This is a genomic window from Microbacterium sp. Ag1 (assembly GCF_001005635.1).
Taxonomy (GTDB): Bacteria; Actinomycetota; Actinomycetes; order Actinomycetales; family Microbacteriaceae; genus Microbacterium; species Microbacterium oxydans.
Window position 1 is genome coordinate 111,346 of the sequence record NZ_LBCR01000031.1, and the last position, 110,812, is coordinate 222,157.

The 110,812-nt window shown below is 69.3% G+C and carries 112 protein-coding genes and 1 pseudogene (2 of these 113 running past the window's edge); 74 read left to right on the forward strand and 39 right to left on the reverse strand.

Going from position 1 to position 110,812, the window contains the following annotated elements; translation table 11 throughout:
• The 11 genes from AAY78_RS12265 to msrA form a co-directional block, all read left to right on the forward strand.
• A protein-coding gene (locus AAY78_RS12265) for an ABC transporter permease (RefSeq protein WP_045262486.1) crosses the window boundary here: on the forward strand, window positions 1-820 show its 3' portion. 137 nt of this gene lie to the left of the window's left edge; only the last 820 of its 957 coding nucleotides appear in the window; its start codon lies beyond the left edge, outside the window; its stop codon occupies window positions 818-820.
• A gap of 1 nt (window position 821) precedes the next feature.
• Window positions 822-2,873, forward strand: coding sequence for a dipeptide/oligopeptide/nickel ABC transporter permease/ATP-binding protein (locus AAY78_RS12270; RefSeq protein ID WP_046748581.1), 2,052 nt, complete (start codon window positions 822-824; stop codon window positions 2,871-2,873).
• Window positions 2,870-3,670, forward strand: a complete 801-nt coding sequence (locus AAY78_RS12275) for an ABC transporter ATP-binding protein (RefSeq protein WP_046748582.1) — start codon at window positions 2,870-2,872, stop codon at window positions 3,668-3,670. The genes AAY78_RS12270 and AAY78_RS12275 overlap by 4 nt, the downstream gene beginning before the upstream one ends.
• A gap of 16 nt (window positions 3,671-3,686) precedes the next feature.
• Entirely contained in the window at window positions 3,687-4,634 is a 948-nt protein-coding gene (locus AAY78_RS12280; protein WP_046748583.1) for a dihydrodipicolinate synthase family protein, read from the forward strand.
• The gene (locus tag AAY78_RS12285; protein WP_046748584.1) at window positions 4,634-5,569 is read left to right on the forward strand and encodes an ROK family protein; all 936 of its coding nucleotides are present in this window, start codon (window positions 4,634-4,636) and stop codon (window positions 5,567-5,569) included. The genes AAY78_RS12280 and AAY78_RS12285 overlap by 1 nt, the downstream gene beginning before the upstream one ends.
• On the forward strand, window positions 5,566-6,252 hold the full coding sequence (locus tag AAY78_RS12290) for an N-acetylmannosamine-6-phosphate 2-epimerase (protein ID WP_046748585.1): 687 nt from the start codon (window positions 5,566-5,568) through the stop codon (window positions 6,250-6,252). Before AAY78_RS12285 ends, AAY78_RS12290 begins: the two co-directional genes overlap by 4 nt.
• On the forward strand, window positions 6,249-7,178 hold the full coding sequence (locus tag AAY78_RS12295; RefSeq protein ID WP_046748586.1) for a DUF4862 family protein: 930 nt from the start codon (window positions 6,249-6,251) through the stop codon (window positions 7,176-7,178). Before AAY78_RS12290 ends, AAY78_RS12295 begins: the two co-directional genes overlap by 4 nt.
• Before the next feature lie 69 nt (window positions 7,179-7,247).
• Window positions 7,248-9,041 (forward strand): exo-alpha-sialidase, encoded by a 1,794-nt coding sequence (locus AAY78_RS12300; RefSeq protein ID WP_052748769.1) that lies wholly within the window; start codon window positions 7,248-7,250, stop codon window positions 9,039-9,041.
• Window positions 9,042-9,178: 137 nt separating this feature from the next.
• On the forward strand, window positions 9,179-10,201 hold the full coding sequence (locus AAY78_RS19945) for a carbohydrate-binding protein (RefSeq protein WP_052748770.1): 1,023 nt from the start codon (window positions 9,179-9,181) through the stop codon (window positions 10,199-10,201).
• Window positions 10,202-10,340: 139 nt separating this feature from the next.
• The gene (gene msrB, locus AAY78_RS12305) at window positions 10,341-10,829 is read left to right on the forward strand and encodes a peptide-methionine (R)-S-oxide reductase MsrB (RefSeq protein WP_046748587.1); all 489 of its coding nucleotides are present in this window, start codon (window positions 10,341-10,343) and stop codon (window positions 10,827-10,829) included.
• The gene (gene msrA, locus AAY78_RS12310) at window positions 10,826-11,371 is read left to right on the forward strand and encodes a peptide-methionine (S)-S-oxide reductase MsrA (RefSeq protein WP_046748588.1); all 546 of its coding nucleotides are present in this window, start codon (window positions 10,826-10,828) and stop codon (window positions 11,369-11,371) included. The genes msrB and msrA overlap by 4 nt, the downstream gene beginning before the upstream one ends.
• An 84-nt stretch (window positions 11,372-11,455) precedes the next feature.
• On the opposite strand, the gene AAY78_RS12315 is transcribed toward msrA, so the two are convergent.
• The 7 genes and pseudogenes from AAY78_RS12315 to AAY78_RS12340 form a co-directional block, all read right to left on the reverse strand.
• Window positions 11,456-12,256 (reverse strand): alpha/beta fold hydrolase, encoded by an 801-nt coding sequence (locus AAY78_RS12315; RefSeq protein WP_197077697.1) that lies wholly within the window; start codon window positions 12,254-12,256, stop codon window positions 11,456-11,458.
• Between the two features lie 156 nt (window positions 12,257-12,412).
• Window positions 12,413-13,864 carry a catalase gene (locus AAY78_RS12320; protein WP_046748589.1) on the reverse strand — a complete coding sequence of 484 codons (1,452 nt, stop codon included), beginning with the start codon at window positions 13,862-13,864 and terminating at the stop codon, window positions 12,413-12,415.
• Window positions 13,865-13,931: 67 nt separating this feature from the next.
• Complete coding sequence (locus tag AAY78_RS12325; RefSeq protein ID WP_046748590.1) at window positions 13,932-14,354, reverse strand: Fur family transcriptional regulator; 423 nt, start codon at window positions 14,352-14,354, stop codon at window positions 13,932-13,934.
• 44 nt (window positions 14,355-14,398) lie between these two features.
• Window positions 14,399-14,584: pseudogene (locus tag AAY78_RS20095) on the reverse strand (squalene cyclase); the annotation flags it as partial.
• Window positions 14,585-14,657: 73 nt separating this feature from the next.
• Window positions 14,658-15,608 (reverse strand): DnaJ domain-containing protein, encoded by a 951-nt coding sequence (locus AAY78_RS12330; RefSeq protein WP_046748591.1) that lies wholly within the window; start codon window positions 15,606-15,608, stop codon window positions 14,658-14,660.
• 71 nt (window positions 15,609-15,679) lie between these two features.
• Window positions 15,680-16,333 carry an IMPACT family protein gene (locus AAY78_RS12335; protein ID WP_046748592.1) on the reverse strand — a complete coding sequence of 218 codons (654 nt, stop codon included), beginning with the start codon at window positions 16,331-16,333 and terminating at the stop codon, window positions 15,680-15,682.
• 43 nt (window positions 16,334-16,376) lie between these two features.
• On the reverse strand, window positions 16,377-17,363 hold the full coding sequence (locus AAY78_RS12340; RefSeq protein WP_046748593.1) for an aldo/keto reductase: 987 nt from the start codon (window positions 17,361-17,363) through the stop codon (window positions 16,377-16,379).
• A 203-nt stretch (window positions 17,364-17,566) separates the two neighbouring features.
• On the opposite strand from AAY78_RS12340, the gene AAY78_RS12345 reads away from it, so the two are divergent.
• The 3 genes from AAY78_RS12345 to AAY78_RS12355 are packed head-to-tail and all read left to right on the forward strand — an operon-like array spanning window position 17,567 to window position 21,622.
• The gene (locus tag AAY78_RS12345) at window positions 17,567-19,690 is read left to right on the forward strand and encodes an MMPL family transporter (protein ID WP_046748594.1); all 2,124 of its coding nucleotides are present in this window, start codon (window positions 17,567-17,569) and stop codon (window positions 19,688-19,690) included.
• The gene (locus AAY78_RS12350; RefSeq protein WP_082108671.1) at window positions 19,656-21,002 is read left to right on the forward strand and encodes a sensor histidine kinase; all 1,347 of its coding nucleotides are present in this window, start codon (window positions 19,656-19,658) and stop codon (window positions 21,000-21,002) included. Before AAY78_RS12345 ends, AAY78_RS12350 begins: the two co-directional genes overlap by 35 nt.
• Window positions 20,999-21,622, forward strand: a complete 624-nt coding sequence (locus tag AAY78_RS12355; RefSeq protein WP_046748595.1) for a response regulator — start codon at window positions 20,999-21,001, stop codon at window positions 21,620-21,622. The genes AAY78_RS12350 and AAY78_RS12355 overlap by 4 nt, the downstream gene beginning before the upstream one ends.
• 25 nt (window positions 21,623-21,647) lie before the next feature.
• On the opposite strand, the gene AAY78_RS19285 is transcribed toward AAY78_RS12355, so the two are convergent.
• Window positions 21,648-22,256 (reverse strand): hypothetical protein, encoded by a 609-nt coding sequence (locus AAY78_RS19285; RefSeq protein WP_052748771.1) that lies wholly within the window; start codon window positions 22,254-22,256, stop codon window positions 21,648-21,650.
• A 123-nt stretch (window positions 22,257-22,379) separates the two neighbouring features.
• Here AAY78_RS19285 and AAY78_RS12365 point away from each other — a divergent pair, with 123 nt between their 5' ends.
• A complete protein-coding gene (locus AAY78_RS12365) occupies window positions 22,380-22,805 on the forward strand; it encodes a DUF2871 domain-containing protein (protein WP_046748596.1) in 426 nt (141 codons plus the stop codon).
• Between the two features lie 17 nt (window positions 22,806-22,822).
• On the opposite strand, the gene cycA is transcribed toward AAY78_RS12365, so the two are convergent.
• Window positions 22,823-24,292 (reverse strand): D-serine/D-alanine/glycine transporter, encoded by a 1,470-nt coding sequence (gene cycA, locus AAY78_RS12370; RefSeq protein ID WP_046748597.1) that lies wholly within the window; start codon window positions 24,290-24,292, stop codon window positions 22,823-22,825.
• A 155-nt stretch (window positions 24,293-24,447) separates the two neighbouring features.
• On the opposite strand from cycA, the gene AAY78_RS12375 reads away from it, so the two are divergent.
• A complete protein-coding gene (locus AAY78_RS12375; protein ID WP_046748598.1) occupies window positions 24,448-25,920 on the forward strand; it encodes an MATE family efflux transporter in 1,473 nt (490 codons plus the stop codon).
• 134 nt (window positions 25,921-26,054) lie between these two features.
• The gene (locus AAY78_RS12380; protein ID WP_127012806.1) at window positions 26,055-26,477 is read left to right on the forward strand and encodes a hypothetical protein; all 423 of its coding nucleotides are present in this window, start codon (window positions 26,055-26,057) and stop codon (window positions 26,475-26,477) included.
• Between the two features lie 4 nt (window positions 26,478-26,481).
• On the opposite strand, the gene AAY78_RS12385 is transcribed toward AAY78_RS12380, so the two are convergent.
• Together AAY78_RS12385 and AAY78_RS12390 are read right to left on the reverse strand one after the other, a co-directional pair.
• Window positions 26,482-28,191: an AMP-binding protein gene (locus AAY78_RS12385; protein ID WP_046748600.1), complete on the reverse strand. Its 1,710-nt coding sequence runs from the start codon at window positions 28,189-28,191 to the stop codon at window positions 26,482-26,484.
• Window positions 28,192-28,274: 83 nt separating this feature from the next.
• Window positions 28,275-28,742, reverse strand: coding sequence for an Lrp/AsnC family transcriptional regulator (locus tag AAY78_RS12390; protein ID WP_052748772.1), 468 nt, complete (start codon window positions 28,740-28,742; stop codon window positions 28,275-28,277).
• Between the two features lie 112 nt (window positions 28,743-28,854).
• Between AAY78_RS12390 and AAY78_RS12395 the strand changes: the two genes are divergently transcribed.
• Window positions 28,855-30,114: a trans-sulfuration enzyme family protein gene (locus AAY78_RS12395; RefSeq protein ID WP_046748602.1), complete on the forward strand. Its 1,260-nt coding sequence runs from the start codon at window positions 28,855-28,857 to the stop codon at window positions 30,112-30,114.
• A 45-nt stretch (window positions 30,115-30,159) separates the two neighbouring features.
• Here the strand turns inward: AAY78_RS12395 and AAY78_RS12400 are convergent, their stop codons facing one another.
• Window positions 30,160-30,633 carry an acyl-CoA thioesterase gene (locus tag AAY78_RS12400; protein ID WP_046748603.1) on the reverse strand — a complete coding sequence of 158 codons (474 nt, stop codon included), beginning with the start codon at window positions 30,631-30,633 and terminating at the stop codon, window positions 30,160-30,162.
• Between the two features lie 215 nt (window positions 30,634-30,848).
• On the opposite strand from AAY78_RS12400, the gene AAY78_RS12405 reads away from it, so the two are divergent.
• From AAY78_RS12405 to AAY78_RS12415, 3 genes are all read left to right on the forward strand, one after another.
• A complete protein-coding gene (locus tag AAY78_RS12405; RefSeq protein ID WP_197077698.1) occupies window positions 30,849-32,276 on the forward strand; it encodes a hypothetical protein in 1,428 nt (475 codons plus the stop codon).
• 157 nt (window positions 32,277-32,433) lie between these two features.
• Window positions 32,434-33,048: a ClpP family protease gene (locus AAY78_RS12410; RefSeq protein ID WP_046748605.1), complete on the forward strand. Its 615-nt coding sequence runs from the start codon at window positions 32,434-32,436 to the stop codon at window positions 33,046-33,048.
• A complete protein-coding gene (locus AAY78_RS12415) occupies window positions 33,045-33,635 on the forward strand; it encodes a ClpP family protease (protein ID WP_046748606.1) in 591 nt (196 codons plus the stop codon). Before AAY78_RS12410 ends, AAY78_RS12415 begins: the two co-directional genes overlap by 4 nt.
• A 143-nt stretch (window positions 33,636-33,778) precedes the next feature.
• On the opposite strand, the gene AAY78_RS12420 is transcribed toward AAY78_RS12415, so the two are convergent.
• The 4 genes from AAY78_RS12420 to AAY78_RS12435 form a co-directional block, all read right to left on the reverse strand.
• Window positions 33,779-34,108 carry a helix-turn-helix domain-containing protein gene (locus AAY78_RS12420; protein ID WP_046748607.1) on the reverse strand — a complete coding sequence of 110 codons (330 nt, stop codon included), beginning with the start codon at window positions 34,106-34,108 and terminating at the stop codon, window positions 33,779-33,781.
• 66 nt (window positions 34,109-34,174) lie between these two features.
• Window positions 34,175-35,092: a helix-turn-helix domain-containing protein gene (locus tag AAY78_RS12425; protein WP_046748608.1), complete on the reverse strand. Its 918-nt coding sequence runs from the start codon at window positions 35,090-35,092 to the stop codon at window positions 34,175-34,177.
• A 69-nt stretch (window positions 35,093-35,161) separates the two neighbouring features.
• On the reverse strand, window positions 35,162-35,650 hold the full coding sequence (locus AAY78_RS12430; RefSeq protein ID WP_046748754.1) for a MarR family winged helix-turn-helix transcriptional regulator: 489 nt from the start codon (window positions 35,648-35,650) through the stop codon (window positions 35,162-35,164).
• Window positions 35,651-35,679: 29 nt separating this feature from the next.
• A complete protein-coding gene (locus AAY78_RS12435; RefSeq protein ID WP_046748609.1) occupies window positions 35,680-36,339 on the reverse strand; it encodes a GTP cyclohydrolase II in 660 nt (219 codons plus the stop codon).
• 128 nt (window positions 36,340-36,467) lie between these two features.
• Here AAY78_RS12435 and AAY78_RS12440 point away from each other — a divergent pair, with 128 nt between their 5' ends.
• Window positions 36,468-37,487, forward strand: a complete 1,020-nt coding sequence (locus AAY78_RS12440) for a zinc-dependent alcohol dehydrogenase family protein (RefSeq protein ID WP_046748610.1) — start codon at window positions 36,468-36,470, stop codon at window positions 37,485-37,487.
• Here the strand turns inward: AAY78_RS12440 and AAY78_RS12445 are convergent.
• Entirely contained in the window at window positions 37,477-38,400 is a 924-nt protein-coding gene (locus AAY78_RS12445) for a DMT family transporter (RefSeq protein WP_046748611.1), read from the reverse strand. The genes AAY78_RS12440 and AAY78_RS12445 overlap by 11 nt on opposite strands.
• A gap of 170 nt (window positions 38,401-38,570) precedes the next feature.
• Between AAY78_RS12445 and AAY78_RS12450 the strand changes: the two genes are divergently transcribed.
• The gene (locus AAY78_RS12450; protein ID WP_046748612.1) at window positions 38,571-39,410 is read left to right on the forward strand and encodes a sulfurtransferase; all 840 of its coding nucleotides are present in this window, start codon (window positions 38,571-38,573) and stop codon (window positions 39,408-39,410) included.
• Here AAY78_RS12450 and AAY78_RS12455 read toward each other — a convergent pair.
• A complete protein-coding gene (locus AAY78_RS12455; RefSeq protein ID WP_046748613.1) occupies window positions 39,398-40,321 on the reverse strand; it encodes a hypothetical protein in 924 nt (307 codons plus the stop codon). The two genes, AAY78_RS12450 and AAY78_RS12455, sit on opposite strands and share 13 nt — an antisense overlap.
• Window positions 40,322-40,627: 306 nt before the next feature.
• Here AAY78_RS12455 and AAY78_RS12460 point away from each other — a divergent pair, with 306 nt between their 5' ends.
• The 4 genes from AAY78_RS12460 (at window position 40,628) to AAY78_RS12475 (ending at window position 46,561) form a co-directional block, all read left to right on the forward strand.
• Entirely contained in the window at window positions 40,628-41,278 is a 651-nt protein-coding gene (locus AAY78_RS12460) for a hypothetical protein (protein ID WP_046748614.1), read from the forward strand.
• Complete coding sequence (locus AAY78_RS12465; RefSeq protein WP_046748615.1) at window positions 41,275-41,631, forward strand: hypothetical protein; 357 nt, start codon at window positions 41,275-41,277, stop codon at window positions 41,629-41,631. Before AAY78_RS12460 ends, AAY78_RS12465 begins: the two co-directional genes overlap by 4 nt.
• 226 nt (window positions 41,632-41,857) lie before the next feature.
• A complete protein-coding gene (locus tag AAY78_RS12470; protein WP_082108675.1) occupies window positions 41,858-45,061 on the forward strand; it encodes a glycosyl hydrolase family 95 catalytic domain-containing protein in 3,204 nt (1,067 codons plus the stop codon).
• A gap of 66 nt (window positions 45,062-45,127) precedes the next feature.
• On the forward strand, window positions 45,128-46,561 hold the full coding sequence (locus AAY78_RS12475) for an MFS transporter (RefSeq protein WP_046748616.1): 1,434 nt from the start codon (window positions 45,128-45,130) through the stop codon (window positions 46,559-46,561).
• Window positions 46,562-46,573: 12 nt separating this feature from the next.
• Here AAY78_RS12475 and purB read toward each other — a convergent pair whose 3' ends face one another.
• Window positions 46,574-47,956 carry an adenylosuccinate lyase gene (purB, locus tag AAY78_RS12480; protein WP_046748617.1) on the reverse strand — a complete coding sequence of 461 codons (1,383 nt, stop codon included), beginning with the start codon at window positions 47,954-47,956 and terminating at the stop codon, window positions 46,574-46,576.
• 23 nt (window positions 47,957-47,979) lie between these two features.
• Window positions 47,980-48,429 (reverse strand): low molecular weight protein-tyrosine-phosphatase, encoded by a 450-nt coding sequence (locus AAY78_RS12485; RefSeq protein WP_230977858.1) that lies wholly within the window; start codon window positions 48,427-48,429, stop codon window positions 47,980-47,982.
• Between the two features lie 207 nt (window positions 48,430-48,636).
• Here AAY78_RS12485 and AAY78_RS12490 point away from each other — a divergent pair, with 207 nt between their 5' ends.
• Together AAY78_RS12490 and AAY78_RS12495 are read left to right on the forward strand one after the other, a co-directional pair.
• Entirely contained in the window at window positions 48,637-48,894 is a 258-nt protein-coding gene (locus AAY78_RS12490; protein ID WP_046748619.1) for a hypothetical protein, read from the forward strand.
• Window positions 48,891-50,237: a hypothetical protein gene (locus AAY78_RS12495; protein ID WP_156172653.1), complete on the forward strand. Its 1,347-nt coding sequence runs from the start codon at window positions 48,891-48,893 to the stop codon at window positions 50,235-50,237. Before AAY78_RS12490 ends, AAY78_RS12495 begins: the two co-directional genes overlap by 4 nt.
• A 44-nt stretch (window positions 50,238-50,281) precedes the next feature.
• Here AAY78_RS12495 and AAY78_RS12500 read toward each other — a convergent pair whose 3' ends face one another.
• From AAY78_RS12500 to AAY78_RS12510, 3 genes are read right to left on the reverse strand one after another with little or no spacing between them, the layout of a single operon-like run.
• Window positions 50,282-50,683 carry a phage holin family protein gene (locus AAY78_RS12500; protein ID WP_046748621.1) on the reverse strand — a complete coding sequence of 134 codons (402 nt, stop codon included), beginning with the start codon at window positions 50,681-50,683 and terminating at the stop codon, window positions 50,282-50,284.
• Window positions 50,684-50,717: 34 nt separating this feature from the next.
• Window positions 50,718-51,101 carry a type II toxin-antitoxin system death-on-curing family toxin gene (locus AAY78_RS12505; RefSeq protein WP_046748622.1) on the reverse strand — a complete coding sequence of 128 codons (384 nt, stop codon included), beginning with the start codon at window positions 51,099-51,101 and terminating at the stop codon, window positions 50,718-50,720.
• Window positions 51,098-51,304, reverse strand: a complete 207-nt coding sequence (locus tag AAY78_RS12510; RefSeq protein ID WP_052748773.1) for a ribbon-helix-helix protein, CopG family — start codon at window positions 51,302-51,304, stop codon at window positions 51,098-51,100. Before AAY78_RS12510 ends, AAY78_RS12505 begins: the two co-directional genes overlap by 4 nt.
• Before the next feature lie 99 nt (window positions 51,305-51,403).
• On the opposite strand from AAY78_RS12510, the gene AAY78_RS12515 reads away from it, so the two are divergent.
• The 4 genes from AAY78_RS12515 (at window position 51,404) to AAY78_RS12530 (ending at window position 56,057) form a co-directional block, all read left to right on the forward strand.
• Window positions 51,404-52,471: a histidinol-phosphate transaminase gene (locus tag AAY78_RS12515; protein WP_046748757.1), complete on the forward strand. Its 1,068-nt coding sequence runs from the start codon at window positions 51,404-51,406 to the stop codon at window positions 52,469-52,471.
• Window positions 52,472-52,577: 106 nt separating this feature from the next.
• Window positions 52,578-53,705, forward strand: coding sequence for a pyruvate dehydrogenase (acetyl-transferring) E1 component subunit alpha (gene pdhA, locus AAY78_RS12520; protein ID WP_046748623.1), 1,128 nt, complete (start codon window positions 52,578-52,580; stop codon window positions 53,703-53,705).
• Window positions 53,706-53,716: 11 nt separating this feature from the next.
• Window positions 53,717-54,682, forward strand: a complete 966-nt coding sequence (locus AAY78_RS12525; RefSeq protein ID WP_046748758.1) for an alpha-ketoacid dehydrogenase subunit beta — start codon at window positions 53,717-53,719, stop codon at window positions 54,680-54,682.
• A 28-nt stretch (window positions 54,683-54,710) separates the two neighbouring features.
• Window positions 54,711-56,057 (forward strand): dihydrolipoamide acetyltransferase family protein, encoded by a 1,347-nt coding sequence (locus tag AAY78_RS12530; RefSeq protein ID WP_046748624.1) that lies wholly within the window; start codon window positions 54,711-54,713, stop codon window positions 56,055-56,057.
• A gap of 26 nt (window positions 56,058-56,083) precedes the next feature.
• Here the strand turns inward: AAY78_RS12530 and AAY78_RS12535 are convergent, their stop codons facing one another.
• The gene (locus AAY78_RS12535) at window positions 56,084-57,304 is read right to left on the reverse strand and encodes an ROK family protein (protein ID WP_046748625.1); all 1,221 of its coding nucleotides are present in this window, start codon (window positions 57,302-57,304) and stop codon (window positions 56,084-56,086) included.
• A 100-nt stretch (window positions 57,305-57,404) separates the two neighbouring features.
• On the opposite strand from AAY78_RS12535, the gene AAY78_RS12540 reads away from it, so the two are divergent.
• The 17 genes from AAY78_RS12540 to AAY78_RS12620 all read left to right on the forward strand — a co-directional run bounded on the left by AAY78_RS12540 (window position 57,405) and on the right by AAY78_RS12620 (window position 73,831).
• Window positions 57,405-58,724, forward strand: coding sequence for an ABC transporter substrate-binding protein (locus AAY78_RS12540; RefSeq protein WP_046748626.1), 1,320 nt, complete (start codon window positions 57,405-57,407; stop codon window positions 58,722-58,724).
• Window positions 58,721-59,659: a carbohydrate ABC transporter permease gene (locus AAY78_RS12545; protein ID WP_046748627.1), complete on the forward strand. Its 939-nt coding sequence runs from the start codon at window positions 58,721-58,723 to the stop codon at window positions 59,657-59,659. Before AAY78_RS12540 ends, AAY78_RS12545 begins: the two co-directional genes overlap by 4 nt.
• Window positions 59,659-60,537 carry a carbohydrate ABC transporter permease gene (locus AAY78_RS12550; RefSeq protein ID WP_046748628.1) on the forward strand — a complete coding sequence of 293 codons (879 nt, stop codon included), beginning with the start codon at window positions 59,659-59,661 and terminating at the stop codon, window positions 60,535-60,537. Before AAY78_RS12545 ends, AAY78_RS12550 begins: the two co-directional genes overlap by 1 nt.
• A 40-nt stretch (window positions 60,538-60,577) precedes the next feature.
• Complete coding sequence (locus tag AAY78_RS12555) at window positions 60,578-62,266, forward strand: glycoside hydrolase family 13 protein (protein WP_046748629.1); 1,689 nt, start codon at window positions 60,578-60,580, stop codon at window positions 62,264-62,266.
• A gap of 160 nt (window positions 62,267-62,426) precedes the next feature.
• On the forward strand, window positions 62,427-63,482 hold the full coding sequence (locus AAY78_RS12560) for a metal ABC transporter solute-binding protein, Zn/Mn family (protein ID WP_046748630.1): 1,056 nt from the start codon (window positions 62,427-62,429) through the stop codon (window positions 63,480-63,482).
• Window positions 63,479-64,312 (forward strand): metal ABC transporter ATP-binding protein, encoded by an 834-nt coding sequence (locus AAY78_RS12565; protein WP_046748631.1) that lies wholly within the window; start codon window positions 63,479-63,481, stop codon window positions 64,310-64,312. The genes AAY78_RS12560 and AAY78_RS12565 overlap by 4 nt, the downstream gene beginning before the upstream one ends.
• A complete protein-coding gene (locus tag AAY78_RS12570; RefSeq protein ID WP_378801817.1) occupies window positions 64,309-65,187 on the forward strand; it encodes a metal ABC transporter permease in 879 nt (292 codons plus the stop codon). The genes AAY78_RS12565 and AAY78_RS12570 overlap by 4 nt, the downstream gene beginning before the upstream one ends.
• A 46-nt stretch (window positions 65,188-65,233) precedes the next feature.
• The gene (locus AAY78_RS12575; protein WP_045263847.1) at window positions 65,234-65,650 is read left to right on the forward strand and encodes a Fur family transcriptional regulator; all 417 of its coding nucleotides are present in this window, start codon (window positions 65,234-65,236) and stop codon (window positions 65,648-65,650) included.
• Complete coding sequence (locus tag AAY78_RS12580) at window positions 65,647-66,687, forward strand: permease (protein ID WP_082108678.1); 1,041 nt, start codon at window positions 65,647-65,649, stop codon at window positions 66,685-66,687. The genes AAY78_RS12575 and AAY78_RS12580 overlap by 4 nt, the downstream gene beginning before the upstream one ends.
• 4 nt (window positions 66,688-66,691) lie before the next feature.
• Complete coding sequence (locus AAY78_RS12585; RefSeq protein ID WP_231589718.1) at window positions 66,692-67,582, forward strand: TIGR03943 family putative permease subunit; 891 nt, start codon at window positions 66,692-66,694, stop codon at window positions 67,580-67,582.
• The gene (locus tag AAY78_RS12590) at window positions 67,572-69,461 is read left to right on the forward strand and encodes a hypothetical protein (protein ID WP_231589719.1); all 1,890 of its coding nucleotides are present in this window, start codon (window positions 67,572-67,574) and stop codon (window positions 69,459-69,461) included. Before AAY78_RS12585 ends, AAY78_RS12590 begins: the two co-directional genes overlap by 11 nt.
• A gap of 1 nt (window position 69,462) precedes the next feature.
• Window positions 69,463-70,221 (forward strand): DNA-3-methyladenine glycosylase, encoded by a 759-nt coding sequence (locus tag AAY78_RS12595; RefSeq protein WP_046748632.1) that lies wholly within the window; start codon window positions 69,463-69,465, stop codon window positions 70,219-70,221.
• A 206-nt stretch (window positions 70,222-70,427) separates the two neighbouring features.
• Entirely contained in the window at window positions 70,428-70,664 is a 237-nt protein-coding gene (gene rpmB / locus AAY78_RS12600; protein ID WP_017203559.1) for a 50S ribosomal protein L28, read from the forward strand.
• Entirely contained in the window at window positions 70,664-70,834 is a 171-nt protein-coding gene (gene rpmG, locus AAY78_RS12605) for a 50S ribosomal protein L33 (protein WP_017203558.1), read from the forward strand. The genes rpmB and rpmG overlap by 1 nt, the downstream gene beginning before the upstream one ends.
• A 3-nt stretch (window positions 70,835-70,837) precedes the next feature.
• Window positions 70,838-71,143 (forward strand): 30S ribosomal protein S14, encoded by a 306-nt coding sequence (rpsN, locus tag AAY78_RS12610; protein WP_017203557.1) that lies wholly within the window; start codon window positions 70,838-70,840, stop codon window positions 71,141-71,143.
• 311 nt (window positions 71,144-71,454) lie between these two features.
• Window positions 71,455-71,742, forward strand: a complete 288-nt coding sequence (locus tag AAY78_RS12615; RefSeq protein ID WP_017203554.1) for an HU family DNA-binding protein — start codon at window positions 71,455-71,457, stop codon at window positions 71,740-71,742.
• An 88-nt stretch (window positions 71,743-71,830) separates the two neighbouring features.
• Window positions 71,831-73,831, forward strand: coding sequence for a cytochrome c oxidase assembly protein (locus tag AAY78_RS12620; RefSeq protein WP_082108679.1), 2,001 nt, complete (start codon window positions 71,831-71,833; stop codon window positions 73,829-73,831).
• 18 nt (window positions 73,832-73,849) lie between these two features.
• On the opposite strand, the gene AAY78_RS12625 is transcribed toward AAY78_RS12620, so the two are convergent.
• A complete protein-coding gene (locus AAY78_RS12625; protein ID WP_046748633.1) occupies window positions 73,850-74,920 on the reverse strand; it encodes a hypothetical protein in 1,071 nt (356 codons plus the stop codon).
• 113 nt (window positions 74,921-75,033) lie between these two features.
• Here AAY78_RS12625 and AAY78_RS12630 point away from each other — a divergent pair, with 113 nt between their 5' ends.
• Window positions 75,034-76,428, forward strand: a complete 1,395-nt coding sequence (locus AAY78_RS12630; RefSeq protein WP_046748634.1) for an ATP-dependent DNA helicase — start codon at window positions 75,034-75,036, stop codon at window positions 76,426-76,428.
• A gap of 7 nt (window positions 76,429-76,435) precedes the next feature.
• Here AAY78_RS12630 and AAY78_RS12635 read toward each other — a convergent pair whose 3' ends face one another.
• Window positions 76,436-77,083: a biliverdin-producing heme oxygenase gene (locus AAY78_RS12635; protein WP_046748635.1), complete on the reverse strand. Its 648-nt coding sequence runs from the start codon at window positions 77,081-77,083 to the stop codon at window positions 76,436-76,438.
• A gap of 62 nt (window positions 77,084-77,145) precedes the next feature.
• On the reverse strand, window positions 77,146-77,460 hold the full coding sequence (locus AAY78_RS12640; RefSeq protein WP_197077699.1) for a DUF2470 domain-containing protein: 315 nt from the start codon (window positions 77,458-77,460) through the stop codon (window positions 77,146-77,148).
• A 96-nt stretch (window positions 77,461-77,556) separates the two neighbouring features.
• Between AAY78_RS12640 and AAY78_RS12645 the strand changes: the two genes are divergently transcribed.
• The 3 genes from AAY78_RS12645 to AAY78_RS12655 all read left to right on the forward strand — a co-directional run bounded on the left by AAY78_RS12645 (window position 77,557) and on the right by AAY78_RS12655 (window position 80,588).
• A complete protein-coding gene (locus AAY78_RS12645; protein ID WP_046748636.1) occupies window positions 77,557-78,849 on the forward strand; it encodes a serine hydrolase domain-containing protein in 1,293 nt (430 codons plus the stop codon).
• A 35-nt stretch (window positions 78,850-78,884) separates the two neighbouring features.
• A complete protein-coding gene (gene corA / locus AAY78_RS12650) occupies window positions 78,885-79,901 on the forward strand; it encodes a magnesium/cobalt transporter CorA (RefSeq protein ID WP_046748637.1) in 1,017 nt (338 codons plus the stop codon).
• A 93-nt stretch (window positions 79,902-79,994) separates the two neighbouring features.
• Entirely contained in the window at window positions 79,995-80,588 is a 594-nt protein-coding gene (locus AAY78_RS12655) for an isochorismatase family protein (protein WP_046748638.1), read from the forward strand.
• A gap of 14 nt (window positions 80,589-80,602) precedes the next feature.
• Here AAY78_RS12655 and AAY78_RS12660 read toward each other — a convergent pair whose 3' ends face one another.
• Window positions 80,603-80,818: a hypothetical protein gene (locus AAY78_RS12660; RefSeq protein WP_046748639.1), complete on the reverse strand. Its 216-nt coding sequence runs from the start codon at window positions 80,816-80,818 to the stop codon at window positions 80,603-80,605.
• Window positions 80,805-82,190 carry an APC family permease gene (locus AAY78_RS12665; RefSeq protein ID WP_046748640.1) on the reverse strand — a complete coding sequence of 462 codons (1,386 nt, stop codon included), beginning with the start codon at window positions 82,188-82,190 and terminating at the stop codon, window positions 80,805-80,807. The genes AAY78_RS12660 and AAY78_RS12665 overlap by 14 nt, the downstream gene beginning before the upstream one ends.
• 240 nt (window positions 82,191-82,430) lie before the next feature.
• Here AAY78_RS12665 and AAY78_RS12670 point away from each other — a divergent pair, with 240 nt between their 5' ends.
• On the forward strand, window positions 82,431-83,081 hold the full coding sequence (locus AAY78_RS12670) for an MIP/aquaporin family protein (protein ID WP_046748641.1): 651 nt from the start codon (window positions 82,431-82,433) through the stop codon (window positions 83,079-83,081).
• A gap of 82 nt (window positions 83,082-83,163) precedes the next feature.
• On the opposite strand, the gene AAY78_RS12675 is transcribed toward AAY78_RS12670, so the two are convergent.
• Window positions 83,164-84,168 (reverse strand): NADP-dependent oxidoreductase, encoded by a 1,005-nt coding sequence (locus AAY78_RS12675; RefSeq protein ID WP_046748642.1) that lies wholly within the window; start codon window positions 84,166-84,168, stop codon window positions 83,164-83,166.
• Window positions 84,169-84,206: 38 nt separating this feature from the next.
• Entirely contained in the window at window positions 84,207-85,403 is a 1,197-nt protein-coding gene (locus tag AAY78_RS12680) for an MFS transporter (protein WP_046748643.1), read from the reverse strand.
• Window positions 85,404-85,518: 115 nt separating this feature from the next.
• On the opposite strand from AAY78_RS12680, the gene AAY78_RS12685 reads away from it, so the two are divergent.
• The 9 genes from AAY78_RS12685 (at window position 85,519) to AAY78_RS12725 (ending at window position 90,169) form a co-directional block, all read left to right on the forward strand.
• Window positions 85,519-85,980: a MarR family winged helix-turn-helix transcriptional regulator gene (locus tag AAY78_RS12685; protein ID WP_046748644.1), complete on the forward strand. Its 462-nt coding sequence runs from the start codon at window positions 85,519-85,521 to the stop codon at window positions 85,978-85,980.
• 10 nt (window positions 85,981-85,990) lie between these two features.
• The gene (locus tag AAY78_RS12690) at window positions 85,991-86,806 is read left to right on the forward strand and encodes a sugar nucleotide-binding protein (RefSeq protein ID WP_046748645.1); all 816 of its coding nucleotides are present in this window, start codon (window positions 85,991-85,993) and stop codon (window positions 86,804-86,806) included.
• Window positions 86,807-86,850: 44 nt separating this feature from the next.
• The gene (locus tag AAY78_RS12695) at window positions 86,851-87,486 is read left to right on the forward strand and encodes a DUF1684 domain-containing protein (RefSeq protein ID WP_046748646.1); all 636 of its coding nucleotides are present in this window, start codon (window positions 86,851-86,853) and stop codon (window positions 87,484-87,486) included.
• 153 nt (window positions 87,487-87,639) lie between these two features.
• A complete protein-coding gene (locus AAY78_RS12700; protein WP_046748647.1) occupies window positions 87,640-88,158 on the forward strand; it encodes an Asp23/Gls24 family envelope stress response protein in 519 nt (172 codons plus the stop codon).
• Window positions 88,155-88,343 carry a DUF2273 domain-containing protein gene (locus tag AAY78_RS12705; RefSeq protein WP_046748648.1) on the forward strand — a complete coding sequence of 63 codons (189 nt, stop codon included), beginning with the start codon at window positions 88,155-88,157 and terminating at the stop codon, window positions 88,341-88,343. The genes AAY78_RS12700 and AAY78_RS12705 overlap by 4 nt, the downstream gene beginning before the upstream one ends.
• Window positions 88,343-88,735, forward strand: a complete 393-nt coding sequence (locus AAY78_RS12710) for a hypothetical protein (protein ID WP_046748649.1) — start codon at window positions 88,343-88,345, stop codon at window positions 88,733-88,735. The genes AAY78_RS12705 and AAY78_RS12710 overlap by 1 nt, the downstream gene beginning before the upstream one ends.
• Window positions 88,732-89,316, forward strand: coding sequence for a DUF6286 domain-containing protein (locus AAY78_RS12715; protein ID WP_046748650.1), 585 nt, complete (start codon window positions 88,732-88,734; stop codon window positions 89,314-89,316). The genes AAY78_RS12710 and AAY78_RS12715 overlap by 4 nt, the downstream gene beginning before the upstream one ends.
• Complete coding sequence (locus AAY78_RS12720) at window positions 89,313-89,927, forward strand: hypothetical protein (RefSeq protein WP_046748651.1); 615 nt, start codon at window positions 89,313-89,315, stop codon at window positions 89,925-89,927. Before AAY78_RS12715 ends, AAY78_RS12720 begins: the two co-directional genes overlap by 4 nt.
• A 38-nt stretch (window positions 89,928-89,965) precedes the next feature.
• Complete coding sequence (locus tag AAY78_RS12725) at window positions 89,966-90,169, forward strand: hypothetical protein (RefSeq protein WP_046748652.1); 204 nt, start codon at window positions 89,966-89,968, stop codon at window positions 90,167-90,169.
• 41 nt (window positions 90,170-90,210) lie between these two features.
• On the opposite strand, the gene AAY78_RS12730 is transcribed toward AAY78_RS12725, so the two are convergent.
• Window positions 90,211-91,215, reverse strand: a complete 1,005-nt coding sequence (locus tag AAY78_RS12730) for a LacI family DNA-binding transcriptional regulator (protein ID WP_046748653.1) — start codon at window positions 91,213-91,215, stop codon at window positions 90,211-90,213.
• A gap of 162 nt (window positions 91,216-91,377) precedes the next feature.
• On the opposite strand from AAY78_RS12730, the gene AAY78_RS12735 reads away from it, so the two are divergent.
• Genes AAY78_RS12735 through rhaI form a run of 6 tightly spaced genes read left to right on the forward strand, consistent with a single transcriptional unit; the run spans window position 91,378 to window position 97,631 of the window.
• Entirely contained in the window at window positions 91,378-92,904 is a 1,527-nt protein-coding gene (locus AAY78_RS12735; protein WP_046748654.1) for a sugar ABC transporter ATP-binding protein, read from the forward strand.
• Window positions 92,901-93,920, forward strand: coding sequence for an ABC transporter permease (locus tag AAY78_RS12740; protein ID WP_046748655.1), 1,020 nt, complete (start codon window positions 92,901-92,903; stop codon window positions 93,918-93,920). The genes AAY78_RS12735 and AAY78_RS12740 overlap by 4 nt, the downstream gene beginning before the upstream one ends.
• On the forward strand, window positions 93,917-94,969 hold the full coding sequence (locus AAY78_RS12745; RefSeq protein ID WP_046748656.1) for an ABC transporter permease: 1,053 nt from the start codon (window positions 93,917-93,919) through the stop codon (window positions 94,967-94,969). Before AAY78_RS12740 ends, AAY78_RS12745 begins: the two co-directional genes overlap by 4 nt.
• A gap of 46 nt (window positions 94,970-95,015) precedes the next feature.
• Window positions 95,016-96,047 carry a rhamnose ABC transporter substrate-binding protein gene (gene rhaS / locus AAY78_RS12750; RefSeq protein WP_046748657.1) on the forward strand — a complete coding sequence of 344 codons (1,032 nt, stop codon included), beginning with the start codon at window positions 95,016-95,018 and terminating at the stop codon, window positions 96,045-96,047.
• 58 nt (window positions 96,048-96,105) lie between these two features.
• Window positions 96,106-96,468, forward strand: coding sequence for an L-rhamnose mutarotase (locus AAY78_RS12755; RefSeq protein ID WP_046748658.1), 363 nt, complete (start codon window positions 96,106-96,108; stop codon window positions 96,466-96,468).
• Window positions 96,465-97,631, forward strand: a complete 1,167-nt coding sequence (rhaI, locus tag AAY78_RS12760) for an L-rhamnose isomerase (protein WP_046748659.1) — start codon at window positions 96,465-96,467, stop codon at window positions 97,629-97,631. Before AAY78_RS12755 ends, rhaI begins: the two co-directional genes overlap by 4 nt.
• A 2-nt stretch (window positions 97,632-97,633) precedes the next feature.
• Here the strand turns inward: rhaI and xylB are convergent, their stop codons facing one another.
• From xylB to AAY78_RS12785, 5 genes are all read right to left on the reverse strand, one after another.
• Entirely contained in the window at window positions 97,634-99,031 is a 1,398-nt protein-coding gene (gene xylB, locus AAY78_RS12765) for a xylulokinase (RefSeq protein ID WP_046748660.1), read from the reverse strand.
• Window positions 99,032-99,149: 118 nt separating this feature from the next.
• Window positions 99,150-100,166, reverse strand: a complete 1,017-nt coding sequence (locus AAY78_RS12770; protein ID WP_171011038.1) for a substrate-binding domain-containing protein — start codon at window positions 100,164-100,166, stop codon at window positions 99,150-99,152.
• 125 nt (window positions 100,167-100,291) lie between these two features.
• Complete coding sequence (locus AAY78_RS12775; RefSeq protein ID WP_045263874.1) at window positions 100,292-101,299, reverse strand: ABC transporter permease; 1,008 nt, start codon at window positions 101,297-101,299, stop codon at window positions 100,292-100,294.
• Entirely contained in the window at window positions 101,296-102,888 is a 1,593-nt protein-coding gene (locus AAY78_RS12780; RefSeq protein WP_082108680.1) for a sugar ABC transporter ATP-binding protein, read from the reverse strand. Before AAY78_RS12780 ends, AAY78_RS12775 begins: the two co-directional genes overlap by 4 nt.
• Window positions 102,885-103,931 (reverse strand): NAD(P)-dependent alcohol dehydrogenase, encoded by a 1,047-nt coding sequence (locus AAY78_RS12785; protein ID WP_046748662.1) that lies wholly within the window; start codon window positions 103,929-103,931, stop codon window positions 102,885-102,887. Before AAY78_RS12785 ends, AAY78_RS12780 begins: the two co-directional genes overlap by 4 nt.
• A 156-nt stretch (window positions 103,932-104,087) precedes the next feature.
• On the opposite strand from AAY78_RS12785, the gene AAY78_RS12790 reads away from it, so the two are divergent.
• Entirely contained in the window at window positions 104,088-105,020 is a 933-nt protein-coding gene (locus tag AAY78_RS12790) for a sugar-binding transcriptional regulator (RefSeq protein WP_046748663.1), read from the forward strand.
• A 19-nt stretch (window positions 105,021-105,039) separates the two neighbouring features.
• Here AAY78_RS12790 and AAY78_RS12795 read toward each other — a convergent pair whose 3' ends face one another.
• Together AAY78_RS12795 and AAY78_RS12800 are read right to left on the reverse strand one after the other, a co-directional pair.
• Window positions 105,040-106,488 carry a rhamnulokinase gene (locus AAY78_RS12795; RefSeq protein WP_046748664.1) on the reverse strand — a complete coding sequence of 483 codons (1,449 nt, stop codon included), beginning with the start codon at window positions 106,486-106,488 and terminating at the stop codon, window positions 105,040-105,042.
• A gap of 53 nt (window positions 106,489-106,541) precedes the next feature.
• Window positions 106,542-107,327, reverse strand: a complete 786-nt coding sequence (locus tag AAY78_RS12800) for an SDR family NAD(P)-dependent oxidoreductase (protein ID WP_046748665.1) — start codon at window positions 107,325-107,327, stop codon at window positions 106,542-106,544.
• Window positions 107,328-107,444: 117 nt separating this feature from the next.
• On the opposite strand from AAY78_RS12800, the gene AAY78_RS12805 reads away from it, so the two are divergent.
• The 3 genes from AAY78_RS12805 to AAY78_RS12815 form a co-directional block, all read left to right on the forward strand.
• On the forward strand, window positions 107,445-108,206 hold the full coding sequence (locus tag AAY78_RS12805; RefSeq protein WP_046748666.1) for a DeoR/GlpR family DNA-binding transcription regulator: 762 nt from the start codon (window positions 107,445-107,447) through the stop codon (window positions 108,204-108,206).
• Window positions 108,207-108,308: 102 nt separating this feature from the next.
• The gene (locus AAY78_RS12810) at window positions 108,309-110,345 is read left to right on the forward strand and encodes a bifunctional rhamnulose-1-phosphate aldolase/short-chain dehydrogenase (protein WP_046748667.1); all 2,037 of its coding nucleotides are present in this window, start codon (window positions 108,309-108,311) and stop codon (window positions 110,343-110,345) included.
• Window positions 110,342-110,812: the start of a rhamnulokinase gene (locus AAY78_RS12815; RefSeq protein WP_046748668.1), read on the forward strand. It continues 939 nt past the right edge of the window; only the first 471 of its 1,410 coding nucleotides appear in the window; its start codon is at window positions 110,342-110,344; the stop codon falls past the right edge of the window. The genes AAY78_RS12810 and AAY78_RS12815 overlap by 4 nt, the downstream gene beginning before the upstream one ends.

Below are 110,812 nucleotides of genomic sequence, written 5' to 3' on the forward strand. Positions count from 1 at the left end.
GTCGCCCGCAGCCCTCGAGGCCTACCGCGAGGACCACGGCCTCAACCTCCCCCTGCTCGTCCGCTACGTGAACTTCCTGTTCGGACTCGTGCAGGGCGACCTCGGCACCTACTCCGCGCGCAGCCTTCCCGTGATCGATGAGGTCGCCCGTGCCTTCCCGGTCACCCTGGCGCTCACCTTCCTCGGGCTCATCATCGCCGTGATCGTGGCCTTCGTGATCGGCGTCCTCGCCGCCGTCTACCGCGACCGTTGGCCCGACCAGGTGATCCGCGTCTTCGGCGTCGCGGCGCTCTCCACCCCGTCGTTCTGGCTCGCCATCCTGCTCATCCAGGTCTTCACCCTCGGGCTCGGACTGCTCCCCGCCTCCGGCCCGCTCCCCGACTTCTGGACCGACCCCTCCGGATGGCTCGCCCGGATGACCCTCCCTGCGATCGCGCTCGCGGTGCCGGTGATCGGTCAGCTGTCGCGCGTCGTGCGCACCTCGATGGTCGAGGAGCTCGACCGCGACTACGTGCGCACCGCCCTCGGCGCCGGCATCCCGCGGGTGATCGTCGTCGGCCGCAACGTGCTGCGCAACGCCCTCATCACCCCCGTCACGGTGCTGGGGCTGCGCATCGGCTACCTGCTCGGCGGCGCCGTGGTGATCGAGATCATCTTCGCCATCCCGGGGATGGGAACCCTCATCCTCAACGGCGTCACCAACAACGAACCCAACCTCGTGCAGGGAGTGACGCTCGCGGTGGCGCTCGCCTTCGTCGTGATCAACATCATCGTCGACCTCCTGTACGTGCTCATCAATCCTCGAATCCGGGCGGTGTGACATGCGACGCAAACTCACGGAACGGCTTTCCGTCCCGGGCCTCCGCTGGGGCCGCCTGTCCCTCGGGTCGATCATCTGCATCGCCGTGCTGGCGATCATCGCCCTGGCCGCGATCTTCGCGCCTCTCATCGCGCCGTTCGACCCGCTGGCCTCCGGGACTCCCGTGCAGCCGCCGGGAGCGGAGCACTGGTTCGGCACCGACCGTCAGGGCCGCGACATCTTCTCGCGCCTCGTCTACGGCGCCCGCTACTCGCTCGTGATCGGTATCGGGGCGACCCTCGTCGCCCTGGTCGCCGCATGCGTGCTCGGCACGATCGCCGCCACCGCCCCGAAGTGGATCTCCGAGACCCTCATGCGCGTCATGGACGTCGTGATGTCGTTCCCCGGCATCGCGCTCGCCGCGGTGTTCGTGGCGGTGTTCGGCAAGTCGCTGCCCGTGCTGGTGCTGACCATCGCGTTCCTCTACGTGCCGCAGCTCACCCGCATCGTCCGTGCGAACATCCTCGACCAGTACGGGGAGGACTACGTCTCGGCCGTGCGTGTGATGGGAGCGGGCACCCCGCGCATCATCGTGCGACACGTGGCGCGCAACGCGATGGCGCCGGTCCTCGTCTTCGCGACCGTGCTCGTCGCCGACGCGATCGTGTTCGAGGCCTCGCTGTCGTTCCTGCAGGCCGGCGTGCCCGATCCCGAGCCGTCGTGGGGCAACGTCATCGCCGCGGGCCGAAACCTGCTCATGAGCGGAGCGTGGTGGGCGACCTTCTTCCCCGGCATCCTCATCATGATCACGGTGCTGTGCCTCAACATCCTCTCCGAGGGGATGACCGACGCCATGGTGTCGCCGCGGGCGCGCAAGATCACGGCCGACGCCGCGAACACCGAGGAGTCCACGCACGAGCTCGAGGTCGCAGCGATCCCGGACGACACGCACGTGATCCCCACCGTCGACACCGCGGTGAACCTCTCCGTGCCGAGCGGCGTCCCCGACACCCTGGTGCCGCGCGCGGAAGTCGTCCCCCTCGCCGAACGACTCGCCGAGCTGCGACGGCGCGAACTCACCCGCACGGATCGCCTCGAGTTCACGGGCGACGAGAAGCCGCTGCTCGAGGTGCAGGACCTGTGCATCTCGTTCCCCCGGCACGGCGACGTCGACGTGGTCGACCACGTCAGCTTCACGGTGCGCCCCGGCGAGACCATGTCGCTGGTGGGGGAGTCCGGATGCGGCAAGTCGATCACCTCGCTCGCGATCATGGGCCTGCTCGACCCGAAGGCCGACATCCGCGGACGCATCCTGTTCGACGGCAAGGACCTGCTGCAGATGGCGCCGAAGGAGCGCAACGCGCTGCGCGGACACGACATCGCGATGATCTATCAGGACGCGCTGAGCTCGCTCAACCCGGCGATGCTCATCCGCTCGCAGATGAAGCAGCTCACCTCGCGCGGCGGCACCCGCACTGCCGAGGAGCTGCTGACGCTCGTCGGCCTCGACCCGAAGCGCACACTCTCCTCGTATCCGCACGAGCTCTCGGGAGGGCAGCGGCAGCGCGTGCTCATCGCGATGGCCCTGACCCGGGATCCGCGGCTGGTGATCGCCGACGAGCCGACCACCGCGCTCGACGTCACGGTGCAGGCCCAGGTCGTGGAGCTGCTCATGCGGCTGCAGCAGGAGCTCGGCTTCGCGCTCCTGTTCGTCTCGCACGACCTCGCCCTGGTGGCCGAGCTCACCCACCGGATCACGGTGATGTACGCGGGCCAGGTCGTGGAGCAGGGCACCACCCGCGAGGTGCTCACCCAACCTGTGCACGAGTACACGCAGGGCCTCCTGGGCGCTGTGCTCTCGATCGAGGCCGGCTCCGACCGTCTGCATCAGGTCTCGGGAGTCGTGCCCTCACCGCGCGACTTCCCGGCGGGCGACCGCTTCGCCCCGCGGTCCAGCGACCCCTCGCGGTATGCCGGCACCACCCCGGTGCGCCGACACATCGAGGGGACAGAGCACTACTACTCCGCGCATCCGGACGATGCGCCCGTCGAGGCGATCGGAGCAGGACGATGAGCGAATCCGTCATCGAGCTGAAGGACGTGCACGTCCGCTACAAGACCCGTGCGTCCTCACTCTTCCGTCCCGAGTACGTCGATGCGCTCGCGGGCGTCTCGCTCACGGTGAAGCGCGGGCAGACCCTCGGCATCGTCGGCGAGTCCGGTTCGGGCAAGTCCACCTCGGCCAAGGTGCTGATCGGCCTCGAGAAGCCCACGAGCGGGCAGGTCGTGTTCGGCGGCGAGCCGGTGCGGTCGTTCACGCCCGCCGTGCGCAAGCGGCTCGGGCGCATCCTGTCCGTCGTCTTCCAGGACCCGGCGACCGCGCTGAACGCCCGGATGACGGTGCGCGATGCGCTCCTCGATCCGCTGCAGGTGCACCGCCTCGGCAGCGCGGCGACCCGGAGCCGCAAGGTGCGCGACCTGGTGGGTCTCGTCGGGCTGCCGCCCTCGGCCCTGGACGCGCTGCCCAGCCAGCTCTCCGGAGGGCAGCGCCAACGTGTCGCCATCGCCAGGGCGCTCGTGCTCGACCCGCAGGTGATCGTCGCCGACGAGCCCACCTCGGCGCTCGACGTCTCGGTGCGGGCGCAGATCCTGAACCTGCTGACCGACCTGAAGGAGCAGCTCGGCCTCGGCATGGTCTTCATCTCCCACGACATCCAGACCGTCCGCTACCTCTCCGACGAGATCGCCGTGATGAACAAGGGGCGGGTCGTCGAGTTCGGCGACGCGGCCCGTGTGTTCGACGCTCCCTCCGACGACTACACCAGAACGCTGCTGGGCGCTGCGCCCTCGCTGCTCGAATCCCACCACTGAAACGACCGGAACACACATGTCTGCTGCCCCCTCCGCCCCCGTCTTCGCGGGCGTCGTCCCGCCCGTCGCCACCCCGTTGCTCGAGGACGGCTCGATCGACCACGCCTCGCTCTCCCGTCTCGTCGACCGTCTCGTCGACGAAGGTGTCTCCGGACTCTTCGCCCTCGGCTCCACGGGCGAGACCGCGTACTTCACCGACGACCAGCGCGTGGAGCTGCTCCGCACGATCGTCGCGGCGAATGCCGGCCGGGTGCCGATCATCGCCGGCGCGATCGAGCTCACGGCTCCCCGCATCATCGAGACCGCCCGCCGTCTGGTCGACGCCGGCGCGCAGGCGATCGTCACGACGGCTCCGCTGTACACGCTGAACTCCGCCGCCGAGGTCGCCGACCACTTCCGCACCATCGCCGCGGCCATCGACGCCCCGCTGTGGGCCTACGACGTCCCGGTCCGCGTGCACTCCAAGCTCGGCATCGATCTGCTCGTGCAGCTCGGCAGCGAGGGCGCGATCCAGGGCGTGAAGGACTCCTCGGGCGACGATGTCTCGTTCCGCCGTCTGATCGCGGCGAACCGGGCGGCGGGGAGTCCGCTGCAGCTGCTCACCGGTCACGAGGTCGTCGTCGACGCCATGGCGCTCGCGGGTGCCGACGGCGTGGTCCCCGGACTCGCGAATGTGGAGGCCGCGGGATACGTGCGGCTGTGGGAGGCGGCCAAGAGCGGCGACTGGGTGACCGCCCGGGCCGAACAAGAACGCATCAACCGTCTGTTCGACATCGTGTTCCAGCCGCAGGGGCTGTCGGGGGATGCGACCGGTGTCGGCGCGTTCAAGGCCGCCATGCACGCCCGCGGCATCATCGATCACGCCACCATGGCTCGCACCGTGCAGGCGCTCGACGACGATGCGGTCTCCAAGATCCGCGACATCCTCGACGAGCTGCACCTGCTCCCTGTCGCCGTCGCCTGATGGGCGAGGTCGTCCTCGCCGTCGACATCGGCGGTACCAAGACGGCCGCAGCGCTCGCCGACCGCCACGACACGCTGCTGCGCACCGAGGTGGCCACGACTCCCGCCGCGGAGGGGCCGATGGCCGTCGTGGCCACCGTCGTCGCCCTCGCCGAGCGGCTGCTTTCCGGCACCGGGCTGCGCCTGTCGGGAGTCGGCATCGGCGCCGCCGGGGTCGTCGATGCCGGGAGCGGGACGATCGTCTCGGCCACCGACACCTTCGCGGACTGGCCGGGCACCCCTCTTGCCGCCCTCGTGCGCGCCGGGCTGGGGGCGCACCTGATCACGGATGCTCCCGTGCGGGTGCAGAACGACGTCGATGCGCACGCGGCGGGGGAGTACCGGCACGGGGCGGCGGCCGGGGCGGCGAGTGCGCTCATCGTCGCGGTCGGCACCGGTGTCGGCGCCGGACTGATCCTGGGCGACGATGCCGTGCGCGGAGCGCATCACGTCGCGGGGGAGATCGCGCACCTCCCGGTGCCGGGAGCCGCGCACCTGCGCTGCCCCTGCGGCAGACCCGGACACCTCGAGGCGATCGGCTCCGGCATCGGCATGCACCGGCACTTCCTCTCGCTCGGAGGAGACCCCGGGATCACCGATGCCCGGGGGATCGCGGCGGAATCCGTTGCCGGTGACCCCATCGCCCGCCGCGCCATCGGCGAGTCAGCCGCAGCGGTCGGACGCGCCATCGCGGGAGCGGCCACGATCCTCGATCCCGAGCGCATCGTGGTCACCGGCGGCGTGCCGAACATCGGTGAGGACTGGTGGCGCCCGATGCGCGACGCCTTCCACGCCGAGGCGATCGATGCGCTGCAGAGCACGCCCATCCTGCCGGGTACTCTCGGCGACGACGCCCCGCTGCGGGGAGCTGCGGCATCCGTCTGGAGGAACCCATGAGACTCGCCGACCCCCTCGAGCAGCTGCGTGGCGGCCTGATCGTCTCGTGCCAGGCCTACCCCGGTGAGGCGATGCGCGACCCGCGGACGATGGCCCAGGTGGCCGCGGCTGCCCTCGTCGGGGGTGCCGCGGGCATCCGGGTGCAGGGAATCGGCGACATCCGTGCGACGGCCCACCTCCCCGTGCCCGTCGTGGGTCTGTGGAAGGACGGCGATCGCGACGTGTTCATCACCCCGACGCTCGACCATGCCAGGGCCGTCGCCGACGCGGGAGCCGACATCATCGCGGTCGACGGGACCCGTCGCGATCGTCCGGACGGGTTGACTCTCGGGGAGACGATCCAGGGTCTTCGCACGCACACCGACGCCCTGATCATGGCCGACTGCGGTTCGCTCGACGATGCGCTCGCCGCAGAGGAAGCGGGCGCCGACATCCTCGGCACCACCCTGTCCGGCTACACGGGCGAGCGCCCGAAGACCACCGGCCCCGATCTCGAGCTCATCGAGCTGATGGCGGCCCGCTGCCGTCGTCCGATCGTCGCCGAAGGGCGCATCCACACGCCGGCGCAGGCCGCGGACGCGATCGCCGCCGGTGCCTTCGCCGTCTGTGTCGGCACCGCCATCACGCATCCCTCGACGATCACGACGTGGTTCGCCGATGCGGTCGCGCGAGCCCGCGCATGACTGCGCCCGTCCTCGTCAGCGCCTATCCGGCCTCTCCGGCGCACGCGCGCTGGGACCCGGAGCTCGAAGGGGAGCTGCTGCCCGCGCTGTGTGCGCTTCCCGGGGTCGCCGGGCTCGAAGTGCCGTGGATGGGAGGCATCCACCCGCACGACGAGACCTGGTTCCTCGCGAACGTGCCCGCCGTGCCGCTCGCCGTGACGCCGATCCCCTTCGTGATGGGGCGCCTGGGGAGCGACTCACGATACGGTCTGGCGTCGACCGATGAAACGGGTCGCGCGGCAGCCGTCGACGACCTGCGCCGCGTCGCCGCCGACATCGCGCGCATCGACCGCGAGAGCGGCGCGACCGTGGCCGTGGTGACCCTGCACACCGCCCCGCGGGTGGCAGGAGCCGTGGAACCGTTCGTGCGTTCGCTGCAGGAAGCCGCCGCCCTCGACTGGTCGGGAGCGCGCCTGGTCGTCGAGCACTGCGATGCGTCGGTGCCAGGGCAGATCCCGGAGAAGGGTTTCCTCTCCCTCGACGATGAGATCGCGGCGATTCGGGCGGCCGGGGCATCGGTCGGGCTCTGGCTCAACTGGGGTCGCTCGGCGATCGAGCTGCGCGATGCGGACGCCGTGACCGCGCAGATCGCCGCAGCCGCAGCCTCCGGGTTCCTCGTCGGCCTCGCCTTCTCCGGCGCTGCGGCCGTGCAGAGTCCGTACGGTCCTCCGTGGGTGGATGCGCATCTGCCGATCGCCTCGACGCATCCGGAATCGGCCTCGCTCCTCGATGATGCACACGTCGCTGCGGCACTCGCGGCAGCGGGCGACGTCGCCTGGTTGGGGCTGAAGACGGCCCGACGCCCTGACGACGCCAGTGCCCGGGACGCCCTGCGCACCGTCGCGCGGAACCTCGAGGTGCTGCGCCGACCCTTGTTCGACGTCTGACCTCTCGCTAGAGTGACTTGAAATCAGACATCAGACGTCTGATTTCCGCACGAACAGAAAGGTCTGTCCATGCACGTTCCTCTCCCGCCCGCCTCTCGGAATGGCCGTGGCCGCCGTCGCCCGCTGCTGCGATACGGCACGATCGCGGCGCTCGTCCTCGCCCTCACCCTGCCCGCCACCGCAGCTTCGGCGGCCCCCGCCCCCGGGTACCTGACCGATCCGAACGCCGATCCGGGCGACTACCTCGAGCTGAACATCGGTGCCGACCGTACCGCCGCGAACTACTTCTACCGCATCCCCGCGCTCGCCCACCTCGGCGACGGCGTGATCCTCGCGTCGTGGGATGCCCGACCGGGGAGCGCGGCCGACGCCCCCAACCCGAACTCGATCATCCAGCGCCGTTCGACCGACAACGGTCGCACCTGGGGCCCGCTGCAGATCATCGCGGCAGGGAAGACCGGAAGCGGCCAGTACGGCTACTCCGACCCGAGCTACGTCGTCGACCGGGAGAGCGGCCGCGTCTTCGCGTTCTTCGTGCACTCCAAGGACCAGGGATTCCAGGGGAGCGCCTACGGAGACGACGACGCGAACCGGCAGGTCATGGGCGCCGCGGTGATCCACTCGGACGACGGCGGTGCGACATGGAGCGCCCCGCGGCTGATCACCGACGTCGCCAAGACCTCGAACGGCACCACCAGCGCAGGCGTGTACACGCCCGTGGCGGGGGACGTGAAGGGCACGTTCGCGACGTCGGGCGAGGGCATCCAGCTGCGTTACGGCGCCCACGCGGGCCGACTCATCCAGCAGTACGCCGGCACGGTGCGGCAGTCGAACGGATCGACGGCGATCCAGGCGTACTCGGTGTACTCCGACGACGGCGGTGTCACCTGGAAACGCGGCGAGTATGTCGGCACCGGCATGGACGAGAACAAGGTCGTCGAGCTCTCCGACGGCCGCGTCATGCTCAACTCGCGCGACAGCTCCAACGGCCGTCTGCGCAAGGTGGCGATCTCGACGGACGGCGGCCACAGCTACGGGCCGGTCACCCGTGACGCCGAGCTGCCCGACCCCACGAACAACGCCTCGATCACGCGCCTGCACCCGGACGCCCCTGCGGCCAGCGTCGACGCGAGGAAACTGGTCTTCACGAACGCCAACAACGGCGCCGACGGCAACCGCGTGAACGGGGCGGTGCGGCTCTCGTGCGACGACGGCGAGACCTGGCCGGGCCTGCGCACGCTCGAGACCGGCACGTTCGCCTACTCCAGCGCCACGGCGATCGACGACGGCAGGGTGGGGGTGCTGTGGGAGGCCGGATACACGAACACCATGCAGTTCTCCTCGTTCGACGAGGCGTGGATGAACGCGGTGTGCGCCCCGCTGTCGGTGCCGCAGACCGCTCTCACCGCCGGTGCGGCCACCACGGTTCCGGTCACCGTCACGAACCAGGAATCGACAGCGCTCAGCGGTGCCGTCACCTTCCACACTCCGACCGGCTGGACGGCGACCACGGCGCAGGTCACCGGCCTCGCACCGGGCGCGAGCGCCACCGTGAACGTGCAGGTCACCGCACCGCAGGGAGCCGCGGGCGCCCAGCGTCTGCAGGCCGCCTTCACCGCGGCCGACGGACGGCTGAGCCAGACGACCGCGACGCTCACGCTGCCGCAGTCGTCGGTGCTCGGCGCGACGCTCACAGCAACCCACACGTCGGCGGCGCGGAACGTCGTGACGAATCCGTACACCGTCGGCGAGCAGCTGAGCTTCCAGGTGCGGGTCGTGAGCGCGGCGGGTATGAACACGGTCGTGACCCCGGCGGCGAACACTTCACCACCGGCTTCGCCCCCACCGCGTGCCGGTGGCTGAACCTGCCGGCGTACGACGCATACAACTGCAGCACCCCGCGGCGTACGCTCACGCAGGCCGACCTCGACCGCGGCTGGTACACGCCGGAGTTCAGCTTCACCGTCGCGCCGGTCGACGGCTCGGCCCCCGCCGTCACCGTGACCCACGCGGCCGCGCCCGTGTTGCTGCGCGACGGCGTGCTCGCGGCGACGATCACGGGAGCGCGGGCGGATGCCGGGCGAGACCTGGCGGCGACCCCCTACGCGGTGGGTGAACAGGTGCCCTACGGCTTCCGGGTCGACAACCGCAGTCCGGTCACGGTCTCGGCGGTTCCCGCATCCGGTGACTTCTCGCCCTTCCTCCCGCCGGGGGCAGGAAACTGTCGGTATCGGGACCTGCCGGTCGGCGCGGGGTACGACTGCGGGACCGCGCGCCACACGGTGACCCAGGCCGACATCGACCGCGGCTTCTTCGTCGCCGACACGACGTGGACGGTCGAGGCGGCAGGGCAGTCGACGAAACGCATCGCCGTGGCGGGTGGCGAGGTCGATGTGATCGCACGCACCCCCGGGGTGTCCGGCACAGCAGTGGGCGAGTGGGCGGACGGGAACGGGAACGGCGTGGCCGATGCCTCTGACACCGTGACGTGGACCCGCACCGTCGAGAACATCGGCAACGTCGCGCTCGATGCCGTGACCGCTGCCGGAGCGGACGTGGGGGTGCTCGCCCCCGGTGAGAGGACGACCCTCGATCCGATCGTCGTCCGGCTCACGACCGACGACATCGCGCGCGGGTCGATCGATTCGGCCCCCTTCGATGCGGCGGCGGTGAACGGGGCGCACGAGGTGTCCGCCGCCGTGGGCGCCGTGACCCTGCCCCTGACCACCGCCCCGGGCTGGAGTGCGCAGACCGTGTATGCCGAGGGGCAACTCGTCTCGCTCGACGGGCGCCTGTGGCAGGCGTCGTGGTGGACGCGCGACCAGCGCCCAGGCGACCCCGTCGGTCCGTGGCAGGAGCTCGTATCCGACGCGGAGGGAGCGGCCGTGTGGACGGCCACCCGCGTCTTCACCACCGGCGATACTGTCGTGCACGACGGCATGCGTTTCGAGGCGAAGTGGTGGACGCGCAACCAGCAGCCGGAAGCTGCGACGACCGGCGGCCCGTGGCGGACGCTCGACTGACGCTCCTCCGCAGAGGGGGCAGCCGACGAGCGTCCTGAAAACTCACAGCCCGTTCCCAGGGCTGCGGGACCAAATCGGGCCGCTCGTCGGTTCTTCTCTGAGACGGCGCAGCCAGCGACGTCGGAGAAGGAGCCAGATCATGTCGAACGACTACGGCAAGACCCCCGAGGCCGTCAGCGGCCTCACCCACCTGCAGTACGAGGTGACGCAGCAGGACGCCACAGAGCCGCCGTTCCGCAACGCCTACTGGAACAACCACGACGACGGCATCTACGTCGATGTCGTGTCCGGCGAGCCCCTGTTCTCGTCGACCGACAAGTTCGACAGCGGTACCGGCTGGCCGAGCTTCACGAAGCCCATCGACGCAGACGCGGTGACCACGCGCACCGACCGGTCGCTGTGGATGAAGCGCACCGAGGCCCGTTCCGCCGGTGCGGACAGCCATCTCGGACACGTCTTCGACGACGGACCCCGCGCCGAGGGCGGTCTGCGCTACTGCATGAACTCCGCGGCCCTCCGCTTCATCCCGGCGGACAGCCTGGAGGAAGAGGGGTACGGTCGCTACAGCGCCCTCTTCGCACGCCCCACCACCACCGACACCCCCGACACCGCTGAGGAGCAGTCATGACCGACGACGGAAACATCACCCGCACCCCTGGAACCGAGACGGCCGTGCTCGCCGGCGGCTGTTTCTGGGGCATGGAAGACCTGATCCGCCGTCAGCCCGGCGTGCTCGACACCCGCGTCGGCTACACCGGCGGCTCGAACGACCACGCGACCTATCGCAACCACCCCGGCCATGCCGAGGCGGTCGAGATCGTGTTCGACCCGACGAAGACGACGTACCGCGACATCCTCGCGTTCTTCTTCCAGATCCATGACCCGTCGACCAAGGACCGTCAGGGCAACGACATCGGATCGAGCTATCGTTCCGCGATCTTCCCGCTCACACCGGAGCAGGAGAGGGTCGCGCGCGACACGATCGCCGACGTCGACGCGTCCGGTCTCTGGCCCGCGAAGGCCGTCACCACGATCGAGCCGGCCGGTCCCTTCTGGCAGGCCGAGGAGGAGCACCAGGACTACCTGATCAAGTACCCGAACGGCTACACCTGCCACTTCCCGCGTGCGGGATGGGTGCTGCCGAAGCGCGACGAGGCCGCCGCCGTCTGAGCGCATCCCGACGTGTGGCCCGGTCGTCTGTCGACCGGGTCACACGTGTGTCGGATGAGTCTCTGCGGGCGAGGACTCGGCGGGCTAGGACTCTGCGAGGAAGGCCACGGCCGCTTCTTTGAAGTCGCGGGAACCGGGGGCATTGAAGTGGTTCCGGTTCGGGATCTCGAAGAACCGACCGTCGGGGGCGGCCGCGGCCAGAGCCCGCGAGCCCTCGATGATCGCGTCCTTCGACCCGGTGGCGAAGAGGATCGGTCGAGTCGGCGCGTCCGAGGGGTCGGGGTCGATCATGCCCGATGCCCGCATGCCCTCGGCAAGTGCGACGAGCGCCTGCAGGTCGTTGCCGGGCACCCGCTCGGTCAGCGCGATGTAGTTCTGTGTCGTCCGGTCGGCCACCGGCGTGCCATCGGCGATGTAGGCCCGCACCTGATCGAGGTCGAGCCGCGCGAGAGGGATGCCGTCCGGCACGCCTCCGAGCACCGCCCGTCCGATGCGATGCGGCAGCTCGCGGACGACCTCCCAGCCCACCCGCGCGCCGAGGGAGTACCCGACGTAGAACGCGTCGTCGACGAGGTACGTGTCCATCACGGTCTCGACGTCGGTGACCAGGGTGCGGATGCGATAGTCGTCGGGGTCGTGCGGCTTCTCGCTGAGGCCGTGACCCCGCTGGTCGAGCGCCAGCACCCGATAGCCCGGACGCGTGAGCTCACGCACCCAGCCCGTGAGCACCCAGTTGTCGCGCGCGTTCGATGCGAAGCCGTGCACGATGACCACGACCGGGGCGTCGAGCTCACCCCAGGTGTAGGTCGCCAGCCGGGTGCCGTCAGCGGCGTACACGTGTTGGGGTGCGGGCATGCTGGTCAGGTCGGAGAGAGGGACGGCCACCTCTCCATCTTGGCCCTGTTCGCGGACGCGGGGCTCAGACGCCTTCGCGAGTCTGGGCGATGGGGCGGGCATCACCGGGCCACGGGGCACTGCGAGAAACGGCCCCCGGGGACCGAAGTCCCCGGGGGCCGTTTCTCGTTCCGACGATCGCGAGGGTCAGACCCGATCGCGCAGGGCGGCACCGAGCTCGGCGTCGACGTTCGTCCAGTACTGGAAGAAGCGCTCGCGGATGGCGTCGACCGTGATCGAACGCCCCTGACCGGTCAGGGTCTCCAGGAAGCGCGCGCGCTGCTCACCGTCGAACACGTCGCGGTAGAGCGTGCCCGGCTGGCCGAAGTCGTCGTCCTCGGCGTGCAGGGTCGCGGCGGAGCGCTGGATCTCGCCGTCGGCTTCCCAGTTCACCTCGATGCCCTTCGACGGGTCGGCCTCCGGTCCGCCTGCCGCTCCGTAGGAGTTCGGCTGGTAGGTGCGGTGCGCGGCATCGTTGAACTGGTAGCGCATCGAGCCCTCGTGCTGGTAGTTGCGCGCCTCGCTCGCGTGCGGCTGGTTCACCGGCAGCTGGTTGTAGTTCGGGCCGATGCGGTGACGCTGGGCATCCGGGTAGGCGAAGATGCGCCCCATCAGCATCTTGTCCGGGGAGATGCCGGTACCGGGCACCTGATTCCCTGGCGAGAACGCGGCCTGCTCGATCTGCGCGAAGAAGTTCTCCGGGTTGCGGTTCAGGGTCAGGGTGCCGACCTTGATGCGCGGGTAGTCCTTCTTGGAGATGGTCTTGGTGAGGTCGAACGGGTTGAACCGGTAGTCCTTGGCCTCGTCGTACGGCATGATCTGCACGTAGAGGTCCCACTTCGGGAACTCGCCGTCGGCGATCGAGCGGAACAGGTCGCGACGGTAGTGGTCGGCGTCCGACCCGGCGAGCTGCTCGGCCTCTTCGTTGCTCATCGCCTCGACGCCCTGCTGCGAGATGAAGTGGTACTTCACCCAGAAGACCTCGCCCGCGGCGTTGATCCACGAGTAGGTGTGCGAGCCGTAGCCGTTCATGTGGCGCCAGCTGAGGGGGAGACCGCGGTCTCCCATGAGATACGTGACCTGGTGGGCGCTCTCCGGCGACAGGGTCCAGAAGTCCCACTGCATGTCGGGGTCGCGCAGGCCCGAGTCGGCCAGTCGCTTCTGCGAGTGGATGAAGTCCGGGAACTTGATCGCGTCGCGCAGGAAGAACGTCGGAGTGTTGTTGCCGACGATGTCGAGGTTGCCCTCCTCGGAGTACATGCGGAGCGAGAAGCCGCGCACATCGCGCCAGGTGTCGGGCGAACCCTGCTCGCCGGCGACCGAGGAGAAGCGGATGAGGGTCTCGCTCGTCGCTCCCGGCTGGAAGACGGCTGCCCGCGTGTAGGCGGACACGTCTTCGGTGACGACGAACTCGCCGAACGCGCCGCCGCCCTTCGCGTGCGGGTTGCGCTCCGGCACCCGCTCGCGGTTGAAGGCCGCGATCTTCTCGACCAGGTAGTGGTCGTGCAGGACGGTGGGGCCGTCGGCACCGACGGTGAGCGAATGCGTGTCGCTCGCGATCGGGGCTCCGGCCTGCGTGGTGGTGGCAGGTTTCGTCATGGTGTTCTCCTTCTCCGCGTGGGCGCGACGATCACCCCCATCCGGGGACGGGCGATCGGCGGCCCTGCTACTGCGCGGCGTTCTGGCAACTGGGGCACAGGCCCCAGAAGGTGACTTCGGCTGTCTGGACGGTGAATCCCCCCGTCGAGGACGGGGTGAGACACGGAGCTTCACCGATGACGCAGTCCACATCGCCGATCGCACCGCAGGAGGTGCAGACGACGTGGTGGTGGTTGTCATCGATGCGCCGCTCGTAGAGCGCTGCGGAACCTGCCGGTTCGATCCGGCGGATGAGACCCGCCGTCGTCAGGTCCGCGAGGATGTTGTGCACCGACTGGATCGACGTGGTCGGCAGCACTTCGGACACGGCGCGGTAGACCCGCTCCGCATCCGTATGGGCCATGGAGTCGAGAGCCTCGAGAACGGCGACGCGGCCCGCGGTCGCCCGAAGCCCAGCGCCGCGAAGCGCCGAGTCGAGTTCTGTCTCCATCCCCCGAGGCTACCTTGTTTTTTGAATAACTCAAAAGAAAGAATTCCGGTATGTCGCCCGTCGGCATCCTGTCGTGCGAGGAGAGCGGCGCCGAAACCCTCGGTCGCCACGTGCGCCCGGGTCTGCTGCCACACCCCCGGCGGCTCATCGAGGAGGTCGCGCTCCACCTGCCACCGCAGCGCCGGATCGGAATCGAGCAACCATTCTCTGACCGGGGGAGTGAGCGCCATCCAGGCACGGTACTCCGCGGCATCCGTCCCGGGAAGCGTGTCTGCAGTCCGTCGTCTGCAGTCCGGGCCGTGCTCAGACGAAGCGGACGGTCTGCTGCAATCGGGTGCGCACGTCGAACAGCTCGTTGCCGCCGATGGCGCGCGCCTGGGGGACGCCTTGGCGCAGGACCATCGCCAGCGCGCTGCGCCGCACCACGACGACCGGTACTCCGCGACTCGTGCCGAGCGGGGTGACGGCCTGGGCGAGGTCGTCGTCGGGCAGCACGACGATCGCGCCGCCGAACTTGACGCGCGCGGCCTTGGCGACGGCGCGCATCCGGCCCAGGGCCGCGGTGACCGGTGCGCGGGTGCCGACGCTCGGGCCGGTGATCTCTCCGCGACGGAAGCCGACCACTCCGCCGAAGTCCTCCGACATCACGCCGTACAGTCCTGAAGGCCCCAGCACCACGTGATCGAGCTTGTCGTCGGCATCGGTACCGACCGCGACGTCGTGCCACACCGTGTATCCCATGCCGAGGTCGGAGACCGTGCGGGCCGTGGCCTCCTCCGCGAGCGCGTCGGCGAGGAGTCGGCGCAGATCGCGCGGGGCTGACCGCACGAGCGCGGGGTCGTACGGATCGGGGACCTCGACGCCGCGTCCCGCCCATTCGCGGATCAGTGCGAGGTAGCGCTCACGACGCCAGCCGCCGGGGTGACCGTAGGACCGGGCGCGCGGACGGGTGTCGGTGCGGGCAGCGGGCGGGCGCCATCCGCTCCAGCCCGCGGTCGAGTCGGTGGTGCCTCCTGCGCCGGCGGTGGATGAACCGGCCACTCCGGTGCGGCGGTCGTAGGCGGCACGGCTCTCGACGGTGCCGACCAGTTCCCACGCACGCTGCACCTGGATGAACACCGCCGCATCGCCGCCGGTGTCGGGGTGCGTCTGGCGCAGGCGGAGACGGTAGGCGCGGCGCAACTCGACATCGTCGACGGCGGGGTCGACCTCGAGGATCTCGTAGGCCGAAGCCGAGAGCGGACTGTCGAACATCGCTCTCCCTCCGCGACCGCGGCATCCAGGATATCCGGCGGTTGTTGTGGGTCTGCCCGATTCGAAGGGGGTCAGTCCGGCACGTCGACGATGCGCTCGACGCCGACGACGGGAACGATCGCGCCGGCGGAGGCGGCGGCGATGTCATCGGTGAGCCGGGGGAGCTCTGCCTCGGGGGCCCACAGCTCGAGCGTGGCCATGGCCGCATACGTGGGATCGCCGAGTGTCGCCCCGTGATGCGCGGCCCAGTCGCGGAGCAGGTTGTCGTACCGGCCGGCATCTGCGTGTGGAACCTCGAGCGTGACCTGGCGGAGCGCGGCCCGCCGCACGAGTGAGGCCCGGTCGAGCGCTTCGGACACGGCGGACGAGTACGCGCGCACCAGCCCTCCGGCGCCGAGCTTCACGCCCCCGAAGTAGCGGGTCACCACCGCGACCACATCGGTGAGCTCTCGCCGCCGCAGAACTTCGAGCATCGGGATGCCCGCGGTGCCCGACGGCTCTCCGTCGTCCGACGACCGGGCCTGATCGCCGAGGAGCCCGGTGACCATGGCTGTGCAGTTGTGGTTGGCATCCCACGCCCGCTTGCGGATCCCGGCGATCACGACCTCGGCCTGCTCGACCGAGGAGACGGGCTCGATGCGGGTGACGAAGCGCGATTTGCGGACGACGCTCTCGTGATCGACCGCAGCCGCGATGGTCGCGGGATAGCTGCGGGCGGAGGTCACCCGCCTCACGATACCGATGCGGCGGAAGGGCTCCGTGATCCGCTCAACGGTCGACGAAGGCCATCTGCTGCGGGTTGTAACGGTCGCCGCTCACTCCGAGGCGCGTCGCGAGGGTCGTGAGATCCGCCATCTCGTCTGCCGACAGGGCGACGGACGTGCTCCCCGCGTTCTCGGCGATGCGCGCGGTGCGTCGGGTGCCGGGGATCGGGACGATCCACGGCTGCCGGGCGAGCAGCCAGGCCAGGGCGATCTGGCCCGGCGTGGCGTCCTTGGCCGCAGCGAGGTCGGCGACGTGCGCGACGAGCGCCTGGTTCGCCGCCCGGTTCTCGGCCGTGAACCGCGGGATCGTGGCGCGGATGTCCCCGACGGCGAAGTCGGCCGCGGTGTCGACGGTGCCGGTCAGGAACCCCTTGCCGAGAGGGCTGAACGGCACGAAACCGATGCCCAGTTCGGCGAGCACCGGCAGGATCTCGGCCTCGGGGTCACGGGTCCACAGCGAGTATTCGCTCTGCAGTGCGGTCACGGGGTGCACGGCGTGGGCGCGGCGGATGGTGTCCGCCGACGCCTCGGAGAGCCCGAAGTGGCGCACCTTGCCTTCCGCGATCAGCTCGCCGACGGTCCCGGCCACGTCCTCGATCGGCACCTCGGGGTCGACGCGGTGCTGGTAGAACAGATCGATCACATCGGTGCGCAGACTCCGCAGCGAGGCCTCGGCCACCCGCCGTATCTGCTCAGGGCGGCTGTTCAGCGCCACGCTCCTGCCGTCCACGATGTCCCACCCGAACTTGGTCGCGAGCACGACCCGGTCGCGGAGGGGTTCGAGAGCCTCGCCGACGAGCTCCTCGTTGACGTACGGGCCGTACACCTCGGCCGTATCGAAGAAGTCGACGCCGTGATCGAGTGCCGACCGCAGCACGGCGATCATGTCGTCGCGGCTGCCGGGGTTGGGTCCGTAGCTCTGCGACATGCCCATGCAGCCGAGGCCGACCGCCGAGACCTGCAGGCCCTGTCCGAGAGTACGCGTGTGCATGGGGTGGTCCTTTCATCGTGGTCGCAGACGGATCGGCGGCGCTGGAGCCGACGTTACGCGCGGGCACGATCGCGAGGGAGTCCCTGACAGAACCCCGCTGACCGGAACCCCCTTTCAGGTGTGGGCGGATCCATCGAACGGTGGAGAGGAGTGTCAGCCCCCTGTCCGATCCCCGCGACGGAGGCGACGGCTGGACTGGATGCATGCTCCGCACCCTCCGTTCCCTTCCCCTGTGGCTCACCTCGCGGCGCGGCGGGTGGATATCCCTGCTCGTAGCCTTCGTCGCGTTCACCGCTCTGCTCGGCGCGCTGGGTCGGGCATCGCTCCCCGCGGGGAACGATGTGGCTCCGCCGGACTCCGAATCCGCGCGGGCGGCCGTGCTCGCCGCGGGCTTCGATGATGCGGACGAGAGCACGGTGCTCCTGGTCGCGACCAGAGACGACGGTGCGCAGCTCGGCGATGCCGACCTCGACGCCCTCTCCGATCTCGCGGCGGACGTCCGAGCCGAGACCGGGCGCGAGCCGCACGGGCCGATCGTCAGCGACGACGGAGAGGCAGCGGCGATCCAGGCGACGCTGACCCTGGAAGACGAGGATGCCGCCGCGGACGCCGTGCGCGATCTGCGCGGCACCGTGACGCAGCATCCGATCGACGGGGTGAGCGTGCAGGTCACCGGCGGACCGGCGTTCGGTGTGGACGTCGCCTCGGCGTTCGACGGAGCCGACTTCACGTTGTTGATGGTGACCCTCGGGATCGTGGCGCTGCTGCTCATCGTCACGTACCGCTCGCCTGTGCTGTGGATGATCCCCCTGGTGGTGGTCGCGCTCGCCGATCAACTGGCGAACAAGGCGACGGCGGCGATCGGGGCGGGTCTCGGACTGCAGTTCGACTCCGGCATCGTGAGTGTTCTCGTCTTCGGCGCCGGCACGAACTACGCCCTCCTGCTGATCTCGCGCTATCGCGAGGAGCTCGCGCGCGAGACCGACCACCGCCGTGCCCTCGTGGGCGCATGGCGGGCCACCGCACCGGCGATCGTCGCCTCGAACGTGACCGTGGTGCTCGCTCTGTCGACTCTGGCCCTCGCGGTGATCCCGGGCACACGCGGGCTCGGTATCGCGTCGGCCGTGGGACTCCTGATCGCGCTCGCCGCCGTGCTGCTGGTGCTGCCACCCGCGCTCGCCGTCTGCGGGCGGCGCCTCTTCTGGCCGTTCGCGCCGCGGGTGGGCGACGCCGCCGTGACGGGTCGTGTGTGGGGTGCGGTGGCGCAGCGCGTCTCCCGGCGCCCGTGGGTGCCCCTGGTCGGTGCGCTCGCGTTGCTCGGCGTCTTCGCCGGTGGTCTCGCGGGGGCCACGGTCGGTCTCACGCAGGTCGAGAAGTTCCGTGTCCCTTCCGAATCGGCGGCGGGTCTCACAGCGCTCGGCGAGCACTTCCCGGCGGGCGAGGCCCAGCCGATGATCGTGATCGGCGATGCGGCGGACAGCGATGCGCTGACCGAGACGATCGGCGATGTGCCCGGCGTGCTCCGGGTGTCGACGACCGGGGAGAGCACCGACGGCGCGCTCGTCCGGCTGCTCGTCGTGGGCGATCCGGCGCCGGGCACGGCCGAGAGCCTCGACCTGGTCGGGGCAGTGCGAGAGGCCGCGCACGCCGTGCCCGGTGACGCCGTGGTCGGTGGCCCGGTGGCGGCCGACCTCGACGCGCGCGAGGGCAACCAGCGCGACCTGCTCCTGATCGTGCCGCTCGTGCTCGCGGTCAGTCTGCTCGTGCTCATCGTGCTCCTGCGCTCCCTGGTGGCGCCCGTGTTGCTGCTCGCGGTGAACATCCTCAGCGCGGTCGCCGCGATCGGTGCGGGCACCTGGCTGAGCCGAGTCCTGTTCGGATGGGAGGCGCTGGACCTGCAGGTGCCGCTGCTCTCGTTCCTGTTCCTTGTGGCGCTGGGGATCGACTACACGATCTTCCTCGTCCACAGGACTCGCGTGGAGGCACGGACCGTCGGCACCCGTCAGGGGATGGTACGCGCACTCACGGCGACGGGTGGCGTCATCACCAGCGCGGGTGTCGTGCTCGCCGCGGTGTTCGCCGCGCTCGGATTGCTGCCCCTGGTCACGCTCGGGCAGATCGGGCTCATCGTCGGCATCGGAGTGCTGGTCGACACCTTCGTGGTGCGCACACTGGTGGTTCCGGCGATCTTCGCGATCGTCGGCGAGCGGATGTGGTGGCCGGGAACTGCAGGGCGGAGAAGACCCCGCGCGGATCGAGGCGGAGAACGGCCGGACGGGGGAGAATACGAGCATGCCGCCGTCGCCAGCACCCGAGATGCGAGCTGAGTCGTCGCGGCCGGAGTCGTCGCGGCCGGAGTCGTCGCGGCCGGAGCGCGCGGCAGGCTTCCGCGCTCCGCGCACGTGGGCGAGCCTGGTGGGGTCTATCCGGATCGGCCAGGCCGTCATCACCGTGGTGCTGCTCGTGGTCGGAGCCTGGCGCGCGGCGGCGGACGGCGTCCCGCTGCCGTGGGTGCTCGCCCTCTCGCTCGTCTTCCTCGGCTGGTACGGAGGAGGGTTGCTGCTCAGCGAGCGCACCTCCGACCGCCGTCTGGCGACGTGGTGGCTGCTCGGACTCACACTCATCTGGCTCGGCGCGGTCGTGGTGTCGCCGGAGTTCGTCTGGCTCGCGTTCCCCCTGTGGTTGCTCGCCGGGTTCGTGATGCGCCTGCGCTGGGCGCTGCTGCTCAGCGCGGCCGTCCTCGTCGTCGTGGTGACCGCTCCGCTGCTGCACAACGGCACCACGACCTATGCGAACGTGATCGGGCCTCTCGTCGGCGGGGTCTTCGCTCTGGGGATCTCCCGCGGATACCTCGAGCTCGTCCGCGATGGACGGGAGCGACGCCGACTGATCGCCTCGCTCGTGGCCACCCAGGAGGAGATGGCCGCGCTGCAGGACGAGCTGGCTCGCACCCAGCGCGAGTCGGGGGCGAGCGAGGAGCGCACCAGGGTGTCGCGCGACATCCACGACACCGTGGCGCAGAGCCTGTCGTCGATCGGGATGCTCACGCGGTCCGCCCTGGAGGCGGACGACCCGGCGCAGCGTACCCGTGCCCTCGAACAGATCGGTGCGCTCGCGGCGGAGGGGATGGCCGATGCGCGGCGCATCGTGAACGCCCTGATGCCGGCCGAGCTCGAATCCACCGCGCTCGGCGACGCCCTGGCCCGCATGCTCGAGCGCCTCGCCGAGGAGACCGGGATCGAGGCGACACTGCACGCCGACGACGACCTGCCGTCGCTCGGCATCGACGCCGAGGTCGCCCTGTTGCGCACGGCGCAGTCGGCCCTCGCGAACGTCCGCTCCCACGCATCCGCGACCAGGGTCGTCGTCACCCTCGCGGACGCCGGCGACGCGGTGCGGCTCGACATCGTCGATGACGGGATCGGTTTCGACGCGCGGCAGTGGGACCGGCAGCGGGACGCGCAGGGTGGCGTCGGCAGCACGGGTGGTGGCTACGGTTTGCGTTCGATGCGCGCGCGCCTGCGGGAGCTCGGCGGAGGGCTCGACGTGGAGAGCGCCCCGGGAGACGGCACCGCGCTCTCGGCGCACATCCCCCTCGGCGGCACCGCTCAGGGGCGACGGAACGGAGGGAAGGGATGACCGCGGTGCGCGTGCTGCTCGTCGACGACCACCCCATCGTCCGGGCCGGCGTGCGCTCGCTGTTCGACCATCGCGATGACGTCGAGGTGGTCGGGGAAGCGGCATCCGGTGAGGAGGCCGTGGCCCTTGCGCGGCACCTGCATCCGGACGTGGTGCTGTGCGACCTGCGGCTCGGGGAGGGCATGGACGGCGTGCAGACGACCGCCGCCCTCCGCGCGCAGGAACCGGCGCCCGCGGTGCTGATCCTGACGACGTTCGACCGCGACGCCGAGATCCTGGGAGCCATCGAGGCGGGAGCCGCGGGCTACCTCCTCAAGGATGTGGCGCCGGACGACATCGCGCGCGCGATCCGCCAGGCGGCGTCGGGAGCGCTCGTTCTCACCCCCGAGCTCAGCGAGCGGGTCGTGCGCGTCATGCGTGCGCCGAGGGTGCGCCTGACCGACCGGGAGCTCGAGGTGCTGCGTCTGCTCGACACGGGGGCGTCCAACCGCGAGATCGCGAAGACCCTGTTCGTCACGGAGGCCACCGTGAAGACCCACCTCGTGCACGTGTTCGAGAAGCTCGGTGCCGACAGTCGCGCACGTGCCATCGCCATCGCGCACGACACCGGTCTGCTCTGAGGTCTCGGCCCGGCGCTCTTTCGGGTCAGTTCCAGAACCGCTGCACGCGCGCGGCGAGGTCGCGCATGGCGGAGCCGTCGAGCACCACACTCCGCTCCTCGACACCGAGCGCGGGCCACTGCATGACGAACTCGATCGGGCCCTCCGGTGGAAGCGGCCACAACCACAGTCGGTCCGTCGAAGAGTAGTTGTGGCTCCCGCCTCCGCCGCCGCCGCTGTTGCGTGCCAGCGTGTGCCCCTTCGGCTCGGCCGACGGATCTTCGCCTCCGAAGAACGGGAAGCCTTCGGCGAGGACCTTCTCTCCGTCGCCGAGCACGAGGCCGAAACGCAGCCGGCCGGCCGGGTGCACCGGACCACCCATCTGGCTGTGCCCGATGAAGTCCGCGCACAGCTCGTTCCACTCCCGCACAGGCATCCCGTGCCGGCGGAGCCGCCCTTCCAGACGGAACTCGACCCCGTCGCTGTAGACGGCGACCCCGAACAACCCCAGCGCGAGGTTCTCCGTGGTGGCGAGTGTCTCGGAAACGGGAAGGAGTACGGGCAGCTCGTTCTCCGGAGCCTGCCACCTGGGCTGCCGCTCCGGTTCGCTCTCCTCGTGTTCCGGCATCTCCGGATCGGGCGGGAAGAAGCTCATGCCGACAGGTCATCACACGTCCTGTGGATCGCGCAAGAGTCGCGCCTGTGCGCATCTCAACCCTTCGATGGATCCCCGGAACGGTCACCCCGGCGAGGCTGGGATCAGACCGAAAGGATTCCGATGCGCCGCCTCTTCTCCGCCGCGTTCGCCTACATGCTCGTGGGCGTCGCCTCCGGACTCTTCTACCGAGAGTTCACCAAGATCAACGACTTCCCCGAGGGCGAGTCGACGCAGCTCGGCCTGGTGCACACGCACCTGCTCGTGCTCGGCTTCGTCGTCCTGCTGATCGTCTTGCTCCTCGAGAAAGCGTTCACGCTGTCCGAGAGTCGCCTGTTCGGCTGGTTCTTCTGGCTGTACAACGCGGGCCTCGTGCTCACGACGGCCATGATGATCTGGCACGGCAGCCTCACGGTGCTCGGCCAGGAGTCGAGCGGCATGATCGCCGGCATCGCAGGCCTCGGCCACATCCTCCTCAGCGCCGGCATGATCCTGCTGTTCCTCGCCCTCCGCAAGCGCCTGTTCGTCCCGAAGCCGGCCGTCGCCTGATTCGAAACGGGGAACCGTCAGTCCGCCTCCACCGAATCGTCGCGCAGGTGGGCGATGTGTGCCGCATGCCGCGCCAGGTGGTTCGGTGAGCGGCGCACGAACAGCCACGCCACGAACAGCACCACGAACCAGATCGGTGTCACGAGCAGCGCGGTCAACGTATCGGGCTGGGTCGTGAGCGCCCACAGGATGAACACGAAGAACGCCAGCACGACGTAGACCATGAACACGCCGCCGGGGAGCCGGAACGTCGATGCGGCGACCTTGTCCTTGCGCGTGCGCCGGTACACGAGGTAGCTGCACAGGAAGATCGTCCACACGAACATGAAGCACAGCGCCGAGACCGTGGTCACCATGTCGAAGGCCGTGCCGATGTCCTTGCCCGCATACAGCAGCACCACACCGGAGAGCAGCAGGATGCACGACAGGAACAGCGCGTTCTGCGGCACGCGGCGGCGGGAGAGGCGGGCGAACATGCGCGGGGCGTCGCCGTCCTGTGCGAGTCCGAACACCATGCGCGAGGTCGAGTAGATGCCGGAGTTGGCGCTCGACATGGCCGAGGTCAGCACCACGAGGTTCACGACGGTCGCGGCGATGCCCAGACCCGCGAGGGCGAACATCGCGATGAAGGGGCTCTCGCCTGCCACGTACTCGGTCCACGGGGTGACCGCCATCAGCACGATGAGCGCGCCCACGTAGAACAGCAGCACGCGGATCGGGATCGCGTTGATCGCCTTGGGGAGGTTGCGCTTCGGGTCCTTGGTCTCGGCCGCGGCGGTTCCCACGAGTTCGATGCCGACGAAGGCGAAAACGGCGATCTGGAACCCGGCGACGAAGCCCATGAATCCGTGCGGGAACATGCCGCCCTTGTCCCACAGGTTCGAGAAGCTCGCGGTGCCGGCGTCGTGCTGGAACCCGGTGAAGATCATCACGAGTCCGGTGACGATGAGCGCGACGATCGCGACGATCTTGATCAGCGCGAACCAGAACTCCATCTCGCCGAACGCGGCGACGGTGGGCAGGTTCAGGGCGAGCAGGATCACGATCACGAGGATGCCGGGGATCCACAGCGGGATGCCCGGGATCAGCGCGTCCGTGTAGCCGGCGATCGCGATCACGTCGGCGACTCCGGTGACCACCCAGCAGAACCAATAGGTCCAGCCGGTGAAGAACCCCGCCCACGGGCCGAGCAGATCGCTCGCGAAGTCGCTGAACGACTTGTACTTCAGGTTCGACAGCAGCAGCTCGCCCATCGCCCGCATCACGAAGAAGAGCATGAACCCGATGATCATGTAGACGAAGATCACGGATGGGCCCGCGACCGAGATGGTCTTGCCGCTGCCCATGAACAGTCCGGTGCCGATGGCGCCGCCGATCGCGAGCAGTTGGATGTGGCGGTTGCTCAGTGCGCGCCGCAGGTGCTGTTCCTCTCCGTCCGCGGCGACATCGCGCTCGCGTCCGGTTTCCCCCGTGTACTGCTCGGTCACTTTCTTCCTCCGGTCGTCGTCGACTGCGTCGATCCGAAGGTACCCGTCGACCGCGCGATGCTCGGAATCGAGATCCGCTATTCCGTCGCGCCGAATCGATTCGATAGGCTTGTCGCACCCCCGATCACCCCCCCAGTCCTGCGAGCCGCTCCTTCATGGCCACCTCCCTCACCACGGGCCGCCCGTGGCGCGTCATCCTTGCCTTCTCCATCCCCCTCCTGCTCGGGAACGTGGTGCAGCAGCTGTACCAGTTCGCCGATGCCATCGTCGTCGGTCGGCACCTCGGCGTCACCTCCCTCGCGGCGGTCGGCGCGACCGGCAGCCTGCTGTTCCTGCTGCTCGGGTTCGCCTGGGGACTGACGAGCGGTTTCGCGATCCCAATCGCCCAGGCCTTCGGCGCGAGGGATGACGCGGCCGTGCGCCGTTCGGTCGCGACCGGTGTTCTGCTGAGCGTCATCACGAGTGTGATCCTGACGATCGGAGCGCCCCTCCTCGCCGGTCCGATCCTCGCGCTGCTGCAGACGCCGCCCGAGTTGATGGCCGAGGCCACGATCTTCACCCAGATCAGCTTCCTCGGTGCGAGCGCGACGATGTTCTTCAACTACCTCTCCGCGATCATCCGTGCGATCGGAGATTCCAAGACCCCGCTGGTGTTCCTCACCGTGTCGTGCGCCCTGAACGTCGGGCTCGTCGTCCTGATGGTCGGGCCGCTGGAGTGGGGCGTGGGCGGAGCCGCGCTCGCGACCGTGGTCGCCCAGGCGGTCTCGGTCGCCCTGTGCCTCGAGTTCGTGCGTCGTCGGCTGCCCATGCTCCACCTGCGCCGTGCGGACTGGCGGATCACCAGCGGTGACGTCGCTGAGCACCTGCGCCTCGGTCTGCCCATGGGATTCCAGGCGTCGATCATCGCGATCGGCACGCTGACCGTACAGGTCGCGCTCAACACCCTGGGGGCGGATGCGGTCGCGGCCTACACGACCGGATCCCGCGTCGACAGTCTCGCGGTGGCCCTGCTGTCATCGCTCGGACTCGCTGTCTCGATGTACGCCGCGCAGAACCACGGGGGTCGGCGTCCCGACCGCATCCGTCGCGGTGTGGTCGAGGCGACCTGGATGGCCGTCGTCGCCGGCTTGGTACTCGGTGGACTGCTCATCGCCTTCGGTGCGCCGATGGTGCGTCTGTTCATCGGCGAGGGGTCGGACGACGTCGTCGACGAGGCGCATCGGATGCTCATCATCAACGGATGCGGGTACTGGGCGCTGGGCATGCTGTTCGTCCTGCGGGGAGCCCTGCAGGGACTCGGTCACACGCTCGTCCCCACGGTCACCGGCGTGATCGAGCTCGTGATGCGCGTGGGAGCGGCCATCGTGCTGGGCGCGTGGATCGGATTCGACGGAGTCGCCCTCAGCAACCCGCTCGCCTGGCTCGGCGCTATCGTCCTGCTCGTCCCCGCGTACGTCCGCGCGCACCGCGCCCTCGGTCGGCTGCCCATCGACCCGGCGGAGGCCACCGAGACCTCGGCCATCGCGATCGTCGGGCCGACCGACGGGTCGATGGTCGTGGACGCCGTGGTCACCCAGCCTGTCCGCGTCCACCGCGCGCGCCGCCTGCGCTGGCCGCGCCGTCGCTGACGATCTCGTCGCTTTGTCCGCAGTGCACGGATATCCCTCTCCAGGATGATGCGGATCGCACTTGAGACGGATGCCCTCCCCGGGAGACACTTCTAATGTCGAATGAGTGGAGTAACCACTGACGGGGGGTCGTCATGACGACATTGAGAGTGGCCAGCGATCTGGCTGCGGTGATGGTGCCGATCGGTTACGTGGGTGCGGCGCTCGCCGCCATCTTCGCGATCGTCGCGGCGGTCGCCATCGTCCGGGGAGCCGGTGGGCTCGCCGGGGGCGCGGTGGGACTGTGGATCGTGGGAGCGCTGATGAGCTTCGCGGCGTCGTTCGCGCGCGACTGGACGCCGCTGATCCTGGCGGGCGGATCGCTCGTGGCGATGCTGATCGTCGGGAGCATCGTGCGTGCCATCGTCGACGCGGGCGGTGTCGGGCGCACCGACCGCACGGTCGAGGAGGCACTGCCGACCGCGATCCCGGCCTCGAAGGCTCCCCCCGCTCCGACGTCGAAGCCGGTGCTCACCAAGACCGGACCGGCGACGGCCTCGATCGCCATCGTCCGCTGAGCGCTCAGCGGTAGTCGCGGTCGCGGTGCTGTCCGCTCTCGTCGCCCGACTGCACCCGCTCCGCTTCGCGCGCCCTCAGCTCCACGCGGCGGATCTTTCCTGAGATCGTCTTCGGCAGCTCGGGCACGAACTCGATGATCCGCACCCACAGATGCGATGACAGGCGCTCGTGCGCGTACGCGAAGATCGCACGCGCCGCCTCGGTCTCGGTGTTCGTGGAGTCCGGGGTAAGGCAGACGTAGGCCTTCGGCACGGCCAGGCGCGTGGGATCGGGGCTCGGGATCACGGCCGCCTCGACCACGAGCTCATGCTCGAGCAGCACCGACTCGAGCTCGAAGGGCGAGATCTTGTAGTCCGAGGCCTTGAACACGTCGTCGGAGCGACCCACGTAGGTGAGGTACCCCTCGTCGTCGCGCACGGCGATGTCGCCGGTGTGGTGGTAGCCGCCCGCCCGGGACTCCGCGGTCTTCTCAGGGTCGTCGTAGTACCCGGCCATGAGCCCGAGCGGCGGGTGCGCCAGGTCGAGCGCGATCTCGCCCTCTCCGTCGACGACCTCTCCTGTGACGGGGTCCAGCAGCACGACCGGGTACCCGGGCAGAGGTCGTCCCATGGACCCGACCTTGACGGTCTGCCCGGGGGAGTTCCCGATGCAGGCCGTCATCTCGGTCTGTCCGAAACCGTCGCGGATCGTTCCGCCCCAGGCTTCCCGCACCCTGTCGATGACTTCGGGGTTCAGGGGTTCTCCCGCGCCCACGAGCTCGCGTGGCGGGTGCGTCAGGCGGGCGAGGTCGGCCTGGATCAGCATGCGCCACACCGTCGGCGGCGCGCAGAAGGTCGACACGTGATGGGTGTCCATCACCTGCATGAGGGTGTTCGCGTCGAAGCGGGCGTAGTTGTAGACGAAGACGGTCGCCTCGGCGAGGAACGGCGAGTAGAAGCTCGACCAGGCATGCTTGGCCCACCCAGGCGACGAGATGTTCAGGTGCACGTCGTCGGGGCGCACGCCGAGCCACCACATGGTCGACAGGTGTCCGATCGGATACGAGGCGTGCGTGTGCTGCACGAGCTTGGGCCGGTTGGTGGTGCCGGAGGTGAAGTAGAGCAGTGCCGTGTCGGATGACGGGGTGGGGCCGTCGGGTTCGAAGCTCGTGGGCGCCGCTGCGGCGTCGTCGAAGGGCGCCCATCCGGACGGCAGGTCAGCGCCCACGCCGATGCGCAGGATGCCGGGGTCGATGCCGGTGAGGCGGTCGGCGAGCGTTCCGAGAGTGACGACAGCTCGTGCGCGCCCGTGATCGACGCGGTAGGCGAGATCCGCCGCGGACAGGAGCGTGGATGTCGGGATCGAGACGGCTCCGACCTTGGTGATCGCCAGCATCACCTCCCACAGCTCGATCGTGTTGTTCAGCATGACGATCACGTGGTCGCCGCGGCGGATACCGATGCGGGTGAGCCAGGCGGCCACCTGGTCGGAGCGCGTCGAGAGCTCCCCGTACGTCCAGGAGTGCAGGCTCAGATCGGCCTCCACGATCTGCACGGCCGGTCGGTCGGGCTTCTCGCCGGCGATGACGTCGAACCACTCGAGTGCGAAGTTGAACTCGTCGACCTCGGGCCAGACGAATCCCTCTCGCGCCGCGGCGTAGTCGGTCGCGTTCGTGAAGAGGAAGTCCCGCATCTCCCGGATGGTGTGCGTGGCGGCGGTGGCGCTGCGGCTCATGGTGCTCCCTTGCTCCTTGCTGGCGTGCACTCCATCCTGGCCCATGGGTCGGCGCCAGGAGAACGGTCAGCCAAGGAGAGCGGTCAGGGGGAGAGGACCCCCGGTCCGTCGCGGAGCTCGAAGACGAGCTGGGTCTCGGTGCCGCGGACGACGGGGTGGATCGTGATGTGCTCGAGCACGATGTCGCGCAGTGCCGTCGCGTCCTGCACGGCGACGTGCACCAGGAAGTCGTCGACACCGGCGACGTGGAACACCTGCAGGACACGAGGGATGCCGGCGAGCGCGTCGAAGAGCGCTGTGACCTTGGCTCCGGTGTGGTTGGCGAGGCGCACCTTGATGATCGCCTGCAGGGGGAACCCGAGAGCCGCCCCGTCGACGCGGATACGGGTGTCGCGGATCACACCGCGCTCGCGCAGTGCCCGCACCCGATGCGCGCACGTGGATTCGGCGAGACCGAGCCGATGCGCGAGCGCCTTATTGGTGGTCTCGGCGTCGCGGGTCAGCACCGCGAGCAGCTCGAGGTCGATCTCGTCGAGTTGTGCTTTCGCCAACGTGAGGCCTCCTCGCCTGCGGGACATTGCACACAATAGCGTTCCGGTTCCTCGATTCGGTGTCCTCTGTCGAATTCCTGCGCTTCTGCCGTGATTCCGGCAACGTGGAGTCATGACTGCACCGCTGCATCCCGATACCGTCGCCGTCCACAGCGGGCGCTCCGATCTGGAGGGTCTCGGGGTGCATGCGCTGCCGATCGACCTGTCGACGACCAATCCGCTGCCCGACATCGAGCGCGGTGGCGACTCGTACGAGGCCATGGCGACGGGCGGTCGTCCCCCGGCCGACGGCAGCATGGTCTACGCGCGGCTGTGGAACCCGACGGTGGCTCGGTTCGAAGAGGCGCTCGCCGAGCTCGAGCACGCCGACGCCTCCGTGGCCTTCGCCTCTGGCATGGCCGCGATGACGGCGGTGATCCTCGCTCACACCGGAGCCACCGGCGCGCGGCACGTCGTCGCGGTGCGTCCGCTCTACGGCGGCACCGACCATCTGCTCGGCTCCGGGCTGCTCGGTGTCGAGGCCACCTATTGCCACCCCGACGAAGTGGCGGCGACCATGCGCCCCGACACCGGCCTGGTCGTGGTGGAGACGCCGGCGAACCCCACCCTCGACATCGCCGACATCGCCGACGTGGTGCGGCAGGCGGGCGCGGTCCCGGTCGTGGTCGACAACACGTTCGCGACCCCTGTGCTGCAGAACCCCATCGATCTGGGGGCCGCGATGTCACTGCACAGCGCCACGAAGTACCTCGGCGGCCACGGCGACGTGATCGCCGGCGTGGTCGCCTGCAGCGAGCAGACCGCGGAGGCGCTGCGCCGCGTGCGGGCCGTGACCGGCGGGCTGCTGCATCCGCTCGGAGCCTATCTGCTGCACCGGGGTCTCACCACGCTGCCGGTGCGGGTGCGGCACCAGCAGGAGAGCGCGCGTCGGATCGTGCAGTGGCTGAGCGACCGGCCCGAGGTGGCGGAGGTCTTCTATCCGGGACTCGACGGCGACCCGCGCGGCATCCTGCAGCGGCAGATGCGTGGCACCGGCGCGATGATCGCGATGCGCATGCGTGGCGGGTTCGCCGCGGCCTCCGCCGTCACGACGGCGACCGCATTATTCACGCACGCGGTCTCGCTCGGCGGTGTGGACTCGCTGATCCAGCATCCGGCGGCGCTCACCCATCGGCCGGTGCCGCCCGAGGCCCGTCCGGCAGCCGACGTGCTGCGGCTGTCGATCGGGTTGGAGGACGTCGACGACCTGATCTCCGATCTCGCCCAGGCCTTTGCGGCCGTACCGGCCTTCGACACCGAAGCGCCGCTCACCGACCGGGTCACCTCCTCGCGCGACGCACACCGGGGGGGCAGTGCGCGCCTGAGGGGGTGACTCAGCGCCCGCGAGCCCGACGGCGCGGCGCCGCATCGGCTTGACTCACGGCGAGGGGAGGCGGATCGTCCCGGTCGCGAGGCGCTCCGTCGGCATCCGGTCGCGGTCGTAGGTGATCTCGTCGTACCCGTGCGGGGTCGGCACTCCGTCGTCGTCGAGGCTCACGAACACGATCTTGTCGATCGTGAGGATGCGCTTGCGCGTGATCATGTTCCTCGCCACCGCGCGCATGGTCAGCGACGTGGTGCCGAAATGCGTCGCCTGCAGGCCGATCTCGATCAGGTCGCCCTGCACGGCCGAGGCCTCGAAGTTGATCTCCGAGATGTGCTTGGTGACGGCGCGATAGTTGCCCAGCTGCACGATCGCGTAGATCGCCGCTTCCTCGTCTATCCACTTCAACAGACTCCCGCCGAACAGGGAGCCGTTCGCGTTCAGGTCCTCGGGGCGCACCCATTTGCGGGTGCGGAAGTTGAGCCCGTCCTCCGACCACTGCCACGCCGGTGCCTTCTTCTTCGCCATGCGCACGAGGCTAGGCGGCGCGTGAGTCGGAGATGTTACGGCCCGTTTTCGCGGAGGACACGGCCGTCGGCCACGTCCCTTTGTGCATACCTCACAAGAAACTCAGTGTCATGAGCGCTGGAACTTGGTTTCGAGCGGCAAATCCGTCACTCGCGCCTCGGCGCAGCCATACAGTCACCGGTGGCAACGACGCCACTGACCCCCGGGAGTCCTCGATGACGAGTACCACGCCCCATTCGCACGGAATCGGCATGCGCATCGCCGTCATCGTGCTCAGCCTGCTGCTGGCCGCCATGGTGGTCCTGTTCTTGGTGACCACCGGCAAGATCGCCGGCGGTGCCTCCGAACTCGCCGACGGCACGACATCGGCCAAGGACGGCTCGGCCGACCTGGCAGCCGGCGCTGCAGACCTCTCCACGGGCGCATCCCGCCTGGCCGAGGGCACCCAGGAGCTCGCAGCGGGAGCCGCCAGCGCGCAGGAAGGATCGCAGAAGCTGAGCGACGGTGCCACGACCGCAGCGACCGGCGCGACGACCCTGGCCGAGGGGGCGAACAGCCTCGCCGCCGGCGCATCGACCGCCGTGGTCGGTGCGGGCAAGGTCAGCGGGGGTGCGCAGACGGCGCTCGCCGGAGCGCAGGAACTCGCGACGAAGATGGCGCAGGCGGATGCCGGTGCACAGACCCTCTCTTCCGGGATGTCCACCCTCGCCGCCGGTGTCAACGGCGCGCATGCGTATGCGAACGGCGTGCTCGTCGGCGCGACGCAGCTCAGCGACACCCTCGGAACCAAGGTGAACGCCGACGTGGTGGCTCTCGCGCAGCCGGGAGCGAAGACGCTTCTCCAGGGCGTCGCGGCCACGGCGCCCGGCCACTCGCAGCAGCTCGCCGACGCCCTCGCGGGGATGCTCGCAGCCGACCCGGAGAACCCGCAGCTGAAGGCTCTCGCCGCTCTCGCCGCCGGAGTCGACCAGGAGGTCGATGCGATGGCTCCCGTCGCGGCCAAGGGCTCCGACCTCGCGCAGGGACTCGTCGCGGCCGCTGCCGGATCGGCTCAGGTGACGGGTGGCGTGAATGCGCTCATCAGCGGTGACGCCGCCCGCCAGTGGCCCGGCACCGCAGCACTCGTCGCTCCCCAGGGCGTGCCCGCTCTGGTCGCCGGCGCGCAGGCTCTGCACTCCGGCACGACGCAGCTCTCGGCAGGCGCATCGAGGCTCGCCGCGGGCCTGCAGACCCTCTCGACCGGGGCATCCGCCCTCTACTCGGGAACGGCGAACCTCAGCGCAGGCGCGACTCGCCTGAACGACGGCGCGACGACGCTCGCCACCGGCGTCGGGACGCTGCAGACCGGCGCGGGCGACCTGAACGTCGGGATCGAGAAGCTCTCCGCTGGCGCCACCACCGTCGCGGACGGCTCGGGCGAGCTCGCGGCCGGCGGCGACAAGCTCGAGGCCGGTGCTGCCGACCTCGCCGCGGGCAACGACCTGATCGCGGACGGGTCCGGCACGCTCGCCACCGCGACGGCCGGGGCCGCCCCGTCCATGACGCCGTGGGGCCTCGGTATCGCCCTCGCCGGGCTGATCGCGATCGGCTTCTGGGTCGGTCACCGCATCTCCCATCGACGCGCGCTGGCCCTGGCGGTCTGACTCCCCGACCCCGCCCGGCCCCATCCCGCCCGGCCCCACCCCAGCGCCCTGAGCGGATGTCTCCCACCGGCATCCGCTCAGGGCAGAGCCGCTCAGGGCAGAGCCGCTCAGGGCGGATTCGCGCCGTCCGCGATGTGCTGCGGCCGATGCTGGGGGCATGAGCGAAGACAACCCCATCCCGCAGTTCGGTCCCGAAGCCCGGCGCGCGCTGTTCCATGAGCGGGTGCTCGTGCTCGACGGCGCCCTCGACGACGACAACGGCACGCTGTTGATGACGCAGCTGCTCGCGCTGTCAGCCGAGGACCCCACGGCAGACATCGCCTTGTGGATCCACTCGCCCGGCGGGTCAGTGCCCTCGATGCTCGCGATCCGCGACATCATGCGGCTGATCCCCAACGACGTCGCGACCCTGGCTCTCGGTCTCGCGTGCAGCGCCGGGCAGTTCCTGCTCTCCGCCGGCACCCCGGGCAAACGCCGGGCGCTTCCGCACGCTCGGATCCTCATGCATCAGGGGTCCGCGGGCATCGGCGGCTCCGCGGGAGAGCTCGAGACGCAGGCCGACGACCTGCGGCACATGCGCGACACCGTGCTCGGACTGATCGCCGACGACACCGGTCAGCCCGTCGCGCGCATCTTCGAGGACTCGCTGCACGACCGCTGGTACACCGCGACGCAGGCGCAGGACTACGGCTTCATCGACGCGATCGTGGTCTCGATCGGCGACGTGATGCCGCGACGACGCGCGCGCGTCGGTCTGGGGGTGGACGCATGAGCACCTACTCGATCCCCAACGTCATCGCGCAGCATCCCCGAGGCGAGCGCATCATGGACGTGTACTCGCATCTGCTCGCGGAGCGCGTCATCTACCTCGGCACCGGCATCGATGCGGGGGTCGCGAACGCCCTCATCGCGCAGCTGCTGCACCTCGACGCGGACAGCCCGGAATCCGGCATCCAGTTCTACATCAACAGCGAGGGCGGCGATCCAGGGGCCGCGCTGGCGATCTACGACACCATGCAGCACATCCGTCCGCGCATCGCGACGACCTGCGTCGGCCAGGCCATCGGCCCCGCGGCGCTCCTGGTCGCTGCAGGAGACGTGGGGGAGCGGGCGGCCCTCGCCCACGCGCGCATCGTTCTGCATCAGCCCGCAGGGCAGTCGCGCGGTGCGATCCCCGACCTCATCCTCGCCGCCGACGAAGTGGTGCGGGTGCGTTCCGACATGGAGGAGATCCTCGCCAGGCACAGCGGTCGCACGGTCGCCGAGCTCCGAGCCGACACAGACCGTGATCGGGTGTTCACGGCACCCGCCGCGCTCGACTACGGACTGATCGACACCGTGCTCGGCGCGCGGAGCTGAGGCGGCGTCCGGGCTGCCGGACGGATGCATGAGCGACGGGCGGCTGCAGGACCGACGCGGGACCTGTGGTCATGCATCCGTCCGCCGCTCATGCAGGTGACGGGTCAGGACCAGATGACGGGTCAGCGACCACGGGTTCGGGGTCAGGCGGCGAGGGCGAACGCGCCGCGCGAGGGGGCCGTCGATCGCAGACTGTCGGCCACGTCGCTGGTGAGCTCGATCAGGCTCGTGTCGAGCGCACCGGCGATCGCGGCGATCATCTCGCTCGACGGCTCCTTCAACCCGCGTTCCACCTCGGAGAGGTACTGCGGCGAGACGCCGGCCTTCTCAGCGGTCTCGGTGAGCGTCTCCTCGCGGTCGTGTCGTCGACGACGCAGCTGGTCGCCGAGGAGGTGACGCCACAGCGGCTCGGGGTCGTTCGACTTCGGGCGGTCGGAGCGAGGAGTGTGCGGGAACGAGATCAGGTCGGCCATGCCTCACGATAGGCCGGGGTGTCCGGACGGTTCGAGCGGTTCTGCTCAGAGCAGAACAGCGGGTGCTCAGGCGTCCGCGTGATCAGGGGCGGAGTCCGTGGAAGCCGAGGAGCCGGCGCCTTCGGTCGAGGGGGATGCGGCGGCATCCGTCGCCGCCCAACTCGCGAGCATCCTCAACTTGTCGGCCGATGCCGTCCCTGGCTCCGCGGTGTAGGTCGAGAGGTGCAGCCCGGGATCGGCCGGGAGTTCGAAGGCCTCGTAGGAGAGCTCGATCTCCCCGACCACGGGATGCGCGATGCGCTTGACCCCGGTGCGGTGGAAGCGCACGTTGTGGGCGGCCCACAGCGTGCGGAACCGCTCGCTTCGCGTCGAGAGCTCGCCCACCAGGTCGGTGAGCTTCCGGTCGAACGGATTGCGTCCGGCTTCCCCGCGCATCGCGGCCACGAGCTCCTGCGTGTTCCGATCCCATTCGGGGTAGAACTCCTGCGCGGCCGGATCGAGGAAGGCGAAGCGCGCGCTGTTCGGCTGTGGCTGCGCGAACACGGGCGCGTAGAGGGCGCGACCCAGGGCGTTCGCCGCCAGGTAGTCGAAGTAGTTGTTGCGCACGATCGCCGGAGCTTCGGTCATGGCGTCGAGGAGGCGCAGGATGCTCGGACGCAGCTCTGTCGTCTTCTTCCGTGGTGCGCGCGCGACCGGCGAGGTGTTCGCGGCGCGGGCGAGGTCGAACAGGTGCGCGGTTTCGGCCTCATCCAGCTGGAGCGCACGGGACAGCGCATCGAGCACGCTGTCCGATGCCCCGGACAGGTCTCCGCGTTCGAGACGCGTGTAGTAGTCGACGCTGACCCCCGCGAGCAGCGCGACCTCCTCGCGGCGCAGTCCGGGAACGCGGCGGTTGCCGCCGAACGCCGGGAGTCCGGCCTGATCGGGGGTGATGCGTGCGCGCCTCGTGGAGAGGAACTCGCGCACCTCGCTGCGGGTGTCCATGCATCCGACGCTACGCGCTCGACGACCGCACAGGGAGGTACTGGCGGTACCGGTGACCCGGGCCGTACGTCAGAGGGCCGCGGTCACGCCGGGGAGCAGCTTTCCGAGGATCGCCCCCAGCTGCTCGCGTTCCTCGCCCGTGAGGGGGTCGAGCACGAGTTCCCGCACCTGCTCGACGTGCACGGGGGCCGCCGTGCGGAGCATCTCCCGCCCGGCCGGTGTCAGCGTGGCCGAGAGCGTGCGCTTGTCGGAGCCGCAGGAGGTGCGCTCGACCCAGCCGCGCTCCTCGAGCGAGTCCAGCGCGTGGCTCAGACGCGACCGGCTGAGGCCGGCGATGCGGGCGAGCTCGGTCATGGTCACGGCGCTCTCACCCCGGCCGGCCAGGGTGATGAGGATGGCGTAGCGGGCGTGGTTGAGACCGACCTCTTCCTTCAGCGTGCGGTCGAGCACCTGAGGGAGCAGCTGCACGAAGCGGATGACCGGCAGCCAGGTGTCCATCTCGGTGTCGTCGAGCCGACGCGGATTCTGCTCCGCCGTCCCGTCCGCCTCCGAGCTCATGATGCCCTCCCGTGCTGTCGCGCCTGCCGTCATGCCGCGGACAGGTCGAGTGTGTGCGCCGTGTGGTCGCGCTTGGCCTGCAGGTAGCGGGAGTTCGACTCCGACAGGTGCACCTGGGTGGGTACGCGCTCGGTCGCGCGGACCCCGAGGGCTTCGAGCTGCACCGCCTTGTCGGGGTTGTTGCTCAGCAGGCGGATGCCGTCGACGCCGAGCGCGTGCAGCATCTGCGCCGCCACCGTGTAGTCGCGCTCGTCCTCACCCCGGCCCAGGGCGACGTTCGCCTCGTACGTGTCGAGGCCGGCATCCTGCAGGGCGTACGCGTCGAGCTTGGCGTACAGGCCGATGCCGCGCCCCTCCTGGCGAAGGTAGAGCAGGAAGCCGCCCTCCTCCGCGATGCGCTCGACGGCCTCGCGCAGCTGAGGGCCGCAGTCACAGCGTTCCGACCCGAACACGTCGCCCGTCAGGCACTCGCTGTGCGGGCGCACGAGCGGGGCCTCGCCGCCGTCCTCCGCGCGATCGATCGCCGCCCGCCAGTCGCCCAGCCCGAGCAGCAGGTGCTCGCGGCCGTCGGCCAGCCCGTCGAAGGTGACCACGTCGGCGGTCGTGGAGAAGCCGTCGCCGAATCGCAGTGGGACGCGGACGCGGGTGCGTTCCGTCGCGACCGGAGCGACGGTTGAACTTTCAATCATGCCGGGTGCAACGCGCCCTGCTGCGGAGTATTCCCCGTGGAGCGGATTCCGAGGGGTTCCCTCAGTACCTCCCATCCGCCGTGGAATCGGAGTTGACTGGGGGTCACGCGACAGAAGGAGCATCACGAATGCGCGGAGTAGTCATGCACGCCCCAGGCGACGTCCGGGTCGAGGACAGGGAGAAGCCCACCATCACGCGGCCGACCGATGCCGTGATCCGTATCGCCGCGACCTGCATCTGCGGGTCCGACCTCTGGCCGTATCGCGGCGCCAACCCCGTGGACCACGATCCGATGGGACACGAGTACGTCGGCGTGGTCGAGGCCATCGGTGACGAGGTGCAGACGCTGGAGGTCGGCGACTTCGTGGTCGGCTCCTTCATGGCATCAGACAACACGTGCGAGATCTGCCGAGCGGGATACCAGTCCCGGTGCGTGCACGTCGTCCCGATGGGCAGGTACGGCACGCAGGCCGAGTACGCGCTCATCCCGCACGCCGACGGCACCCTGGTCGTCACTCCAGGACAGCCGGACGCCGACCTCATCCCGTCTCTGCTCGCCGCATCCGACGTCCTGGGAACCGGATGGTTCGCCGCGGTCGCCGCCGAGGTGGGGCCGGGCAAGACCGTCGCGGTCGTCGGCGACGGCGCGGTGGGTCTGCTGGGCGTCCTGGCCGCACGCGAGCTCGGCGCGGAGCGCATCATCGCGATGAGTCGCCATGCCGATCGGCAGGCTCTGGCGCGCGAGTTCGGTGCCACCGACATCGTCGAGGAGCGGGGGGACGAGGGGGTCGCCCGCATCAAGGAGCTCACGGACGGACTCGGCGCGCACTCCGTGATCGAGGCGGTCGGCACGCAGGAGTCGATGATGCAGGCGATCCGTTCCACCCGTCCCGGCGGCCACGTCGGCTACGTCGGTGTCTCCCACGATGTCGCCCTCCCCGGCGAAGAGCTCTTCTTCTCCGGAGTGCATCTGCACGGCGGCCCTGCTCCCGTGCGGCGCTTCCTCCCCGAGCTCATCCAGCTGATCTGGGACCGGAAGATCGATCCGGGCAAGGTGTTCGACCTCACGCTGCCGCTCGAGGACGCGGCGGAGGGCTACCGCGCCATGGACGAGCGACGCGCCACGAAGGTGCTGCTCACGGTGTGATGTGCGGAGGCGTGGGCTCCTGCGGGCGTCGTCGCTGTCGCTGTCGCACGAGCTTCACCTCGCTCGCGAGGATCCCGAGCACGACGAGTGCGCCGCCGATGAGCGCGGTCGCGGGCAGGCGCTCGCCGGCGAGGCGTCCGATGACCCCCGCCCACACCGGCTCTCCCGCGTAGATGATGGTCGCGCGTGTGGGGGAGACCGACTTCTGCGCCCAGTTCATCGTCAGCTGGATCAGACAGCTCGCCGCCCCCAGTCCCACCGCGCAGCCGACCCAGATCCAGGAGAAATCGGGAACCCCCTCACCGACCACCGGCATGGTGAGCAGTCCCAGCAGGCCGGCCGTGAGCAGCTGCACGATCGTGATGCGTCCGAGGTCGATCTTCCCGGCGAAAAGGCTGATCAGGATGATCTCGGCCGCGATCGGCAGGGTGCTGATCATGGTCGCGATCTCACCGGTGCCGAGCGTCAGGGCGAAGGCATCCGGCCCCGCGATGAACAGCAGCCCCACGAACGCCAGTCCCGCACCCGCGAACGCCATGGCCGGGGGACGCTTGCGGAACACGGCCCACTGGGCCAGCGGCACCATCGGCACGTACATCGCGGTGATGAACGCCGAGGTGCTGCTGTCGATGGTCTGCAACCCCAGCGTCTGCAGGCCGTAGCCGAGGTAGATCATGACGCCGATCGCGATGCCGGCGCCGATGTCGCGCCAGCGGATGCCGCGCAGAGCGCGTCGGAAGATCACGACGCTGATGAGTCCGGCGATGAGGAAGCGGATGCCGACGAAGAACCATGGCCCGGAGTGCTCCATGGCCCAGTGCACGAGCAGGAAGGTGCCGCCCCAGACCGCGGTGATCGCGATGAGCGCGGCTTCCTGGGGGCGCAGACGCATCCACCGGAGACGAGAGGGCATCGTTGCCCCTTTCTCGACGTTGCCGGATAGAGCCTAACGGGCCGCAGTCGTCGTTCGAATCGCGCGGATGGTGCCGAACAGCCGTCGGATCGAGCCAGTTGCGCGATGCGAAAGTGACGGGAGAAGACGGCCGGGCGCCGATGCCGCTGCGGACTCGGTAGCCTCGCAGCATGAGCGACTTCGTGAGTGCCGTCGAACTGAACGACCTGCTGACCGGGGGTGCGCCGGTGCGTGTGATCGACGTGCGCTGGCGCCTCGATCGTCCCGACGCCGGACACGACGACTACCTCTCGGGCCACATCCCCGGCGCGGTGTTCGCCGCTCTCGACACCGAGCTCGCCACGTACGGCGAGGCCGCGGAGGGGCGCCACCCGCTCCCGTCCACGGCCACGCTCCAGGACGCGGCCCGTCGCTGGGGGGTGCGATCCGGCGACACGGTCGTCGCCTACGACGACTACAAAGGCATCGCCGCAGCCCGCGCCTGGTGGCTCCTGCGGCAGGCCGGCGTCGACGTGCGCGTGCTCGACGGCGGCATCAGGGCGTGGCGGGCTGAGGGGTTCGACATCGCGACGGACGACGTGAGCCCGGAGCCCGGCGATGTCGTGCTCGACCCGATCGGAGACGATGCGTTGTCGATCGACGAGGCCGCGGCCTTCCCGGCGTCCGGGGTGCTGATCGACGCGCGGGCCGCGGATCGGTACCGAGGCGACTCGGAACCGTTCGATCCCGTGGGTGGTCACATCCCCGGTGCGCGCAATCTTCCCGAACCCGTGCACTTCGACGCGGACGGGAAGATCCTCGACAGGGAGACGATCCTGGCGACCTTCGCCGAGGTCGGCGTGACGCCGGGAACGCCCGTTGCCGCGTACTGCGGTTCGGGTGTGACGGCTGCCCACACCGCACTTGTACTGCACGAGGTCGGCATCGAGGCCAAGGTCTTTCCCGGTTCGTGGAGCCAGTGGTCGAACACCCCGGGGCGTCCGGTCGCGGTCGGCGATCAGCCCGGTTGATCCTCGCGGGGGCCGTACCCCCACTGCAGGCCCAGCGCGCCAGGCCCGAAAGCCCGACGCACCAGGTGGACCGAGTTCCCGCGAGGCGGCGGGAGGGGGGTGATCGTGACCCCGTCCGGCGTCTCGATGTGCTCCTCGCACCAGTCCGGGATCGCGTCGGGGTGGAAGCGCGTCCACACCAGCAGCTCCCTGGCCTTCTGCGCCAGCGCGTGGCCGGTGTCGTGGGTCTCCGGGTAGTCGGGCGGATACTCGACCGACCACTCGACCATCGCGGTCTCCGGCGCTGTCAGGGGGACGTCGAGTTCGAACAGCACACCGTGCACCTCGCCGTCCGGGTGGGAGTAGCGCGCCGCGATCCTCCCCCCTGACACGGCCTTGAGCAACGGCGCCGGCGTGCGGACGCCCGGGGTGATCTCCAGGAACGGTATCGCCGTGATCGTGCCCACCGTCGACTGCACGATGCTGCGCGTGATGCTGTACGCGACGTTGCCGTCGGCCCCGACATCCGTCACCGAATGGGTGGTGAGCTCGCGGGAGGTGTCGGGGTAGGCCGCCCCCAGCGCTCGGAAGGCCTCGATCACGGCCACCTCGAGCTCCTCCTCGTCGATCGGGAACTGGTTCGGCCCGAGGGGGCCCGTGCGATTGGTCGAGCGGAGCATCCTGCTCAGCGCGCCGACGCGGAGTCCGAGGAGCTCCTCGATGTCGGCGAGGGCTGCCAGCGACTGCGCGCCCTCCGGTCGCCTTGCGCCCGACCGCCAGTAGCTCAGGGTCGCCATCGACACGCGGTTACCCCGCGCCTTGAGCTGCCGCTGCAGCCAGGACAGGGTCACCGGTTTGGCGTTTATCGCGTCGCGCAGGGCGCTCGCGAAATCATCGTGCTCGGCTCTGCGCGCGTCATCTTCGAGATTCATCACAGATCCCCTCCGGTATGTGAAGATCAGCGCTTTAGAGTGAGCATACGACCGCACGCGCGTACCTCAGGGGACCGGGTGGGCATGTGGGGTCACTTGGCCGTCTTCGCGGGCAGGGTGCCCGTGCCTGCGAACGACCGGCCTGACGCAGTGATGCCCCCCTTGCTGCGTATGTCGTGAAGCCCGGCAATCGATCTGGGGAGATCCGCCGGGCTTCACGAATCCTCCCCCCGCACGGCTCCCGGCGTCGCGGCCACGCAGCCTTGCGTAGACTGGGAGCAACACCCCGGAGGACTCAGGACCGTCATGTCTGCCCCTGCTCGCGCATTCACCATGCGCCACGTGCAATTGCTGCGCGCGCTGTTCGCCGCCGTCGCCGCGCTCATGATCACGTTCTCGTCTGATCACTCCGCACCCGTCGGTCTGTCCGTCTTCAGCGGTTTCGTGTTCCTCACGGCGCTCGTACACGTGCTCGCCGCCTGGCTGGTGCTGCCGGCCGGATCGCGCTGGCCGTCCGTGCTGCTCGCCGCCGTCGGGGTGGTCGCCGGCCTCGTGAGCGGCATCCCCGTCTGGCGGTCTGACGATCTGTTCTTCGTCGTCGTCTCCTCCTGGGCGATCGTCAGCGGCGGCATCGAGCTGCTCGCCGGCATCCGCTCCCGTCGTGCCGGCGGCATGCTGTCCCGCGACGCGATCTCCGTGGGGGCGCTGGGCGTGCTGCTCGGTATCGCTCTGCTGCTGATCCCGTCCGGGTTCCTCCAGGAGTACACGATCGACGAGGCCGGCACGTTCGTGCTCTCCGGCATCATCCTGGGCGTCGGCATGTTCGGCGGCTACGCGGCGATCGTCGCGGTGTTCCTCGGCATCGCCGGCCTCACGCCGAAGCAGGCCGACGCGGTCACGACGGCATCCGATTCGAACGACAGCACCGCTCCTGCGGGGCACGGAGGAGAGCGATGAGCGACGAGAAGCCCACCCGCCGGGACATTCTGCGACCCCTGCACCTGCTCCTCATCGCACTCGGCTGCGGTGTGTTCGCCATGGTCGTCACGCTGGTCTCCACCGGTGCCTTCACCGCGCGGGTGAACGCCTCCATCGCCAACGGCACCTACGAGGGGCTGACCCCGATCGCCCTCGGACTCGTCGTGGGCGGCGGTGCGTTCATCGTGACGCTGCTGATCCTCGCGATGCTGATCCTCGCCGTCGATCCCGCCGACGTGACGAAGACGATCGATCGTCCCGTGCTGTACGACCCGGAGCCCGAGGGCGAGAACCCCGATTCCGCGGCGCCCGGTCGCTCCGCCTCTTCCTGATCCGATAGCCCCTCGAGCAGGTTCACTCACTCGACCCCGGCGGAACATCGGGTTAAAGCACTCAGAAGAACGCGCTGAAGCCGACACTTTCGGCATATCTTCTGGACAATCGTCGCTATACATCCGATGTTTCATAGCGCACACTGGCTCCGACGCCTCGCATCCACGATCGGCTGCGAGGCCGCACGGCCCCAGTAGATCAACGATGCTCCGGAGGATTGCTGTGATGAAGGACCCCATTTCCCGTCGCCAGGCACTGCAGGTGGGCGGTCTCGCCCTTCTCGCCCCGCTCGTCCCCCAGTTCCTCGCCGCCCGCCCCGCCGCGGCGAGCACGTTCTCGGCGCAGGCTCCTCTCCGCGCCGTGCCGGCGGGGGCGATCCCGCGCCCACAGCTGTCGCCGTACGCGCTCTGGTACGCGACGCCGGCGACGGACTGGGAGACCCAGGCTCTCCCGATCGGCAACGCCCGTCTCGGCGCGAAGCTGTTCGGCAACCCGGACGCCGAGGTGATCCACTTCAGCGAGCAGAGCCTGTGGGGCGGGGTCAACGACTACGACAACGCTCTCGCCGGTCAGCCAGACGGTGCGTACGACACCAGCGTGACCGGCTTCGGATCCTTCCGCGACTTCGGCGAGGTGACGGTGGCGTTCGGTGCGCGCACGACCGTCAGCTCTCCCGGCGGCCCGTACCAGGTGTCCGGCGGCGAGAGCGTCGAGAAGACGTTCGACGGCAACCCCGCCACGAAATGGTGCCTGATCGCGCCGCCCGCAGAGGTGACGTGGCAGGCCGATCTCGCCGCCCCCGCCGTCGTCTCGTCGTATGTGCTCACGAGTGCCAACGACGTCCCTGCGCGGGACCCGCAGGACTGGCGCCTGGAAGGCTCGTCCGACGGCGCGGCGTGGGTCGTGCTCGACGTCCGCTCCGAGGCGCCGTTCCCCCAGCGACTCCAGTCCAAGAGCTTCTCGGTCGCCAACACCACCGCGTACGCCCACTATCGCTTCGTCTTCGCCCCGAAGGCGGGAGTCAGCCACTTCCAGGTGGGGGAGATCGCGCTCGGCGGCGTCGAACTGGCGCAGGGAAGCGCCGTCTACGTGTCATCGCCCAGCGGTCACGCGGACTCCCTCGTCGGCAGCATCGATGCCGATCCCGCGACCGTCTGGGCTGTTCCCGCGACGGGCGGTGGCGCGGTGTGGCAGGTCGAGCTCGCCACGAAGAACACCCTGAACGGCTACGTGCTCACCAGCGCACCGGACACGCCGGAGCAGGATCCACGCGACTGGATCGTCGCCGGCTCGGATGACGGGCTGACCTGGAAGACCCTCGACACCCGAGTAGGGGAGACGTTCCCCGAGCGCGGCGTGGGGCGGACGTTCACGTACGCGAACACAACCGCGTTCGCGATGTACCGCATCTCGTTCTCCGCGCCGGGTGCCATCCGTCTCGGCGGCATCGCCTTCACCGGCGGCGGTTTCAGCACGGCGGGCGCCAAGGCGGTCGTGGACTACCGGCGTGCACTCGACATCGCGGACGGCACCCACAGCACTCACTTCGCGACCGCACAGGGGACGGTGTTGCGCGAGGCCTTCGCGAGCCGGGAGGCCGACATCATCGCGGTGCGGTTCACCGCCGATCGGCCCGGTGCGCTGACGGCGCTGCTCACTCTGACGTCCAAGCAGGACGGCGTCGCCACCGTTGCCGACGCGGGCGGACGTCGGCTGAGTTTCGCCGGGACGATGGCCAACGACCTCACGCACGCGGCCGTCGTCCGCATCGCCGAGACCGACGGCCGGGTCGTCGCCGCCGAGGGCGGGCTGCGCGTCTCGGAGGCGTCGAGCATCACACTGCTGCTCGACGCGCGCACCGACTATCGTCTGAGCGCGGCGCACGGCTGGCGAGGCGCCGCACCGCAGCCCGCGATCGAGAAGGCGCTGAACGCCGCCGCCTCCCGGTCGTGGCAGAGTCTCCGCTCTGCGCACACCGCACAGGTCTCCGAGCTGATGCAGCGCGCGAAGGTGGAGTGGGGAGCGACCGACGGCACCGTGACGGCCATGCCCACGGATCGCCGGCTGCTCCGCTACGGGAAGGGGGAGGCGGACCCCACGCTCGAGCAGACGCTCTATGCGTACGGCCGGTATCTGCTCCTCAGCTCGTCGAAGCCCGGGGGGCTGCCGGCCAACCTGCAGGGGCTGTGGAACAACAGCAACCAGCCGGCGTGGGCCAGCGACTACCACACCAACATCAACGTGCAGATGAACTACTGGGGCGCGGAGACCGCCGACCTCCCGGAGTCCCATGAGGCGCTCGCGACGTTCATCCGCGAGGTGGCGGTCCCCAGCCGGGTGGCGACGCGCAACGCCTTCGGCGCCGACGTGCGCGGGTGGACCGCCCGCACCTCGCAGAGCATCTTCGGCGGCAACTCGTGGGAGTGGAACACGATCGCGAGCGCCTGGTACGCCCAGCACCTCTACGAGCACTGGGCGTTCACGCAGGACAAGAAGTACCTACGCGACCTCGCCTACCCGCTGATCAAGGAGATCTGCCAGTTCTGGGAGGACCAGCTCAAAGAGCTTCCCGACGGCACGCTGGTCGCGCCGATGGGCTGGTCTCCGGAGCACGGTCCGCGCGAGGACGGCGTCATGCACGACCAGCAGATCATCTGGGATCTGTTCCAGAACTACCTCGAGTGCGCCGAAGCCCTCGGTGCCGACAAGACCTACCGGAAGACCGTCGCCGACATGCAGTCCCGTCTGGCTCCCAACAAGATCGGCCGCTGGGGGCAGTTGCAGGAGTGGCAGACCGACCGTGACGACCCGAACGACATCCACCGGCATACGTCGCACCTGTTCGCCGTGTACCCGGGGCGGCAGATCACCCCCGACACCCCGGAGCTCTCCGCGGCGGCCCTGGTCTCGCTGAAGGCCCGCTGCGGGGAGAAGGAGGGTGTGCCGTTCACCGCCGCCACGGTCTCGGGAGACAGTCGCCGTTCGTGGACCTGGCCGTGGCGGGCCGGTCTCTTCGCGCGCCTGGGTGATGCCGAGCGGGCGGGGATCATGGTGCGAGGACTGCTCACCTACAACATCCTGCAGAACCTCTGGGCGAACCATCCGCCGTTCCAGCTCGACGGCAACTACGGCATCGTCGGAGCGATCGCGGAGATGCTGGTGCAGAGCCATGGTGGGGTGATCCGTCTGCTCCCCGCCGTGCCGGCGGACTGGGCGGTGAGCGGATCGTTCGCCGGTCTCCGCGCGCGGGGCGGGTATCGCGTGGACTGCACCTGGCGGGACGGGAAGGTCGTGTCCTACGACGTGGTCGCCGACCGCGCGCCGAACATGAGCAACGTGATCGTGGTCGTCAACGGGGAGCGTCGCAAGGTGAAGCCGGGCAACCCGAAGAACGGCAAGCCCATGCGCGACCTCGGTCCGGCGCACTGAGCAGGGGCGGCGCGCGGGGCGGGGACGATCCGGAATACCGGTGGGGTGGATCGGCTTGTCCCTGAGGTGACTGCCTCCGTCGACCGCGCCTCCATCGGACTCCGGTCGGAGCGCGGACCCATCCTCGGCGCGCTCATGCTCGCCACCGGGCTCATCGCGATCGACGCCACGATCCTCGCGACCGCCGTCCCGAGCATCGTGCGCGACCTCGGCAGCTACCAGCAGTTCCCCTGGCTGTTCTCGGTGTACCTCCTGGCGCAGGCCGTGAGCGTGCCCATCTACTCCCGCTTCGCGGACACCGTGGGCCGCAAGCCGATCATCCTGCTCGGCATCGCCCTGTTCCTGCTCGGGTCCATCCTCTGCGGGTTCGCCTGGAGCATGCCGGCGCTGATCGTGTTCCGCATCGTCCAGGGCATCGGAGCCGGTGCCGTCGCACCGATGTCGATGACCATCGTCGGTGACATCTACACGGTCGCCGAACGCGCCAAGGTGCAGGGATACGTCGCGAGCGTGTGGGCCATCTCCTCGGTGGTGGGCCCCGCGCTCGGCGGCATCTTCGCCCAGCTCGACGCCTGGCGATGGATCTTCTGGATCAACGTGCCCCTGTGTCTGATCGCCGGGTGGATGCTGCTGCGCAACTACAAGGAGCAGAAGCAGACCCAGCGGCACAGCATCGACTACGGGGGAGCGGTGCTGCTCACCATCGGGCTCACGGCGCTCATCCTCGGCATGCTGGAGGGAGGAAACGCCTGGGCGTGGCTGTCCGTGCAGAGCGTCCTCTGCTTCGGGATCGGCGTGGTCGCGCTGCTGGCCTTCGGGGTCGTGGAGCGCCGTGTCGCCGAGCCGATCGTCGACCTGCGGCTGGTGACGCGTCGGCTCATCCTCACGACCACGTTGGTCTCGCTCGGCATCGGCGCGCTCATGCTCGGTGTGACGAGCTTCGCCCCCGCCTACCTCGAGGGATCCATCGGCATCGCTCCCCTGCTGTCGGGTCTCGCGGTGGCAGCTCTGACCCTCGGCTGGCCGCTCGCCGCCGCGAACGCCGGACGGCTGTACCTGCGCATCGGCTTCCGTCGCACCACGCTCATTGGCATGAGCATCACGACGCTCGCCGCCATCATGCTCGCTGCCGTCGCCTCCTGGCCGAACCCGTTCGTCATCGCCGGCATCGCGTTCCTCCTGGGCTTCGGGCTCGGGTGGAGTGCGGCCCCGACGCTGATCGCCGCCCAGGCCTCGGTCGGCTGGGGCGAGCGCGGCGCGGTGACGGGGATGAATGCCTTCGCGCGGTCGGCGGGAAGCGCTGTGGGCGTCGCCGTGTTCGGCGCGATCTCGAATGCGGCCATCGCGCAGGGTGCGGGCGCGGACGACCCCGACACGATCGTCCACGCGTCGGTGTGGGTGTTCGTCGCCGTCGCGGTGACCGCGGTTCTCACTCTCCTGGCGGCGTCGTTCATGCCGAAGGACAGCGTCGAGGAGCACTCCGGCGAGTCGGGCTCCTAGCTCCTCCCGGGTTCAGCGCGCGAGGCGCTCCGCGATGCCCGTGTAGGTGGCCGGGGTCAGCGCGAGCAGGCGCTGCTTGGCGGCATCGCCGATCTCGAGGCCCTGCACGAACTCGGCGAGGTCGGCGGCACCGACCCGGTGACCACGGGTGAGCTCCTTGAGGAGCGCGTACGGGTCGGTGATCGAGGAGCGGCCTGCCACGACCTCGGCGCGGATGACCGTCTGGATCGCCTCGGCGAGCACCTCCCAGTTCACGTCGAGGTCGGCGAGCAGCACGTCGCGCGACAGCGATATCGCGTTCAGGCCGCGGCGCAGGTTGTCGAGTGCGAGCAGCGAGTGCCCGAACGCGACGCCGATGTTGCGCTGCGTGGTGGAATCGGTGAGGTCACGCTGCAGGCGGCTCGTGACGAGCGTCTGGCCGAGCGATGCGAGCAGGGCTCCCGAGATCTCGAGGTTGGCCTCGGCGTTCTCGAAGCGGATCGGGTTGATCTTGTGCGGCATCGTCGACGAGCCGGTGGCACCCGCGACCGGGATCTGCGCGAAGTAGCCGAGCGAGATGTAGGTCCAGATGTCGGTGGCGAGGTTGTGCAGGATGCCGCCCGCGTGACGCACGCGGTCGTACAGCTCGACCTGCCAGTCGTGCGACTCGATCTGCGTCGTGAGGATGTTGAAGCCCAGGCCCAGTCCCTCGATGTACTCGCGGGCGATGGTCGGCCAGTCGGCGTCCGGGTCTGCCGCGAGGTGGGCGGACCAGGTGCCGGTCGCGCCGGAGAACTTCGCGAGATACTCGGAACCGGCGATCTGGCTGCGCACGCGCTCCAGGCGCCAGGCGAAGACCGCGAGCTCCTTGCCCATCGTCGAGGGCGTTGCGGGCTGGCCGTGCGTGCGCGAGAGCATCGCGGCGTCGGCGTGCTCGACCGCGAGCTCGCGCAGCTTCGCGATCACGGTGTCGAGGGCCGGGAGCCAGACCTCCTCGACCGCGCGCTTGACGGTGAGGGCGTAGGACGCGGAGTTGATGTCCTCGCTCGTCGCGGCGAAGTGCGTGAGCTCGGAGATGCGGTCGAGGCCGAGCGTCGAGAGCCGGTCGCGCACGAGGTACTCGATCGCCTTCACGTCGTGCTGGGTGACGGCTTCCTTCTCGGCGAGCCAGTCGATCTCGGCCTGACCGAAGTCGCGGTAGAGCGAACGCAGGCGCTCCTTGTCCTCGTCCGACAGCGGGCTCGTCTCGAACAGCGAACGGTCGGTGAGCGCGATCAGCCACTCGACCTCGACCTCGACGCGTGCCCGGTTCAGGCCCGCCTCGGACAGGAAGTCGGCGAGACCGGTGACGGCGCCACGGTAGCGGCCGTCGAGGGGGCTCAGGGGCTGGGGCGGGAGCGAAGGCTGGAAAGTCAGGGGAGTCCTCCTGATCGGGCCCCTCAGAGGCGGGGCGTGCGGGGGAGACGCAGAGCGGGTTCGAGCTGGCGGAACAGGCCCCGAGTCGCCGCCTCAATCATACCGAGCACGGAATCGAACATCTCCGCGCCCGCGTAGTACGGGTCGGGCACGTCGTGGGTGGTCGCCGTCGGGTCGAAGGCCAGCAGCAGGGTGACCTTCCCCTCCTCGTCCTCGTCGTGGGCCCATTCCCGCAGGATGCGCTCGTGCGTGCGGTCGAGCGCGACGACGAGATCGTTGTCGGCGAAGGCGGCCGCGGTGAACTGACGGGCGCGGTGCTGGGAGCCGTCGTAGCCGCGACGCGCCAGCGAGTCGATCGTACGGTGATCGGCACGCTCGCCCAGATGCCAGTCGCCTGTTCCGGCGCTGCGCGAGACGATGCGCGGGCCGAGTCCCTGCCGCTCGGCGAGGTCGCGGAAGACGACTTCGGCCATGGGAGAGCGGCAGATGTTCCCCGTGCAGACGAAGATCACGCGGAAGGGATCCGGGGATGTCACAGATACATTCTGCCCGCCCATGGCCGTCCTGCACAGCGCGAACCTGCTCGCGCGGCCCCTGCACACCGTGGGCGGGCGACCACCTGTCCACGGGTTGCGTATTCCGAGCGACCCGCGTGGAGCGCGATCCCGAATGCTGGAGCCATGTACTCGTTCGCACCCGAGCAGTCCGGTGGATCCGCGCAGTCGTGGGGGCAGGCCCTCGGGCACCGGGGGATCGGTGATGCCATCACGACGCTGGAGGAGGCGGGAGCGCTGCTGGTCTCGCTCGTCGACGCGACGGACTGGAGCTCGGAGGGGTTCCGCGCGCTCCACGAACTCCTCGCGCGGGTACGCGATGACACCGGAACGCAGCTCGGAAGTCTTCGGATCCGGCAGTGGGAGCTGGAGGGATCGGAATGATGGGGGTCGCACGCGCGCACGACGCCTCCGTTGCCGGCGGCCTGGAGATCGACCACGGCGGCGCGATCGCGATCGACACCGAGCAGTTGCGCGAGGTCGGCGCGCACCTGCGGACGGTCGCGGCGCGATACGAAGAGGCTCGGGATTCGGTGGTCACCGCTGCGGAGGCGATCTCGTCATCCGATGCTCCCGCGCTGCGCGTCGACATCGGCGCTCTGCGACTCAGCGGCGAGCGGATCGGTGCACTCGCTGCGGAGATCGAGAACGCCTGCACGGGAACGCTGTTGATGGCCGACGCATTCGAGCTGGTGGAACTGCGGGCACAGGCCGAGGCGCTCGCCCTCACCGACGCCGCAGCGGCGAACGACGTGCGCGCACGGGCCGACGAGATGATCGCCGACGACGAGCGCGTGGGGCGGATGGCGGACTGGCTGGTCGCCGGCTGGGAGCGACGGAGGTTCGAAGGGCTCGGAGATCAGTACGACCTGGGTGGGATGCTGCCGCCGATGTTCCTGGTCGGGGCGCTGGTCGGGCTCGCCTCGGGGTATGGGAAGGTGCGGCCGGGGGTGGCGGGATCCGAGGTGCCGGGCGTGAAGGCTCCGACCTCCGTGCCGGTGGATCCGGTGCAGGTGACACCGGTGAAGACGTCGACTCCGCGCGCGCCGGACGACCTCGCCGGAGCGTTCAGGAGGATCCCGGGCGGGGGAGCCCAGGTCGCCGTGGAGAAGTACACGATGGTCGGCGGCGCGACCCGCTATGTGGCCTACGTGGCCGGTACCCAGAATTCACTGCTGTCCCTGAAGAAAGGCGCGGAGCCGTGGGACATGACCTCGAACATCGAGCTCTATCAGGGCGCTACGTCGGCGTCGTACCAGGCGACTCTCGATGCTCTGGCGGCCGCCGGTGTCGAACCGGGCGATCGCGTCGACGTGGTCGCGCACTCGCAGGGCGGGATGATCGCCACGCGACTCGCCGTGGAGAGCGAGTACGAGGTGTCGATGCAGATCACGGCGGGGAGCCCCACCGAACCGACACTCCGGGAGGAGCAGACGCTGATCCAGCTCCGTCACACCGACGATGTCGTATCGGCGCTCGCCGCGGGCGGGTCGGCAGAGGGGACGGGGTCGCCCGACAGCTTCACCGCCTCGCGGGTCGGTGATCCGGGGGACGGCGTCGAGGACCTGCGGTTGAAGACCCACGGTCTCGAGACGTACATCGAGACCGCCGAGATGGTGGATGCGTCGACCGACCCTCGCGCGGTGGCTCTCGACGGGTACTGGGATGAGCTCGGGCGGGCCGTCGAGGTCGAGCGCACCGAGTACCGCGCGGAGCGGAGCGGGTGACCGTGGTGGCTGTCGCCGGTGGCTGTCACCGCGGTGTCAGCGGGTCAGTCGCGACGGCTCTTGCTCTGCGGGCGCAGGATGAATCCGAAGATGCCGTTGATCACCGAGATGATCAGTGCTGCGAGCACGCCCCACCAGAAGTCGCCGACCGTGAGACCCCAGCCGAATCCGCTCGTGATCCAGGCGGTCAGCCACAGCAGGAACCCGTTGATCAGGAAGCCGATCAGGCCGAAGGTGATGATGTAGAGCGGGAACGCGACGATCTTCACGACCGTGCCGATGATCGTGTTCACGAGTGCGAAGATCGCGGCCACCGCTAGCAGGGTCAGCACCAGCTGCAGCGTCTCGCCGGGCGGGAAGGCCCTGATGGTCACCTGCAGGGCAGGGATCAGCGTGACGACCCAGAGGGCGAAGGCGTTGACGACGACGCGGATGATGAAGCGCATAGTCCGACCAGTGTCCCACGGACTCTCGTGCGTGTCAGCGGGCGGTGTCTTCCACGGGAATGCGGTCTGCGCGAATGCGTTGCTCCGACTCATCCAGATCGATCGTGCCGGACGCTACGCCGATCACCAGATCGAATGCGTCGTCTGTCGTGAAGCGGTGCTTCCAGCCGTTGATCCACAGAAACGCCACGAAACTCGTCCATGCCGTCCGCTTGTTCCCGTCGAACAGCGGGTGGTTTCGCGCAAGGGATTCGAGGAGAGCTGCAGCCTTCCGGTCGATGGTCGCGTACGCGTCATCACCGAAGAGCGAAGCCGCTGGGCGGGCGAGGGCTGACGCAAGCAAGCCCGCGTCGCGAACGTGAAAGCCGAACCGCTCGACGATCTGGAGACCGTCTTCCAACGTGAGGTATTCGGTCATGCGTCTTCGAGGCGCTCGAGCAGGACCTTGTCATTGTCGAACACGAAGTCGACCGCAGAATTCACGAGAGCCGACCGGCTGGTGTCATTCGCGAACCGCGTCGCTGCCTCGATGATCACCGCATGCTTCGAGGTATGACGGGCGCGCGCGATCGCCTCGAGCTGGGCATCGAGTTCTTCCGGGAGTCGCACCGTCATGGCCATACCAGAATGGTACCACCGGGCATCGAGCCGCGACAGGGGGCGAACGAGCGCGATCCGTCCCCTCGGGCTGTGCTCGCCCGCCCTCGTAGACTCGACCTCGTGACCGAGCCGATCCTGCCCCGCATCCGTCCCGCCATCGCCGCTCTCGCTCCGTATCGCCAGGGAAAGCAGGCCGGCCCCGATGCGTTCAAGCTGTCGAGCAACGAGAACCCGTTCGACCCGCTGCCGTCGGTGCTCGACGCGCTGAAGAGCACCACTCCCATCAACCGCTACCCGGATGCCACCGCCGGTCGCCTGCGCGCGCGACTGGGTGCCCGCTACGGGGTCGAGCCCGACCAGGTGCACGTGGCCTCGGGCAGCGTGTCGATCCTGCATCAGCTGATCCTGGCCACCGCCTCGGTCGGCGACGAGGTCATCTACGCGTGGCGCTCCTTCGAGGCGTACCCGAGCCTTCCGCTCGTCGCCGGAGCGACCGGTGTGCAGGTGCCGCTCACCGCCGACTCCCGCCATGACCTCGAAGCGATGGCGGATGCGGTGACCGAGCGCACCCGCGCGATCATCCTGTGCACGCCCAACAACCCGACCGGTCCGATCATCACCTCGGCCGAGTTCGCCGCCTTCGTCGCGCGGGTGCCCGGCGACATCCTGATCATCCTCGACGAGGCCTACGCCGAATTCGTCACGGCGCCGGGTGCGGTCGACGGTCTGGCGGAGCGCGTGTTCGAGCAGCACCCGAACGTGGTGGTGCTGCGCACCTTCTCGAAGGCCTACGGTCTCGCCGGGCTGCGCGTCGGCTATGCGATCGGGCACGAGAAGGTGCTCGACGCCGCCCGCACGACCGGCATCCCGCTCTCGGTCACCTCCGCTGCCGAGAACGCCGCGATCGCCAGCCTCGACGCCGAATCGGAGCTCCTGGAGCGCGTCGCCGTCATCGTCGAACGCCGCGGCCGTCTCGTGGAGGGGCTTCGTGCACAGGGGTGGGAGGTGCCGGACTCCCAGTCGAACTTCGTCTGGCTGCCCGCGGGCGAACGCACCGACGAGGTGGCTGCCGCATTCGTCGAGAACGACCTCATCGTGCGTCCGTTCTCCGGCGACGGCATCCGCATCTCGGTGGGCGAGGAGGACTCCGTCGCCCGCGTGCTCGAGGTCGCCGGCTCCCTCCGCTGAGTCGCCGCATTCCGCGCCTTCTCGCGGATTTCTCCGGTTTCCAGGCATTTACGAGGGCGTCCTAGGTATGCGTGACCTGGCATGCGGGCGCGGGTAGCGTGAGAGCGTGACCACCTCCGAGACACCCCTTGTGAGCGTTCTGGACGAGACCGGACGGTACGCTCCGTCCGCCGCCGCAGAACGGTACCTTCCTCTGATCGACGCGATCGGCGATGCGGAACTCGAGCAGTTCTACCGGGACATGGTCGTCATCCGCGCGATCGATACCCAGGCGACGAACCTGCAGCGTCAGGGCCAGCTCGCGCTGTGGCCGCCGAGTCGTGGACAGGAGGCGGCGCAGGTCGGATCCGGGCGCGCGCTCCGCGCCCAGGACACCGTCTTCCCCTCCTACCGCGAGCACGCCGTGACCCGCATCCGCGGCGTCGATCCGGTCGACATCATCAAGCTCATGCGGGGCGTCTCGCACGGCGGGTGGGACCCGACCGACCCCGAGAACGGCAACACCCGGCTGTACACGCTGGTGCTCGGATCGCAGGTGCTGCACGCCGCGGGCTACGGCATGGGCCTCGCCTTCGACGGACGCACCGGCTCCGGTGATCTCGACCGCGACGAGGCGGTCATCGTCTACTACGGCGACGGCGCATCCAGCCAGGGCGACGTGCACGAGGCGATGGTCTTCGCCGCGAGCTACCAGGCTCCGACGGTGTTCTTCCTGCAGAACAACCACTGGGCCATCTCGGTGCCCGTCTCCACCCAGTCGCGCGTGCCGCTCGTGCAGCGCAGCGCGGGCTACGGCATCCCGAGCGTCCGTGTCGACGGCAACGACGTGCTTGCCAGCTACGCCGTCTCCCGTGTCGCGCTGGATGAGGCTCGCGAGGGCAAGGGGCCGCAGGCCATCGAGGCCGTGACATACCGGCTCGGCGCACACACGACGAGCGACGACCCGACCAAGTACCGGGGCAGCGACGAGGAGCAGTACTGGGCCGGTCGCGATCCCATCGTGCGGATGCGGGCCTTCCTCGAAGCGCGCGGAGCGTCGGAGCAGCTGTTCGCCGATGTCGAGGCCGAGGCGGCCGATGCCGCAGAGGATCTGCGCGCCCGCACGGTCGAGCTCGGGCCGCCCAGCGCCGACAAGATGTTCGACCACGTGTACAGCGAGCCGCATCCGCTGATCGACCAGCAGAAGGCCTGGCATGCGCAGTACGAGGCGTCCTTCGAAGGAGGAGCCCAGTGACTCTGGAGACGATGCCGCTCAGCAAGGCGCTGAATGCGGGTATGCGCAAGGCGATGGAGAACGACCCGAAGGTCCTGCTCATGGGCGAGGACATCGGCAAGCTCGGCGGCGTCTTCCGGGTGACGGAGCATCTGCAGCGCGACTTCGGCGATCGCCGGGTGCTCGACACCCCGCTGGCCGAGTCCGGGATCGTCGGCACAGCGATCGGCATGGCGATGGTCGGGTACCGCCCGGTGATCGAGATCCAGTTCGACGGATTCGTGTTCCCCGCGTTCGACCAGATCACCACGCAGCTGGCGAAGCTGACCAACCGGCATGAGGGCACGATCAGCATGCCGATCGTGATCCGCATCCCGTACGGCGGACACATCGGCGCGGTCGAGCACCACCAGGAGAGCCCGGAGGCGTACTTCGCGCACACCCCCGGCCTGCGTGTGGTGTCGCCGTCGACGCCGAACGATGCGTACTGGATGATCCAGGAGGCGATCGCGTCGAACGACCCGGTGATCTTCATGGAGCCGAAGAGCCGGTACTGGCAGAAGGGCGAGGTCGAGCTCGACGCCTCGGCCGTTCCACTGCACTCCTCGCGCGTCGTGCGCACGGGCAGCGACGTGACGCTCGTCGGGCACGGGGCGATGGTCACCACGCTCCTGCAGGCCGCCGCGCTCGCCGAGGCCGAGGGCACGAGCTGCGAGGTCGTCGACGTGCGCTCGATCTCTCCGGTCGACTACGAGCCCATCCTCGACTCGGTGCGCAAGACCGGCCGCATGGTCTACGCGCAGGAGGCGCAGGGCTTCGGCAGCATCGGCGGCGAGATCGCCGCGACCGTCATGGAGCGCGCGTTCTATGCGCTCGAGGCTCCGGTGCTGCGCGTCTCCGGCTATGACACTCCGTTCCCGCCCGCGAAGCTCGAAGGCGCGTACCTCCCGGATGCCGACCGCATCCTCGAGGCCGTCGACCGCTCGCTGGCATACTGACACTCCCGCTCGGCCGAAAGGACTCGTCATGAGCACGCAGAACTTCACCCTTCCGGACGTCGGCGAAGGCCTGACCGAGGCCGAGATCGTGGCCTGGAAGGTCGCTCCTGGCGACACCGTCGCGATCAACGACGTGGTGTGCGAGATCGAGACGGCCAAGTCGCTCGTCGAGCTGCCGTCGCCGTATGCGGGCGTGGTGGGCGAACTCCTCGCGGCGGAGGGCACGACCGTCGAGGTCGGCACCCCCATCATCACGTTCCTGACCGAGCCGGCGACGGGGGCTCCTGCTGCCCCGGCGGTTGCAGCTCCCGCGGCGGAAGAGGGCGGCGGTTCCGTGCTGGTGGGCTACGGCACGGGAGGCGGAGCCACCTCGCGGCGCAAGCGTCCGGCCGAGCGACCCGTCCGCTCCTCGGTGGGGGTGATCGCGAAGCCGCCGATCCGCAAGTTGGCCCGCGACCTCGGCGTCGACCTCACCGCGGTCGCCGCGACCGGTGCCGACGGGGAGGTCACGCGCGACGACGTGATGAAGCACGCCTCGCAGGCGAGCGTCTTCCGCAACATCGAGACCCCCGAGTGGGGGACCGTGCGCGAGGAGACGGTGCCCGCCCCGCAGGCTGCGCCAGCAGGACTCGCTCGCGGCCTCACCGCAACGCGTCCGTCGGCTGCAGGTGACGACCGCACCGAGTCGATCCCGGTCAAGGGTGTGCGCAAGGCCACGTCGTCGGCGATGGTGCAGAGCGCGTACTCGGCCCCGCACGTGACGGTGTGGAAGGAGATCGACGCCACCCGCACGATGGAACTCGTCAAGCGCCTCAAGGCCTCGCCCGACTACGCCGACATCAAGGTGTCGCCGCTGCTCATCATGGCCCGCGCCGTGATCTGGGCCGCCCGCCGCACCCCGATGGTCAACGCCGCCTGGATCGAGACCGAGTCCGGAGCCGAGATCGCCGTCCGCCACTACGTGAACCTCGGTATCGCCGCCGCCACCCCGCGCGGCCTGCTCGTGCCCAACATCAAGGACGCGCAGGACCTGAGCATGAAGGAGCTGGCGCGGGCACTGAACCGTCTCACGCTCACGGCCCGCGACGGCAAGACCCCGCCGGCCGATCAGCAGGGCGGCACGATCACGATCACGAACATCGGTGTGTTCGGGATGGATGCCGGCACCCCGATCATCAACCCCGGCGAGGCCGGGATCGTGGCGATGGGCACCATCAGTCAGAAGCCGTGGGTCGTCGACGGCGAGGTGCGCCCCCGTTGGGTGACCACGGTGGCCGGATCCTTCGACCACCGCGTGATCGACGGCGACGGCATGAGCCGCTTCATCGCCGACGTCGCCTCTATCCTCGAGGAGCCCGCACTGCTCGTGGACTGACCCGCATCACGCACGTGACCGCCCGGTCACGCACTTTGGCGCAGACGTTCCTCCGCCAACCGCGGCACCGCGTGCTCCCTGGCCGCGCGTCGGGCGGTCGCCACGGCCCCGCGTGAGACGACCTCGGCACCCAGTGTCGACGCGAGGATCTCCGGGGCGGGCAGGTGCAGCTCCTGGGGGAGGATGCGGCGGGCAGCGGTCAGCACGGGCTCGATGCTCTCGGCGACCGCTCCGCACACGATGACGCGAGCCGGGTCGTACATGCTGCCGAGCACACCGACGACGCGGGCCACGGTGGCCCCGACGCGGGAGGTGATCAGCACCGCGTCCCGGTCGCCCGACGCGGCGAGGGTCAGCACGAGTCGAGGGTCGATGCGACGTGTGCCGACGAGGCGTCCGACGGCGCTGTCGTGCGAGATCTCACCGGAGTCGACTGCCGCGCGCACCTGGTCCTGCACGGCATAGCGCAGGCCGAACGCCGAGCCGACACCCACGATGTGATCGAACACGACGCCCTCGCCGACACCGCCGTGCGCGCCGTGCAGCACGTGCCCGTCGACCACCACGCCGCCGCCGAAGCGCTCGCTCGCGAGCAGGGCGACGTAGTCGCGGCATCCGATCGCGGCTCCCTCGGCCCCTTCGGCGATCGCGGCGAGCTGGGCGTCGTTCTTGATCTGCACGACGGGTGCCCAGTCCTCCAGTGCCTCGGCGAGCCCGGGGTTCGTGCGCTCCCAGAAGCCTTCCGGGTGCGGGGGCGAGATGCCGTCGCGGTTCACCGGTGCCGCGACCCCGACGCACACGGCGAGCACCTGCTCGCGCGCGACCCCGGCTTCGGTGAGCGCATCGCCGAGGCGCCCGAGGATCGTCGCGCGCCGCTCGGAGACCGTCTGCGTCGGATCGAACTCCACCCGGTGGTGCACGAGCGTCTCGTCGAGCAGGTCGGCCACGGTCACGGCGAGGTGGGTGTCGCCCGCATCGACGCCGATCACGACGCCCAGGTCGGCGGGCAGCACGAAGCGGCGAGAGGGTCGCCCTGCGCGGTAGGTGCCGGCGGCGCGGGCGTTGGGGAGTTCACGGAGGATCTCCGCGCCGACCAGGGTGTCGATCGCGTCGATGGCGGTCGAGCGGGTCAGCGAGGTGCCGGCCATGGCCTCGGACGCGGTGAACTCGCCAGCCGTCCAGGCGAAGTCGAGCACGGCGCTCACGCTCGCTCGACCGGTGCCCAAGCCTGCGGAGACATCTGCCACGGCGCTTGACCTTCCTCTCGTCCAATGAGAGAGTACCGTTCGACAGAGTAAATTCGCTCACTAGATTTAGTGCACGGATCTACGGGATGGAAGGACGACGGTGTCTGGCACACGAACACGCGCGGCGCGAGCGGTGGCCGCGGCCCTGGGGGTCACCCTGGTCGGCACGGCGCTCGCGGGATGCGCCCCCGGCTCGGGAGCGGAGACCATCCGCTTCACCTTCAGCAAGCGCGAGGCGATCGAGTTCATGACCGCCCTCGTCGCCGAGTACAACTCCTCGCAGAGCGACGTGAAGGTCGAGATCGACACCTCGGGCGTCGACGTCGTCTCGGCGAGCTTCGTGCGGGGCAACCCGCCCGACGTCATGCTCGCCAACTACAACTACGAGATCGCCCGTTTCGTGCAGCGGTGCGCGCTCACCGATCTCTCCGAGACCGACGCCGCTGCGGGCATCCGCGATGACCTGCAGCCGCTCATGGACCAGTACGGCTCCTGCGAGGGCCGCACCAGCGCCCTGCCGTACTCGGTGATGGCCGCCTCCGTCATCTACAACAAGGAGATCTTCGACGCTCAGGGCCTCGAGGTGCCGACGACGTGGGACGAGCTGCTTGCGGTGTGCGAGCAGCTGAAGGCGGCGGGCATCGACCCGTTCTACGGCACGTTCAAGGACGACTGGACCGTGGGCCAGGGCTGGTACGACTACACCGCGGGCGGCTCGGTCGACGTGATCGACTTCTTCGATGCGCTCGCGGACGAGGGCGCCGACGTCGGTCCCGACTCCGAGGTCTCGTTCTCGAAGGACTTCGCCGAGCCGATGGACAGGATGCTGCAGCTCGCGAACGACTACACCAACGCGGATGCCCCGAGCCGTGGCTACGGCGACGGCAACCTGGCCTTCGGCAAGGGCGAGGCCGCGATGTACCTGCAGGGTCCGTGGGCGTTCAGCGAGATCGCGAAGACCGCACCCGACCTGCGGCTGGGCACCTTCCCGCTGCCGATGACGAACGACCCGGCCGACCTCGGGGTGCGCGTGAACATGGACCTCGCCGCGATGATCCCCGAGGGGTCGCGCCATCAGGAGGCCGCCCGCGACTTCCTCGAGTTCCTCTACGAGCCGCAGAACATCGAGGAGTACAACGCCTCGCAGCTCGGCTTCACGCCCACGAAGGGCGCTTCCGCCCCCGACGACCCCCGGGTTGAGGGGATGGTCGAGTACTACGACAACGGGCAGATCTATCAGGGCCCGTCCGTGCTCGTGCCCAAGACGCTTCCGATGATGAACTACGCGCAGGCGATGGTACTCGGGGCTTCTCCGACCTCGATCCTGCGCACCATGGACGCCGACTGGGCACGCATCGCCTTCCGGGCGCCGATCCCGTCGACCCAGGACAACGCCGCCGGCGAGGAGGGCGCATCATGAGCACCACGACGACTCCCTCTGCTTCCGACAGCACGACCGTCATCGTCACGGGTGGCGACCGGAAGCTCCGGCGCCACACGCGCCGCGTCGAGCCGATCTACTACCTGTTCCTGCTGCCGACGCTCGTGCTCTTCACCCTCGCGATCACTGTTCCGGGCGTCATCGGCATCTTCTTCAGCTTCACCGACTCGATCGGCATCGGGGAGTGGAGCTTCAACGGGCTGACGAACTACATCGCGCTGTTCAGCGATCCCTCGATCCTGCAGAGCTACCTGTTCACGTTCGGTTTCTCGATCGCCACGGTGATCGTCGTGAACGTGATCGCATTCCTGCTCGCGGTCGGACTCACCTCGCGCATCCGCTTCAAGACGGGCCTGCGCACCATCTTCGTGATCCCGATGGTGATCTCGGGGATCATCATCGCCTACGTCTTCAACTTCCTGTTCTCCAACTCGATCCCGGCAGCGGGAGCCGCAGCGGGCATCCCGTGGCTCGAGACCAGTCTGCTCGCCAATCCCGACCTCGCCTGGATCGCGATCGTCATCGTCACCGCCTGGCAGGCCGTGCCCGGCACCCTGCTCATCTACATCGCCGGCCTGCTCTCTGTCCCCGGCGAGGTGTACGAGGCGGCGAGCATCGACGGCGCCAGCAAGACGCAGCAGCTCACCCGCATCACGTTGCCGCTCGTCGCGGGATACGTGGTGATCAACGTGATCCTCGGGTTCAAGGGCTTCCTGAACGCCTACGACATCATCGTCGGTCTCACCAACGGCGGGCCGGGCACATCGACCCGCAGCGTCGCGATGACGATCATCGCGGGCTTCAACGGCGGCGACTACGCCTACCAGATGGCCAACGCGACCATCTTCTTCATCGTCGCCGTGCTCATCTCCCTCCTCCAGCTGTCGCTGACGCGCGGAAGGAACGCACTCTGATGTCGACGCAGACACTCACCACGATCCCCACCTCAGGGAAGAAGCCGCGCATCCGCATGGAGCGCGTGAACTGGTCGGGCACGATCATCCTGATCCTGTGCGCCGTCACCGTGCTCCTTCCGCTGTACGTGACCATCTCGATGGCATTCAAGACCACAGGACAGGCGGTCGACGGCAACGCCTTCTCTCTCCCGGCGCCGTTCAGCATCGACGGCTTCGTCGAAGCCTGGACGCTCACGAAGTTCCCGGTCGGCGCGGGCATCTCCCTGCTCGTCACGGCGGGCACCGTGATCGCGACCATCGTGCTGGCGGCCTTCGCCTCCTACGCCATCGTGCGCAACTGGGACCGACGGCTGTTCCGCTACTCGTTCTTCTACCTGCTCGCGGCGATGTTCATCCCGTTCCCGGTCGTGGCCCTGCCGCAGATTCAGCTCACCGGACGCGTCGGACTCGACAACCCGTTCGGCGTGATCATCCTCGCCACCATGTTCCAGCTGAGCTTCAGCGTGCTGCTGTTCACGGCGTTCCTGCGGTCTATCCCGATCGAGCTGGAGGAGAGCGCGCGCATCGACGGCGCGACCACCTGGCAGACCTTCTGGAAGCTGATCTTCCCGCTGCTCGCCCCGATGAGCGCGACCGTCGGCATCTTCGCGTTCCTGTACGCCTGGAACGACTTCATGATGCCGTCGCTCATCATCGCCGACCCCGCGCTGCAGACGCTCCCCGTTCGGCAGAACCTCTTCCAGAACCAGTTCAGCAACAACTACAACGTCGCCTTCGCCTCGTACCTGATGGCGATGGCCCCCGCGATAGTGGCCTACCTGTTCACGCAGCGGTGGGTCATGGAGGGCGTCACGCAGGGCGCCGTCAAGGGCTGACACCGCACGACCACCGCAAGAGAGAAGGAGTTCTCCCCTCATGACCGACGCGCTTCTCGTCGAGACCCGCACCGCCGAAGACGCCGCCTGGTGGCGTCAGGCCGCCGTCTACCAGATCTACCCGCGCAGCTTCGCCGATGCGAACGGCGACGGCATCGGCGACATCCCCGGCATCGTCTCCCGGGCCGACTACCTCCAGGGCCTCGGCATCGATGCGGTATGGCTCAGCCCGTTCTACCCGTCCGCACTCGCCGACGGCGGATACGACGTGGCCGACTACCGCGACGTCGACCCGCGGCTCGGCACGCTCGACGACTTCGACGACATGGTCGAGGCGCTGCACTCCCGCGGCATCCGCGTGATCGTCGACATCGTCCCGAACCACTCCTCCGACCAGCACGAGTGGTTCCAGGAGGCGCTCGCCGCCGGACGCGGGTCGGCCGCGCGCGAGCGCTACATCTTCCGTGAGGGCACCGGTCCCGACGGCTCCGAGCCGCCGACCGACTGGGAATCCGTGTTCGGCGGCAGCGCGTGGGAGCGCGTGGCGGACGGGCAGTGGTACCTGCACAACTTCGCCGTGGAGCAGCCCGACCTGAACTGGGACCACCCCGAGGTGCGCGCCGACTTCTTGAAGACTCTGCGCTTCTGGTCGGACCGCGGCGTGGACGGGTTCCGCATCGACGTCGCCCACATGCTCACGAAGGACCTCAGCGAGCCGCTTCCCTCGCGCGCCGAGCTCGACGCGATGGACCGCACCTCGGGCACGCACCCGATGGTCGACCGCGACGACGTGCACGAGATCTATGCCGAGTGGCGCGCGGTCTTCAACGAGTACGACCCGCCGCGCACGGCCGTGGCCGAGGCGTGGGTGGACACCCCGGAGCGCCGTGCGAAGTACGCCTCGGCGGAAGGACTCGGCCAGGCATTCAACTTCGACCTGCTCGTGGCCGACTTCGACGCACGGCAGTTCCGGAGCATCATCGCCGACAACCTGCAGCAGGCGCAGGAGACCGGATCGTCGACCACCTGGGTGCTGTCGAACCACGACGTCACCCGTCATGCCACGCGTTACGGCCTCCCGGCCCTGAACGGACGACCGGTCAAGCAGGGCACGGAGTGGGTCAAGGCCGGCGGTCCGGCGGACGGCCTCGACCGCGAGGGCGGACTCCGCAGGGCACACGCCGCGACCCTGCTGCTGCTCGGCCTTCCCGGCAGCACGTACCTCTATCAGGGTGAAGAGCTCGGCCTGCACGAAGTGGCGCAGATCACGCCGGAACAGCGTCAGGACCCCGGGTTCTTCCGCGGTGCGGAGTTCGACGGGCTCGGCCGTGACGGATGCCGTGTGCCCCTTCCCTGGACGGCGGCCGGCTCCTCGTACGGCTTCGGCGCCGAGGGCGCGCACCTGCCGCAGCCCGAGTGGTTCGCGGAGTACGCGGTCGACGTGGAGGCCGCCGATCCGGCGTCGACGCTGTCGCTGTACCGCGAGGCCCTGCGCCTCCGACACCTGCTGCAGACCGGGGAGACCCTGGAGTGGATCGACACCGGACGTGCCGACGTGCTGCGCTTCACCCGGCCGAACGGATGGCAGGTCGTGTCGAACTTCGGCACGGAACCGTTCGACCTCGGGGATGCGGCCGCGGATGTCGTGCTCGCGAGCGCCCCGCTCGACGGCTCTGCGCTCCCCGGGGAGGCCACGGCCTGGATCGCACCGGCCGGTCTGCTCGGCTGAGCTTCCGCCCCTTTGCCGAAACGGAGATGATCCGCGCCCCGCGCGGGGTGTCGAGCACTGACACACCACGCGGACGTCGGGTCGTCTCCGTTTCGGCCATGGGTGACCGAGCGGCCGAGGCGATTTGATAATGGTTCTCATTAGCGTTTAGAGTGAGAGCATGAAGAAGCCCGTCGTCGCCCTCGCCCTCGCATCCGTCGCCGCACTCACGCTGGCCGGATGCTCGACCCCCTCGGCGGGAGAGGGCGACGACGGCACCATCACGGTCGTGGCGAGCACGAACGTCTACGGAGACATCGCGTCGACCATCGGTGGAGACCGCGTCGACGTGCAGTCGATCATCACGTCGGCGTCGCAGGATCCGCACTCCTACGAGGCGAGCGCCCGCGACCGGCTGACCGTGCAGAAGGCCGAACTCGTGATCGAGAACGGCGGCGGGTACGACGCCTTCATCGACACGCTGCTGCAGGATGCGAAGGATCCGCACGTGGTGACGGCCGTCGAGTACTCGCACGACTTCCCCGGCAACGAGGGGCACGACGACGAGGGACACACGGACGAGGCCGACCACGATCACGCCGATGAGACGGCCACCGAGGTGCCCGAGGAGAGCACAGCTCCTGAAGAGGACGCCCACGATCACGAACACGCCGAGGGCGAGGACGGCCACGAGGGGCACGACCACATCGAGGGCTTCAACGAGCACGTGTGGTTCGACCCGCACACGATGATCCATGTCGTCGAGGCCATCGCCGATGAACTGACCGAGCTCGACCCCGACGGCGCGAAGGAGTTCGCCGCCAACGCCGCCACGCTCACCGCCGACCTCGAGGGCTTCGAGACCGAGCTCGCGACCCTCAAGGCGGAGGCGCCGAACGTCAACGTCTTCATCACAGAACCGCTGCCCGGCTACCTCGCGGCCGCCGCCGGATTCACGGACGTCACCCCGGAGGGCTTCGCCGAGTCGGTCGAAGAGGGCACTGACGTCGCGCCCGCCGTGCTGCTCGAGGCGCTGAACGTGATCGACAGCGGACAGGTCACCGCGCTGCTGACGAACGCCCAGACCGGGGGGTCCGAGACCCAGCGCGTCGAGACCGCGGCGAAGGACGCCGGGGTTCCGGTCGTCGCCTTCACGGAGCTGCTCGAGGACGGATCGTCGTACTCTGAGTGGATGAGTGACGCGATCAAGAGCCTCGCCGCCGCCGTCCAGCCGTGAGCGGCGCCCTTCAGCGCGAGAAGCCGGTACTCCAGATATCCGACGCGTCCCTGCACCGTGGGGATCGCGAGCTGTGGTCCGGCCTCGATCTCACGGTCGAACCGGGGGAGTTCATCGCCGTGCTCGGTCCTTCCGGGTCGGGCAAGACCACGCTCCTGCGCAGCATCCTCGGCCTGCAGCCGCTGTCATCCGGGATGATCCGCGTGGCGGGTGAACCCGTCCATCGGGGCAACTCCCGCATCGGGTACATCCCCCAGCAGCGGAATCTCGCCCCCGACACGAGCATGCGGGCCCGCGACCTGGTCGCCCTCGGGGTGCAGGGCAGCCGCTTCGGCTTTCCCATCCCGCACCGCGGCGACCGGGCGAAGGTCGACCGACTGCTCGACGCGGTCGGTGCCTCCCACTTCGCGGATCGCCGCGTCGGACTGCTCTCGGGCGGCGAACAGCAGCGGCTCCGGGTCGGCCAGGCCCTCGCCGACGAGCCCGCACTCCTGCTGTGCGACGAGCCGCTGTCGAACCTCGACCTCGCCAACCAGGTCGCCGTGACCGACATCATCGACCGTCAGCGCCGTGAGCGCGAGGCGGCGGTGCTGTTCGTCACCCACGACATCAACCCGATCCTCGGGCGGGTCGACCGCATCCTCTACATCGCCGGCGGGCGGTTCCTGCTGGGAACCCCCGACGAGGTGCTGCAGACCCGCGTGCTCACCGACCTCTACGGCACCCCGGTGTTCGTCCTCCGCGCCGGAGATCGTCTGGTCGTCGTGGGCGTGCCGGACGCCGAGCCTCACCACGATCACGGTGATCACGCGCACGGGGGAGCGGCATGAACGCGGCGGCAGCCATCGCGCCCATGGTCGGCTGGGATGACATCTTCTCCTTCCAGGACTACGGCGAGCTCGTCGCCCTGCTCGCGAACTCGATCATCGCGGGAGCCGTGCTCGGGATCGTGGGCGGCCTGATCGGCGTCTTCGTGATGCAGCGCGACCTGGCCTTCGCCGTGCACGGCGTGAGCGAGCTCTCCTTCGCGGGCGCGGCGGCGGCCCTGCTCTTCGGCGGCAGCGTGGTGGCCGGATCCCTCGGCGGTGCCCTCGTCGCCGCGATCCTGATCGGCGTGCTCGGGGCCAAGGCCAGGGACCGCAACTCGATCGTCGGTGTGCTCATGCCGTTCGGTCTCGGTCTCGGAATCCTGTTCCTGTCGCTCTACGACGGTCGCAGCGCCAACCGCTTCAGCCTGTTGACGGGGCAGATCGTCTCGGTCTCGAGCCCCGACCTCGGGTGGCTGATCGGCATCAGCATGGTCGTGCTCATCGGGCTGCTGGTGATGTGGAACCCGTTGCGCTTCGACTCGCTCGACCCGGAATCGGCCGCCGCCCGCGGGGTGCCGACCCGCGCCGTGAGTCTGCTGTTCATGGTGCTGCTCGGCCTGATCGTCGCCGTGAGCGTGCACATCATCGGCGCGCTCCTCGTGATGGCACTGCTGGTCACGCCCGCCGCCGCCGCGATGCGCGTCACGGCCGGCCCCATCGCGGTGCCGTTGCTGGCTGCGCTGTTCGGGTTCGTCTCCGCGGTCGGCGGCATCCTGCTCGCCCTCGCCGGAACGCTGCCCGTGAGTCCCTACATCACCACGCTGTCGTTCACGATCTACGTGATCTGCTGGATCGTGCAGCGCTCGCGTGCCCGCATCCGCCGGGTCCAGGCCTGAGATCCACTCCCAGCCCCCGCTGATCGCCGCGGCCTAGACTCTTCTTATGGCTCAGCGGAACACCTGGCAGCGCGAACGCGTGCGCGAAGCACTCGCCGACGCGCGCGGATTCGTGAGCGCGCAGAGCCTGCACGCCTCGCTGCGCGATGACAACACCGGCATCGGCCTGGCCACGGTCTATCGCGCCCTCGCCGGGCTCGCCGCCTCCGGAGACGCCGACTCGCTGCAGAGCCCCGAGGGTGAGGCGCTCTACCGGGCATGCACCACGCAGGGCCACCACCACCACCTGATCTGCCGGTCCTGCGGTCTGACCGTCGAGATCGAGGCCAAGGACGTCGAGCAGTGGGCGCACCGCACGGCTGCCCTGCACGGATTCACCGAGGCCGCGCACGTGGTCGACATCTTCGGACTGTGCACTCCGTGCGCGAACAAGCGCGATGCCGAGAGGGCCGCGTCCGCGTGAGCTCCTCGGCAGCAACGGCGACCCGTCACGGCCACTCCCATCGCCCGGCACCCTCGCCGCGTTCGGCATGGATCGGCGTCGGCCTCGGCGCGGCCATCATCGCCGCCCTGTTCCTGATCGACGCCTTCCTGCCGAAGCTGTTCCCCGCCTCACTGCCCACCCGCGCGCAGGACGGCCTCACGCTCGCGCTGAGCGTGCTCATCGAAGCCCTGCCGTTCGTGATCCTCGGTGTGCTGCTGTCGATCGTGGTGCAGGTCTGGCTTCCTGCCGACGTCATCCACCGCTGGCTGCCGAAACGCGCGTGGGCCCGTCGCGCGGTGCTGTCGCTGCTCGGCATGCTGATCCCGGTGTGCGAGTGCGGCAACGTTCCTTTCGCCCGTGGACTCATGATGCGCGGCCTCGCGCCGGCGGAGGCGATGACCTTCCTCATCGCCGCACCGATCGTGAACCCGATCGTGATCCTCACCACGCACGCGGCGTTCGGCTGGGACGGCGGCATCCTCGTCGCCCGCCTCGTCGGCGGCTACCTGATCGCCAACCTGATCGGCTGGATCTACAGCCGCCACCCCGACCCCGACGGCATGCTCACGCAGCGTTTCGTCGACACCTGCGACCGGGTGACCCACGAACCGGGCACCCCTGTGCGCCGCAGCCTCACGCAGTTCCTCATCGAGCTGCGCGCCGTGATGCCCGCGCTCGTGATCGGCTCGGCGCTCGCCGGAGCCGTGCAGGTGCTCATCCCGCGGGAGTGGCTGCTGGCGATCGGCTCCAACCCGGTGCTGTCGATCGTCGCGATGATGGCCCTCGCGATGACGGTGGCCATCTGCTCGAATGTCGACGCCTTCTTCGCGCTGTCGTTCGCGTCGACGTTCTCGTCCGGCGCGATCGTGGCCTTCCTGCTCGTCGGGCCGCTCGTCGACATCAAGATGCTCGCGCTCATGCGCACGACCTTCACGGGCCGCACGCTCGTCGGGATCGTCGGCATCGTGCTCGCCGCGGCCTTCGCCATCGGGATCGGGGTGAACGTCCTTGTCTGAGCACGTGGCACTGTCTGAGCCCGTGGCGCTGTCTTCGCCCACCGCAGCGCGCGTTCGCGCTCTCGGCACCCGCTGGCTGGGTGTGGGGCTGGCCGCCGTGATCTCGGTCGTCACCCTCGGTCTCGGTCTCACCGGACGCCTCACCCTCTACATCAGCCCCGAGTCGGTGTGGTTCGCGTGCACAGCCGCCGTCGTCACCCTGGCCGGTGCGATCTGGTCGTGCACCCTCCCGCTCGGCGAGGAGAGCGACCACGGTCACGATCACGGGCATGCCCCTGCGCCCACACGCCTCAAGTCACGCGCGGAGAGCGCCGCCCGGGATCACGCCGACCTGGAGCACGCCGACCCGGAGGACGGCGACGGGCGCCCAGCCACTGCGCCCTCGTCGCGCCGCACACTTGCCGGGGTCGCCGCCGTCACGGGTGGCGTCATCGCCTCCGGGGTGGTGGTGGCCGGCCTCGTGCTGCCGCCCGCCTCGCTGTCCGTCGAGCTCGCGATGTCGCGCGCGGGAGAGCAAAGTGCGTTGTTCGCCGGTGCCGACACGGTGGCCCTCGGGGTCGCCGACACCTCGACGTTCGGCGTCGGCGACTGGGCGAGCGTGTTCGCCGCAGCGACGAACACTGCCGCGTATGACGGTGCGCCGGTGAAGCTCACGGGGTTCGTGACCCCGGACGATGCCGACGACGGCGTCAATCTCACCCGCCTGGTCATCACGCACTGCGTGATCGACGCGCAGACCGCCATCCTCCCCGTCGACGTGAAGCCCGACGACTACGCGACCGGCCAATGGGTCGAGATCACCGGAACTGTGCGTGCGGATGCCGATGGGAAGCTCCGCATTGAACCGACCGACGTCGTCGCGATCGACGAGCCGGGGGATCCCTATGAGTACTGACGACGAGCGCCCAGAGGTGCCCGCCGTCCCGCGCACACGCGCGGAGATGCGTGCGGCGCGAGAAGCCGCCGAGGCAGCGGAGGCGGAGCGGATCGACCGCGTGATCGCCTCCGCCGAACACGTCGCCGCGGCGCCGGACCACGCTCCGCACACCGCGGATCCCTCGTCTGCCGCTACGGCGTCCGCGGATCCCTCGTCTGCCGACCAGCCGGATGCCGTCGCAGACGAGGCAGTCCTCCGTGAAGCTGCCGTCCGTGAAGCTGCGGTGCGCGAGGCGGGCGACCGCGAGGTCGCCGAGCAGGAGGCCGCAGCCCGGAAGATGGCAGCCTTCGAGGCTTCAGCCCGAGAAGACGCGGAGGCGACCATCCTTCCGCCCGTCCCGCTCGCGACTGAGCCCGTGTTCGTCGGCGCGGCCCCGGACGTCGAGAGGGAGGGCGCAGAGGCGGCGGAGCCGAACACGCCTCCGGCCCCTCGCGTCGCGGCAGAGCCGGAGCCCGGGCAGACCCCGGGGAGCCGTCGTCGCTTCGTCGTCACGCTCGCCGCCGTGCTGGGTGTCCTCGTCATCGTCGGAACGGGGCTGGGTGTCGCGAGCCTGCTCCAGGGACCGCGCATCAGCGACGTACAGGTGAACGCCGCGCAGGCGATCGAGTCCTCAGGCAGCCGCGTCATCCTCACCGCGAACCAGGCGCTCGCCGACATCGACCCCGCGCAGGTGACGGTCGAGCCGGCGGTGCCGTTCACCGTCGATGCCTCCGGTCGCGGCGTGGGGGTGCGATTCACCGTCCCGCTCGACGATTCGACCGAGTACACGATCCGCGTGGCCGATGTCGTCGGTGCCGGAGGCGGCCCGACGACGACGCTGACCACGAGCTTCACGACGCCGCCGTCGAACATCTTCCTGCTACGCCGCGACGTCGAGGGCAAGGACAAGATCTTCCTCACCGACCTCAGCGGAGAGAAGGCCGTCGCGGTGTTCGAGCACGACAAGATCAACGACTTCCGTGCGACATCGACGCAGCTCGTGGTCTCGGTCGAGGAGGACGACGGATCCCGCCTGCTCGTGATGGACCGCGACGGCAAGAACCAGCGTGAGCTGAAGCTCCCCGGTGACGGCTACGTGGGGGCGATCCAGGTCTCCGAGCGCGGCGGCCTCGTCGGCTACAGCTACTCGGACAAGGAGCTCAGCGATACCGAAGGGCGCGCGAGCGTCCTCGTCACGCAGTCGCTGAGCGGCGACGACGACCCTCAGATCATCGAGGTCGCCGGTGCCGAGGCGAGCGTCTTCGTGTGGCAGTTCGTTCCCGACAGCGCGGCAGTGCTGTTCATCGACTTCGACGGAGCGCTCTCGCTCGTCGACCGCTCGACCGATGCCGGCGTGCAGTCGCTCGGTCTCGCGGCCACCATCCAGGGGATCTCCCGAGGCACGTACACCGCGATCGTGGAGCGGCTCGACGGAGCCGTGGTCGAACTCGATCTGGCCGACGGCTCGGAGCAGCCCCTCGCCGCTTCGGACCCCGACTACGGCACGGCGAGCTCCATCACTCCGTTCCCCGGCGGCACACTGCGTCACGTCGTCGCGCGTGACGAAGAGGGTCTCCCGATCGGACAGGTGGTCGTGCGGGTGGACGACGACGGTGCGGCGACCCCGCTGGTCGAGGTCGGGTCGACGGACTCGATCCTCCAGGCCTGTGCATCGCCGAGCGGTCAGTATGCCGCCGTCGTCGTCGCGCCCGACCTGGCGAACAACGCCTACGACGGGATGCTGCTGCCGCTTCCGGAGAACGTCGAGACGCACCTGATCGACATGGACTCGGGCAAGGAGCTCGTGGCCCTCACCGGCTTCGACGCCTCGTGGTGCCAGACGGCCCCGAGATTCTGAGATGACCGGCGGCCCCGACCCCGTGCGCGGTGCAGAGCCGCAGGAGGCTCTGCACCGCGCCGCCCGCACCGACCTGAGCGGCTCCGCCGTCGACGTCGCTCCGCGCCTGCTGGGTGGAGAGCTGCGCACGTTCATCTCCACAGCGACGGAGGCGGACCCGGTCGAGGTGCGGCTGCGCATCACCGAGGTCGAGGCCTATCACGGGCAGGGCACGGGGGAGATCCCCGACCCCGGCTCGCACGCCCGCATGGGACGGACGGCGCGCAATTCGACCATGTGGGGTGAGCCGGGGCGTCTCTACGTGTACCTGAGCCACGGCATCCACTCCTGCGTCAACGTCGTGTGCGGACCGGAGGGACAGGGCGACGGCGTGCTGCTCCGCGCCGGTGAGGTCGTGGCAGGGGTGGAGGCTGCAGCCCTGCGTCGTGGCGTCGCCCTTCCGCTCGGACGCATCGCGCTGCGGGACCTCGCCCGCGGGCCGGGCCGCCTCGGGCAGGCTGTGGGCCTGCGACATCCGCTGCACGACGGGATCGACGCCGTCACGGCAGGCCAGCAGCACGGGGCGCGGGCGGAACTCTGGCTGGGGCCGCAGCGCGACGACGTGGTGAGCGGCCCTCGGGTCGGAGTGGCAGGCGTCGCGGGGACCGCGGCATTCCCGTGGCGCTTCTGGATCGACGCGGATCCCACGGTTTCCCCGTTCCGATGGGGACGCGGTGCGGCCGAGGCGTCGAGTCGCGCGAACGGCTCGATGTCGGGCTGAGACGATGTCGGCCTGAGATGGTGCCGTGTGCGCGATGCGAACCGCGGCGCCGGCCGTGCTAAACTGACTCTTTGTCTGCGCACACTCCTGTGCGCAGTTCGCATGCTTCCCCTTCTGCGGCCGAGAGATCGGCGGGTCGTGGTCGTATGCAGACAAGGGATCTTGGGTGGGGCCGTCCGGCCTCACGGTATAGAAGGAGTCACATCATGGCAGCAGTGTGCCAGGTGACCGGAGCTGTTCCCGGCTTCGGACACAATGTCTCGCACTCGCACCGCCGGACGAAGCGCCGCTTCGACCCGAACGTGCAGAAGAAGACGTATTTCGTTCCCTCGCTCGGTCGTAAGATCACGCTCAACGTGTCCGCCAAGGGCATCAAGGTGATCGACGTCCGCGGCATCGAGAACGTGGTCAAGGACCTCCAGGCGAAGGGTGTGAAGCTCTAATGGCCAAGAAGGCTCAGGACGTCCGTCCGATCATCAAGCTGCGTTCGACGGCAGGTACGGGTTACACGTACGTGACGAAGAAGAACCGCCGCAACACCCCCGACCGCCTCGTGCTCAAGAAGTACGACCCGGTCATCCGTCAGCACGTCGAATTCCGAGAGGAGCGTTGATCAATGGCTAAGAAGAGCAAGATCGCTCGCAACGAGCAGCGCAAGGTCATCGTCGAGCGTTACGCCGAGCGTCGCGCCGAGCTGAAGAAGACCCTGATCGACCCGAACGCCACCGACGAGGCCCGCGAGGCCGCACGCGTCGGCCTGCAGAAGCTGCCGCGCAACGCGTCGCCGGCTCGCGTGCGTTCGCGCGACGTCATCGACGGCCGCCCCCGCGGTGTCCTCACGAAGTTCGGCATCTCGCGTGTCCGCTTCCGTGACATGGCACACCGTGGCGAGCTGCCCGGTGTCACCAAGTCGAGCTGGTAAGTCTCAGCAGACAGTCGATAGGGGCGAGGATCTTCGGGTCCTCGCCCCTTTCGCGTCCCTGCACCGCGCGCCGGGTCAGGTGATCACGCCGGATCAGGCCGTTTCCTGGACCTGCTCTCCCGCCCGCCGAGGCCCCCGAACATGTGACTGGAGTGACAAAAGTGACGCGACACGCCCAGTAATTGCCCAAAACCCGCGAAATGACGCGGAAATGAGGGTGGTCGTTGGTACATTCAAGGCGGTCGACAGACCAGGAGCATCCGCTCCGACACCCCACAACGATGCGACGGTCTTCGTCGCTGGAGGATGACATGGCTGACAAGTCCATCACCAAGACCGAGCTCGTCGCGAGCATCGCTTCCGCCACCGGCCAGAGCCAGGCCACCGTCTCCGGTGTCCTCGACTCGCTGTTCGCCACGGTCTCCGACGCTGTTGCCAAGGGCAGCAAGGTCTCCATCCCGGGCTGGATCTCCTTCGAGCAGGTCGACACCGCTGCTCGCACGGGCCGCAACCCGCAGACCGGTGCCGAGATCAAGATCCCGGCCGGCAAGCGCGTCAAGGTGACCGCTGGTTCCAAGCTCAAGGCTGCCGTCAAGTAATTCGACCGCACCTCTTCGAAGGCCGCTCCCGTTCCGACGGGAGCGGCCTTCGTGCTTTCTCATCGCCGGGCGCGCCTAGGCTGGAGGGGTGAGTTCCCGCAGCGAGTCGACGAGTCGGATTTCGGCGTATCGCGTCTCCGGCGTCGCCATCCTCCTCGTCGCCGCCCTCGTGGCCCTGGTGCTGGCGCTCCTCGTGGGCGGCGGGGCCAAGCCGCCCCTGCTGCAGGACCCCGGTCCGTTCGTGCTCTGGGGCACGCCTGTGGCCAAGCTCGTCATGAACGTCTCCGGTGCCGTCATGCTCGGCTCGCTCGTGCTCGCGCTCTTCGGTCTGCGCGCGGGGGAGCGGTCTTTCGATGCGGCTCTGAACATCGCCTCGGTCGGTGCCGCCGTGTTCACGGTGTCCGCGGGCCTCGCCGGGTTCCTGGCCTTCATGGCCGCCTTCAACCCGAAGCTCAGCATCGAGCGCGAGTTCGGCTCTCAGCTCGGCCGCTTCCTGCTGGAGCTGCCGCTGGGTCAGTCCTGGCTCATCACCACCATCTTCGGTGCCATCATCACGGTGCTGGCGTTCGCCTGGCGCTCGTGGACGCCCACGCTCATCACGGCGCTGCTCGCCGCGGCGTCCTTCCTCCCCCTCGCGACGCAGGGGCACGCCGGAGACCTCGCCGGGCACAACATGGCGGTGAACTCGATCCTGCTCCACACGATCGGCGCCGCGGTCTGGCTCGGTGGCCTCCTGCTGCTCGTGCTGCTGCGGGGGCGGACCGACGTCGACCCCGTGCGCCTCGTCGGCCGCTACTCCTCCCTGGCGATCGCCGCGTTCGCCGTGGTGGCGTTCTCGGGGGTCACGCGGTCGGTCGTCGCGGTCGGGAGCTGGGAGGCCCTGTGGGCGACTCCGTACGGCTGGATCGTGCTCGCCAAGATCGCCCTCCTCGGGGGCATGGGACTGCTGGGCGCCTGGTACCGGGCCCGCCTCATCCCCAAGCTGACGGGTCAGCGCGCTGCGGGCTGGTTCTGGCTCCTGGTGCTGTGCGAGGTCGCGCTGATGGGCCTCGCCTCGGGTGCGGCAGCCGCTCTCGCACGCACGCCTCCGCCCACCGGTGAGGTCGCTGCCTTCGCCCAGACCCCCGCACAGATCCTCACCGGCTCGACGCTGCCTCCGGAGTTGACGCTGGAGCGCTGGTTCACCGCCTGGGACTTCGACGTGCTCTGGCTCGTCGCTGCCGGCTTCGGCCTGTTCCTGTACCTCGCCGGCGTGCGACGCCTGCGGCTGCGCGGCGACCGGTGGCCGATCCATCGCACCGTGTTCTGGGTGCTCGGCATGCTGTTGCTGGTCTGGGTGACCAGCGGCCCGCTCAACGCGTACCAGGAGTACCTGTTCAGCATCCACATGATGGGCCACATGATGCTGTCGATGGCCATCCCGCTGCTGATGGTCTCCGGCGCCCCCATCACGCTCGCCCTCCGCGCGATCCACAAGCGCGACGACGGCACGCGCGGTGGTCGCGAATGGATCATGTGGGCCGTGCACTCTCCGTTCGCGCGCGTCGTGACCCACCCGTTCGTCGCTGCCGCGATCTTCATCCTGTCGCTGTGGGCCTTCTACTTCACCGATCTGGTGCGGTGGTCGATGTACGAGCACCTCGGCCACGAGTGGATGGTGATCCACTTCCTGATCTCGGGCTATCTGTTCGTGATGAGCCTGATCGGCGTCGACCCCGTCCCGTACCGTCTGCCGTACCCTGGCCGTCTGATCACCCTGATCGCGGTGATGGCGATGCACGCCTTCTTCGGCATCGCCATCATGATGCAGGAAGGCCTCATGGTCGCCGACTGGTTCGGCTCGATGGGGCGCGACTGGGGTGTCGACCCGATGATGGACCAGTACGTGGGGGGCGGCATCGCATGGTCGATCGGCGAGATCCCCACCCTGATCCTCGCGATCACCGTCGCGATCCAGTGGAGCCGAAGCGACACGAAGCTGCAGAAGCGCCGCGACCGGCATGCCGACCGCACCGGGGACGCGGAGCTCGAGGAGTACAACGCCAAGCTGGCGGCCCTCGCCGAGCGCGACAGCCGCGAGGGGCGCTGACGCCGAAGCGAGGTCCGGTCAGTCGACCGGGGCTTCGCTGGGGGAGCCGACCCTGATCGATGCCGTGCCGTCCGGCAGGATCGTGATCGTCCCGTTGAGCTGGAACGGCACGTCTTCGGACAGCGGCTGGACCTTGCCGTCGAACAGCGACCTGATGTCGACGTCGACGTGGGCGACCGCGTCCGTCGACGGAATCTGCCACTGTCCGCCGTCGGGTGCGACCGTGACACGGGGCTGGGTGGCGATCGACCACTTCGGAGCGGACGCGAGACGATTCGTGACCCGCAGGCCGAACGGGCAGGCGGTCGGCTGGAGGACCTCCTGCGTCGTGCACTCGGCGAGGAAGGACTCGACGCGCTCCTGGACCACGTCGATGAACGCCTCCGTCGGCTCGGTCTGCACATCGAGCGGCGTGATGGCCAGCGGTGTGTCCGCGAGCACCCCGTGGCCCGAGGCGGTCGAGATCGGGGTGTCGACCGTCACGGCATACAGTCCCGGTGTGAAGACGAGCAGGGGCAGCGGGTCGAGCGAGGCGGCGTCGACCCCGTCGACCGAGATCTGGCGCCTGTCGACCTCGAACCCGTTCACGGCGAACCGGTCTGCGCCACGCAGCGTCAGATCCACCACGGCCAGCGGGCTGGTGGTGAAGCGCCAGTTCGGGGTGACGCCCGCCCATCCGTCCTGCTCGATCAGGAAGGTGCTGGTTCCCGGATGGCCGCTCGCCCGGTAGTCGACGGTGACGGCCGTACCGCCTTCCGCCGGCTCCTCGGAGGTGACCTTCACATCGGTCAGGGGGGCGAGCGCGGCGTGACGGAGCATGGCCTCGGACGCGGCGGGATCGATGCCGGCGGCGTCGAGGGTCTCGCGATCGACCGCGACACCCGGCACGCGCAGCGCATCGGCGGCGCGGCCGGAGGAGAGCAGGTCGAGGTAGCGCACGACGAATGCCGACGGTCCGTAGAACTGCTGGTAGAGCGTGGCTCCGCCTGCCCCGAGAGCGGCGACGAGCACGAGGCCGACGACGGCGAGCATCGCCAGGTCGACCCCCAGGCGCGCGCGCCGGGGCGCGCTCGCACGTGCCCGGTCCATGGCGTCAGTCTAGGAGGGCGTCCTGGGGGGACGCCGAGCGTCGGCGGCCGTGCGCGGATGCCGGGACGTAGCATGGACGAGCGCCCTGTCCGTCCGCTGCCCCTGTGAGAACCGTGTCCCTTCCCGCCCTGTCCGAGGAGCAGCAAGAGCTGTTCCGGCTCATCGAGGACACCGGTGAACACGTCTTCATCACCGGACGAGCCGGTACGGGCAAATCGACCCTCCTTCAGCACTTCGCCTGGAACACGAAGAAGCAGATCGCGATCTGCGCGCCGACCGGCGTCGCGGCGCTCAACGTCGAGGGGCAGACGATCCATTCGCTGTTCCGACTTCCGATCGGCCTGATCGGAGATGCGGACATCGATCAGAACGATGCGACCCGCCGCATCCTGAACGCGATCGAGACGCTCGTGATCGACGAGATCTCCATGGTCAATGCAGACCTGATGGACGCCATCGACCGCTCGCTGCGGCAGGCACGGGGCCGCAGGGGTGAGCCGTTCGGCGGCGTGCAGGTGGTCATGTTCGGCGACCCGTATCAGCTCGCTCCCGTGCCGCCGCGCGGCGACGAGGCCCGCTACGTGCAGGACCACTACCGCTCGTTCTGGTTCTTCGACGCGAAGGTGTGGGCGGGAGGCGGCGGTGGGACCGGCGAGTCGGATCAGGACGGCCTGTTCGCTGTCGACACGCGTGCCGAGCTGCACGTGCGCGAGCTCGTGCAGATCCATCGCCAGTCCGACGACGGGTTCAAGGCCATGCTGAACGCCGTCCGCTACGGGCGCGTCACCGCCGAGATCGCCGGGGTGCTCAACACCCAGGGCGCGCGGACGCCGCCCGATCCCGAGCCGGGTGAAGTGCCGATGATCACGCTCGCCACGCGCAACGACATCGTGAACAGCATCAACAGCCGACACCTGGCTGCGCTGCCGGGTAAGGAGCAGACCGCGCGCGCAGAGGTGAGCGGAGACTTCGGGAGGGGCGAGGCCGCGCTCCCCGCCGAGTCGGAGCTGAAGCTCAAGGTCGGCGCGCAGGTCATGTTCCTGCGCAACGACACCGCGATGTCTGGCGAGCCGCCGCGCTGGGTCAACGGCACGATCGGGACGGTGGTGCGCATCCTCGGAAGTGCCGTGCGGGTCGACATCGACGGCGAGGAGGTCGACGTCGAGCCCGCCGTATGGGAACGGTTCCGCTACGCGTACGACCAGAACACCAAGAAGCTCACCCGCGACGTGGTGGCCGAGTTCACGCAGTTCCCGCTGCGGCTGGCGTGGGCGGTCACGATCCACAAGTCGCAGGGCAAGACCTATGAGCGCGCGATCATCGACCTCGGCTCCGGAGCGTTCGCACCGGGACAGACGTACGTGGCTCTCAGCCGGCTGACCTCGCTCGAGGGGCTCTACCTGTCGCGTCCGCTGCGCCCCCGCGACATCCGCGTGGACGAGGACGTGCGTCGGTTCATGCGCGACGCCTGGCTGGCCGCATCGACGCCGGAGCTGCCGAAGAGCTGAGCGCGGGTCAGGCGGCGGCGCGTGCGCGGTCGAGGTCTTCGAACAGCTCGGTGTTGAAGCGGTAGGCGAGCAGCACCTCGTCGATCACGCGCTCGCGCTCGGCATCGTCCCACGGCGCGGCGTCGAGCTGCTCGCGGTACACGTCCTTGAACGCGGCGGGGTCGGCGATGTCATCGAACAGGTAGAAGCCGATGCCGTTGGTCTCGAAGCCGAAGCGGCGAGCCATCACGCGTCCGATGAAGATCCCGCCGGACAGGTCGCCGAGGTAGCGGGTGTAGTGGTGCGCGACGAAGCCGCCGGCCCAGGTGGCGCCGACCTGCCGGATGCGGTCGACGTAGCGCTGCGTCGTCGGCAGGGCGACGATCCGCTCGCGCCAGTCGGCTCCGAGCAGGAACTCGAGGTCGGCTTCGAGCGCCGGGAGCCGGGTGAGCTTGTCGGTGATGAAGACGGAGGCCACGGGATCCTGGCGCATGCGGTCACCTGCGGATTCGAGCGCCTCGTAGATGAAGTAGTGCTGAGCGACGAGCGAGATGTAGTCCTCGCGAGACCCTTCGCCCTTCAGGAGGTCGGACATGAAGCCGGCGGTCTCGCTGCGGGAGTGCGATCCGGACGAACGCTCGCGCAGGGCGGCGGAGAAGGAGAGGATCTCGGGCATGAGGCAAGTGTAAGGCTTGCCTTACCTCAGGGGAAGTCCGAGTCGGCAGGCGTGCGCAGTCGTCAGGCGTGCGGTCGGGGCTCGACGCCCAGGCGCGAGCACGCGGCGTCGTAGAGTGCCACGACCTCCCGGCGCACGGACGGGCGGTCGGCGATCGGACCGCCGGGCCACGGCACGCGCAGCTCGGTCACGATGCCGTCGCGGGTGATGTCCCATGTCCCCGCCTCGCCGTCGAATCCGGTCATGACGGAGTCCGTGATGTGCGCGTCCGAGGTGTCGGCGAAGGCTCGTGCGATGAGCAGGTTGTCGTCGGTGTGGTCGCCGTTCATGTGGCGGAGGACGGCGGTGATCACGTCTGCGTCGAAGGTGTGGGGCACGCTCCCCACCCTATGTCGACCTCCGACCCCGTCGCGGGGCCGACTTTCAGCATCGGCGCTCTAGACTCGGGAGACACGTCTTCGGGGGTTCTATCCATGCAGCTTCTCTCGTCGCGCCGGTGGCGCGCCGCAACGGCGACGGCGGCCGTGCTCGCTCTCGTCCTCACCGGATGCTCTTCCGAGGAGTCCTTCTCCTACACGCCTCCCGCTCAGGTGGACGGCTCGCTTCCCGACGACACCGTCGCCGCGATGCAGGCGGCCGTCGAGAACGCGCTCACCGCGTCCGGGGCGTCCGGCGCCATCGTCGGCGTGTGGGCGCCCTGGAGCGGAAGCTGGGTGGCGGGCATCGGCACGCAGGATCGCGAGGGTGGAACCGAGCTGTCGACGGACATGTCGTTCCGCATCGCGGACGTGACCCGTCTGATGACCTGCGACGTCCTCTACGCCCTCGCCGACCGGAAGGTGGTCGAGCTGGATGCGAACGTCGCCGACTACGTCTCCGGCGTCGCGGACATGCGCGACGAGGGCATCACGCTCCTCGATCTCTGCAACGGGACCAGCGGTGCCGGATCCTCCGAGCCGACCGTGAAGTCGGCCTGGATGAACACCCCTGACCGGGTGTGGTCCCCGCTGGAACTCGCCGGGTTCGGGCTGGCGCGCGACCGGGTCGCCCCGCACACGACCTTCCGCGACTCCGACGCCGGATACCTGCTGCTCGGCCTGGCCCTCGAGCGCGCTTCGGGCATGACGGCCTCCGAACTGATCGCCGAGTACGTCACCGATCCGCTCGGGCTCCCCGATACCTCGCTGCCGGGACCGGCCGCCGCGAAGCCGGGGACCGGAGCTTCCCTGGACGGTCACTACCTCAACGCGGTCGAGGGAGGGTTCGATTGCGCGGCCCCCGTCGACATCACCACGCTGTCCTCCAGCACGGGCTTCACCGATTCGGGCGTCGTGTCGACCATCACCGATCTCGGCCGCTACGCGCAGGCCGAGGCGCAGCAGGCTCTTCGCACCAAAGACAAGCCGGACCGCTTCGGCGCCCCGCTGCCGGTCGCCGAAGGCGCCCCGTCGTGGTACCAGGCCACCGGCGGCGCCTACCTCGTCGGCTCGATGATCGGCCAGCACGGTTGGACACCCGGTTACGCCACCGCCGCATACTCCGATCCGGCGACCGGATTCACCGTGGCCGTGGTGCTCAACGACTCGACGGGCGGCGACGTGTTCTCCCAGCGGCTCTCCTGGGAGCTCGCGGCCATCGCGTCGAAGGCTCCGGCCGCAGCAGGGCAGACCGCGCCGGAGTTTGGTCTTCCTTTCACCGCCGAGCAGTACCACCAGGCGATCACCGATGCCGCGATCCCGTGCGTCGCCCCGCCGGCTGCGGAGTGACCCGCTTCGACTGAGAGGCACGCGAAGGGGCGACGATGGCGATCATCGACAATGCGATCTACGTGGATGGCGTCCGCACCGAGAACCCGGTGACGCTCAGCGAGACCTTCGAGCGCATGCGCGAGCGCGGCGGCATGGGCTGGATAGGCCTCTACCGGCCGAGCGAGGAGGAGATCCGCGAGGTCGCCGACGAGTTCGGCATCCATGCGCTCGTCGTGGAGGACGCCCTCTCCGGTCATCAGCGCGCCAAGCTCGAGCGCTACGGCGACGTGCTGTTCATGGTGCTGCGACCCGCCCGCTATCTCGATGACGTCGAAGAGGTCGAGTTCGGCGAGGTGCACGTCCTCGTCGGGCCGGACTTCGTCGTGACGATCCGGCACGCGGAAGCCCCCGATCTCGGTCGTGTCCGTCGGCGCCTGGAAGCCGACCCTGCGCTCCTCTCCCACGGTCCTGAGGCCGTGCTCTACGCCATCCTCGACGAGGTCGTCGACGAGTACACGCCCGTGCTCGCCGGACTCGAGAACGACATCGACGAGATCGAGAGCCAGCTGTTCGAGGAAGACACCGACGCCACGCAGCGCATCTACGACCTGGGCAGGGAGGTCATCGACTTCCAGCGTGCAACGCAGCCGCTCTCGGGAATGCTCGAGGCGCTCCTGCGCGGGTCCGACAAGTACGAGGTGGGCGAGGAGCTGCGCCGCTACCTTCGCGATGTGCTGGATCACACGCTGCGCGTGAGCGACCGCGCGACCACGTTCCGCACCGTGCTCGACAACGCGCTCACGGTGGAGTCGACCATCGTCGCGCGTCGCCAGAACGAGGAGATGCGGCGGATGACGGAGCTCAGCATCCGTCAGAACGACGAGGTCAAGAAGATCTCGGGGTGGGCGGCCATCCTGTTCGCCCCGACGCTCGTCGGCACGATCTACGGCATGAACTTCGACCACATGCCCGAACTGCACTGGCTGCTCGGCTACCCCATGGCGATCGCGATGATGGTCGCGCTGGGCTTCGGCCTCTACGCCGCGTTCAAGCGCAAGGGCTGGCTCTAGGCGCCGTCGCGGTGGCCGGAGCTGTCCGGAATCGTATGCTCGGCGACGGTTCCTCTCCTTGCCGACGAACCAGGCACGGGCGACGATGAGCGGATGAACGCTCACTCCGACACCGCCCTGCTCGTCGTCGATGCGCAGGAGTCGTTCCGTCAGCGCGCCGATGACTGGGCGACCACCGCGAACCCCGCCGTGCTCGAGAACATCGCGCTCCTCGTCGCGCATGCCCGTCGCGTGGGGGACGAGGTCGTCTGGGTCACCCACTCCGAGCCCGGGTCCGGCGGCGTGTTCGACCCGGTCAACGGGTTCGTGCGCGTGATCGATGCTCTCGAGCCTCTCGCCTCGGAGCCGGCGTTGACGAAGACCACCATCAACGCCTTCGCGTCGACCGACCTCGAGGAGAGGCTGCGCCGTGATGGCATCCGCCGGCTGGTGGTGTGCGGCATCCGCACCGAGCAGTGCTGCGAGACGACGACGCGGGTGGCTGCCGACCTCGGCTTCGAGGTCGAGTTCATCACGGACGCCACCACGACGTCGTCGATCCCGGCGGCGGGTGCTCTGGCGGCGGTATCGGGGGAGGACATCATGCGACGCACCGAGAGCATCCTCGCCGCCCGCGGTTTCGCCACGATCGGCAGCACCCGGGAGCGGGTGGGCGCATCCGTGGATGAGGCCTCCGCCGCGCCGTGACCCTGAGCAGGGACTCAGTCCTCGGGGTCGGCCTCTGGCATGCCGGGCCCCGGACCCGGACGCACCGGCGCCTCGGGGGCGATGTCGATGCGGGTGTTGCCGTCGTGCTCGGTGACCTCGACGCGGGGGGCGGCGTCGGCCTCGGTGGCGTCGGGGGCTGATGTCAGCTGATCGTGTCGCTTCTCCGCGCTCGTCATCTCGTCGTCCGTCGTGTGTTCAGGCGTGCTCATGGTTCTCCTTCTGGTCGCCGGCGGGCTCTCCGCCGGAGGGGGCGTTCTTCTTGTCCGCATGTCTTCTGCTCCAGCGCGCCAGCGCGTAGAGCACGCCGCCGACCGCGAGCAGGATCGCCCCGAAGAGCCACACCGCAGGTCGCTGCTGGGTGAGCAGCAGGATGCAGGAGGCGATCCCGAGCACGGGCACGAAGGTCCAGACACGGAAGTGGTCGTGCTCGACGCGGTCGCGACGCAGCACCAGCACGGAGACGTTGACGCTCAGGAAGACGACGAGGAGCAGCAGCACCACGGTCTCGGCGAGGGTGGCCAGATCGCCGACGAGTGTCAGGCCCATCGCCACGAGGGTGGTGGTGAGGATCGCGACCCATGGGGTCTTGCGCTTCGGGAGCACGCGTCCGAGAGCGGCGGGAAGCAGCCCCTGCTCCGCCATGCCGTAGGTGAGACGGCTGACCATGATCATCGTGAGCAGGGCGCCGTTGGCCACGGCGACGAGCGCGATCAGGCTGAACAGCCACGACGGGATGCCTGCTCCCGTCGCCTCGACCACGGCCAGCAGCGGGCCGCTCGACTCCTGCAGCTCGGCGGGAGGCAGGGCGATCGAGCTCGCGAGACCCACCAGGATGTAGACGGCGCCGGCGGTGATGAGGGCTCCGAACAGGGCGCGGGGATACGTGCGACGCGGGTTCTTCACCTCTTCGATCATGTTGGCGGAGGTCTCGAAACCCACGAAGGAGTAGTAGGCGATGACCGCTCCGGACAGCACGGCGATGGCGACGCCGGTCCCCTCAGGGCCCTCGACGGTGCGGGAGGCATCGCCGCCGCCGCCGAAGAAGAAGACCGCCACCACGGCGATCACGATCACCAGGCCGCTGAGCTCGATCGCGGTCATCACGAGGTTGGCGCCCATGGATTCGCGGATTCCGCGGGCGTTGAGGAGGGCGACGAGTGCGAGGAAGGCGATCGCGACAGGGATGGTGGGCAGGTCGAGGAAGGTGCCAAGGTAGTCGCCGGCGAACGCGATGGCGAGTCCGGCCGCGCTGGTCACGCCCGCCGCGAGCATGCTGAACCCCACCAGGAACGAGACGAGGGGGCTGTGGAACGCGCGCTCCGCGAACACGGCAGCGCCCCCAGCGCGAGGGTACTTGGTCACGAGCTCGGCATAGGATCCGGCCGTGAGCATGGCGAGCAGCAATGCCAGGAGCAGCGGGGCCCACAGCATCCCCCCGACCTTCTCGGAGAGCACGCCCATCAGCGCGTAGATGCCCGCACCCAGCACATCGCCGAGGATGAACGCGAACAGGAGGGGGCCGGTGATCGCTCTCCGCAGGCGGGTCGGGGATTCAACCTGCGGCGCGGTCTCGGTGGTCATGCCAGCAGGCTAAACGGGTGCTCAACGGTCCGACCACGGGGTTGACATGGCCGGACCGGACGACGAGGCAGGCGGCCGTCTTCCGTGCCTCCGCCCCGGAGCACTCAGCGGATTCACAGAAAGCCCGCGCGGCTCCCGGAATCGCGGCCGGCGCGGCGATATCCTCGGTGCCGCACGAGGGGCGGACCGGCCGGATGCGCGGGCTTCCTCTCTCGAACTCCCAAGACAAGGGGCTCTCTCATGACCGGTACCGCACGCAAGGCGCTCGCAGAAGCGATCGCCACCTTCCTCTTCGTCCTCGCGATCATCGCGGCAGTGAACAGCGACAGCCCGCTGACTCCGCTCGCGATCGGTTTCACCCTGATGGTGCTCGTGTTCTCGACGGGCCACATCTCCGGTGCTCACCTCAACCCGGCCGTCTCGGTCGGTGTCTTCCTGCGCGGCGGCCTCAGCGTCGTCGACTTCATCAGCTACCTCATCGCCCAGTTCGTCGGTGGTGCGGTCGCTGCGCTCGTCAGCATGTCCGTGTGGCCGGCGGGCGAGAAGGCCATGGTCATCGAGGTCGGCCCGGCGTTCCTGGTCGAGGCGCTCTTCACGCTGATCCTGGTGTGGGTCGTGCTCAACACGGCCACGTCGAAGGACACCGCCGGCAACTCGTTCTACGGGCTCGCGATCGGTGCGACCGTGTTCGTCGGTGCGGCGACCGTCGGATCGATCTCCGGTGGTGGCTTCAACCCCGCCGTCGCACTCGGCCTCTCGGTGAGCGGCCACTTCGCGTGGAGCTCGCTGTGGCTCTACATCGTCGCCCCGGTCGTCGGTGCCGTGATCGCGGCGATCCTGTTCCGCGTGCTCAACACGGACGACGCCAAGAAGATCGCCGCCGCGGAGTAACCACCGCTGCATGCACGAAGCGCCGCATCCTCTCCGGGGGTGCGGCGCTTCTGCGTGGGGCGGCGAGCATCCGTCGTCAGAGTCAGCCGTGCGGGGGATGCTCGTGGGGGCGACGGCTCGTAGCGGTGGTGAGCACGATCTTCCCGGACGCGCGTCCGGCGATGGATCTCGTGTATGCCGCTCTGACCTCCTCGAGCGGGTGCACCGAGTCGATCGGCATCTCGACGCGACCGTCGGCGATCAGCTGCGCGATGATCCCGAGCTCTTCGGTGCCGGCAGCCGACCCTCCGACGCCCCGGACCGGATGCCGCGCGCGGGCGTCGTAGTCGGCGATCGTGTTGATGCGGTCGGCGGGAACGCCGAGTGCGAGAGCCAGCTCGACCGAGCCGTGGCCGACCGTGTCGAGGACGGCGGTGACGCCCTCCGGCGTGGCGGCGCGGAGCAGATCCGCGAGAGCAGGCCCGTAGGGGAGAGGCTCGATGCCGAGGCGGCGCAGCAGGGGGTGATTCCTCGGGCTGGCCGTTCCGAGCACGCGGGCCCCGCGCAGCACGCAGAGCTGGGCGGTGAGGATGCCGACACCACCGGCTGCACCGCTGACGAGGACGACATCACCCGCGGTGATCCCCAGTGACCGCACGCTGGCGACGGCTGTGCGGCCGGTGACGTTGAGGGCGCCTGCTTCGACGAGACCGAGACCTGCGGGAACCTCGACCAGCACGGCGGGGTCGATCACGAGGTGGTCCGCCTGCGCGTGGTAGCGGAGCCCACCGAACACCGCATCGCCGATCCGCCAACCGCGCGCGTCGTGAGCCCGGGCTTCGCCCGCCCCATCGCCGAGCGCCTGGATCGTGCCGGAGAAGTCGTAGCCGTTGCCCGAAGGGAGGCTGCGCTCGTAGGGATCGTGCATCGGCCGTCCGCTGAACAGCTTCCAGTCCACCGGGTTCACTCCGGCGGCCGCTACGCGGACGAGCACTTCGCCGCGGGCCGGGCGCGGTACCGCTCGACGTTCGAGTTCGAGCACCTCGGGGCCGCCGAAACGGCGGAACACGACGCGTCGTGATGTCGTGTCCGCCAGTTCGGATGCCATGCGGCCAGCCTAGGAGCCGGTGAGGGTCCGGGCGCGGCTCAGTCGACGGACACGGGTGTGGTCGCGGTGGGGGTCGCCTCGCGGGTCGCGGTGCTCCGCGCACGCGCGGCGGCGACGACCATCACGATCAGGGCGATGGTGGTGAGGATCGCGCCCAGCCAGATCGGGGAGGTGTAGCCGAGTCCTGCGGAGATGCCGAGTCCGCCCGCCCAGGCGCCGAGTGCGTTGCCGACGTTGAACGCGCCGATGTTGGCCCCGGAGGCGAGGGTCGGAGCGCCTCCGGCGTACTTCATGACACGGCTCTGCAGCCCGGGAACGGTGCCGAATCCGAAGCCGCCCATCAGGAACAGGGCGATGATCGTCGCGATGCCGGACTGCGCTGACATCGCGAACACGGCGAGGACGACGACGAGTGCGGCGATGAAGATCAGGAGAGTACGGTCGATCGTGCGGTCGGCGAGTCGCCCGCCCAGCCAGTTGCCGAGCACGAGGCCGGCGCCGAAGAGCACCAGCAGCCACGGCACGGCGGACGACGCGAATCCGCTCACCTCGGTCAGCGTGTAGGCGATGTAGGTGAAGGCGCCGAACATCCCGCCGAACGCGAGGATCGTGACGACGAGCGAGAACCAGACCTGTCCCGAACGGAACGCCGCCAGCTCCCCGCGGAGGCTCACCTGTTCGGTGGGGCGGGGGAGGCGCGGCACGAGCAGGGCGATACCGATGAACGCCAGCACGCCGATGCCCGAGATCGCCCAGAAGGTCGAGCGCCATCCCAGCTCCTGGCCGAGGAAGGTGCCGAACGGCACTCCGAAGACGTTCGCGGCAGTGAGGCCCGTGAACATGATCGCGATCGCGCCGGCCTTCTTCTCGGGGGCGACCAGGCCGGCGGCGACCACGGAGCCGATGCCGAAGAACGCGCCGTGACAGAGGGCGGCGACGATGCGGCCGACCATCGCTGTGCCGTAGTCGTCCGCGAGCGCGGTGAGCACGTTGCCGATGATGAAGAGCACGATCAGACCGAGCAGCACGGGCTTGCGGGGCAACCGCGTGGCCGCTGCGGTGAGCACGAGTGCGCCGACGACGACAGCGAGTGCGTAGCCGGAGATGAGCCAGCCGGCAGCCGACTCGGTGACCCCGAAGTCTCGGGCGACGTCGGGGAGCAGGCCCATGATCACGAACTCGGTGAGCCCGATGCCGAACGCCCCGATGGCGAGGGCGATCAGTCCTAGAGGCATGACGATTCTCCTGATAGATTGGAGGGAATGTTTGCAGGCGCGGCATATTGCGCGTCGAAGGATAATGATTGCACGCGCAAGTATCCGGCGCAAGCAACTATCGCGGAGGATGGCCATGGGAATCGGTGACGACGCCGTCGAGGTGCGCGCACAGGGGTGGCGCACGCTCGCCGCGCTGCACGGGCTGATCGAGACTGCTCTCGAGCGGCGCCTGGGTGAGACGGTCGAGCTCTCCGTGGTCGAGTACACCGTGCTCGATGCCCTCGATCGCCAGGACGGGTGGCACATGCGCATGCAGCAGCTCGCCCGTGCGGCAGCCCTGAGCCCCAGCGCCACCACGCGGCTGGTGAACCGGTTGGAGGATCGAGGCCTCCTCACGCGCATCCTCTGCGCCGACGACCGTCGCGGCATCTACACCGAACTCACTCCCGCCGGCCGCGAGCTGTACGAACGCGCGCACCCCATCCACGATGCGGCGCTCGAGCAGGTGCTGGAGGAAGCAGCGGCGCAGCCCGAGCTCGCTCCCGTGGTCGATGCGCTGCACGGCGTCGCACTCCCTGTGCTGACCGCCGGCTGAGCGGAGCTCCGTGAGCACTCTCGATCCGGCACCCCGCCGCACCCTCCTCGTCGGCTACGGCAAGCTCGCCACCCGCCTCGCGCCGCTGCTTCTCGCCCGCGGCGAGGAGGTGATCGCGCTCCGACGCACCGAGGGAGCACTTCCCGACGGGGTCGGGGGCATCGCCGCCGACCTGGCGCACCCGTTGCCGACTTCTCTCGAGCGGGTCGACGCGGTGCTCGTCACGCTGCCGCCCGGCGATACCGAGACCTCTTACCGCACTGCTCTGGGGCACCTCGCGTGCGCCCTCCCGGATCCTCCCGCCCGGACGGTCTTCGTCTCCTCGACGGGGGTGTTCGAGGGGGCGGATCCCGATCATCCTCTGACGGAGGAGGACGAGCCGACGCCGACGACACCGCGATCGCGCGGACTCGTCGACGGCGAGAGGGCCGCGGTGGAGCTCTTCGACGCCGTCGTCGTGCGCCCGGCGGGCATCTACGGGCCGGGGCGGGATTTCCTGGTGCGGAAGGTGCGCGAGGGCGCGGCCGTCGATCATTCCCGCCGCACGAACCGCATCCACGAGAGCGACCTCGTGCGCACCCTCGACCTGCTGCTGCGGATGGACGACCCGCCTCGCGTGCTGCATGCCGTCGACCAGGGCCCCGCTCCGCTCGGAGACGTCGTGCGGTTCCTCGCCGCACGGCTGAATGCGCAGGTGCCGCCGGATTCGGGGCCGGCCGGACCGTGCGGCGTCGTGTACGACGGGACTCTGCTGCTCTCCCTCCTCGGTGGCCTGGAACACCCGACGTACGAGTCGGGCTACGCGCGGATGGTCGACACCGCCTGACGGGGGCCGCACCGGATCTCCGCGACGGCGTCTAGCCTGAGGGCATGACCAGCGCACCTGCACGCACCGCCCTCGAGGTCGTCGACTGGCGACGTCGGGTGTTCGCCCTGTACGACGCCGTGCGCGGCGCCGACTCCGCGGAGGAAGCGCACGAGCTCTGGCGGATCGAGCGCGACGATCTGATGCTCCACCACCCGGCGACGCCGCTGCTGCCCGAGGACCGAGCGCTGTTCGAGGGGCTGCCGATCGCCTCGTACGACGCGCAGTGGCGCTTCGAGCTGCCGATCCTCCCCGCCGACCCCGGGGGGTTCGACTTCGCGACCGGCACCGACGGCATCGTGCCCTTCGAGCGGATCGGGCGCGTGGAGGTGCCGGATGCGGGGTCGCTCGATGTCTGGCGACTGACCACCTACGGCGGCGGGCTCTTCGTGCCCGTGCGCGATGCGCTCGCCGGGGGCGTCGGCGGGACCTACGGCGGCGGACGCTATCTCGTCGACACGATCAAGGGCGCCGATCTCGGATCCGATGCGGCGCGTGGCACGATCGTGCTCGACTTCAACTTCGCCTACAACCCCTCGTGCGCCTATGACCCGGCTTGGGCGTGCCCGCTCGCGCAACCGGGCAATGTGCTCTCCGTTCCGGTCCCCGTCGGCGAGATGTACGGCGGCGCGGGCGTCTGAGTGCCCCTCGGCGGGCGCTCCCGGGCGCTGCGGAAAACGACTTTGTGACGAATCCGCCGGCACATCCGTCCTATCTCCGAGCGAGCGTTTCGCTCCCGGCGGGAGTTCCACACGGGACCCACGGCCGGTCTTCAGATCGAGATGGGACACCTCATGGCAAACCAGGACCAGACCACCCCCGCTCCGGCCGAGAAGGAGCTCGCACAGGCCGCTCCGAAGGCCGCCGGCGCTTCCGCATCGCGCGTCGACCGGTCGAGCGGATTCTCCTCTTCGCGCGTCCCCGCCGACGAGAACGCCGCGGGCAAGACCACCATCGCCGACGGTGTCGTGGCCAAGGTCGCCGGCATCGCCGCGCGTGAGGTCGCCGGCGTCTACGCCCTCGGTGGCGGAGGCGCACGCGCCTTCGGCGCCATCCGCGACGTGATCAACGCGACCGACCTCGCGCAGGGCGTGAAGGTCGAGGTCGGCGACACGCAGGCAGCGGCCGACCTGACCATCGTTGTCGAGTACCCGGCGCCCATCCAGGACGTCGCCAACAACGTCCGTGCCGCTGTCGCCGGTGCGATCAGCCGTCTGGTCGGTCTCGAGGTCGTCGAGGTCAACGTCGAGGTCAACGACGTGCACGTGCCCGGTGACGACAGCGACGACAACGAGGAGTCGCGCGTCTCATGAGCGCCACAACGGTCGGCGCCCTGATCGGCGCACTGCTGGCCCTCGCCGCCCTGCTGTTCGGGTTCTGGGGGTTCCTCCTCATGGCTCTCTTCGCGGGCATCGGGGCGCTCGTCGGCCGGATCGCCTCCGGCAAGCTCGACGTCCGCGGACTCGCCGACGTCTTCACCGGGCGGCGTACCTCCTGATGGGTGCCGACCAGCACATCGCCGGCGGCGCGCTCTCCGGAGCCGCCGCCGGCGGGGCCGCCGTCCGCGGTCGCGTCGAGGTGAAGGACCGCGTCTACCGCACCGTCACCGAGAAGGCGTCCGCGACGTTGATCGGGGTGCCTCGCAGCGACGTGAAGGTCGATGTCGCGGAGCACCCGCGCGGGGTCACCGTGCGCATCGCCACGCCCCTTCCCGTCCCGAGCCTGGACGACACGGCAGCGATCGCTCGGGCCGTGCCCGTCCTGGAGCGGGCACGCGAACTGCAGGAACAGCTGCAGCAGAACCTGAGCACGATCCTCGGGCGCAACGTCATCCGCATCAACCTCACCGTCACCGGTGCCGTCATCCCGGAAAGGAGACGAGTGAAATGAGCACCCCGGTCCTGCGCCGCGTCATCCGGCGCGAGACGCACTCGCCGCGAACCGTCGCGATGTTCGTCGCGGTCGTCCTGCTCATCCTCGCCCTCGCGTACATCGGACTCGAGATCGTGCTGAGCCTCGCCGCGCAGCCCGCCCTCCTGGTCGGTCCTGCCGCAGCGGCGGGCTGGCTGATCGGCTTGCCCACGGCACAGCCCGCCGGTCTCGTGATCGCCGGCAGTGTCGTGCTCGCCCTCATCGGACTGGTCTTCATCGTGCTCGCCGTCACACCGGGACGACTGTCGAGGCATGTCCTCGATGCGGGTGGACGCGCGGTCGTCGTCGACAACGGCGTGATCGCCAGCGCCCTGGCCCAGCACCTCGCCGAGGAGACGGGTCTCACCCGCGACAGCATCACCGTCGGTGTCGGACACCGCACCGTCGACGTGACCGTGCGGCCCGGCATCGGAGTGCCGCTGGACAAGGCCGACGTGCAGGCGGCGGCCGAAGCGGAGCTGCAGACGTACCGGCTGACCGACAAGGTGCGCACCCGTGTGCGCATCGAGCGTCCCACCGAGAAGGAAGACGAGCTGTGAACAACACGAATCGTGCGTTGAACCGCATCCTGCTGCTGATCATCGGGCTGCTGTTCCTCGCCCTCGGTGCGGTGGGCATCGCCATCATGAGCTGGCCCACCCTGTCGGACATCTGGACCGCGGCAGGCAAGGACGCTCGGTCCTGGCTCGACCAGGCCATCGCCGCGACCGCGATCGCCGGTGGCGGCCTGTCGTGGATCGGCATCGGCGCCGTCGCAGCGATCGTGGTCGTGATCGTGCTGCTGATCCTCGCGCTCACGAGCATCGCGGGGCGTCGGTCGAAGACGGTGCTGCGTTCCAGCGGAGCGCAGAACCCGCTGGGTCGGGTGACCGTGAACGAGTCGTTCGTCTCCGACGCCGTGAAGAACTCCCTCACCACCCGCGATGAGGTTCTGTCCGCGCAGGTCACTGCCAATGACATCCGTCGCCGTCCTGTGCTGCACGTGGCTGTGACGCCGCGTCAGAACACCGATCCGCGAGAGCTCGTCGACCACGTCGATCGCCTCCTCGCCAACCTCGCCGTGCTGACGGGGCGCGACACCGACACCTTCGTCTCGGTGCACACGAGCCTGCGGGCTCGCCTCGCCCACGACCAGCGTCGGCTCTCCTGACCCGACGCTCCTCCGCAGCCCCCCAGAAAGCAGGCATCATGCGCAACAAGATCCTCCTCATCGTCGGCGTCGCCTTCGTCGCGTACGTGTTCGGGAGCAGGGCGGCGACGGTGCAGATCAACAAGGGCGAGTCGGTGAGGCATCAGCTGGTGCGGAGGTGGAACGACCCGAAGGCCAGGAAGCAGCGCCGGAAGACGGCGGAGACAGCGGCGAAGAAGGCGAAGAGAGCCCTCGGGCGCTGAAAGGCCCCGCGGCGAACGGCCCCGCGGCGAACGGCTCGCTCTCAGGCCGGTCGCGCGGTCGACTCCCGCACGACGAGCTCGGGCTGGAACACCACGCGTTCCCGCCCGGCGTGACCGCCGGCTTCTCGCAGCATCAGATCGACGGCCGTGTATCCGATGAGTTCGGCGGGCTGGCGGATCGACGAGAGCGGGACCACGGCGGCGGCCGCGAAGTCGATGTCGTCGTAGCCGATGAGGGCGATCTCGTCCGGGACCCGGATGCTGCTGCGCATCATGAGTGCTTGCAGCACCCCCATCGCGAGGAGGTCGTTCGCGGCGAAGACGGCATCGGGTCGATCTTCGGGTGCACGTGCGCTGAGGGTCTCGCCGGCGGCACGGCCCGAGAGCACGCTCAGCGAATCGGTCAGGATCACTTCGAGGGAGATGCCGGCCTCGTTCGCGGCTCTGCTGGCTCCCTCCAGGCGGTCGACCACCTGTCGGATGCCCATCGGACCCCCGACGAAGGCGATGCGTCGTCGTCCCTGCGCCGCGAGATGCTGCACGGCGAGGTAGCCACCGCCGACGTCGTCGACCGATACCGAGGAGAAGCTCTCGTCGGCGACTTCCCGGTCGACGAGCACCACGGTGGTGCCGCGATCGCGCAGACGTCGCAATCGCGGGAGGTCGTCGGCGAGCGGAGAGATGAGCAGACCGGCGATGCGCTGCTCCTCGAAGAGGTCGATGTAGGCGCGCTCGCGTTCGACCTTCTCGTCGCTGTTGCCGAGTGTGACCGTCATCCGCGCCTCGGCGGCCCGTTCCTCGGCGCCGCGGGCGATGTCGGTGAAGAACGGGTTGCGCACGTCGAGCACGACCAGGCCTATCGAGCGACTGTGTCCTGCGCGCAGCTGCCTGGCGGCGTCGTTGCGCACGAAGCCGAGCTTCTCGATCGCCGCTGTGACGCGTTCGACGGTGGCGGGAGACACCTTGTCCGGGTGGTTCAGGACGTTCGAGACGGTCCCGACCGAGACGGATGCGGCGAGTGCGACATCTCGAACACTGACGACCACGGCGTGATTCCTTTCCGCGCCATCCGCGAAACATGTCCCTGAAACGTACCACCGACCAAACCGTGACTTGACAGGAAGCCAGCGAGAGTCATAAATTTCAGATGCTCCGCTCTTTAAAACGATTCAATCCGCAGGGATGATCCTGCAGCTTAGGTCCGATCGATGACGATTCCCTCTGACACCTCCGGTGCTCCGCCGGCGCTCGAACTCCGCGACATCCGCAAGTCGTTCGGCGCGGTGGTCGCCCTCCGTTCCGGGACGCTGTCGGTCGACGGCGGGTCCATCCACGCCCTGGTCGGCGAGAACGGCGCGGGCAAATCCACCCTCGTGAAAATCGTCGCCGGTCTCTACCAGCGCGACGACGGGGTGTTCCGGTTCCATGGAGAGGACGTGGACTTCTCCTCCACCGCGCAGTCCAAGAGCGCGGGCGTCGCGGTGATCTATCAGGAGCCGACGCTGTTCCCCGATCTGTCCGTCACCGAGAACATCTTCATGGGCCGACAGCCGACCGGGCGCTTCGGCCGTATCGACCGCAGGGGGATGCGCCACGAGGTCGAGCGCCTCTTCACCCGGCTCGGGGTCACCATCGATCCCGACCGTCCGGCGGAGGGTCTGTCCATCGCCGATCAGCAGGTCATCGAGATCGCGAAGGCCGTCTCGCTCGACGCGAGTCTGCTCGTCATGGACGAGCCGACGGCCGCGCTCTCCGGCGTCGAGGTCGAGCGGCTCTTCACGATCGCGCGGAGTCTGCGCGACGAGGGTCGTGCGCTCATCTTCATCTCGCACCGCTTCGACGAGGTGTTTTCACTCTGCGACACCGTCACGGTCATGCGGGACGGTGCGTACATCGCCACCAGCGCGATCGCCGACACCTCGGTCGAGGAGATCGTGCACCAGATGGTCGGTCGCGAGGTCACCGAGCTGTTCCCCAAGCAGCAGACGACCGTCGGCGCGCCGCTGCTGGTGGTCGAGAACCTCACCAGTCCCGGCGTCTTCCATGACATCTCCTTCACCGTGTGCGCGGGCGAGATCGTCGGTCTCGCCGGCCTCGTCGGAGCCGGACGCAGCGAAGTGGTGCGTGCCGTCTTCGGCGTCGACCCGTACCGCGAGGGCTCCGTCACAATGCAGGGCGCACGCATCCCCCGCAGCCGACCCACCGAGGCCATGCGTGCGGGCCTCGCCCTCGTGCCAGAGGACCGCCGCAAGCAGGGGCTCGTGATCGAATCGGGCGTCGGCGGCAACATCACCCTCTCCATCCGCCGCCAGCTCGCGAAGCTGGGGTTCCTCACCACCGGCATCGAGAACCGCGCTGCCCGGGAATGGGCGACCAGGCTCGAGGTCAAGACGCACGCCCTCGACACGGTCGCGGCGACACTCTCCGGCGGTAACCAGCAGAAGGTCGTCCTCGCCAAGTGGCTCGCCACGAAGCCGAAGGTGCTCATCATCGACGAACCGACCAGAGGGATCGACGTCGGCACCAAGTCGGAGGTGCACCGACTGCTCTCCGAGCTCGCGGGGCAGGGGATGGGGATCCTCATGATCTCGTCCGAGCTGCCGGAGGTGCTCGGCATGGCCGACCGCGTCCTCGTCATGCGCGAAGGGCGCATCACCGCGGAGATCGCCCGCGCGGAGGCGACTTCCGAGAACGTCATGTACGCCGCCACGCACGCATCGGAGCTCTCCTCGTGACCACCGCCATCCCCGTCTCGTCGGTGACGAAGAAGCTCTCCGCGCTCGGTCGGGCGCGCGAATTCGGCATCCTCCTCGCCCTGGCACTCGTGATCGTCGCAGCCACGACGAACAACTCCAACTTCCTGTTCAGCCCCGACGGCTGGCGCGACCTGCTGCTCACGCCCTCGATCCTCGTGCTGGTCGCTGTCGGGCAGGCCATCGTGCTCATCACCCGCAACGTCGACCTCTCGGTCGGCTCGGTCATGGGGCTCACCGCCTACCTCACCGGCCGCCTGTTCATCGACGTGCCCGGCATCCCCATCGTGATCGTGGTCGTGGCCGCCGTCGTCTTCGGTGCCCTCCTCGGACTCGTCAACGGGGCACTGGTCGCCTTCGCCAAGGTGCCGGCCATGGTGATCACGCTCGGTACGCTCTACGCCTACCGCGGCATCAACGTGCTGTGGACCGGCAGCGACCGGGTGAACGCGTCCGACATGCCGAAGGACTTCCTGGCCCTCGGCACCGGGCAGCTCGTGGGCATCCCGATCCTCACGATCGTCGCCCTCATCGTGCTCGCCGCGGCCGCCTGGTACATGAAGAACACGCGCGGGGGTCGGGAGTACTACGCCATCGGATCCGATCCGGCGGCTGCGGAGCTCTACGGCCTGCGCGTCACCCGTCGCGTGCTGACCGCCTTCGTCGTCTCCGGGGCGCTCGCCGGTCTCGCCGGAGTGTTCTACGCGGCCCGCTACGGCACCATCAACTCGCAGGCCGGGGCCGGGTGGGAGCTCGACGCGGTGGGTGCCGCCGTGATCGGCGGCGTCGCCATCACCGGCGGAATCGGCTCCGTGTGGGGCGCGGCGATCGGTGCGGTGCTGCTGCTCACGATCAACCGGGCGCTCCCCATCCTCGGCATCCCCGACTTCTGGCAGCGTGCCGTCGTCGGCCTGCTGATCATCGGCGCGATCGTGCTCGACCGCGTGCTCGCCGTCCGCCAGAAACGACGGCTCATCGAAGCGAGGGACAAGTCATGACCGCCGCGACCACGACCGCGACCACCCGGGTCATCCGCGACTTCGACAAGCCGCTCTGGCGCCGCGTGCTCCTCACCAGGGAGATGGCGATCGTCGCCCTGCTGATCGTCGTCATCATCGTCTCCGCGAGCACCGTACGCGGGTTCGGGCAGCCGATCACGCTGACGTACCTGCTCCTCGACATCGCGCCGATCCTCCTGATCGCCCTGCCCATGACGCTGGTGATGATCACGGGCGAGATCGACCTGTCGGTCGGCAGCATGGTGGGCCTCTCCAGCGTCGTCACGGGGGCTCTCGTGCAGGGCGGGATCCCCTTCGAGGTCGCGGCTCTCGCGGCGCTGCTCGTCGGTCTGGTCGGCGGCGCCTTCAACGGATTCCTCGTGACCGTCGTCGGTCTGCCGTCGCTCGCCGTGACCATCGGAACGCTCGCGCTGTTTCGCGGCCTCGCGGTCGGCCTGCTCGGAACGACGGCGGTCACCGAGTTCCCGGAGTTCTGGACCGATCTCGCCAAGGCGAAGCTCGCCGGCACCACGATCCCCGTCATCATGATCCCGTTCCTGCTCCTCCTGGTCGCGTTCATCCTGCTGCTGCACTACACACCGTTCGGTCGTGGCGTGTACGCGATCGGCCTCTCGAAGGACGCCGCACGGTTCTCGGGCGTGCACGTGGAGCGCACGAAGTTCATCCTCTTCGTGCTCTCCGGAGTGGTCGCCGCGTTCGCCGGGATCTTCTACACCCTCCGCTACGGCAGCGCGCGGGGCGACAACGCCACCGGCCTCGAACTGCAGGTGATCGCGGCGGTCGTGCTCGGCGGCGTCTCGGTCTTCGGCGGCCGGGGCAAGATCTACGGGGTCGTCGCGGCGGCGCTGCTCATCGGCTCGCTCGCCAGCGCACTGCGTCTGATGAACGTGACCTCCGACGTGATCAACATCATCACCGGCGCCCTCCTGGTCATCTCGGTGGTGGCCGCGAGCTTCCTCGCCTGGCTGCAGAAGGCTCGTCGCAGACCGGGACGATCGACCACCGGCGCCGCACCCACAGCTTCATGACGCCGACGCCGCGGTTGCGGCACACCCTCACGAAAGGAACAGAACAATGATGTTTGCACGTAAACGCGTGACCGCTGTCGCTGCGCTCGCGGTCGCCGCCGCGGTCGCCCTGTCCGGATGCACGAGCACCGGTGGCGATGGCGGCGGAGGCGACGGCGGTGACGGCAACCTCGCCGTCACCTTCCTGCCCAAGAACCTCGGAAACCCCTACTTCGACACCTCCAGCAAGGGTGGCAAAGCCGCCGTCGAGGAGTTCGGCGGCACGTTCGCCGAGGTCGGGCCGGCCGAGGCGACTCCCGACGCCCAGGTCAGCTACATCAACACCGCGACGCAGCAGGGCGTCGGGGCACTCGTCGTCTCGGCGAACGACCCGAAGGCCATCTGCGACGCGTTGAACGAAGCCCGCGACGCGGGGGTGAAGGTCGTCACCTTCGACTCCGACACCAACCCGGAGTGCCGCGACGTCTTCGTCAACCAGGCGGATTCGGAGGGCATCGCGAAGGCGCAGGTCGACCAGATCGCCGAGCAGATCGGCGGTGCGGGAGAGATCGCCGTCCTCTCGGCCTCGGCGAACGCGACCAACCAGAACGCCTGGATCGACCTGATGAAGGACTACCTCGCCAGTGACTACCCCGACATCACCCTGGTCGAGACGGTCTACGGCGATGACGACGACCAGACGTCGTTCGACAAGACCGCGGCCCTGCTGCAGACCCACCCGAACCTGAAGGGCATCATCTCGCCCACGACGGTCGGCATCGCCGCAGCCGCCCGCTACCTGTCCACCTCGGACTACAAGGGCAAGGTCGCGCTGACGGGCCTCGGCACGCCGAACCAGATGCGCGAATACGTCGAGGACGGCACGGTCACGTCGTTCGCCCTGTGGAACCCGGAGGACCTCGGCTACCTGGCGGCCTTCGCGGCGCAGGCGCTGATCGAGGGCGACATCACCGGCGAGAAGGGCGACACCTTCACCGCCGGCGACCTCGGTGAGTACACGGTCGGGGAGGACGGCGTCGTGGTGCTCGGCGATCCGTTCGTGTTCAACGCCGACAACATCGGCGAGTTCGACTTCTGATCACCTTCGGGCGTCCGGCCGGCACGAGTGTCGGCCGGACGCTCACGGAAAGGTCCCCATGATCCGCGTATGCGTGAAGCTCCAGGTGCGTCCGGAGCTTCTGGACGAGTACCGCGAGCGTCACGCGCCGGTGTGGCCGGAGATGCTCGCCGAGATCGCCGCGGCCGGTCGCCGCAACTACTCGCTGTTCCTCGCTCCCGACGGTGAGCTCATCGGCTACTACGAGACCGAGGACGATGTCGCGGCGCAGGCATACCTGGCCGCGTCGCCGGTCGCCGCCCGCTGGGAAGCCGAGATGGCCCGCTTCTTCGTCGGCCTCGACGGCCGCCCTGACCAGGCGGCACCCACACTTCCCGAGGTGTTCCACCTCGAAGACCAGCTCTCCACCTCCGGTCTCCCCAACGAAAGCAGCGCATCGTGAGCATCCTCAGTCCCTCGAACCTCGCCATCCTCGCCCAGCAGGGCATCGAGCTTCCCAGCTGGGCCTTCGGCAACTCCGGCACGCGTTTCAAGGTGTTCGGCACTCCCGGCACCCCGCGGGACCCGTGGGAGAAGATCGCCGACGCCGCACAGGTGAACCGCTACACGGCACTCGCGCCGGCGGTGGCGCTGCACATCCCGTGGGACGTGGTGGATTCGTACTCCGACCTGCGCAAGCACGCCGAAGACCACGGGGTGACCCTCGGCACCGTGAACTCCAACACGTTCCAGGACGACGACTACAAGTTCGGTGCCCTCACGCACGAGGACGCGGCGATCCGGCAGAAGGCGATCGACCACCACCTCGCCTGCATCGACGTGATGGATGCGACCGGCAGCCGGGACCTCAAGATCTGGCTGGCCGAGGGGTCGAACTATCCCGGGCAGGCCGACATGCGGGGGCGTCAGGATCGACTGCAGGACTCGCTGCAGAGGATCTACGACCGCCTCGGCGACGACCAGCGCCTGGTGCTCGAGTACAAGTTCTTCGAGCCGGCGTTCTATCACACCGACGTTCCGGACTGGGGAACCTCCTACGCGCAGGTCAGCTCCCTCGGTGACAAGGCGATGGTCTGCCTCGACACGGGCCACCACGCGCCAGGCACGAACATCGAGTTCATCGTGATGCAGCTGCTGCGCCTCGGCAAGCTCGGCTCGTTCGACTTCAACTCGCGTTTCTACGCCGATGACGACCTGATCGTCGGAGCCGCCGACCCGTTCCAGCTGTTCCGCATCCTGTTCGAGGTCATCCGCGGCGGCGGGCTGAACAACCCCGACGTCGCGTTCATGCTCGACCAGTGCCACAACGTCGAGGACAAGATCCCCGGCCAGATCCGCTCGGTGCTGAACGTGCAGGAGATGACCGCCCGAGCGTTGCTCGTCGACCGCGACGCCCTCACCGCCGCGCAGAAGTCCGGGGACGTGCTCGGAGCGAACGCCGTCTTCATGGATGCGTTCTACACCGACGTGCGTCCGGCCCTCGCCGAGTGGCGCGAGACGCGCGGTCTTCCCGCAGATCCCATGGCCGCGTACCTCGCATCCGGATACCAGGAGAAGATCGCCGCCGAGCGTGTGGGCGGTGTGCAGGCCGGCTGGGGCGCCTGAGCTCAGCTCCGCGCGGCGTACTGCTCGCGGATGATCGGCCGATGGTCGACCGCGAATGCACGTGCCTCGCCGTCGTGCCACGACGGACGCTCGCCGGTGAGCGCCCACGCCGCCTGCACGGCAGCACCGCGGGCGACCGCCTCGTCGATTCCCGGCACCACGATCGGCACGTCGAAGACCTGCGCCGCGATCCGCGAGACCGCCGGGTTGCGTGCGGCGCCACCGATGAGCAGGATGCGCGAGGCCGGTACCCCGCACCGGCGGATGGCGTCGAGGCCGTCGGCGAGCCCGCACAGCAGTCCTTCCACCGCGGCACGCGCCAGCGTCTCCCTGCGCGTGGAGGCGAGCGACATGCCGAACAGCGTGGCCGTGGCATCCGGACGATTCGGGGTGCGCTCTCCCTCGAAGTAGGGCTGCAGCACCAGTCCGCCCGCACCCGGCTCTGACTCCAGCGCCAGGCGTGCGAGTTCGGCGTGGTCGACGCCGAGCAGACCCGCGACGGTATCGAGCACCCGCGCCGCGTTGAGCGTGGCGACGAGGGGAAGATGGTTCCCGCTCCCGTCAGCGAAGCCGGCGACCGCTCCGGTGGCGTCGGCGATCGGGTGTTCGGACACGGCGAAGACCGTGCCGCTCGTGCCGATCGAGATCACGGCGTCGCCCGGTCGGGCATCGAGTCCGAGCGCGCCCCCGGCGTTGTCCCCCAGACCCGCGCCGACCACCGTGCCCGTGGGGGTGACGCCCATCCTCTCGGCAGGTCCGAGCACCTTGGGGAGGCGCGGGACGCGACCGAACGCCCGCGCGAGCAGATCGAGATCGTAGGCACCGGTCGAGGCGCTCCAGTACGCAGTGCCGCTGGCATCGGAGCGGTCCGTCGCGAGCGCCTCCAGGTCGGGGCCGAGGTCGCTGGCGCCGGTCGGCCCGAAGCCGCGCAGCCGCCAGGAGAGCCAGTCGTGGGGCAGGGCGACGGCAGCGACCCTGGCCGCATTGGCCGGCTCGTGCTCGCGCAACCACCGCAGCTTCGCGCCCGTGAACGACGCCACGGGCACGACTCCGACCCGGCGCGCGTATTCCTCGGCACCGACTTCGGTCACGAGCGCCGCCGCGGCCTCGGCGCTGCGGACGTCGTTCCAGAGCAGGGCGTCACGCACCACGCGCCCCTGCACGTCGAGCGCCACGAGCCCGTGCTGCTGGGCGGCGACCGAGATCGCGGCGACGTCGTGCAGTCCGCCGGCATCGACGATCGCGCTCTGGAGTGCCGACCACCAGGCCTCGGGGTCCACCTCCGTGCCGGACGGATGCGCCGCCCGGCCGGAGCGCACGATCTCTCCCGTCTCCAGGTCGTGCACACTCACCTTGCAGCTCTGCGTGGACGAATCCACCCCGGCGACGTATGTCGGCATCCGCTTCTCCCTCATCCGTGAACGACCAGTCCGTGGAACACCAGTGCGTGAGACACCAGTCCGTCGAACACCAGGGCCGCGAAGACACCGAAGCATCTCCGCGGCCCTGGCGCTGCTGTCACTCGGACTGGCCGGTGAGACCCTCGTAGGCGATGTTGCCGCTCTTGAGGTTCTTGTTGGTCATCTCGCTCAGGTTCTTCAGGAACGCGTCGCGCTCCGTGACCACGTGACCGATCGCCTCGTCGACGTTGTCCTTGGTGATCGCGGGCATCAGGTAGACGGGGTTCTCCTTGACGTCCTCGCCCCGCACGATGGCGGCGGCGTAGGCGACACCGGCCGACAGCTCGACCGTGCCGTTCTGCAGCGAGGTTCCGATGAAGTCACCGTTCTTGACGGCCTCGAGGCCGTCGGCGATCCCGTCGATGCCCACGATCGGCACGTCGGTCATGCCGGCTTCCTTGAGCGCCTGCAGTGCACCGAGGCCCATGTCGTCGTTCTGGGCGATCACGCCGTCGATGTCATCGCCGAAGGCCGAGATCCAGTTGCTGACCTTGTTGACGGCCTCATCGCGCTTCCAGTTCGCGGTGTCCTTGGCGAGCACCTTCACGTCGGGGTTCTCGGCGAGCACGTTGTCGATGCCCTTTCCGCGGTTGATCTCGCCCGAGCCTCCGAGCGGTCCCTGCAGGATGATGACGTTGCCCTTCCCGTCGAGGGCGTCCATCATCATCTGCGCCTCCTGCTCACCCGCGGCCACGTCATCGGGCTGCACCGAGCCGGTGAGGTCTTCGCTGTTGAGCGAGGCGTTGACGTCGAAGAAGGGGATGTCGGCGGCCTTCGCGGCGGCGATCTGCGGCTGCAGCGAGTCGGCCTGCACGGGGATGACGACGATCGCGTCGACACCGGCCGTCACGTACTGGTCGACCTGGCTGGCCTGGGTGTTGACGTCGAGGCCCGCGGAGTTCCACAGGATCTCGATGTTGTTCTCGTCGGCGTAGCGCTCGATGCCCTCTTTGCCCTCCGTGACGAAGGACGACATGTCGTAGACGCTCACGCCGATGGTGATGCGCTCCTGACCGCTGTCGTCTGCGCCGCCGGCGTTCGCGTTCGGGTCGCCGGCGCCGCACCCGGCGAGCATCAGTGCTGCGACGGAGGTGACGGCGAAAGCCGCGGCGATGCGGCTCCTCTTGGTGAACATGGGATTCCTCTCGTTGGGTGGTGCGATGAAGCAGGGTCTTCTTCGTCGGGGTGGTCGTCGGTGTGCTAGCGGCTTCGTCGTCGGGTCGCCCACACGTCGACGGCCACCGCCGCGACGATGAGCACGCCCTTGATGACCTTCTGCCAGTACGCGGGCACGGTCAGGATGTCGAGACCGTTGTTGAGCGTCTGGATGAGGAGCAGGCCGAGGGCGGTTCCCCAGATCGAGCCGCGACCGCCGAGCAGGCTCGCCCCGCCGATCACGACGGCAGCGATCGCGTCGAGCTCGTACCCGACGCCGAGGTTCGGTGCGCCGAGGGTGACACGGCTGGCGAGCATGACGCCGGAGATCCCCGCGAGCATGCCGGAGATGGCGTACACGCTGAAGATGGTGCGGCCCACGTTGATGCCGGCGATGCCCGCGGCGATCGGGTTGCCGCCGATCGCGTACACGCGCATGCCCCACGTGGTGCGGCGCATGATGATCGCGAGTCCCAGGATGCCGACGATCATCAGGATCACCGGGAGCGTGAGCCCGCCGAACTGCGCGTTGGCGATGCGGGAGAAGTCGGCGGGCAGCCCGGTGATGGGGGCGCCGTTGCCCGCGACATAGGCGACGCCGGATGCGAGAGTGAGCATCCCGAGCGTCGCGATGAAGGGTGGCACTTTGATCACCGAGACCACGAAGCCGTTGATCGCGCCGGCGATGAAGCCGACGACGACACCGGCGACGATCGCGAGCCAGATCTGGTCGGGGAAGGCCTTCGCGGTGAGGCTGCCGAAGACGGCGGATGCGGCGATGACACTGCCGACCGACAGGTCGATGCCACCGGTGAGGATCACGAGCGTCTGTCCGAGGGCGATCAGGGCGAACGGTGCCGCGGCGACGAGGATCGTCTGCAGGTTGTCGACCGTGCCGAAGCGCGCGCTGCGGTAGAGGAAGAAGGCGATGATGAGCACCATCACGATCACCATCGCGTAGCGGATGGCGAGGTCGCCGAACCAGGTGGGGCTGAAGCGCTTCACTTCCGACTCGGGCACGAAGGTCTGCGCGGCGGTGCGGGTGTCGGTCATCGGTCGTCCTTTGCGGAGGGGGCGGTGCTGCTGGCGGGGGCCTCGGAGATGTCGAGTCCACTCGCGAGGCGGAAGATGCGGTCCTGCACGTCGGGCTGCTGGAGGGCGGCCCGGTCGAGCTCGGCGACCACGCCCCCGTCCTTGAGCACGAGAGCGCGATGCGACAGCGCGAGGATCTCCGGCATATCGCTCGAGGCCATGACCACGGCCATGCCGGAGGCGGCGAGGTCGGTGATGATGCGGTAGATCTCGCTGCGGGCGCCGATGTCCACGCCGCGGGTCGGCTCGTCGAGCAGGAGGACCTTGACCTCGCCGGTGAGCCAACGCGCGAGCACGACCTTCTGCTGGTTGCCGCCGGACAGCGTCTCCATGAGCTGCCCGAGGCCGCGGCTGCGCAGCCTCACCGAACTCATGACCTCGGAGACCGCGTCGACGCGGCTGCGGCCCTTGAGCCATCCCGCGACGGAGAACTGATCCATGCGCGGCAGGGTGGCGTTCGCCAGGATGTCCATGCTGAGCACGGCGCCAGCGCCCTTCCGGTCCTCCGGGACCAGCGCCATGCCTGCGGTGATCGCGTCGGCAGGGCGTCCGCGGCGGACGCGACGGCCCCCGACGGCGATCTCGCCGGCGGTCGAGGAGCGCACTCCGAACAGCGCCTCGATGAGCTCGGTGCGTCCGGCGCCGACGAGCCCTGCGAGTCCGACGATCTCGCCGCGGCGCACCTGCAGGTCGACCGGCTGCGGAGCCGGCGTGTAGTCGAGGCCGCGCACCGAGAGGGCGATGTCGTCGGACGCGGGCGGCAGGTCGGGGAAGAGGTCTTCGAGCTCGCGGCCGATCATCGCGGTCACGATGTCGTCGTCGCTGAGTTCCGAGAGCGGCGCGTCCGCCACGAGGCCGCCGTCGCGGAGGACCACGACCCGATCGGCGATCGCGCGGATCTCCTCCATCTTGTGCGTGGTGAAGAGGATCGCGACGCCGCGGTCGCGCAGCATCCGCATGTTCTCGATCAGACGGGCCACCTCGCGTTCGGCGATCGCGCTGGTCGGCTCGTCCAGCAGCAGCACGCGAGCGCCGGTGCTGGTCGCCTTGACGATCTCGACGATCTGGCGCAGGCCCACCGGCAGGGACCCCATCCGCGTGGATGGGTCGATGTCGACGCCGAACTCCGCGAGCATCTCCTTGGCCTCTCTGGCCATGCGACGACGATCCACGAGCCCGAGGCGCCCCCGCAGCTCCCGTCCGACGAAGATGTTCTCGTACACCGTGGTGTCGAGGATCGAGGCGAGCTCCTGAGGCACGATGGCGATGCCGCGCTGGTGGGCGTCACGTGCCGATCCCGCGGCCAGCTCCTCGCCCCGGACCAGCACCTGACCGGCGTCCGCCTTCATCTGGCCGGAGGCGATCTTCATGAGCGTCGACTTGCCTGCGCCGTTCTCGCCCGCGAGCGCGGTCACGGTGCCCGGCTCGAGATGCAGCCCGACGCCCTTGAGCACTGGTACCCCGCCGAACGCCTTGCGGATGTCGATGCACGCGAGCATGTCGGGCTGCTCGTCGAGGGTGATGCTTCCCGTGCGCTCGAGGTCGGTCATACGTCCCCCGCGTGCTCGCGGCCGGGGCGCACGATGCTCTTCAGCGTCGAGGGCTGCGCGGCGGAATCGAGTGCCTCCCGGACCTCGGCGATACCGAACGTTCCGGTCACGAGGGCGTCGAGGTCGACGGCGCCGGAAGAGACGAGCTCGATCGCGGTCGGCCAGGTGTTCGCGTAGCGGAAGATGCCGGTGACGACCAGCTCGCGGTTCTGGATCGTGGAGACGGGGAGGGCGATCTCGTCGGCACCCATGCCGACGAGTACGGCCACGCCGCCGGGCTTCAGCGCGGAGATGCCCTGCTTCACGGCGACAGGGGAGCCCGAGGCGTCGACGAAGGAGTCGTATCCCGAGCCGAGGGGACCTGCGGCGGGGTCGACCGCCTCTGTCGCGCCGAAACGCAGGGCGACCTCTCGGCGTTCCGCCATCGGATCGCTGATCACGATCTCGGTGGCGCCGAAGGCCCGTGCGGTCTGCGCGGTGACGATGCCGATGGGGCCGGCCCCGGTGATCAGCACCCGGCTGCCCGGGCGCACCCCCGCCTTCTGCACGGCGGCGATGGCGACGGACAACGGCTCCATGAGCGCCGCGGCGTCGTCGCTCACGGAGTGGGGCACGGCGTAGGCGAAGTCGCCCTGGATCGCGACGTACTCGGCGAAGGCGCCATCGATGGGTGGGGTGGCGTAGAACTCGATCTGCGGGCAGAGGTTGTAACGGCCGCTCCGGCAGAACTCGCACACACGGCACGGGCGCTGAGGTTCGATGGAGACGCGCTCGCCGAGGCGGGAGTCGTCGATGTCGGCGCCGACCGCGACGATGGTGCCGCCGGCTTCGTGGCCGAGGACGAGCGGCTTCTCCACGACGAAATCGCCGATGCGTCCCTCGTGGAAGTAGTGGACGTCGGAGCCGCAGATGCCGACCGCGTTCACCCGGACGATCACCTGATCGGGGGCGGGGGCCGGCACGGGGCGGGTCTCGATCGTCAGCTCGCCGGCTCGGACCAGCACGCTCGCACGCATGGTCGTCGGCAGTTCAGTGCGCTTCATCGGGCTCCTCGTGGTGCGTGTGCAGTCGCGCGGTCGTGATTGCTCGACCGACACTAGCCATGCGTGACGGATGAGACAACCAGGTGCTCAGATGGGCGCAAACGGTCGGATCCGGATATGCTGATCGGACTTGGCGGCGTGAGAGGAAGAGGCGACATGGGACCCGATGAGCTGGTGCGGATCTCGCACGTCGCACGCCGGCATTACCTCGAAGGGCGGACGAAGATCGAGATCGCGGAAGAGCTCGGTCTCTCGCGCTTCAAGATCGCCCGGATGCTGGAGGATGCGCTCGAGCAGGGGCTGGTCAAGATCACGATCGAGGCGCCGGACTCGCTCGATCTCGACCTGTCGATGCAGCTGCGCGCTCGGTTCGGCCTCACACGCGCTCTCGCGGTGATAACCCCGGGGACGACGCCCGAGCTGATCCAGGACCGATTGGGTCGTGCCGCCGCCGACCTGCTCAGCGAGATCGTCACCGACGGCGACGTGCTCGGGCTCACGGCCGGTCGCACCCTGACCGCGATGGCCGGGCACCTGCGCACCCTGGCGACGTGCGAGGTCGTCCAGCTCGCCGGGGTCGCCGCGCCGACGCCCGAGAACGGCGTCGAGGTGATCCGCCAGGTGAGTCGGATCTCGGGCGGTCGCTCCCGCGCCATCTTCGCGCCCCTGCTCGTGGAGACCGCAGCGACCGCCTCCGCTCTGCGGCGCGAACCCGGCATCATGGAGACCTTCCGCCGGTTCGACTCGGTGACCAAGGCCGTCGTCGCGGTCGGATCGTGGAGTCCGCCCGACTCTCAGCTCTACGACAATGCGGGGAGGGCGGGCGCGCTCGACGAGTTGCTCGCCGCCGGCGTCAAGGCGGAGATCTGCGCGACGCTCATCGACGAGAACGGAGCCGTGGTGGGGTCGGTGGCCGAGCGGTCGCTCGCGGTGTCCACCGAGCAGCTGCGGCACATCCCCGAGGTGATCGCGGTGGCCGGCGGCCCGTCGAAGACAGGTGCCGTCATCGCCGCGCTGCGTTCCGGGATCGTCGACTCCCTGGTGACGGACGCGGCTCTCGCCCGACGGCTGCTCGAGTCGCCGGTCTGAGCGCGACCTGCGCACCGCATCAGCGCGGGGCTGGTTCGTAGTTGCGCAGCTCGGTGGAGGCGCGCACCATGCGGCGCAGGTCGGCGAGGCCTCCGTGCACTGCGCCGTGCGCACGGGCCTGCACCAAGAGGTTCCCCATCGATGTGGCCTCCGATGGCCCGGCCGTCACCGTCCGACCGGAGCGATCCGCGACCGCCTGGGCGAGGATCGACGACTCGGAGCCGCCCCCGACCAGATGGATCACCCGCACGTCCACGCCCGAGAGCGTCGCCGCTTCCTCGACCTGCCGGGCGACGAAGGCGCCGAGGCTCTCCAGCACCAGCCGCACCACTCCGGCGCGGTCGGTCGGCATGCGTCCGCCGGACTCGGCCACGAGTTCGGCGATGCGCGCGGTCATCTGCCCCGGTCTCAGCAGGCGGGGGTCGCCGGTGTCGACCAGCACTCCGGCGCTCGGGGCGGCGTCCGCACGGGCCAGCAGGTCGCGACGGGCGGCTGCGCTGCGCGCCCCCCAGCCGTCGAGCCCCCATTCCCGCATGCACTCGTTGACGATCCAGAGTCCCGCGGCGATGCGCAGGAACCGTACGGTGCCGTCGAGGCCGAGCTCGTTCGTGAAACCCGCTTCGCGGGCCCGGTCGCTGGTGATGAGGTGATCGACCTCGACGCCGGTGAGGATCCAGGTGCCGCACGAGACGTACGCGAAATCCTGATCGCGGGCGGGCACGGCGATCACCGCGCTCGCGGTGTCGTGTGAGGCCACGGCGGTGATGTCGGTCGCGTCCCCGGGAGCGAGGATCCCCTCGGAGACACGGCCGGTCACCGTGCCGGGGGAGACGACGTCGGGGAAGATCCTCGACGGCAGGCCCAGAGCCTCGATCCGGCTGACATCCCAGCCGCCGCCGCGTGGGAGTGCGAGGCCGGTGCTGGAGACGTTCGTGGCCTCGGCGACGTCCGCGGCGCCGAGCCAGCGTCCGAGCAGATCGGGCATCAGCAGCATCTGCTGCACGGTGTCGAGGCGTCCGGCCTCCCGGTCGGCCGCCAGCTGATAGATCGTCATGATGGGGAGCGCGGTGACCCCGGTCGCGCGGAAGGCTTCGGCGGCGGGCAGGATCTCCTCGACGATCGGGAAGCTGCGCTCGGTGCGGGCGTCGCGCTGATGGAAGGGAGCATCGAGGAGACCGTCGTAGCCGAGCAGGCCGTAGTCGCCCGACCACGCGTCGACGCCGATGCTGGTGAAGGCCGGCCCCTCCCTGCGCAGCCGGGTGAGGCCGACGAGTGCATCTCGATACAGCCGTTGCGCGTCCCACCGCAGGCCGAGCTCATCCGTGAACGCACGGTTGCGGAACCGGTGCACCCCGTCGATCCGCAACCGGTCGCCGTCGACGGTCGCGCTCACGACACGACCGCTGGACCCGCCGAGATCGACGGCGGCAGCTCGGAAGGTCGCCGAGCCGAGGGGCAGTTCGGGCATGCCACTCAGCCTATGGCCGGGCCTCTGGTTCGGGCCTATGGTCCGGTGAGCCCTCAGACGCTGGTGTATCCCCCGTCGATGAGGATGCTCTGCCCCACGACATAGCTCGAGCGCTCGCTCGCGAGATAGACCAGCAGGTCGCCGAGCTCTTCGGGTTGTCCCATGCGCCCCGCCGGGATGCGCCGCACCCACTCGTCGGCCATCTCGGGGTTCTCCGCCACGAAGTCCCTGGTCATGTCGCTGGCGAAGTATCCGGGGGCGATCGCGTTGACGCGGATGCCGAGAGGCCACCATTCGATCGCCGCGCTCTTCGTGAACATCGACACCGCGGCCTTCGAGGTGTTGTAGGCGGCCTGGGTCTGCGGGATGTTCACGGCGAACGCCGACATCGACGACACGTTGACGATGCTGGCCGGGTTGCCGCGGTCCGCCTCGACGTGCCGGCGTGCGAACTCACGGCTCGTGACGAAGGTGCCGGTGACGTTGACGTCGAGCACCCGCCGCCAGTCGTCCGTGCTGGTGTCGAGGAGGGGCGTGCCCGATGTGATGCCGGCGCTGTTGACGAGCACGTCTGCCGCGCCCAGCCGCTCGCCTATGATGTCGAAGGCGGCGGCGACGGATGCCTCAGAGGCGACATCGACGCTGACGCCCAGGCAGCGTCGACCCGAAGCGGACTCCAGGGCATCGGCGGCTTCGGCGACGGTGTCGAGGCGGTCGAGGAGTGCGACCTCGGCGCCCCCGGAGGCGAGGGCCTCGGCCATGGCGTAGCCGAGGCCCCGCGCTCCGCCGGTGACGACGGCCACGCGGCCGAGGAGTGGTTCCGTGGTGTTTCCGAGCATGAGCAGAGCCTAGCGGGGGCGCTCAACCTGGAACACTCACCGCTCATATGAGCGCACGCGATCGAGATCGCTGGTCGCGCGATCCGTCTCATCGCGCGCACCGGATAGATTCCTCCCATGGCTCTTTCCGGCAATCTCGAGGCGCAACGACGCCGAGACGAACTCGTCGAACTCGCCAACGGCCCCCAGGGTGTGATGATCGAGGTTGCGGCCGAGCTCTTCGCGGTGTCGTCGATGACGATCCGTCGAGACCTGCTCGAACTCGAGGCCGAGGGTCGTGTGCGCCGCGTGCGTGGCGGGGCGACGGCGGCGCCGCGCGCCCGCCCCTTCGATGCGCGTCGGGCCATCAGGGCCAGCGCGAAGCGAGCGATCGCCGAGAAGGCCCTGCGCCTCGTCCCCGCCCAGGGGAGTGTCGCCTTCGATGCCTCCTCGACGGTCAACATGCTCGCGTCGGCGATCGGGCCGCGCGCAGGGCTCACCGTCTACACGAACTCGTTCGAGTCGTTCCAGGTGCTGCAGCCGTTCGACGGCGTCACCGCGGTGATCTCCGGCGGCACGGCCGAGCCCACCACGGGCAGTCTCGTCGGGCCGATCGCCCGCCGGAGCATGCGCTCGGTCTACTTCGACGCGTTCTTCTCCTCGGCGGATGCGCTCGACGGTGCCGACGGCACGTCCGAGGTGTCGGTCGAAGAGGCCGAGCTGAAGCAGGCGATGGCCGCGAACGCCGGAACGACGGTCGTGTGCGTCGACTCCAGCAAGCTCGGCCGTCGCTCGGTGGCCCGCGCGCTCGACGGCGATGAGATCTCCGTGCTGATCACGGAGCTCGATCCCGCGGACGAGCGGCTCGATGCCTTCCGAGGGCTTGCGGACATTCTCTGATCACCGGAACCCTTCTCCTTGACGTCGGTTCGTGTTATCTTTCACATGAAGTAACAGTACGAGTGTGCACGGTCGTGTGCACCGCCCCTGTCTTGGAGAGTCATGACCAACGCCACCGCCGCCGCTCTGATCGCCCGGTCGAACCGCCTCGGCGCCGACCCGAAGAACACCAACTACGCCGGCGGGAACACCTCCGCGAAGGGCACCGAGATCGATCCGGTGACGGGGCAGCCGGTCGAGCTGATGTGGGTCAAGGGTTCGGGTGGCGACCTGGGCACGCTGACCGAGCAGGGCCTCGCGGTGCTGCGCCTCGACCGCATGCGCGCTCTCGTCGACGTGTACCCCGGGCTCGACCGCGAGGACGAGATGGTCGCCGCGTTCGACTACTGCCTGCACGGCAAGGGCGGGGCTGCGCCGTCGATCGACACCGCCATGCACGGCCTGGTCGACGCCGCCCACGTCGACCACCTGCACCCCGACTCGGGCATCGCGATCGCCACCGCGGCCGACGGAGAAGCGCTGACCGCGAAGATCTTCGGTGAGAAGGTCGTCTGGGTGCCGTGGCGGCGGCCCGGCTTCCAGCTCGGACTCGACATCGCCGAGATCAAGAAGCAGAACCCGCAGGCGATCGGCTGCATCCTCGGCGGACACGGCATCACCGCCTGGGCCGACACCTCGGAGGAGGCGGAGGCGAACTCCCTCTGGATCATCGACACCGCAGCCGCCTACATCGCGGAGAACGGCAAGGCCGATCCGTTCGGCGGCGTCCGCTCGGGCTTCGAGGCCCTCCCGGCTGGGGATCGGCGTGGGCGCGCGGCGGCCCTCGCCGGCACGATCCGCGGCATCGCCTCGACCGACAAGCCGATGGTCGGGCACTTCACCGATGCCGACGTGGTGCTCGACTTCGTGGCCTCCGAGAAGGCGCCGACGCTCGCCGCCCTCGGTACCAGCTGCCCCGACCACTTCCTGCGCACCAAGGTCAAGCCGCTGATCCTCGACCTGCCGGCCACCGCATCCGTCGAGGAGCAGATCGCCCGCCTGCACGAGCTGCACGCGCAGTACCGCACCGACTACCAGGCCTACTACGACGCGCATGCCACGGCCGAGTCGCCCGCCATCCGCGGCGCCGACCCGCTCATCGTGCTGATCCCCGGCGTGGGCATGTTCTCGTACGGGGCCAACAAGCAGACCGCCCGCGTCGCCGGCGAGTTCTATGTGAACGCGATCAACGTGATGCGCGGCGCCGAAGCGCTCTCGACGTACGCTCCGATCTCGGATGCCGAGAAGTTCGACATCGAGTACTGGGCGCTGGAGGAGGCCAAGCTGCAGCGGATGCCGAAGCCGAAGTCGCACCAGGGACGCATCGCCTTCGTCACCGGTGCCGCCTCCGGCATCGGCAAGGCCATCGCCACCCGTCTCGCCGCCGAGGGTGCGTGCGTCGTGATCGCCGACCTCGACCTCGAGAAGGCGCAGGCGGCGGCCGCCGAGCTGGGGAACACCGATGTCGCGATCGGCATCGCCGCGAACGTGGCGGATGCCGACGCTGTCCAGGCCGCGTTGAACGAGGCTGTGCTCGCCTTCGGCGGCGTCGACCTCGTGGTCAACAACGCCGGGCTCTCGCTGTCGAAGCCGCTGCTGGAGACCACGGAGAAGGACTGGGATCTGCAGCACGACGTGATGGCGAAGGGGTCGTTCCTGGTCTCGAAGGCCGCCGCTCGGGTGCTCATCGACCAGAAGCTCGGCGGCGACATCATCTACATCTCGTCGAAGAACTCGGTCTTCGCAGGACCCAACAACATCGCCTACTCCGCGACCAAGGCCGACCAGGCACACCAGGTGCGGCTGCTCGCGGTCGAGCTCGGCGAGTACGGTATCCGTGTGAACGGCATCAACCCCGACGGCGTGGTCCGCGGCTCGGGAATCTTCGCCTCCGGGTGGGGTGCGAACCGTGCCGCCACCTACGGGGTCAAGGAGGAAGACCTCGGTCAGTACTACGCCAACCGCACGATCCTCAAGCGCGAGGTCGTGCCCGAGAACGTGGCGGACGCGGTGTACGTGCTGACCGGTCCCGAGCTCAGCCGCACCACGGGCCTGCACATCCCGGTCGACTCCGGCGTCGCCGCGGCGTTCCTGCGATGAGCGTGCGCGCGGTCGCGGCCGTCGATCTCGGGGCGACCAGCGGCCGCGTGATGATCGGGCGGATCGGGGAGGGGCGGCTCGAGCTCGAACTCGTGTCCCGCTTCCCGAACGGTCCCGTGGAGCGGGAGGACGGACTGCACTGGGACTTCGACGCCCTGTACGCGCACGTCGTGGACGGGCTGGCGGAGGCGGTGCGGCGGGAGCCGACGATCGAGAGCATCGGGATCGACTCCTGGGCCGTCGACTACGGCCTGCTCGCGGACGGCGTTCTCCTCGCCGAGCCGTTTCACTACCGCGACTCCCGCACGGCTCAGGGCGTCGCCGAGGTGCACGCCATCGTGCCGTTCTCTGAGCTGTACGCTCGCAACGGCCTGCAGTTCCTGCCGTTCAACACCCTGTACCAGTACCGGGTGGACGAACGGATGACCGCGGCCGACACCGTGCTCCTCGTCCCCGATCTGGTCGCA

What these genes read in the sequence shown, in the direction of transcription:
- AAY78_RS19285 (WP_052748771.1), bottom strand. Translation starts at nt 22,256, where the DNA reads ATGAGCTTCTTCCCGCCCGATCCGGAGATGCCGGAACACGAGGAGAGC.
- AAY78_RS12425 (WP_046748608.1), bottom strand. Translation starts at nt 35,092, where the DNA reads ATGGACACCCGCAGCGAGGTGCGCGAGTTCCTCTCCACGAGGCGCGCA.
- AAY78_RS12280 (WP_046748583.1), top strand. Translation starts at nt 3,687, where the DNA reads ATGTCTGCTGCCCCCTCCGCCCCCGTCTTCGCGGGCGTCGTCCCGCCC.
- AAY78_RS12340 (WP_046748593.1), bottom strand. Translation starts at nt 17,363, where the DNA reads ATGCACACGCGTACTCTCGGACAGGGCCTGCAGGTCTCGGCGGTCGGC.
- AAY78_RS12555 (WP_046748629.1), top strand. Translation starts at nt 60,578, where the DNA reads ATGACCGACGCGCTTCTCGTCGAGACCCGCACCGCCGAAGACGCCGCC.
- AAY78_RS12715 (WP_046748650.1), top strand. Translation starts at nt 88,732, where the DNA reads ATGAGCACCCCGGTCCTGCGCCGCGTCATCCGGCGCGAGACGCACTCG.
- AAY78_RS12395 (WP_046748602.1), top strand. Translation starts at nt 28,855, where the DNA reads ATGACTGCACCGCTGCATCCCGATACCGTCGCCGTCCACAGCGGGCGC.
- AAY78_RS12795 (WP_046748664.1), bottom strand. Translation starts at nt 106,488, where the DNA reads ATGCCCGAACTGCCCCTCGGCTCGGCGACCTTCCGAGCTGCCGCCGTC.
- AAY78_RS12810 (WP_046748667.1), top strand. Translation starts at nt 108,309, where the DNA reads ATGACCAACGCCACCGCCGCCGCTCTGATCGCCCGGTCGAACCGCCTC.
- AAY78_RS12270 (WP_046748581.1), top strand. Translation starts at nt 822, where the DNA reads ATGCGACGCAAACTCACGGAACGGCTTTCCGTCCCGGGCCTCCGCTGG.
- AAY78_RS12680 (WP_046748643.1), bottom strand. Translation starts at nt 85,403, where the DNA reads ATGCCTCTAGGACTGATCGCCCTCGCCATCGGGGCGTTCGGCATCGGG.
- AAY78_RS12710 (WP_046748649.1), top strand. Translation starts at nt 88,343, where the DNA reads ATGGGTGCCGACCAGCACATCGCCGGCGGCGCGCTCTCCGGAGCCGCC.
- AAY78_RS12670 (WP_046748641.1), top strand. Translation starts at nt 82,431, where the DNA reads ATGACCGGTACCGCACGCAAGGCGCTCGCAGAAGCGATCGCCACCTTC.
- AAY78_RS12450 (WP_046748612.1), top strand. Translation starts at nt 38,571, where the DNA reads ATGAGCGACTTCGTGAGTGCCGTCGAACTGAACGACCTGCTGACCGGG.
- AAY78_RS12380 (WP_127012806.1), top strand. Translation starts at nt 26,055, where the DNA reads ATGACGACATTGAGAGTGGCCAGCGATCTGGCTGCGGTGATGGTGCCG.
- AAY78_RS12665 (WP_046748640.1), bottom strand. Translation starts at nt 82,190, where the DNA reads ATGACCACCGAGACCGCGCCGCAGGTTGAATCCCCGACCCGCCTGCGG.
- xylB (WP_046748660.1), bottom strand. Translation starts at nt 99,031, where the DNA reads ATGCCGACATACGTCGCCGGGGTGGATTCGTCCACGCAGAGCTGCAAG.
- AAY78_RS12725 (WP_046748652.1), top strand. Translation starts at nt 89,966, where the DNA reads ATGCGCAACAAGATCCTCCTCATCGTCGGCGTCGCCTTCGTCGCGTAC.
- AAY78_RS12775 (WP_045263874.1), bottom strand. Translation starts at nt 101,299, where the DNA reads ATGACCGACACCCGCACCGCCGCGCAGACCTTCGTGCCCGAGTCGGAA.
- AAY78_RS12575 (WP_045263847.1), top strand. Translation starts at nt 65,234, where the DNA reads ATGGCTCAGCGGAACACCTGGCAGCGCGAACGCGTGCGCGAAGCACTC.
- AAY78_RS12445 (WP_046748611.1), bottom strand. Translation starts at nt 38,400, where the DNA reads ATGCCCTCTCGTCTCCGGTGGATGCGTCTGCGCCCCCAGGAAGCCGCG.
- AAY78_RS12350 (WP_082108671.1), top strand. Translation starts at nt 19,656, where the DNA reads ATGCCGCCGTCGCCAGCACCCGAGATGCGAGCTGAGTCGTCGCGGCCG.
- msrB (WP_046748587.1), top strand. Translation starts at nt 10,341, where the DNA reads ATGTCGAACGACTACGGCAAGACCCCCGAGGCCGTCAGCGGCCTCACC.
- AAY78_RS12685 (WP_046748644.1), top strand. Translation starts at nt 85,519, where the DNA reads ATGGGAATCGGTGACGACGCCGTCGAGGTGCGCGCACAGGGGTGGCGC.
- AAY78_RS12595 (WP_046748632.1), top strand. Translation starts at nt 69,463, where the DNA reads ATGACCGGCGGCCCCGACCCCGTGCGCGGTGCAGAGCCGCAGGAGGCT.
- AAY78_RS12415 (WP_046748606.1), top strand. Translation starts at nt 33,045, where the DNA reads ATGAGCACCTACTCGATCCCCAACGTCATCGCGCAGCATCCCCGAGGC.
- AAY78_RS12785 (WP_046748662.1), bottom strand. Translation starts at nt 103,931, where the DNA reads ATGAAGCGCACTGAACTGCCGACGACCATGCGTGCGAGCGTGCTGGTC.
- AAY78_RS12365 (WP_046748596.1), top strand. Translation starts at nt 22,380, where the DNA reads ATGCGCCGCCTCTTCTCCGCCGCGTTCGCCTACATGCTCGTGGGCGTC.
- AAY78_RS12460 (WP_046748614.1), top strand. Translation starts at nt 40,628, where the DNA reads ATGTCTGCCCCTGCTCGCGCATTCACCATGCGCCACGTGCAATTGCTG.
- rpmG (WP_017203558.1), top strand. Translation starts at nt 70,664, where the DNA reads ATGGCCAAGAAGGCTCAGGACGTCCGTCCGATCATCAAGCTGCGTTCG.
- AAY78_RS12625 (WP_046748633.1), bottom strand. Translation starts at nt 74,920, where the DNA reads ATGGACCGGGCACGTGCGAGCGCGCCCCGGCGCGCGCGCCTGGGGGTC.
- AAY78_RS12465 (WP_046748615.1), top strand. Translation starts at nt 41,275, where the DNA reads ATGAGCGACGAGAAGCCCACCCGCCGGGACATTCTGCGACCCCTGCAC.
- AAY78_RS12285 (WP_046748584.1), top strand. Translation starts at nt 4,634, where the DNA reads ATGGGCGAGGTCGTCCTCGCCGTCGACATCGGCGGTACCAAGACGGCC.
- msrA (WP_046748588.1), top strand. Translation starts at nt 10,826, where the DNA reads ATGACCGACGACGGAAACATCACCCGCACCCCTGGAACCGAGACGGCC.
- AAY78_RS12325 (WP_046748590.1), bottom strand. Translation starts at nt 14,354, where the DNA reads ATGGAGACAGAACTCGACTCGGCGCTTCGCGGCGCTGGGCTTCGGGCG.
- AAY78_RS12805 (WP_046748666.1), top strand. Translation starts at nt 107,445, where the DNA reads ATGGCTCTTTCCGGCAATCTCGAGGCGCAACGACGCCGAGACGAACTC.
- AAY78_RS12495 (WP_156172653.1), top strand. Translation starts at nt 48,891, where the DNA reads ATGATGGGGGTCGCACGCGCGCACGACGCCTCCGTTGCCGGCGGCCTG.
- AAY78_RS12675 (WP_046748642.1), bottom strand. Translation starts at nt 84,168, where the DNA reads ATGGCATCCGAACTGGCGGACACGACATCACGACGCGTCGTGTTCCGC.
- AAY78_RS12755 (WP_046748658.1), top strand. Translation starts at nt 96,106, where the DNA reads ATGATCCGCGTATGCGTGAAGCTCCAGGTGCGTCCGGAGCTTCTGGAC.
- AAY78_RS12695 (WP_046748646.1), top strand. Translation starts at nt 86,851, where the DNA reads ATGACCAGCGCACCTGCACGCACCGCCCTCGAGGTCGTCGACTGGCGA.
- AAY78_RS12525 (WP_046748758.1), top strand. Translation starts at nt 53,717, where the DNA reads ATGCCGCTCAGCAAGGCGCTGAATGCGGGTATGCGCAAGGCGATGGAG.
- AAY78_RS12590 (WP_231589719.1), top strand. Translation starts at nt 67,572, where the DNA reads ATGAGTACTGACGACGAGCGCCCAGAGGTGCCCGCCGTCCCGCGCACA.
- AAY78_RS12320 (WP_046748589.1), bottom strand. Translation starts at nt 13,864, where the DNA reads ATGACGAAACCTGCCACCACCACGCAGGCCGGAGCCCCGATCGCGAGC.
- AAY78_RS12295 (WP_046748586.1), top strand. Translation starts at nt 6,249, where the DNA reads ATGACTGCGCCCGTCCTCGTCAGCGCCTATCCGGCCTCTCCGGCGCAC.
- AAY78_RS12615 (WP_017203554.1), top strand. Translation starts at nt 71,455, where the DNA reads ATGGCTGACAAGTCCATCACCAAGACCGAGCTCGTCGCGAGCATCGCT.
- AAY78_RS12355 (WP_046748595.1), top strand. Translation starts at nt 20,999, where the DNA reads ATGACCGCGGTGCGCGTGCTGCTCGTCGACGACCACCCCATCGTCCGG.
- AAY78_RS12655 (WP_046748638.1), top strand. Translation starts at nt 79,995, where the DNA reads ATGAACGCTCACTCCGACACCGCCCTGCTCGTCGTCGATGCGCAGGAG.
- AAY78_RS12290 (WP_046748585.1), top strand. Translation starts at nt 5,566, where the DNA reads ATGAGACTCGCCGACCCCCTCGAGCAGCTGCGTGGCGGCCTGATCGTC.
- AAY78_RS12530 (WP_046748624.1), top strand. Translation starts at nt 54,711, where the DNA reads ATGAGCACGCAGAACTTCACCCTTCCGGACGTCGGCGAAGGCCTGACC.
- AAY78_RS12550 (WP_046748628.1), top strand. Translation starts at nt 59,659, where the DNA reads ATGTCGACGCAGACACTCACCACGATCCCCACCTCAGGGAAGAAGCCG.
- AAY78_RS12790 (WP_046748663.1), top strand. Translation starts at nt 104,088, where the DNA reads ATGGGACCCGATGAGCTGGTGCGGATCTCGCACGTCGCACGCCGGCAT.
- AAY78_RS12735 (WP_046748654.1), top strand. Translation starts at nt 91,378, where the DNA reads ATGACGATTCCCTCTGACACCTCCGGTGCTCCGCCGGCGCTCGAACTC.
- AAY78_RS12405 (WP_197077698.1), top strand. Translation starts at nt 30,849, where the DNA reads ATGACGAGTACCACGCCCCATTCGCACGGAATCGGCATGCGCATCGCC.
- AAY78_RS12275 (WP_046748582.1), top strand. Translation starts at nt 2,870, where the DNA reads ATGAGCGAATCCGTCATCGAGCTGAAGGACGTGCACGTCCGCTACAAG.
- AAY78_RS12780 (WP_082108680.1), bottom strand. Translation starts at nt 102,888, where the DNA reads ATGACCGACCTCGAGCGCACGGGAAGCATCACCCTCGACGAGCAGCCC.
- AAY78_RS12770 (WP_171011038.1), bottom strand. Translation starts at nt 100,166, where the DNA reads ATGCTCGCCGGGTGCGGCGCCGGCGACCCGAACGCGAACGCCGGCGGC.
- AAY78_RS12400 (WP_046748603.1), bottom strand. Translation starts at nt 30,633, where the DNA reads ATGGCGAAGAAGAAGGCACCGGCGTGGCAGTGGTCGGAGGACGGGCTC.
- AAY78_RS12435 (WP_046748609.1), bottom strand. Translation starts at nt 36,339, where the DNA reads ATGATTGAAAGTTCAACCGTCGCTCCGGTCGCGACGGAACGCACCCGC.
- AAY78_RS12330 (WP_046748591.1), bottom strand. Translation starts at nt 15,608, where the DNA reads ATGTTCGACAGTCCGCTCTCGGCTTCGGCCTACGAGATCCTCGAGGTC.
- AAY78_RS12500 (WP_046748621.1), bottom strand. Translation starts at nt 50,683, where the DNA reads ATGCGCTTCATCATCCGCGTCGTCGTCAACGCCTTCGCCCTCTGGGTC.
- AAY78_RS12490 (WP_046748619.1), top strand. Translation starts at nt 48,637, where the DNA reads ATGTACTCGTTCGCACCCGAGCAGTCCGGTGGATCCGCGCAGTCGTGG.
- AAY78_RS12745 (WP_046748656.1), top strand. Translation starts at nt 93,917, where the DNA reads ATGACCGCCGCGACCACGACCGCGACCACCCGGGTCATCCGCGACTTC.
- rpmB (WP_017203559.1), top strand. Translation starts at nt 70,428, where the DNA reads ATGGCAGCAGTGTGCCAGGTGACCGGAGCTGTTCCCGGCTTCGGACAC.
- rpsN (WP_017203557.1), top strand. Translation starts at nt 70,838, where the DNA reads ATGGCTAAGAAGAGCAAGATCGCTCGCAACGAGCAGCGCAAGGTCATC.
- AAY78_RS12705 (WP_046748648.1), top strand. Translation starts at nt 88,155, where the DNA reads ATGAGCGCCACAACGGTCGGCGCCCTGATCGGCGCACTGCTGGCCCTC.
- AAY78_RS12560 (WP_046748630.1), top strand. Translation starts at nt 62,427, where the DNA reads ATGAAGAAGCCCGTCGTCGCCCTCGCCCTCGCATCCGTCGCCGCACTC.
- rhaS (WP_046748657.1), top strand. Translation starts at nt 95,016, where the DNA reads ATGATGTTTGCACGTAAACGCGTGACCGCTGTCGCTGCGCTCGCGGTC.
- corA (WP_046748637.1), top strand. Translation starts at nt 78,885, where the DNA reads ATGGCGATCATCGACAATGCGATCTACGTGGATGGCGTCCGCACCGAG.
- AAY78_RS12545 (WP_046748627.1), top strand. Translation starts at nt 58,721, where the DNA reads ATGAGCACCACGACGACTCCCTCTGCTTCCGACAGCACGACCGTCATC.
- AAY78_RS12800 (WP_046748665.1), bottom strand. Translation starts at nt 107,327, where the DNA reads ATGCTCGGAAACACCACGGAACCACTCCTCGGCCGCGTGGCCGTCGTC.
- AAY78_RS12635 (WP_046748635.1), bottom strand. Translation starts at nt 77,083, where the DNA reads ATGCCCGAGATCCTCTCCTTCTCCGCCGCCCTGCGCGAGCGTTCGTCC.
- AAY78_RS12345 (WP_046748594.1), top strand. Translation starts at nt 17,567, where the DNA reads ATGCTCCGCACCCTCCGTTCCCTTCCCCTGTGGCTCACCTCGCGGCGC.
- AAY78_RS12470 (WP_082108675.1), top strand. Translation starts at nt 41,858, where the DNA reads ATGAAGGACCCCATTTCCCGTCGCCAGGCACTGCAGGTGGGCGGTCTC.
- AAY78_RS12430 (WP_046748754.1), bottom strand. Translation starts at nt 35,650, where the DNA reads ATGAGCTCGGAGGCGGACGGGACGGCGGAGCAGAATCCGCGTCGGCTC.
- AAY78_RS12410 (WP_046748605.1), top strand. Translation starts at nt 32,434, where the DNA reads ATGAGCGAAGACAACCCCATCCCGCAGTTCGGTCCCGAAGCCCGGCGC.
- AAY78_RS12505 (WP_046748622.1), bottom strand. Translation starts at nt 51,101, where the DNA reads ATGACCGAATACCTCACGTTGGAAGACGGTCTCCAGATCGTCGAGCGG.
- AAY78_RS12700 (WP_046748647.1), top strand. Translation starts at nt 87,640, where the DNA reads ATGGCAAACCAGGACCAGACCACCCCCGCTCCGGCCGAGAAGGAGCTC.
- AAY78_RS12385 (WP_046748600.1), bottom strand. Translation starts at nt 28,191, where the DNA reads ATGAGCCGCAGCGCCACCGCCGCCACGCACACCATCCGGGAGATGCGG.
- AAY78_RS12420 (WP_046748607.1), bottom strand. Translation starts at nt 34,108, where the DNA reads ATGGCCGACCTGATCTCGTTCCCGCACACTCCTCGCTCCGACCGCCCG.
- AAY78_RS12645 (WP_046748636.1), top strand. Translation starts at nt 77,557, where the DNA reads ATGCAGCTTCTCTCGTCGCGCCGGTGGCGCGCCGCAACGGCGACGGCG.
- AAY78_RS12660 (WP_046748639.1), bottom strand. Translation starts at nt 80,818, where the DNA reads ATGAGCACGCCTGAACACACGACGGACGACGAGATGACGAGCGCGGAG.
- AAY78_RS12375 (WP_046748598.1), top strand. Translation starts at nt 24,448, where the DNA reads ATGGCCACCTCCCTCACCACGGGCCGCCCGTGGCGCGTCATCCTTGCC.
- AAY78_RS12440 (WP_046748610.1), top strand. Translation starts at nt 36,468, where the DNA reads ATGCGCGGAGTAGTCATGCACGCCCCAGGCGACGTCCGGGTCGAGGAC.
- AAY78_RS12300 (WP_052748769.1), top strand. Translation starts at nt 7,248, where the DNA reads ATGCACGTTCCTCTCCCGCCCGCCTCTCGGAATGGCCGTGGCCGCCGT.
- AAY78_RS12570 (WP_378801817.1), top strand. Translation starts at nt 64,309, where the DNA reads ATGAACGCGGCGGCAGCCATCGCGCCCATGGTCGGCTGGGATGACATC.
- AAY78_RS12510 (WP_052748773.1), bottom strand. Translation starts at nt 51,304, where the DNA reads ATGGCCATGACGGTGCGACTCCCGGAAGAACTCGATGCCCAGCTCGAG.
- AAY78_RS12455 (WP_046748613.1), bottom strand. Translation starts at nt 40,321, where the DNA reads ATGAATCTCGAAGATGACGCGCGCAGAGCCGAGCACGATGATTTCGCG.
- AAY78_RS12485 (WP_230977858.1), bottom strand. Translation starts at nt 48,429, where the DNA reads ATGGCCGAAGTCGTCTTCCGCGACCTCGCCGAGCGGCAGGGACTCGGC.